General features: G+C 56.4%; 96 protein-coding genes, 1 other RNA gene and 8 pseudogenes (2 of these 105 cut by a window edge). 47 read left to right on the top strand and 58 right to left on the bottom strand.

The window, feature by feature from the left end; translation table 11 throughout:
- From carB to grpE, 6 genes are all read right to left on the bottom strand, one after another.
- Positions 1-383, bottom strand: partial view of a carbamoyl-phosphate synthase large subunit gene (carB, locus tag DK871_RS03125; RefSeq protein ID WP_003194205.1) — the beginning only. It extends 2,839 nt beyond the left edge of the window; only the first 383 of its 3,222 coding nucleotides appear in the window; the start codon lies at positions 381-383; its stop codon lies off the left edge, out of view.
- 105 nt (positions 384-488) lie between these two features.
- Positions 489-1,625: a glutamine-hydrolyzing carbamoyl-phosphate synthase small subunit gene (gene carA / locus DK871_RS03130; RefSeq protein WP_047711798.1), complete on the bottom strand. Its 1,137-nt coding sequence runs from the start codon at positions 1,623-1,625 to the stop codon at positions 489-491.
- Positions 1,626-1,884: 259 nt separating this feature from the next.
- Positions 1,885-2,691 (bottom strand): 4-hydroxy-tetrahydrodipicolinate reductase, encoded by an 807-nt coding sequence (gene dapB / locus DK871_RS03135; RefSeq protein WP_161903941.1) that lies wholly within the window; start codon positions 2,689-2,691, stop codon positions 1,885-1,887.
- Between the two features lie 10 nt (positions 2,692-2,701).
- On the bottom strand, positions 2,702-3,826 hold the full coding sequence (dnaJ, locus tag DK871_RS03140; RefSeq protein ID WP_014719958.1) for a molecular chaperone DnaJ: 1,125 nt from the start codon (positions 3,824-3,826) through the stop codon (positions 2,702-2,704).
- 316 nt (positions 3,827-4,142) lie between these two features.
- Positions 4,143-6,059: a molecular chaperone DnaK gene (gene dnaK / locus DK871_RS03145; protein ID WP_014719959.1), complete on the bottom strand. Its 1,917-nt coding sequence runs from the start codon at positions 6,057-6,059 to the stop codon at positions 4,143-4,145.
- 102 nt (positions 6,060-6,161) lie between these two features.
- The gene (gene grpE, locus DK871_RS03150; RefSeq protein ID WP_161903942.1) at positions 6,162-6,722 is read right to left on the bottom strand and encodes a nucleotide exchange factor GrpE; all 561 of its coding nucleotides are present in this window, start codon (positions 6,720-6,722) and stop codon (positions 6,162-6,164) included.
- A gap of 254 nt (positions 6,723-6,976) precedes the next feature.
- Here grpE and recN point away from each other — a divergent pair, with 254 nt between their 5' ends.
- Positions 6,977-8,650 carry a DNA repair protein RecN gene (gene recN, locus DK871_RS03155; RefSeq protein ID WP_003194217.1) on the top strand — a complete coding sequence of 558 codons (1,674 nt, stop codon included), beginning with the start codon at positions 6,977-6,979 and terminating at the stop codon, positions 8,648-8,650.
- 86 nt (positions 8,651-8,736) lie between these two features.
- Here recN and fur read toward each other — a convergent pair whose 3' ends face one another.
- A complete protein-coding gene (gene fur, locus DK871_RS03160) occupies positions 8,737-9,141 on the bottom strand; it encodes a ferric iron uptake transcriptional regulator (protein ID WP_003194220.1) in 405 nt (134 codons plus the stop codon).
- A gap of 98 nt (positions 9,142-9,239) precedes the next feature.
- Here fur and DK871_RS03165 point away from each other — a divergent pair, with 98 nt between their 5' ends.
- Positions 9,240-9,767 carry an outer membrane protein assembly factor BamE gene (locus DK871_RS03165; RefSeq protein WP_034126997.1) on the top strand — a complete coding sequence of 176 codons (528 nt, stop codon included), beginning with the start codon at positions 9,240-9,242 and terminating at the stop codon, positions 9,765-9,767.
- A 422-nt stretch (positions 9,768-10,189) separates the two neighbouring features.
- On the opposite strand, the gene DK871_RS03170 is transcribed toward DK871_RS03165, so the two are convergent.
- Positions 10,190-10,492 (bottom strand): RnfH family protein, encoded by a 303-nt coding sequence (locus DK871_RS03170; RefSeq protein ID WP_161903943.1) that lies wholly within the window; start codon positions 10,490-10,492, stop codon positions 10,190-10,192.
- Positions 10,485-10,919 carry a type II toxin-antitoxin system RatA family toxin gene (locus DK871_RS03175; protein ID WP_003194226.1) on the bottom strand — a complete coding sequence of 145 codons (435 nt, stop codon included), beginning with the start codon at positions 10,917-10,919 and terminating at the stop codon, positions 10,485-10,487. Before DK871_RS03175 ends, DK871_RS03170 begins: the two co-directional genes overlap by 8 nt.
- 167 nt (positions 10,920-11,086) lie before the next feature.
- Here DK871_RS03175 and smpB point away from each other — a divergent pair, with 167 nt between their 5' ends.
- The gene (gene smpB, locus DK871_RS03180) at positions 11,087-11,569 is read left to right on the top strand and encodes an SsrA-binding protein SmpB (RefSeq protein ID WP_014719962.1); all 483 of its coding nucleotides are present in this window, start codon (positions 11,087-11,089) and stop codon (positions 11,567-11,569) included.
- A 27-nt stretch (positions 11,570-11,596) separates the two neighbouring features.
- Here the strand turns inward: smpB and DK871_RS03185 are convergent, their stop codons facing one another.
- Entirely contained in the window at positions 11,597-12,364 is a 768-nt protein-coding gene (locus DK871_RS03185; RefSeq protein WP_014719963.1) for an FCD domain-containing protein, read from the bottom strand.
- A 252-nt stretch (positions 12,365-12,616) separates the two neighbouring features.
- Between DK871_RS03185 and DK871_RS03190 the strand changes: the two genes are divergently transcribed.
- From DK871_RS03190 to DK871_RS03210, 5 genes are all read left to right on the top strand, one after another.
- Complete coding sequence (locus DK871_RS03190; protein WP_161903944.1) at positions 12,617-14,311, top strand: lactate permease LctP family transporter; 1,695 nt, start codon at positions 12,617-12,619, stop codon at positions 14,309-14,311.
- 70 nt (positions 14,312-14,381) lie between these two features.
- Positions 14,382-17,192 carry an FAD-binding and (Fe-S)-binding domain-containing protein gene (locus tag DK871_RS03195; protein ID WP_161903945.1) on the top strand — a complete coding sequence of 937 codons (2,811 nt, stop codon included), beginning with the start codon at positions 14,382-14,384 and terminating at the stop codon, positions 17,190-17,192.
- Between the two features lie 136 nt (positions 17,193-17,328).
- Positions 17,329-17,607 (top strand): hypothetical protein, encoded by a 279-nt coding sequence (locus tag DK871_RS03200; RefSeq protein WP_003194233.1) that lies wholly within the window; start codon positions 17,329-17,331, stop codon positions 17,605-17,607.
- A 94-nt stretch (positions 17,608-17,701) separates the two neighbouring features.
- Positions 17,702-18,098, top strand: a transfer-messenger RNA (tmRNA) gene (gene ssrA, locus DK871_RS03205).
- 187 nt (positions 18,099-18,285) lie between these two features.
- Positions 18,286-19,542, top strand: coding sequence for an integrase domain-containing protein (locus DK871_RS03210; protein WP_161903946.1), 1,257 nt, complete (start codon positions 18,286-18,288; stop codon positions 19,540-19,542).
- 462 nt (positions 19,543-20,004) lie between these two features.
- Here the strand turns inward: DK871_RS03210 and DK871_RS03215 are convergent, their stop codons facing one another.
- Entirely contained in the window at positions 20,005-20,445 is a 441-nt protein-coding gene (locus DK871_RS03215; RefSeq protein WP_161903947.1) for an Lrp/AsnC family transcriptional regulator, read from the bottom strand.
- Between the two features lie 191 nt (positions 20,446-20,636).
- Here DK871_RS03215 and DK871_RS03220 point away from each other — a divergent pair, with 191 nt between their 5' ends.
- The 4 genes from DK871_RS03220 (at position 20,637) to DK871_RS03235 (ending at position 25,407) form a co-directional block, all read left to right on the top strand.
- Complete coding sequence (locus DK871_RS03220; protein WP_161903948.1) at positions 20,637-21,353, top strand: YitT family protein; 717 nt, start codon at positions 20,637-20,639, stop codon at positions 21,351-21,353.
- 97 nt (positions 21,354-21,450) lie between these two features.
- A complete protein-coding gene (amrS, locus tag DK871_RS03225; protein WP_161903949.1) occupies positions 21,451-22,935 on the top strand; it encodes an AmmeMemoRadiSam system radical SAM enzyme in 1,485 nt (494 codons plus the stop codon).
- Positions 22,932-24,077, top strand: a complete 1,146-nt coding sequence (locus DK871_RS03230) for a PLP-dependent transferase (RefSeq protein WP_161903950.1) — start codon at positions 22,932-22,934, stop codon at positions 24,075-24,077. Before amrS ends, DK871_RS03230 begins: the two co-directional genes overlap by 4 nt.
- Positions 24,078-24,138: 61 nt before the next feature.
- Positions 24,139-25,407, top strand: a complete 1,269-nt coding sequence (locus DK871_RS03235; protein WP_161903951.1) for a PLP-dependent aminotransferase family protein — start codon at positions 24,139-24,141, stop codon at positions 25,405-25,407.
- Positions 25,408-25,435: 28 nt separating this feature from the next.
- Here the strand turns inward: DK871_RS03235 and DK871_RS03240 are convergent, their stop codons facing one another.
- The 5 genes from DK871_RS03240 to DK871_RS03255 all read right to left on the bottom strand — a co-directional run bounded on the left by DK871_RS03240 (position 25,436) and on the right by DK871_RS03255 (position 29,406).
- Entirely contained in the window at positions 25,436-26,065 is a 630-nt protein-coding gene (locus DK871_RS03240) for a LysE/ArgO family amino acid transporter (protein ID WP_058398028.1), read from the bottom strand.
- 373 nt (positions 26,066-26,438) lie between these two features.
- The gene (locus DK871_RS28885) at positions 26,439-26,699 is read right to left on the bottom strand and encodes a hypothetical protein (RefSeq protein WP_256677358.1); all 261 of its coding nucleotides are present in this window, start codon (positions 26,697-26,699) and stop codon (positions 26,439-26,441) included.
- The gene (locus tag DK871_RS03245) at positions 26,696-27,676 is read right to left on the bottom strand and encodes an integrase domain-containing protein (RefSeq protein ID WP_161903952.1); all 981 of its coding nucleotides are present in this window, start codon (positions 27,674-27,676) and stop codon (positions 26,696-26,698) included. The genes DK871_RS28885 and DK871_RS03245 overlap by 4 nt, the downstream gene beginning before the upstream one ends.
- Positions 27,660-28,013 (bottom strand): hypothetical protein, encoded by a 354-nt coding sequence (locus DK871_RS03250; protein WP_161903953.1) that lies wholly within the window; start codon positions 28,011-28,013, stop codon positions 27,660-27,662. Before DK871_RS03250 ends, DK871_RS03245 begins: the two co-directional genes overlap by 17 nt.
- Positions 28,000-29,406 carry a YfjI family protein gene (locus DK871_RS03255; RefSeq protein WP_161903954.1) on the bottom strand — a complete coding sequence of 469 codons (1,407 nt, stop codon included), beginning with the start codon at positions 29,404-29,406 and terminating at the stop codon, positions 28,000-28,002. The genes DK871_RS03250 and DK871_RS03255 overlap by 14 nt, the downstream gene beginning before the upstream one ends.
- Before the next feature lie 931 nt (positions 29,407-30,337).
- Here DK871_RS03255 and DK871_RS03260 point away from each other — a divergent pair.
- On the top strand, positions 30,338-30,493 hold the full coding sequence (locus tag DK871_RS03260) for a hypothetical protein (RefSeq protein ID WP_161903955.1): 156 nt from the start codon (positions 30,338-30,340) through the stop codon (positions 30,491-30,493).
- Between the two features lie 226 nt (positions 30,494-30,719).
- On the opposite strand, the gene DK871_RS03265 is transcribed toward DK871_RS03260, so the two are convergent.
- The 8 genes from DK871_RS03265 to DK871_RS03300 are packed head-to-tail and all read right to left on the bottom strand — an operon-like array spanning position 30,720 to position 39,469.
- Positions 30,720-32,042: an MFS transporter gene (locus tag DK871_RS03265; RefSeq protein WP_161903956.1), complete on the bottom strand. Its 1,323-nt coding sequence runs from the start codon at positions 32,040-32,042 to the stop codon at positions 30,720-30,722.
- Entirely contained in the window at positions 32,039-33,280 is a 1,242-nt protein-coding gene (gene argE, locus DK871_RS03270; protein ID WP_178116020.1) for an acetylornithine deacetylase, read from the bottom strand. The genes DK871_RS03265 and argE overlap by 4 nt, the downstream gene beginning before the upstream one ends.
- Positions 33,281-33,302: 22 nt before the next feature.
- The gene (locus DK871_RS03275; RefSeq protein ID WP_161903957.1) at positions 33,303-34,250 is read right to left on the bottom strand and encodes an EamA family transporter; all 948 of its coding nucleotides are present in this window, start codon (positions 34,248-34,250) and stop codon (positions 33,303-33,305) included.
- A 46-nt stretch (positions 34,251-34,296) separates the two neighbouring features.
- A complete protein-coding gene (locus tag DK871_RS03280; protein WP_161903958.1) occupies positions 34,297-35,580 on the bottom strand; it encodes an acetyl-CoA carboxylase biotin carboxylase subunit family protein in 1,284 nt (427 codons plus the stop codon).
- 9 nt (positions 35,581-35,589) lie between these two features.
- Entirely contained in the window at positions 35,590-36,447 is an 858-nt protein-coding gene (locus DK871_RS03285; protein WP_161903959.1) for a TauD/TfdA family dioxygenase, read from the bottom strand.
- Positions 36,438-37,607 (bottom strand): NAD(P)/FAD-dependent oxidoreductase, encoded by a 1,170-nt coding sequence (locus DK871_RS03290; protein ID WP_161903960.1) that lies wholly within the window; start codon positions 37,605-37,607, stop codon positions 36,438-36,440. Before DK871_RS03290 ends, DK871_RS03285 begins: the two co-directional genes overlap by 10 nt.
- Before the next feature lies 1 nt (position 37,608).
- Positions 37,609-38,730, bottom strand: coding sequence for a pyridoxal phosphate-dependent aminotransferase (locus tag DK871_RS03295; RefSeq protein WP_161903961.1), 1,122 nt, complete (start codon positions 38,728-38,730; stop codon positions 37,609-37,611).
- A 28-nt stretch (positions 38,731-38,758) separates the two neighbouring features.
- Complete coding sequence (locus DK871_RS03300; protein ID WP_044310846.1) at positions 38,759-39,469, bottom strand: iron-containing redox enzyme family protein; 711 nt, start codon at positions 39,467-39,469, stop codon at positions 38,759-38,761.
- A 302-nt stretch (positions 39,470-39,771) separates the two neighbouring features.
- Between DK871_RS03300 and DK871_RS03305 the strand changes: the two genes are divergently transcribed.
- The 5 genes and pseudogenes from DK871_RS03305 (at position 39,772) to DK871_RS03320 (ending at position 41,776) form a co-directional block, all read left to right on the top strand.
- Positions 39,772-40,329 carry a helix-turn-helix domain-containing protein gene (locus DK871_RS03305; RefSeq protein ID WP_161903962.1) on the top strand — a complete coding sequence of 186 codons (558 nt, stop codon included), beginning with the start codon at positions 39,772-39,774 and terminating at the stop codon, positions 40,327-40,329.
- A gap of 23 nt (positions 40,330-40,352) precedes the next feature.
- A pseudogene (locus tag DK871_RS28890) lies at positions 40,353-40,566 on the top strand (LysR family transcriptional regulator); the annotation flags it as partial.
- 39 nt (positions 40,567-40,605) lie between these two features.
- A pseudogene (locus DK871_RS03310) lies at positions 40,606-40,824 on the top strand (hypothetical protein); the annotation flags it as partial.
- The gene (locus DK871_RS03315; RefSeq protein ID WP_161903963.1) at positions 40,821-41,117 is read left to right on the top strand and encodes a hypothetical protein; all 297 of its coding nucleotides are present in this window, start codon (positions 40,821-40,823) and stop codon (positions 41,115-41,117) included. The pseudogene DK871_RS03310 and the gene DK871_RS03315, both read left to right, overlap by 4 nt.
- Positions 41,118-41,230: 113 nt before the next feature.
- Positions 41,231-41,776 carry a thioredoxin domain-containing protein gene (locus DK871_RS03320; RefSeq protein WP_256677359.1) on the top strand — a complete coding sequence of 182 codons (546 nt, stop codon included), beginning with the start codon at positions 41,231-41,233 and terminating at the stop codon, positions 41,774-41,776.
- Positions 41,777-42,037: 261 nt separating this feature from the next.
- Here DK871_RS03320 and DK871_RS03325 read toward each other — a convergent pair whose 3' ends face one another.
- Both DK871_RS03325 and DK871_RS03330 read right to left on the bottom strand, forming a co-directional pair.
- Positions 42,038-42,436, bottom strand: a complete 399-nt coding sequence (locus DK871_RS03325) for a hypothetical protein (protein WP_161903964.1) — start codon at positions 42,434-42,436, stop codon at positions 42,038-42,040.
- Between the two features lie 479 nt (positions 42,437-42,915).
- The gene (locus DK871_RS03330) at positions 42,916-43,200 is read right to left on the bottom strand and encodes a hypothetical protein (protein ID WP_161903965.1); all 285 of its coding nucleotides are present in this window, start codon (positions 43,198-43,200) and stop codon (positions 42,916-42,918) included.
- 385 nt (positions 43,201-43,585) lie between these two features.
- Here DK871_RS03330 and DK871_RS03335 point away from each other — a divergent pair, with 385 nt between their 5' ends.
- A complete protein-coding gene (locus tag DK871_RS03335) occupies positions 43,586-43,912 on the top strand; it encodes a hypothetical protein (RefSeq protein ID WP_256677360.1) in 327 nt (108 codons plus the stop codon).
- Positions 43,913-43,977: 65 nt separating this feature from the next.
- A pseudogene (locus DK871_RS03340) lies at positions 43,978-44,742 on the top strand (tyrosine-type recombinase/integrase).
- A 438-nt stretch (positions 44,743-45,180) separates the two neighbouring features.
- Here the strand turns inward: DK871_RS03340 and DK871_RS28895 are convergent.
- From DK871_RS28895 to DK871_RS28735, 6 genes and pseudogenes are all read right to left on the bottom strand, one after another.
- A pseudogene (locus DK871_RS28895) lies at positions 45,181-45,591 on the bottom strand (c-type cytochrome); the annotation flags it as partial.
- Entirely contained in the window at positions 45,561-45,836 is a 276-nt protein-coding gene (locus DK871_RS28900; protein WP_256677361.1) for a hypothetical protein, read from the bottom strand. The pseudogene DK871_RS28895 and the gene DK871_RS28900, both read right to left, overlap by 31 nt.
- A gap of 108 nt (positions 45,837-45,944) precedes the next feature.
- Positions 45,945-46,613, bottom strand: a complete 669-nt coding sequence (locus tag DK871_RS28905; protein ID WP_256677362.1) for a cytochrome c — start codon at positions 46,611-46,613, stop codon at positions 45,945-45,947.
- A gap of 3 nt (positions 46,614-46,616) precedes the next feature.
- Positions 46,617-48,205, bottom strand: a pseudogene (locus tag DK871_RS03350) (GMC family oxidoreductase).
- A 14-nt stretch (positions 48,206-48,219) separates the two neighbouring features.
- Complete coding sequence (locus DK871_RS29590) at positions 48,220-48,339, bottom strand: sugar dehydrogenase complex small subunit (protein WP_375139722.1); 120 nt, start codon at positions 48,337-48,339, stop codon at positions 48,220-48,222.
- The gene (locus DK871_RS28735) at positions 48,336-48,758 is read right to left on the bottom strand and encodes a sorbitol dehydrogenase family protein (RefSeq protein WP_218581291.1); all 423 of its coding nucleotides are present in this window, start codon (positions 48,756-48,758) and stop codon (positions 48,336-48,338) included. Before DK871_RS28735 ends, DK871_RS29590 begins: the two co-directional genes overlap by 4 nt.
- A 1,096-nt stretch (positions 48,759-49,854) precedes the next feature.
- On the opposite strand from DK871_RS28735, the gene DK871_RS03360 reads away from it, so the two are divergent.
- The 7 genes and pseudogenes from DK871_RS03360 to DK871_RS03385 form a co-directional block, all read left to right on the top strand.
- On the top strand, positions 49,855-50,235 hold the full coding sequence (locus DK871_RS03360) for a DUF6388 family protein (RefSeq protein WP_161903966.1): 381 nt from the start codon (positions 49,855-49,857) through the stop codon (positions 50,233-50,235).
- A gap of 324 nt (positions 50,236-50,559) precedes the next feature.
- The gene (locus tag DK871_RS03365; RefSeq protein WP_161903967.1) at positions 50,560-51,876 is read left to right on the top strand and encodes a methyl-accepting chemotaxis protein; all 1,317 of its coding nucleotides are present in this window, start codon (positions 50,560-50,562) and stop codon (positions 51,874-51,876) included.
- Between the two features lie 130 nt (positions 51,877-52,006).
- Positions 52,007-54,958 carry an MHYT domain-containing protein gene (locus DK871_RS03370; RefSeq protein WP_218581293.1) on the top strand — a complete coding sequence of 984 codons (2,952 nt, stop codon included), beginning with the start codon at positions 52,007-52,009 and terminating at the stop codon, positions 54,956-54,958.
- 5 nt (positions 54,959-54,963) lie between these two features.
- The gene (locus tag DK871_RS03375; RefSeq protein WP_218581301.1) at positions 54,964-55,977 is read left to right on the top strand and encodes an HD domain-containing phosphohydrolase; all 1,014 of its coding nucleotides are present in this window, start codon (positions 54,964-54,966) and stop codon (positions 55,975-55,977) included.
- A 361-nt stretch (positions 55,978-56,338) separates the two neighbouring features.
- A pseudogene (locus DK871_RS29595) lies at positions 56,339-56,620 on the top strand (PAS domain-containing protein); the annotation flags it as partial.
- 204 nt (positions 56,621-56,824) lie between these two features.
- Positions 56,825-57,916 (top strand): methyl-accepting chemotaxis protein, encoded by a 1,092-nt coding sequence (locus tag DK871_RS03380; protein ID WP_375139725.1) that lies wholly within the window; start codon positions 56,825-56,827, stop codon positions 57,914-57,916.
- Positions 57,917-58,171: 255 nt separating this feature from the next.
- Positions 58,172-58,566, top strand: a pseudogene (locus DK871_RS03385) (helix-turn-helix domain-containing protein); the annotation flags it as partial.
- 244 nt (positions 58,567-58,810) lie between these two features.
- On the opposite strand, the gene DK871_RS03390 reads toward DK871_RS03385, so the two are convergent.
- Genes DK871_RS03390 through DK871_RS03410 form a run of 5 tightly spaced genes read right to left on the bottom strand, consistent with a single transcriptional unit; the run spans position 58,811 to position 63,577 of the window.
- Positions 58,811-59,977, bottom strand: a complete 1,167-nt coding sequence (locus DK871_RS03390) for an alpha-hydroxy acid oxidase (protein ID WP_161903970.1) — start codon at positions 59,975-59,977, stop codon at positions 58,811-58,813.
- A gap of 48 nt (positions 59,978-60,025) precedes the next feature.
- Positions 60,026-60,781 (bottom strand): class II aldolase/adducin family protein, encoded by a 756-nt coding sequence (locus DK871_RS03395; RefSeq protein WP_161903971.1) that lies wholly within the window; start codon positions 60,779-60,781, stop codon positions 60,026-60,028.
- Positions 60,782-60,794: 13 nt separating this feature from the next.
- Positions 60,795-61,838 (bottom strand): isopenicillin N synthase family oxygenase, encoded by a 1,044-nt coding sequence (locus DK871_RS03400; protein WP_161903972.1) that lies wholly within the window; start codon positions 61,836-61,838, stop codon positions 60,795-60,797.
- 15 nt (positions 61,839-61,853) lie between these two features.
- A complete protein-coding gene (locus DK871_RS03405) occupies positions 61,854-62,699 on the bottom strand; it encodes a sugar phosphate isomerase/epimerase (protein WP_161903973.1) in 846 nt (281 codons plus the stop codon).
- The gene (locus DK871_RS03410; RefSeq protein WP_161903974.1) at positions 62,699-63,577 is read right to left on the bottom strand and encodes a phytanoyl-CoA dioxygenase family protein; all 879 of its coding nucleotides are present in this window, start codon (positions 63,575-63,577) and stop codon (positions 62,699-62,701) included. Before DK871_RS03410 ends, DK871_RS03405 begins: the two co-directional genes overlap by 1 nt.
- A gap of 91 nt (positions 63,578-63,668) precedes the next feature.
- On the opposite strand from DK871_RS03410, the gene DK871_RS03415 reads away from it, so the two are divergent.
- From DK871_RS03415 to DK871_RS03440, 6 genes are all read left to right on the top strand, one after another.
- Positions 63,669-64,568, top strand: coding sequence for a LysR substrate-binding domain-containing protein (locus tag DK871_RS03415; protein ID WP_161903975.1), 900 nt, complete (start codon positions 63,669-63,671; stop codon positions 64,566-64,568).
- Positions 64,569-64,763: 195 nt separating this feature from the next.
- Positions 64,764-65,846, top strand: a complete 1,083-nt coding sequence (locus tag DK871_RS03420) for an ABC transporter ATP-binding protein (protein ID WP_161903976.1) — start codon at positions 64,764-64,766, stop codon at positions 65,844-65,846.
- A 39-nt stretch (positions 65,847-65,885) separates the two neighbouring features.
- A complete protein-coding gene (locus tag DK871_RS03425; RefSeq protein ID WP_161903977.1) occupies positions 65,886-66,998 on the top strand; it encodes an ABC transporter substrate-binding protein in 1,113 nt (370 codons plus the stop codon).
- A complete protein-coding gene (locus DK871_RS03430) occupies positions 66,998-67,843 on the top strand; it encodes an ABC transporter permease (RefSeq protein ID WP_161903978.1) in 846 nt (281 codons plus the stop codon). The genes DK871_RS03425 and DK871_RS03430 overlap by 1 nt, the downstream gene beginning before the upstream one ends.
- A 1-nt stretch (position 67,844) precedes the next feature.
- A complete protein-coding gene (locus tag DK871_RS03435; RefSeq protein WP_161903979.1) occupies positions 67,845-68,660 on the top strand; it encodes an ABC transporter permease in 816 nt (271 codons plus the stop codon).
- Entirely contained in the window at positions 68,657-69,586 is a 930-nt protein-coding gene (locus tag DK871_RS03440) for a glyoxylate/hydroxypyruvate reductase A (protein ID WP_161903980.1), read from the top strand. The genes DK871_RS03435 and DK871_RS03440 overlap by 4 nt, the downstream gene beginning before the upstream one ends.
- 172 nt (positions 69,587-69,758) lie before the next feature.
- Here the strand turns inward: DK871_RS03440 and DK871_RS03445 are convergent.
- From DK871_RS03445 to DK871_RS03465, 4 genes and pseudogenes are all read right to left on the bottom strand, one after another.
- Positions 69,759-69,974, bottom strand: a pseudogene (locus tag DK871_RS03445) (IS66 family transposase); the annotation flags it as partial.
- A gap of 935 nt (positions 69,975-70,909) precedes the next feature.
- A complete protein-coding gene (gene ltrA, locus DK871_RS03455; protein WP_375139723.1) occupies positions 70,910-72,676 on the bottom strand; it encodes a group II intron reverse transcriptase/maturase in 1,767 nt (588 codons plus the stop codon).
- 142 nt (positions 72,677-72,818) lie between these two features.
- A complete protein-coding gene (gene tnpB / locus DK871_RS28920) occupies positions 72,819-73,145 on the bottom strand; it encodes an IS66 family insertion sequence element accessory protein TnpB (RefSeq protein WP_161903983.1) in 327 nt (108 codons plus the stop codon).
- The gene (locus tag DK871_RS03465) at positions 73,142-73,459 is read right to left on the bottom strand and encodes a transposase (RefSeq protein WP_161903984.1); all 318 of its coding nucleotides are present in this window, start codon (positions 73,457-73,459) and stop codon (positions 73,142-73,144) included. The genes tnpB and DK871_RS03465 overlap by 4 nt, the downstream gene beginning before the upstream one ends.
- Positions 73,460-73,785: 326 nt before the next feature.
- On the opposite strand from DK871_RS03465, the gene DK871_RS03470 reads away from it, so the two are divergent.
- Together DK871_RS03470 and DK871_RS03475 are read left to right on the top strand one after the other, a co-directional pair.
- Positions 73,786-74,697 (top strand): LysR substrate-binding domain-containing protein, encoded by a 912-nt coding sequence (locus tag DK871_RS03470; RefSeq protein WP_161903985.1) that lies wholly within the window; start codon positions 73,786-73,788, stop codon positions 74,695-74,697.
- A gap of 325 nt (positions 74,698-75,022) precedes the next feature.
- On the top strand, positions 75,023-76,009 hold the full coding sequence (locus tag DK871_RS03475) for a hypothetical protein (protein ID WP_161903986.1): 987 nt from the start codon (positions 75,023-75,025) through the stop codon (positions 76,007-76,009).
- Positions 76,010-77,036: 1,027 nt separating this feature from the next.
- Here the strand turns inward: DK871_RS03475 and DK871_RS03480 are convergent.
- From DK871_RS03480 to DK871_RS03495, 4 genes are read right to left on the bottom strand one after another with little or no spacing between them, the layout of a single operon-like run.
- A complete protein-coding gene (locus DK871_RS03480; protein ID WP_161903987.1) occupies positions 77,037-77,948 on the bottom strand; it encodes a restriction endonuclease in 912 nt (303 codons plus the stop codon).
- A gap of 27 nt (positions 77,949-77,975) precedes the next feature.
- Positions 77,976-81,176 (bottom strand): type I restriction endonuclease subunit R, encoded by a 3,201-nt coding sequence (locus DK871_RS03485; RefSeq protein ID WP_161903988.1) that lies wholly within the window; start codon positions 81,174-81,176, stop codon positions 77,976-77,978.
- Entirely contained in the window at positions 81,177-82,553 is a 1,377-nt protein-coding gene (locus DK871_RS03490) for a restriction endonuclease subunit S (RefSeq protein WP_161903989.1), read from the bottom strand.
- On the bottom strand, positions 82,550-84,529 hold the full coding sequence (locus DK871_RS03495; RefSeq protein WP_161903990.1) for a class I SAM-dependent DNA methyltransferase: 1,980 nt from the start codon (positions 84,527-84,529) through the stop codon (positions 82,550-82,552). Before DK871_RS03495 ends, DK871_RS03490 begins: the two co-directional genes overlap by 4 nt.
- 248 nt (positions 84,530-84,777) lie before the next feature.
- On the opposite strand from DK871_RS03495, the gene DK871_RS03500 reads away from it, so the two are divergent.
- Positions 84,778-85,095: a hypothetical protein gene (locus tag DK871_RS03500; protein ID WP_161903991.1), complete on the top strand. Its 318-nt coding sequence runs from the start codon at positions 84,778-84,780 to the stop codon at positions 85,093-85,095.
- Positions 85,096-85,248: 153 nt separating this feature from the next.
- Here DK871_RS03500 and DK871_RS03505 read toward each other — a convergent pair whose 3' ends face one another.
- Positions 85,249-86,208, bottom strand: coding sequence for a DMT family transporter (locus DK871_RS03505; RefSeq protein WP_161903992.1), 960 nt, complete (start codon positions 86,206-86,208; stop codon positions 85,249-85,251).
- A 34-nt stretch (positions 86,209-86,242) separates the two neighbouring features.
- Positions 86,243-87,166, bottom strand: a complete 924-nt coding sequence (locus tag DK871_RS03510) for a phytanoyl-CoA dioxygenase family protein (RefSeq protein WP_161903993.1) — start codon at positions 87,164-87,166, stop codon at positions 86,243-86,245.
- Between the two features lie 311 nt (positions 87,167-87,477).
- Between DK871_RS03510 and DK871_RS03515 the strand changes: the two genes are divergently transcribed.
- From DK871_RS03515 to DK871_RS03530, 4 genes are all read left to right on the top strand, one after another.
- Complete coding sequence (locus tag DK871_RS03515) at positions 87,478-87,996, top strand: cysteine hydrolase family protein (RefSeq protein WP_161903994.1); 519 nt, start codon at positions 87,478-87,480, stop codon at positions 87,994-87,996.
- 661 nt (positions 87,997-88,657) lie between these two features.
- Complete coding sequence (locus tag DK871_RS03520) at positions 88,658-88,912, top strand: DUF6124 family protein (protein WP_094774590.1); 255 nt, start codon at positions 88,658-88,660, stop codon at positions 88,910-88,912.
- A 106-nt stretch (positions 88,913-89,018) separates the two neighbouring features.
- The gene (locus tag DK871_RS03525) at positions 89,019-90,044 is read left to right on the top strand and encodes a hypothetical protein (RefSeq protein WP_161903995.1); all 1,026 of its coding nucleotides are present in this window, start codon (positions 89,019-89,021) and stop codon (positions 90,042-90,044) included.
- 116 nt (positions 90,045-90,160) lie between these two features.
- Positions 90,161-91,594, top strand: coding sequence for a glycosyltransferase family 39 protein (locus DK871_RS03530; protein ID WP_161903996.1), 1,434 nt, complete (start codon positions 90,161-90,163; stop codon positions 91,592-91,594).
- Between the two features lie 15 nt (positions 91,595-91,609).
- Here the strand turns inward: DK871_RS03530 and DK871_RS03535 are convergent, their stop codons facing one another.
- Positions 91,610-92,098, bottom strand: coding sequence for a TIGR00645 family protein (locus DK871_RS03535; RefSeq protein ID WP_016976786.1), 489 nt, complete (start codon positions 92,096-92,098; stop codon positions 91,610-91,612).
- A 162-nt stretch (positions 92,099-92,260) separates the two neighbouring features.
- On the opposite strand from DK871_RS03535, the gene DK871_RS03540 reads away from it, so the two are divergent.
- Entirely contained in the window at positions 92,261-94,084 is a 1,824-nt protein-coding gene (locus DK871_RS03540) for a hypothetical protein (protein WP_161903997.1), read from the top strand.
- 59 nt (positions 94,085-94,143) lie between these two features.
- Here the strand turns inward: DK871_RS03540 and DK871_RS03545 are convergent, their stop codons facing one another.
- Entirely contained in the window at positions 94,144-94,461 is a 318-nt protein-coding gene (locus tag DK871_RS03545) for a hypothetical protein (RefSeq protein WP_161903998.1), read from the bottom strand.
- A gap of 312 nt (positions 94,462-94,773) precedes the next feature.
- Positions 94,774-97,212, bottom strand: a complete 2,439-nt coding sequence (locus DK871_RS03550; protein WP_161903999.1) for a Lon protease family protein — start codon at positions 97,210-97,212, stop codon at positions 94,774-94,776.
- A 263-nt stretch (positions 97,213-97,475) separates the two neighbouring features.
- Here DK871_RS03550 and DK871_RS03555 point away from each other — a divergent pair, with 263 nt between their 5' ends.
- The 4 genes from DK871_RS03555 to DK871_RS03570 all read left to right on the top strand — a co-directional run bounded on the left by DK871_RS03555 (position 97,476) and on the right by DK871_RS03570 (position 101,066).
- Positions 97,476-97,964, top strand: coding sequence for a DUF3015 domain-containing protein (locus DK871_RS03555; protein ID WP_003194274.1), 489 nt, complete (start codon positions 97,476-97,478; stop codon positions 97,962-97,964).
- A 90-nt stretch (positions 97,965-98,054) separates the two neighbouring features.
- Complete coding sequence (locus tag DK871_RS03560) at positions 98,055-99,908, top strand: DUF4105 domain-containing protein (RefSeq protein ID WP_161904000.1); 1,854 nt, start codon at positions 98,055-98,057, stop codon at positions 99,906-99,908.
- Between the two features lie 247 nt (positions 99,909-100,155).
- Positions 100,156-100,512, top strand: coding sequence for a hypothetical protein (locus DK871_RS03565; protein WP_161904001.1), 357 nt, complete (start codon positions 100,156-100,158; stop codon positions 100,510-100,512).
- A gap of 56 nt (positions 100,513-100,568) precedes the next feature.
- On the top strand, positions 100,569-101,066 hold the full coding sequence (locus DK871_RS03570) for a GreA/GreB family elongation factor (RefSeq protein WP_161904002.1): 498 nt from the start codon (positions 100,569-100,571) through the stop codon (positions 101,064-101,066).
- Here DK871_RS03570 and gdhA read toward each other — a convergent pair.
- The 7 genes from gdhA to DK871_RS03605 form a co-directional block, all read right to left on the bottom strand.
- Positions 101,063-102,400, bottom strand: coding sequence for an NADP-specific glutamate dehydrogenase (gene gdhA, locus DK871_RS03575; RefSeq protein ID WP_161904003.1), 1,338 nt, complete (start codon positions 102,398-102,400; stop codon positions 101,063-101,065). The two genes, DK871_RS03570 and gdhA, sit on opposite strands and share 4 nt — an antisense overlap.
- Positions 102,401-102,746: 346 nt before the next feature.
- Positions 102,747-103,637, bottom strand: a complete 891-nt coding sequence (gene aepX, locus DK871_RS03580) for a phosphoenolpyruvate mutase (RefSeq protein WP_161904004.1) — start codon at positions 103,635-103,637, stop codon at positions 102,747-102,749.
- A gap of 48 nt (positions 103,638-103,685) precedes the next feature.
- Positions 103,686-104,531 carry a hypothetical protein gene (locus DK871_RS03585; protein ID WP_161904005.1) on the bottom strand — a complete coding sequence of 282 codons (846 nt, stop codon included), beginning with the start codon at positions 104,529-104,531 and terminating at the stop codon, positions 103,686-103,688.
- Positions 104,532-104,555: 24 nt separating this feature from the next.
- A complete protein-coding gene (locus DK871_RS03590; RefSeq protein WP_161904006.1) occupies positions 104,556-105,785 on the bottom strand; it encodes a pyridoxal phosphate-dependent aminotransferase in 1,230 nt (409 codons plus the stop codon).
- A gap of 39 nt (positions 105,786-105,824) precedes the next feature.
- Complete coding sequence (locus DK871_RS03595; RefSeq protein ID WP_161904007.1) at positions 105,825-107,042, bottom strand: MFS transporter; 1,218 nt, start codon at positions 107,040-107,042, stop codon at positions 105,825-105,827.
- Between the two features lie 32 nt (positions 107,043-107,074).
- The gene (locus DK871_RS03600; RefSeq protein ID WP_161904008.1) at positions 107,075-107,899 is read right to left on the bottom strand and encodes a hypothetical protein; all 825 of its coding nucleotides are present in this window, start codon (positions 107,897-107,899) and stop codon (positions 107,075-107,077) included.
- Between the two features lie 34 nt (positions 107,900-107,933).
- Positions 107,934-109,127: an MFS transporter gene (locus DK871_RS03605; RefSeq protein ID WP_161904009.1), complete on the bottom strand. Its 1,194-nt coding sequence runs from the start codon at positions 109,125-109,127 to the stop codon at positions 107,934-107,936.
- 95 nt (positions 109,128-109,222) lie between these two features.
- Between DK871_RS03605 and DK871_RS03610 the strand changes: the two genes are divergently transcribed.
- Positions 109,223-110,152: a LysR family transcriptional regulator gene (locus DK871_RS03610; protein WP_161904010.1), complete on the top strand. Its 930-nt coding sequence runs from the start codon at positions 109,223-109,225 to the stop codon at positions 110,150-110,152.
- 66 nt (positions 110,153-110,218) lie between these two features.
- On the opposite strand, the gene ettA is transcribed toward DK871_RS03610, so the two are convergent.
- Positions 110,219-111,883 carry an energy-dependent translational throttle protein EttA gene (gene ettA / locus DK871_RS03615; RefSeq protein ID WP_014720011.1) on the bottom strand — a complete coding sequence of 555 codons (1,665 nt, stop codon included), beginning with the start codon at positions 111,881-111,883 and terminating at the stop codon, positions 110,219-110,221.
- A 285-nt stretch (positions 111,884-112,168) separates the two neighbouring features.
- On the opposite strand from ettA, the gene DK871_RS03620 reads away from it, so the two are divergent.
- On the top strand, positions 112,169-115,343 hold the 5' portion of the coding sequence (locus tag DK871_RS03620; protein ID WP_161904011.1) for a bifunctional diguanylate cyclase/phosphodiesterase. 677 nt of this gene lie beyond the right edge of the window; the window shows 3,175 of its 3,852 coding nt (coding positions 1-3,175); the start codon lies at positions 112,169-112,171; the stop codon falls past the right edge of the window.

The following is a 115,343-nucleotide window of genomic DNA, read 5'->3' on the forward strand; positions in this document are numbered from 1 at the left end:
TCTTCAGCCTTGTCGATGGTGTCGGCATTGGCACCGATCATCTCTACGCCGAATTTTTCCAGGACGCCTTCGCGCTCCAGGTCCAGGGCGCAGTTCAGAGCGGTCTGGCCACCCATGGTTGGCAGCAGCGCGTCCGGACGCTCTTTCTCGATGATCTTGGCAACGGTCTGCCACTTGATCGGCTCGATGTAGGTGGCGTCGGCCATGGCCGGGTCGGTCATGATGGTGGCTGGGTTGGAGTTCACCAGGATGACGCGGTAGCCCTCCTCGCGCAGGGCTTTACAGGCCTGCGCGCCGGAGTAGTCGAATTCGCAGGCCTGGCCGATCACGATCGGGCCAGCGCCGAGAATCAGGATGCTTTTTATGTCTGTACGTTTTGGCATGGGTTTGTCACTCAAATCCGCAGGTCAGTCGGCAAGCCGTCTTGAACAATCTTTGAAGAGCCTGCGGGGGCCACCGCAATCCGGGGCCGCCCGCAGGCCACTCAGTCAGCGTCGCTTGGCCATCTCATTGATGAAACGGTCGAACAGCGGCGCTACGTCGTTCGGGCCCGGGCTGGCTTCAGGGTGGCCCTGGAAGCTGAACGCGCTCTTGTCGGTGCGCTCGATGCCTTGCAGGGAACCGTCGAACAGCGACTTGTGAATGGCGCGCACATTGCTCGGCAGGGAGGCTTCATCCACCGCAAAACCGTGGTTCTGGCTGGTGATCATCACAACGCCAGTGTCCAGGTCTTGTACCGGGTGGTTGGCACCGTGGTGGCCGTGGCCCATTTTCAGGGTCTTGGCGCCGGAGGCCAAAGCCAGCAGCTGGTGACCAAGGCAGATACCGAACACCGGAATGTCGGTCTCCAGCACATCCTTGATGGCCTGGATAGCGTAGTCGCATGGCTCAGGGTCACCCGGGCCGTTGGACAGGAACACACCGTCCGGCTGCATCGCGAGCACATCGCTGGCAGGGGTTTGCGCGGGCACCACGGTCACACGGCAACCGCGCTCGACCAGCATGCGCAGGATGTTGTACTTGACGCCGTAGTCATAGGCGACCACGTGGTAAGGCAGATCGGCAGCCTCGATAGTCGCGTGGCTGTCGGTCTTCAAGTCCCAGACGGTGGAGCGCCACTCGTACTTCTCTTTGACGCTGACGACTTTCGCCAGGTCCATGCCCTTCAGGCCAGGGAAACCTTGCGCCGCGGCAATCGCCGCCTCTTCGGAAATATTGTCACCGACCATGATGCAGCCGTTCTGCGAGCCTTTTTCACGCAGGATGCGCGTGAGGCGGCGCGTATCGATACCGGCGATCGCCACAACGTTGTTGGCTTTCAGGTAATCGGACAGCGACATCGTGTTACGCCAGTTGCTCGCAACCAGTGGCAGGTCACGAATCACCAGGCCCGCCGACCAGACACGATCAGACTCGACATCTTCCGGTGTAGTACCGGTGTTGCCGATGTGCGGATAGGTCAGGGTAACGATCTGTTGGGCGTAGGAAGGATCGGTAAGGATTTCCTGATAGCCGGTCATGGCGGTGTTAAACACCACCTCTCCAACGGTTTGACCGTCGGCTCCAATGGCTTCGCCGCGAAAAATGCTGCCATCAGCAAGGGCGAGTATGGCTGGCTTAGTCAAGAAGACCTCCCGTAAATAAAGCCTGAAAGGGCGATCGCAGGTTGTAAAAAAGCGGAGTGACGTATGGACACGTCACCCCGCTTCTTCACTGAATTATTCTGCGCGCTTTTAGTGGACACACTAAAGCTGTAGCTTACAGAAAAAGGCTTTTTGGGTCCACCGCTAATGAGCCTTAAAGGCAGGGGAATGCGACAGGGCGTCGCTTAGCGGGTAAAAACGGGGCCACAGGATAATCCTGAGGCCCCGTTTTAGCTACTGCTTAGTGCAGGTCCAGCACGTCACGCATGTCGTACAGGCTAGGCTCGCGCCCTTCCAACCAGAGTGCAGCACGCACCGCACCCTTGGCGAAGGTCATGCGGCTGGAGGCTTTGTGGGTGATTTCCAGGCGCTCACCTTCAGTGGCAAACAGCACCGTGTGATCACCGACCACATCACCACCGCGCACGGTCGCGAAACCAATGGTGTCACGCGCGCGCGCACCGGTATGACCTTCACGCCCGTACACCGCCACTTTCGACAGATCGCGACCCAGCGCATCCGCAACGGCTTCACCCATGCGCAATGCCGTACCCGAAGGCGCGTCGATCTTATGGCGATGGTGGGTCTCGATAATCTCGATATCCGCTTCATCCCCCAGCACACGCGCCGCCAGGTCCAGCAACTTCAGCGACAGGTTCACACCCACGCTGAAGTTGGCCGCGAAGACGATCGGAATATCCTTGCCCGCCTCCACCAGCAACTGTTTCTGCTCGGCACTCAAACCGGTGGTGCCAATCACCATGGCCTTGCCCGCCTTACGACAGAAGGCCAGATTTTTCAGCATCACTTCCGGCAAGGTGAAGTCGATCAGCACGTCGAACTCGTCAGCCACCTGCTCAAGGTTGCCAGATAGCGAAACACCGATGCGGCCCAATGAGGCCAACTCACCTGCGTCCGCGCCGATCAACGTACTGCCTGGGCGAACAATTGCCGCCGTCAGCCCCGAGGCCGGCGAGCGTTGCTGCACCGCCTCGACCAGCGTCTTGCCCATGCGCCCGGCAGCGCCCATTACGGCTATACGTCGCATATTCAGATCCTTACAGGTCGCCGAAGAAGCGTTTTACACCGTCGAAGAAGCCCGTGGTCTTCGGCGAGTGCGAGTCATCGCCTTCCAGCGAGCTGCGGAACTCTTCCAGCAGTTCACGCTGACGACGATTCAGGTTCACCGGGGTTTCCACCGCCACACGGCACATCAGGTCGCCAGCGCCGCCACCGCGCACAGGCGCCACGCCTTTGCCACGAATGCGGAACTGCTTGCCGGTTTGAGTCCCCTCGGGAATCTTGAGCTTGACCCGACCATCCAGCGTCGGAATCTCCAGCTCGCCACCCAGTGCTGCATCAACAAAACTGATCGGCACTTCGCAGAACAAGTGCTTGCCGTCACGCTGGAAGATCGAGTGCTCGCGCACATTGATCACCACGTACAGATCGCCCGTAGGCCCGCCCTGGGCACCCGCCTCGCCTTCACCCGACAGGCGAATACGATCACCGGTATCCACACCCGCTGGCACTTTTACCGACAGCGTCTTGTACTCTTCGACGCGGCCTTCGCCGTGGCAGGAGTCGCACGGATCGGAAATGATCTTGCCCTGACCATGGCAACGCGGGCAGGTTTGCTGCACCGAGAAAAAGCCCTGCTGCATGCGCACCTGCCCGATACCGCCACAGGTCGGGCACGTGATCGGCGAGGAGCCTTTCTTCGCACCGGAGCCGTCGCACGGCTTGCAGTTAACCAGCGTCGGCACACGGATATTGACACTGGTGCCGCGCACGGCTTCTTCCAGGTTCAGCTCCAGGGTGTAACGCAAGTCACTGCCGCGCTGCGGGCCGCCACGCTGACCACCACGGCCGCCGCCGAAGAAGTCGCTGAATACGTCGCCGAAAATATCGGAGAAATTCTGGCCACCAAAACCGGCACCGCCGCCGCCCATGCTCGGGTCGACGCCGGCATGGCCGTACTGGTCGTAGGCTGCACGCTTATTGGGATCACACAGGCATTCGTAGGCCTCGTTGGCCTCTTTGAACATCTCTTCGGATTCTTTGTTATCCGGATTACGGTCCGGGTGGTGCTTCATCGCCAGGCGACGGTAGGCCTTTTTCAGCTCCGCCTCGCTGGCGCCACGCTCCACACCCAATACTTCGTAATAGTCACGCTTTGCCATAAGTCTTTGCACTCTTAAGGACGTTCGACCTGGCCCTCCTGAACCCTGTCAAACTCGTTGAGCCCCAATACAGGCCCGGACCCAACTCACGTCAATTCAACGATCCTGGTCATTACTGCTTTCAGCCAGGGAGCCGGCCAAAAACGCGGTGACTGTCATTCGGAAAGCAGGAGCATTCCCGTTCACACCGCCAGCATCCGAGCGTTGTCGCATGCTGTAAAAATTCGCATACCCCAGACACGCCAACGCGGGAGCAAGCTCCCGCGCGGCGACATCCTACCAGTCACCGCTTGTGCGCGGTCAACCGGGCGACAACTTACTTGTTGTCTTTAACTTCTTCGAACTCGGCATCGACAACGTCGTCGTGCTTGGCTTCAGGCTCTGCTTGTTGCGCAGCACCGTCAGCCGGCTGGCCTTGTTCGGCGTACATTTTTTGAGCAACTGGCGCGGAGACTTTCGACAGTTCCTCAACCTTGGCTTCGATGGCAGCCTTGTCGTCGCCTTTAATAGCGGCTTCCAGGGCAACCACTGCCGCTTCGATTGCGGTTTTCTCTTCGTCGGTCACTTTGTCGCCAGCATCAGCGATCATTTTGCGCGTCGAGTGAACCAGCGCGTCACCCTGGTTACGGGCGCCTGCCAACTCTTCGAACTTCTTGTCGGCTTCAGCATTGGTTTCAGCATCACGGATCATCTGTTGAATTTCTTCATCAGACAGACCGGAGTTGGCCTTGATGGTGATCTTCTGCTCTTTGCCAGTGGCCTTGTCTTTCGCGCCGACGTGCAGGATGCCGTTGGCGTCGATGTCGAAGGTCACTTCGATTTGTGGCACGCCACGTGGTGCTGGTGGAATCTCAGCCAGGTCGAACTTGCCCAGGGACTTGTTCTGCGCAGCTTGCTTACGCTCGCCCTGCAGCACGTGGATAGTCACGGCGCCTTGGTTGTCATCGGCAGTCGAGAACACCTGGGATTTCTTGGTAGGAATCGTGGTGTTTTTCTCGATCAGCGCCGTCATCACGCCACCCATGGTTTCGATACCCAGGGTCAGCGGGCTTACGTCCAGCAGCAACACGTCTTTCACGTCACCGGCCAGTACGGCACCCTGGATGGCAGCACCCATGGCAACGGCTTCGTCCGGGTTCACGTCTTTACGAGCTTCTTTGCCGAAGAACTCGGTGACCAGCTTCTGAACCAGTGGCATACGGGTCTGGCCGCCTACCAGGATCACGTCGTTGATAGAACCAACGTCGATACCGGAGTCTTTCAGCGCGATGCGGCAAGGTTCGATGGTGCGCTGAACCAGGTCTTCAACCAGTGCTTCGAGCTTGGAACGCGAGATTTTCACGTTCAAGTGCTTAGGACCGGTGGCGTCTGCAGTGATGTACGGCAGGTTCACGTCGGTCGACTGAGCGGAAGACAGCTCGATCTTGGCTTTCTCAGCGGCTTCTTTCAGGCGCTGCATGGCCAGCGGGTCACCTTTGAGGTTCATGCCGCTTTCTTTCTTGAATTCGTCAACGAGGTAGTCGATCAGACGAATGTCAAAGTCTTCACCACCCAGGAAGGTGTCGCCGTTGGTGGCCAACACTTCAAACTGGTGCTCGCCGTCAACTTCTGCGATCTCGATCACGGAGACGTCGAACGTACCGCCACCCAGGTCGTAAACGATCACGGTGTGATCGCCCTTGGCCTTGTCCATACCGTAAGCCAGCGCGGCTGCGGTTGGTTCGTTGATGATACGTTTTACATCCAGGCCCGCGATGCGGCCGGCGTCTTTGGTGGCCTGGCGCTGGCTGTCGTTGAAGTAGGCCGGAACGGTGATCACCGCTTCAGTCACTGCTTCACCGAGGTAGTCTTCGGCGGTCTTCTTCATCTTTTTCAAGATTTCAGCCGAGATTTGTGGCGGCGACATTTTCTGGCCGTTCACTTCAACCCAGGCGTCACCGTTGTCAGCCTTGGCGATTTTGTAAGGCACCATCTTGATGTCTTTCTGTACGACTTCTTCGTCGAACTTACGACCAATCAGACGCTTTACCGCGTACAGGGTATTGTGCGGGTTGGTCACTGCCTGACGCTTGGCCGATTGGCCGACGAGGATTTCACCGTCGTTGGCGTAAGCGATGATCGACGGAGTGGTACGTGCGCCTTCGGCGTTTTCAATAACTTTTGCAACGCCGTTTTCCAGCACGGAGACGCAGGAGTTGGTGGTCCCCAGGTCGATACCGATAATTTTGCCCATGATTTACTCTCCCGAAACTTGAATTTGGTTGCCGCAGCAGTTGTGGCTAACTGCGGTAGCACTTAAACGCTTGACTTATAAATGGGGGCCTTGCGGCGGATTTCAAGCCTGCTCATCAATAGAAGGTGCAACGGGTGCAGGAGCCTTGCTCACCACCACCATTGCCGGGCGCATCAGGCGACCGTTGAGCTGGTAACCCTTCTGGAACACCTTGATCACGCTATTGGGTTCCAGGTCATGGCTTTCCTGCATGGCCATGGCTTGGTGATGTTCAGCATTGAACGGTTCACCGGCTTGCGGATCGATCGCCTCCAACTGATAACGCTTCAGGGTGTCCTGGAACATTTTCAGGGTCAGCTCGATGCCTTCGCGCATTGGGCGGATGTTTTCGTCATCCGGGTTGGACAACTCAAGGCCACGCTCCAGGCTGTCGATGATCGGCAGCAGGTCACCGGCGAATTTTTCCAGCGCGAACTTGTGGGCCTTCTCTACATCCTGCTCGGCACGGCGGCGGACGTTCTGCAGATCGGCGGCAACACGCAACGATTGATCCTGCGCAGTGGCCAATTGCTCTTCGAGCACTTGCACACGAGTCGCCAGTTCATCACCGGCAGCCGAATTGGCGTCTGGAGTTTGCGTATCCTGCGTCTGTTCGTCAGCCATAGATTTCTCCTTTCAAAATCATGCGCGAACTCAACTCGCGCTTCTGCTCCGGTATATGGGGCCACAATTTTCAGGTTCAAGGGCGCAGGCGTTACCAAAAGTCTTTCGATTGACCTGGATCATTTCCTTCACGCTCATTCCACATCGCGCTAAAAAAAATCGCGACTCAAGCAAATCGAGCTAAGCGTCAGGATTGTCAGCCCCGAACAAAACACTGTATAAATAACCAGACCTAAAGCCTGGGAGCGGCCGTCATGCTCGTGCACCTGTCTGTACATAACTACGCCATCGTTGAACACCTGGATCTTGAACTGGATCGCGGGATGAGCGTAATCACAGGCGAAACCGGCGCCGGCAAGTCGATCATGCTCGACGCCCTCGGCCTGACCCTCGGCGACCGCGCCGACAGTGGCGTGGTACGCCCTGGCTCAGACAAGGCTGACATCCTGGCCACCTTCGACTTGGCGGACATCCCCGAAGCCGAGGCATGGCTGGCCGAGCGTGACCTCAATAATGAAGGCCCCTGCATTCTGCGCCGGGTGATCACGGCCGAGGGGCGCTCCCGCGGCTATATCAACGGCACGCCCTGCCCACTGGGCGACTTGAAAGCCCTGGGCGAATTGCTGATCGATATCCACAGTCAGCACGAACACCAATCGCTGTTGAAAACCGATACCCACCGTCGCCTGCTCGATGAGTACGCCGGTGCCACCGATCTTTCCCGGCAAGTTCAACTGGCCGCCCAACGCTGGCGCCAGACACGCCAGGAACTGGAACGCCTCTCCAACTCCGGCGACGAACAACGCGCCCGCCACCAGTTGCTCAGCTACCAATTGGAAGAGCTTGAAAGCCTGGGCCTGGGTGAGACCGAGCTGGAACAGCTTGAGCAGGAACACAAGAACCTGACCAACGCCGAGACCCTGCTGGGCATCTGCCGCCAAGTGGTCGAGCAATGCAGCGAGAGCGACTCCGGCAATGTGCTCAACGCGCTGACGGCAAGCCTCAATCGCCTGTCCAGCGTGAACAATGCTTCCGGCTCACTGAGTGAAGCGACCACCCTGCTGACCAGCGCGCAGATCCAGGTTGAAGAGGCCGTGGGCGAACTCAATCGTTTCCTGGACCATTTCGACGCCGACCCGGCTCGCCTGCAGGAAATAGAAGAGCGCCTGGACACTATTTATACCCTGGCTCGCAAGCATCGAATCCAGCCGACTGAAGTCGCAACCATGCAGCAGAAACTGCTGGATGAAATCGAAACACTCAACGCGAACGACGAATCCATCGAACGACTGGGCGAGGAGCTCGCCTCGTTTGCCCGTCATTATCAGGAAAAAGCCCGGGAGCTGAGCGCCCTGCGCCAGCAGGCAGCTACTAGCCTGGCCAGCGCCGTTGAGCTGGAAATCCAGCGCCTGGGCATGCCAGGCGGGCGCTTCACCATCGAGTTGCATCCCAACGCCAGTCAAGAATTGCAGCCCCATGGGCTGGAGCACGTCGAACTGCTGGTGAGTGCCAACCCCGGCCAACCGCTCAAGGCCCTGGCCAAAGTGGCCTCCGGCGGCGAACTTTCGCGGATCAGCCTGGCGATCCAGGTGATTACCGCACAGACCTCACGCGTACCCACCCTGGTATTCGATGAAGTGGATGTGGGCATTGGCGGGCCGACCGCAGAAATTGTTGGCCAATTGCTGCGCCGCCTGGGGGATCGCGGCCAGGTGCTTACGGTGACCCACTTGCCGCAAGTGGCAGCCCAAGGGCATCAGCACCTGTTTGTGCATAAGGTGCGCGGTAGCGACGCGACACACACAGCCGTTTCCAAGCTGAACAAGTCGGAACGGGTGGAAGAAGTGGCGCGGATGCTCGGCGGTATCGACTTGACCAAGGAGTCCTTGGCGCACGCGAAAAAAATGGTGGTAGCCGCGAAGGCTTGAAGCGACACTTTTCTCTCTTATAGAAAGCACGAAGGCGACCCGAGGGTCGCCTTCAATCGTTTCGCAAAGCAAAACTGCGTCGATTTTTACTTTTTCTTACGGATGTACAACACGAGATTGTGGTCGACCAAATCGAACCCATGCTCCTCAGCAATCTTGTGCTGCAGCGCTTCGATTTCAGGGCTGGTGAACTCGATAACCTCATTGGTATCCAGGTCAACCATGTGGTCATGGTGACCACCGTCAGCCAATTCAAACACCGCATGACCGCCATCGAAATTATGACGAACCACCAGCCCTGCGGCTTCAAACTGGGTCAGTACACGGTATACCGTGGCCAGGCCGACGTCCTCGTTAGACTCCATCAGCGCCTTGTAAACGTCTTCGGCACTCATGTGGCGCTGCTCAGCAGAATCGAGCATTTGTAGAATCTTGACTCGTGGCAGAGTCACTTTGAGACCGGCTTTGCGTAGTTCGCTATTTTCAACCATGGTTAGCTTTCTCGCGGATGCTGCTTCGCAGCTTCTCTTAATACGGGTATGATCGGCGTTTACGTTGTCCCAGCCAAGATAGTGGAAGTCGCCCACCGATGCAAAACACCAAGCTCTTGCTAACCAGTTTCACCTTTGTGGGACTGCTCGCACTCGCCGGTTGTTCATTCCCCGGGGTTTACAAAATCGACATCCAGCAGGGCAATGTCGTCACGCAGGACATGATAGACCAGTTACGCCCGGGAATGACCCGACGGCAAGTACGGTTTATCATGGGTAATCCCCTGCTGACCGACACTTTCCATGCCGATCGCTGGGATTATCTCTACAGCCTGCAGCCGGGTGGCGGTGAACGCCAGCAGGAGCGTGTCAGTGTCATCTTCAATGGCAATGACCAGCTCGTGAGCCTGTCCGGTGACTTCATGCCCGGCGTAAGCCGCGATGAAGCCTTGCTGGGCAAGGACAGCGGCACCAACGTGACCGCACCTGCGCAGGAAGCCGAAAAACCAAAATCCGAGGTACCGGCCAAGCCAGGTTCGTTGCTGGACACCATCCAGAAAGACATCGACAACGTGGAAACCGTACCCGTCCCGACGCCTCAGCCTCTGGACACCAGCCCGCAATAATTTTGCGCTCGATAAAAAGCCCGGCATGCCGGGCTTTTTGTTGCCTGCCATTTGCCTAGCTATATTGCCCACCGCATCAGCGCCTGACACAAATCCCCTGTGGGAGCGGGCTTGCCCGCGAAGGCGGTGTGCCAGTCAATAACTCTTCAACTGAACCACCGCCATCGCAGGCAAGCCAGCTCCCACATTGGCCATGTATTGCCCACAAAATCAGCGCCTGGCTCACATCCCTGTGGGAGCGGGCTTGCCCGCGATGGCGGTGTGTCAGGCAAGGATTCTTCAGCTGAACCACCGCTTTCGCAGGCAAGCCACCACACAGTTGGATCGCGGGATTCCAGGGAGATATGTGTCGGTTGACAGGCCGTCAAGGGTTCAGCTTCGTATCGCAGGGCTGCAGATAGCTACGCTGCCATTTGGCAAGCTCAAGAATTCGCTTGCCTGGCCAACGCCGCCTTGGCCGCGCGCAGCCTGCGTACCTCTTTAGGGTCCGCCAGCAAAGGCCGATAGATCTCAATACGGTCACCCGCTTGTACGCAACGCACTTGTGCATCCACGACAACCTTGCCAAATATACCCAACGGGCAATCAGCCAGATCAACAGCAGGAAAATGCGCCGCCATTCCCGACGCCTGCACCGCCTCGCGCAAACTAGTGCCTTCAGCCACCTTTACCGCCAGCAACACCTGGCGATCCTCAGCGGCAAACACCACCTCAATTTCAACCATGCAATTGCTTGGCGCGCTGACAGAACGCGTCCACCAGGGTGTTGGCAGCCTGATTGAACAAAGGCCCCAACGTCGCACGAACAATCGGCCCAGCATAATCAAACGAAAGATCCAGGCTGATCTTGCAGGCCTTGTCCGTCAGCGCCTTGAACACCCACACGCCATGTAGCTGGGTGAACGGCCCTTCCTGCAGGTTCATTTCGATGGATTGCCCCGGCACCAGCACATTGCGCGTCACAAAATGCTGGCTGAGGCCACCCTTGGCCACCCCCACACTGGCAACCATGTGCTCGTCACTGCTCTCCAGAACCTCGGCCGTCGAGCACCAAGGCAGAAACTCTGGGTAACGCGCCACGTCGTTGACCAGGTCATAGAGCGCCTGCGCCGGATAGGGCAACAGGGCCGAACGTTGAATATGCGTCGTCATGTGAGCGTTACTTCCACTGCTTAAGGCAAACATCGCGAAAGAACAGCCCAATCCGCGAGAGAAAAAAACCAAAGAACTGCCCGCATTGTCCGGGATTCGTCCAACTCGCTCAAGCACACAGGTTGACCGTAGCCGACACGCTCGCAACTCCCTATAATGCCGCCCCTATGGCTAAACAAAAGAAACACCCCACAGGGACCATCGCGCAAAATAAAAAAGCGCGACACGATTACTTCATCGAACATCGGTTCGAGGCTGGTCTGGTCCTGGCCGGCTGGGAAGTAAAAAGTCTGCGTGCCAGCAAACTGCAGCTGGTCGACAGCTATGTGCTGCTCAAGGATGGCGAGGCATGGCTGCTTGGCAGTCATATCACCCCGCTGACCACCGCGAGCACCCACGTGATTGCCGACCCGGTGCGTACGCGCAAGTTGTTGCTCAATGCTCGCGAACTCGAAAAGCTCGCCGCAGCCGTGCAGCAAAAAGGCTACGCGTGCGTCTGCTTGTCTTGGTACTGGAGCAAGCACCTGGTCAAATGCGAGATCGCATTGGGCAAGGGCAAGAAGGAATACGACAAGCGCGACACCGAACGCGAGCGCGATTCCAATCGCGAACTGCATCGCGCCGTGCGCAACAAAGGCAAGGAAGAGTAATCCTTGTGACGGTGTAGCCCACGCGGGCTACATCCCTTTGCGCCGCTCCGCCCGAGCCACGCGCTGAACCTCCTGACGCACCTCCTCCAACACCTCCTGCACATACAGCAGATGCCGTGTCGAGACTTCCCGCGCCTGCTCGGCCCGCCCCTCGATGATGGCCAGGTACAAGTCGCGGTGCTGATTGATCAGCATGTCGCGGGTCTCCGTACGCTGCTGGTACATGCCACCAATATTCGTCACCACGTTACGCTTGAGCAGGTCGAACAACCCGCGAATGGTGTGCAGCAACACGGCGTTATGACTGGCTTCGGCAATCGCCAAGTGAAACCTTGCATCCGCAGCGCCCTCCTCCACTCGGCTCACCTCGTCGGCACGCGCATAGCAATCCTGCAACGCCTCGAACGCTGCGGTCAGCCTTTCACGGTCAACCTCCGTGGCGCGTAACGCCGCGTAATAAGCACACGAAGCCTCAAGGGTCTGGCGAAACTCCAACAGATCGCGCTGCGCTTCGGGATTGCTTTCCAACAAGTGCAGCAGCGGATCGCTGAAGGTCGAACCCAGGGAGTCGACCACATAGTTGCCGCCGCCCTGACGACTGACCAGCAAGCCCTTGGCCGCCAGCTTCTGAATCGCCTCACGCAACGAAGGGCGCGACACACCAAAGCGCTCAGCCAACGCGCGCTCGGCCGGCAAACGCTCGCCCGACTTCAGCGTGCCCTCGAGAATCATGCCCTCAAGCTGCTCGACAATATCGTCAGACAAACGGCGCTGACGCACCTGATCAAACCCCATAACTCAACTCTCCACCATCCCGACCACTCGCCGGGGCCCCTATTCTGGCCTATCGCCGTGCCGGCAGCACCTATCAGAACGCCTTCAATTGCGCTGAGCAGAACACCCCGCCTCCCGACCTACGACCAAAGTTTCCCAGGCGGCAAATTGACACACCCCTGCCCAGGCTCTTAATCTAGCCCACAGCGACTGTAAATTGGTATTACCAATTACCCAAGCTCACCAAACAACAACAATCAGGGGCCACCCCATATGCAAACCTGGCAACAGCTTTACAGCCCACTCGGCAGCCTCGGCCTGTCCGCACTGGCCGCCGTCATTCCCATCGTATTCTTCTTCCTGGCGCTGGCCGTGTTCCGCCTCAAAGGCCATGTGGCCGGCAGCATCACCCTGGCCCTGTCGATCCTGGTCGCCATCTTTGCCTTCCAGATGCCGGTAGACATGGCGCTGGCTGCGGCCGGTTATGGTTTTGCCTATGGCCTGTGGCCCATCGCCTGGATCATCGTCGCGGCGGTATTCCTGTACAAATTGACGGTCAAGAGCGGCCAGTTCGAGATCATTCGCAGCTCCGTCTTGTCGATCACCGATGACCAGCGCTTGCAGGTGTTGTTGATCGGTTTTTGCTTTGGCGCCTTCCTGGAAGGCGCGGCCGGTTTCGGCGCACCCGTGGCGATCACCGCCGCGCTGCTGGTAGGCCTGGGTTTCAACCCGCTGTACGCCGCCGGCCTGTGCCTGATTGCCAATACCGCGCCCGTGGCTTTCGGCGCATTGGGCATTCCGATCATCGTCGCCGGCCAGGTCACCGGCATTGATGCGTTCAAGATTGGCGCCATGACCGGCCGCCAACTGCCACTGCTGTCGCTGTTCGTGCCGTTCTGGCTGGTATTCATGATGGACGGCCTGCGCGGCGTTCGCGAAACCTGGCCGGCAGCCTTGGTGGCCGGATTGAGCTTTGCCGTCACCCAATATTTCACCTCCAACTTCATTGGCCCGGAGCTGCCGGACATCACCTCAGCACTCGCCAGCCTGATTGCCCTGACACTGTTCCTGAAGGTCTGGCAACCCAAGCGCACCGCAGGCGCACAAATTGCCGGCGCCACCTCCAGCGTGGCGGTCACCTCCAGCGCCGGCGGCTTCGGCTTGCCGCGCAACACCGTGGTTTCGCCCTACAGCCTGGGGCAAATTTTCAAGGCGTGGTCGCCGTTCCTGATCCTCACCGTACTGGTGACCATCTGGACCCTCAAACCCTTCAAGGCCCTGTTCGCCGCAGGCGGTTCGATGTACGGCTGGGTGTTTAATTTTGCGATCCCGCACCTGGATCAACTGGTGATTAAAGTCGCGCCCATCGTGACCAACCCCACCGCCATCCCGGCCGTCTTCAAGCTCGACCCGATTTCCGCCACCGGCACGGCGATCTTCTTCTCGGCACTGGTCTCGATGCTGGTGTTGAAAATCGACATAAAAACTGGTCTTACCACTTTAAAAGAAACCTTCTTTGAGCTGCGCTGGCCGATCCTGTCCATCGGCATGGTGCTGGCGTTCGCCTTCGTCACCAACTACTCCGGCATGTCCTCGACCATGGCCCTGGTTCTGGCCGGCACCGGTGCGGCCTTCCCGTTCTTCTCGCCATTCCTTGGCTGGCTGGGGGTTTTCCTGACAGGCTCCGATACCTCATCCAACGCCCTGTTCAGCTCACTGCAAGCCACCACTGCGCACCAGATCGGCGTCAACGACACCCTGCTGGTAGCCGCGAACACCAGCGGTGGCGTGACCGGCAAAATGATCTCGCCGCAGTCGATCGCCGTGGCCTGCGCCGCCACCGGCCTGGTGGGCAAGGAATCCGACCTGTTCCGCTTTACCCTCAAGCACAGCCTGTTTTTTGCCACCATCGTCGGGCTGATCACCTTGGCGCAGGCGTACTGGTTCACCGGTATGCTGGTGCACTGAGACCTGCACGTAATAGGGTAAGAATCGACGCCGGGGCACCCTTCCGGCGTCTGCTATTTCTGGAGGACCGATGAGCCTGCCTGCTGCTTTCCTGAGCGACGTCGCACAACTGATCCCGCAAGATCGCCGCTTCGACGATCCACTTTCCACCCTCGCCTTCGGCACCGACGCAAGCTTTTACCGACTGATCCCACAGCTGGTGATCCGCGTGGAGTCAGAAGACGAAGTGGTAACCCTGCTACAACTGGCCCAGCGCGACCGCGTGCCGGTGACCTTCCGTGCCGCAGGCACCAGCCTCTCGGGCCAGGCCATCAGCGACTCGGTGCTGATCGTGCTCGGTGATAACTGGAACCACCGCGAAATTCGCGGGCAAGGCACACAGATCCGCCTGCAACCCGGCGTGATCGGCGCCCAGGCCAATGCCTGGCTCGCACCGTTCGGGCGCAAGATCGGGCCGGACCCAGCGTCCATCAATGCTTGCAAGATCGGCGGTATCGTCGCCAACAATGCCAGTGGCATGTGCTGCGGCACGGCGCAAAACACCTACCACACCCTGGCGGGCATCCGCCTGGTGCTGGCCGATGGCAGCCGCCTGGACACCGAAGATGCCGCCAGCGTGCAAGCCTTCCGCCAGTCACATAGCGCACTGCTTGAACGCCTAGCCCTGCTGGGTCGTGAAACACGGGCAAATACTGAGCTGGCGGCAAGGATCCGCCATAAATACCGACTGAAAAACACCACCGGCCTGTCACTCAATGCCTTGGTGGATTTCGATGAACCGCTGGATATCCTCAGCCACCTGCTAGTGGGCTCCGAGGGTACCCTGGGGTTTATCAGTGCGGTCACCTACGACACCGTGATCGACTACCCCAACAAAGCCTCAGCGCTGATCGTCTTCCCGGATGTCGAAACCTGCTGCAACGCGGTCACCGTGTTGAAAACACAGCCAGTTTCGGCTGTTGAACTGCTGGACCGACGCAGCATGCGCTCGGTGCAGGACAAACCGGGCATGCCTGCTTTCGTACAGCACCTATCGGAAAACGCCTGCGCACTATTGATCGAATCCCGCGCCGCGTCGCCATCACTGCTGCACGAACAACTGACGCGGATCATGGCGTCCCTGGCGGCGTTTCCCGTGGAGAAACAAGTCGACTTCACCGAAGACCCCCTGGAAAACGCCCGCCTGTGGGCCATCCGCAAAGACACCTTCCCCGCCGTAGGCGCCGTGCGCAAAACTGGCACCACCGTGATCATCGAAGACGTGACCTTCCCGGTAGAACAACTGGCGATTGGCGTGAACCGCTTGATCGCACTGTTCGACAAACACCACTACGACGAAGCCATCCTTTTCGGACATGCCCTGGAAGGCAATCTGCACTTTGTGTTCACCCAAGGCTTCAACAGCAGCGAAGAAGTCGCACGCTATCAAGCGTTCATGGACGACGTCGCGCAACTGGTGGCCGTGGAGTTCGGTGGCTCGCTGAAGGCCGAACACGGCACCGGCCGCAATATGGCCCCTTTCGTCGAACTGGAATGGGGCAGCGACGCTTATCAACTGATGTGGCAGCTCAAGCGCCTGCTCGACCCCAACGGCATCCTCAACCCAGACGTAGTGCTTAGCGAAGACCCGCAGGTCCACCTCAAACACCTAAAGCCGTTGCCCGCCGCCGATGAGCTTGTGGATAAGTGCATCGAGTGTGGGTTCTGCGAGCCGGTGTGCCCGTCAAAAGGCCTGACCCTGAGCCCGCGCCAGCGCATCGTGATCTGGCGCGACATCCAGGCGAAAAAACGCGCAGGCGTGGACACTACCGAACTGGAAGCGGCCTACCACTACCAGGGCATCGACACCTGCGCAGCCACCGGCTTATGCGCGCAACGTTGCCCTGTAGGCATCAATACCGGCGACCTGGTGAAAAAACTGCGCAGCCGCGAGGCCGACCGTACGAAAACCGCCGACTGGCTCGCCAGCCACTTCGCCACCGCGCTGCAAGGTGCGCGCTTCACGCTGCACGTCGCCAACGGTGCGCGCATGCTGCTGGGCGCCCCACGGCTGGCCAAGCTCTCGAGCACACTGACCAAGCTGTCCAAAGGGCAAATACCGCAGTGGATCAACGCCATGCCACAGCCCGAAAAAGCCATCCGCTTCAGCCCTGCAGTGACGGACGCGCGCCCGAGTGTGGTTTACCTGGCTGCCTGCGTCTCCCGCGCCATGGGCCCGGCAGCCGGCGATAAAGAGCAAATGTCGCTGTACGACAAAACCCGCCAACTGCTGGAAAAAGCCGGCTACCAGGTAGTCTTCCCCGACAACCAGGACAGCCTCTGCTGCGGCCAGCCCTTCGCGTCCAAAGGCTACGCCGAACAGGCCGAACACAAGCGCCAGGAACTGCTCGGCGCCCTGCTCCACGCCAGCCGCGGCGGCCTCGACCCCATCTACTGCGACACCAGCCCCTGCACCCTGCGCCTGGTGCAAGAGTTGGGAGAAACGCGCCTGGACCTCTACGACCCAGTGCGCTTTATCCGCACCCACCTGATGGACCGCCTCGACTTCACACCCCAAGAAGCGCCCATCGCCGTACACGTCACCTGCAGCACCCAACACCTGGGCGAGAGCCAGGCCCTGATCGAACTGGCGCGACGCTGCGCAAAAACCGTGGTGATCCCCGAAGGCATTCATTGCTGCGGCTTTGCCGGCGACAAAGGCTTCACCACCCCAGAGCTCAACGCCCACGCCCTGCGCTCCCTCAAGGACGCCGTGCAACATTGCAGCGAAGGCATCTCCACCAGCCGCACCTGCGAGATCGGCCTGAGCCAGCATGGCGGCATCGACTACCACGGCCTGGTCTACCTGGTAGACCGCGTCACCCGCGCCCGCGCCCACTGACCCGGCAAAAAAACCGAACCCTCGCGCACCGGCGCAGTCATCTGCATAGGCCTCGACCAACGAGGCCCATCAGTGATGTCGCTGGCAGCGGTTGCACGCCAGCAGCGTCGAGCCCTTTTGCGCAAGGAGACACCCTATGAAGCGTTCCGCTCTTGCTGGCTTGTTCATGACCGCTGCGATGCTCGCCTCCCCCGCTTTCGCAGCCAGTGACAAAGACCTGTGCCAGATCAACCTGGACAAAATCAACAACGGCAAAGCCCTGCTCGCCACCGACACCAGCGGTAAAAGTGGCGAAATAGACACCGCCGTCTCCCAAGCCAAGGCAGCCCACGCCGCAGGTGATGAGAAGAAGTGCATCGAAATCACCTCCAAGGCCCTGCAAGACCTGCAGAACAGCGAGAAAGGCGGCCAGTAAGCGAGAGGGCCAACCTTCGGGTTGGCCTTCGCTGACGTTTTGGCGTACACTGCACAGGCTTGTCACTCACTAAGAAACAACGAGTTACAAGCACGGGGCCGTTTAGGATTCGACGCCGGTCGCGAAACTTTAGGTGCATGCCGAGTTGGTAACAGAACTCGTAAATCCACTGTTGCAACTTCTTATAGTTGCCAATGACGAAAACTACGGCCAGGAATTCGCTCTCGCTGCGTAAGCAGCCTTAGCCCTGAGCTTCTGGTACCTTCGGGTCCAGCAATCACCAGGGGATGTCTGTAAACCCAAAGTGATTGTCATATAGAACAGAATCGCCGTGCAGTACGTTGTGGACGAAGCGGCTAAAACTTACACAACTCGCCCAAAGCACCCTGCCCTTCGGGTCGCTGAGGGTTAACTTAATAGAAACGGCTACGCATGTAGTACCGACAGCGGAGTACTGGCGGACGGGGGTTCAAATCCCCCCGGCTCCACCACTTCAACATCTAAAGACGTCCAAGGACGTCTTTTTTTGTGCCTGAAATCCAGCAAGCACGGGGGTTTCAGGGCTTCGGGAGGCTTTCTAGGTCTTTTGAGTTCCACGCGATTTGGTATTCCCAGTGGTATTCCCGGCTACCCGGAGCTAATCTTGGGAATACCAAAAGGTGTCATGGAGTACTTCTCATGTGCGCTCAAACCACCCGCCTCTCCGACCGCCAGCTCAAGGCGGTCAAACCGAAAGGTAAGGATTACGTCCTTACGGATGGCGACGGACTCCAGCTGCGAGTCAGGGTCAATCGCTCAATGCAGTGGAATTTCAACTACCGGCATCCCGTCACCAAGAATCGAATCAACATGGCACTCGGCTCTTATCCCGAGGTTTCACTTGCGCAAGCGCGAAAGAAAACCGTTGAGGCCAGAGAGCTGCTTGCACAGGGCATCGACCCCAAAGCTCAACGCAATGAGCTGCTAGAAGCCAAACGAGCGGAAACGGAGCACACGTTCGAGAACGTCGCTACCGCCTGGTTCGAACTGAAGAAGGACTCGGTGACGCCAGCGTATGCCGAAGACATCTGGCGCTCGCTCACACTGCATGTATTTCCAACTATGAAATCAACGCCGTTATCGGAAGTGAATGCTCCGATGGTCATTAAGCTCCTTCGCCCAATTGAGGCCAAAGGCAGCCTCGAGACGGTTAAGCGAGTGAGCCAACGCCTTAACGAGATCATGACCTATGGGGTCAATTCTGGGATGATCTTTGCCAACCCCCTCAGCGGCATTCGGGCGGTTTTCAAGAAACCCAAGAAAGAGAATATGGCCGCGCTAGCACCTGACGAGCTTCCGGAACTCATGATGGAAATCGCGAACGCCAGCATCAAGCGGACCACCCGCTGCCTGATCGAATGGCAGCTTCATACCATGACCCGCCCCTCCGAAGCGGCGACCACCCGATGGGCAGATATCGACTTCGACAAACGCATCTGGACAATCCCTGCGGAGCGAATGAAAAAGCGTCGTCCACACATAATCCCGCTTACCGAACATGCACTCTCGCTATTGGAGACGCTTAAATCCCATAGCGGCCACAGGGAATATGTATTCCCGTCAGATAGGAACCCGCGCACCCACGCGAATAGCCAAACAGCCAACATGGCGTTGAAACGAATGGGCTTTCAGGACCGTTTGGTCAGCCACGGCATGCGCTCCATGGCCAGCACAATCCTCAACGAGCATGGATGGGATCCTGAGCTAATCGAAGTCGCACTGGCGCATGTCGATAAGGACGAAGTTCGAAGCGCTTACAACCGGGCGGATTACATCGAACGCAGACGCCCAATGATGACTTGGTGGAGTGAACATATCCAGAAGGCGGCCACCGGCAGCCTGTCGGCATCAGCCATCAATCAAACCAGGGGCCGCAATGTCGTTCCGATACGCTGACAGATCATTGGGTGACGATAGAATTGATGACTGTTGCCACACGCTCTGCTTGCCTGTGCTACTTAGGTCAAGCCCCTGCATACGGGAAGGCTCCGCATTCCCGTATGCAGGGGCTAAATGGCGGCATGATGATCGCCGCTGCAATTTAGATCTGAATACTAGAATCGTCCGATCCCTGATCAGCCGCCGCAGAACCCGTCCGCCTGCTCCCTCGTCTGGGATACCGGTGCTTGCTCAATCAGGCGCCGGACCTAGTCGAGCAGTAGCCTACTAAATCGGAGGTCCATTGGATATTATCGATCCTCCACATCCCTGCTTTCCTAAACCACTGCAAGCACGCTACACCTAAGTGACGACCAATCATTCTCCTGCCATCAAATACCAGCGCACCGGAATCAGGAGCTCGCAGCAATGACCTCTCACTCCTAGCATGTGGGAGGGAGTCGCCTTTGTGACCAGCTTCTATCTGTCGCTGAGTGCAAGTTTCCTTCTCTCGATTGGAACCGATAAAACGATGCTGGTGCGCGTTTCACCATAATTATTAATTTTCGCGATAATGCTCTCAATGTCTGCCATCGACTTGGCATAGACCCTAATAAGGTAAGAGTCATTACCGGTAACGTGTAGGCATTCAACGACCTCTGGAATGTCGTTGAGCGTTGCGATCAGCTTGGATTTTGACGGTTTGAATGTCGTCATGCCGACAACAGCCGATATGCCAAACCCAAGCTTTGCTGGATCAACCTGAGCACAGTAGCCAAAAATGACTCCTCCATCCTCGAGCTTTCGCAGACGGTCGGTTGTGGCTGGGATAGACAGACCAGCGTGCTTTGACAATTCCGTGATGGAAATGCGCCCCGAATCTTGCACCACACTCAAGATCTTGATGTCTATACGATCCATGAAGGTTTCTCCTCAAAAAAAGTGAAATTTTTAACGAAAACCACACTATTTCCATTAAAAAATAATGCATCAAAAAATTACTGAGTGCTAGCCTATTTTCAACCCATAAAAACTCTTAAAAACAGACGACAAACTATTTCACTTCTTAAACGCTGCCCAACTTTAGCTTTTCTCAAAGAGCGGGTAATCGTATGCAAGGCGAACAGGTAAAGTCAGAAAAAAATTCCGGCTTCTATTTCCGAAGCTACCTAAAAACACAAACGCTGGGGTTCCTTGACTTTAAGATTGATCAGGTCTTGATGTATTTACTGGGCGTCATGGTATTTTCACTGGGTGCAAAGTTTTTTATCGTCAGCCAGCTCGGCACCGACCCACTGGATGTTCTTATCATCTCAATCGATAAGCAGCTCGGGCTCGGGATGGGAGTATGTTCAGGAATAGTATCCGTACTCTTTTTGACATGGTGGACGCTTTGGAACAAAAAGCTCCCACCAATCAGTCCATTTATTACGACTACTCTGACAGGATTATTAATTGACCTTTGGACATTCCTCGGAATGGGCGACTACCTGACAGCTCGACTGAATGGCTATGCAATGTTGGCGATTGGCTTGATCTTGTGCGCCTATTCTTCTGCATTGATCATCATGAGTGGAATCGGAATCAGGATCATGGATCTGGTGGTGCTGACTATGGTTTCAAAGTGGTCGTGGTCATTTACTAAAGCCAAAATGATTATTGAGATCGGTATCTTTTCGATCGGATGGCTGTTGGGTGGCCCATTCGGTGTGGGAACGATCGCATTCCTACTAGTTATAGGTCCTCTTATCCAGCCGTTCATGAACATGAACGCCAAACGGCTTTCACTTAAGAACTATGGCTTAGCCAATACGTCTGCTGCTTATTAATGATCATTAGGGCGTGCAGCCACTGGCTGCGAAATCGTTCGCCCCAAGTATTTAGCCCGTGATGTGCATAATGTAACTTCGTGATGAGGAGTGGAACATGGAAAGTACTAATGGAAAAAACTGGATGCTGGAAAATACCCCGGCCATGTTGGAAGAATTACTCCCAAATGGTGCCGTGAAATGCCATTTATCACCGAGAAACTGTGTGATACAGGAAGGGAAGTTGGGATTTTGCAAGGTACGTGGAAACAGAGGTGGGCGGCTAGTCACTCTAAACTATGGTAAAGGCGTCCATAGCACCGAAGAAACAATAGAAACTGAAGCCGTATTCCACTTCGCGCCAGGGGAGCGAATTCTATCTCTGGGCAATATTGGTTGCATGCTGAATTGTGGGTACTGCCACAACTGGAAAACCTCACAAGCGAAATACGTGACCGACAAGGATGTGTACTACTACACACCCGAACAAGTCGTGGAAACTGCTTTGCAACACGGCATACGTGTTATTTCTTGGACTTATAACGATCCCGTCGTCTGGCATGAGTTTATACTGGACACTGCAAAACTTGCAAAAGAAGCGGGCTTGATCAATTTGTATAAATCGGCTTTTTTTATCAGCGAGGAAGCCATTGATGAACTTCTACCGGTCATCGATATATTTTCAATTTCACTAAAATCTATCTCTCCCGAATACTATCGAAAAGTAACCACCGGGTGGGTAGAGCCGGTACTGGCCGGGATCAAAAAAGTCTACGATGCGGGTAAGTATGTCGAGGTCAGCACCTTGATGGTGACCGATATCAGTGACGATGAGGATACGGCACGAAAAATCAGCCAGTGGGTGCTCGATGAGCTGGGGCCGGAGGTGCCATTGCACTTTGTCAGGTTTCATCCGGACTACAAAATGAGCAATAGCATCAGAACCCCCGTAGACCGACTCCTTAAGGCACGGGACGTTGCTCGTGGCATGGGGGTTGAGCATGTTTATCTTGGGAACGTGAATGACGTCGATGGTACGGATACCCGCTGCAACCAATGCAATGCGCTACTTGTTACTCGCTACGGCTTGAATGCCGAAATCATTGGATTGGACAGCAAAGGCTGCTGTACTCAGTGCGGGAAAGACGCGCATTTCAGGCTCCTGGGTACTACTGCACACAATCGTACTGTTGAATTGCGCGAGCAAGCACTGACTGCTTACGAGAAAAGAAAATTCGAATGGCATGGTGATATTGTTTCTCTGCACGCCCAAGTGCTAAATACCGAAAATTTCGAGCAGACGGTTTATTTGCGACGCAATTATCTCGCTGGGCTCAATAGCGAGTGGAAAGCGCTGACACTGCGTCCACACGAAAGTTATCGGTTCATTATCGCAAAGGCTAGGATTGATGAGACAGGTCCGGAGGTATGGCTTCCTGAAGGGGTTAACTCAAACCTGCACGAAGTCTTTGACCGGGCCCACTTTCCCACTGAATCAATTGAGGAGATTGGGATTTCCCAAAATGACATAACTCCGACTATCGGTTATTTGGGCAAGCAGAATATGTACGAGCAAGTTATCAAACTGGTAAGCAAATCATGAATATTTCTACTGAGATGCTACATATCAGAGTCGACGATCGAGAAGCTCATCCTTCGGTAACGCCGATCTATCAATGCAGCGCTTTCAGTGCTGACTCGGCGTTCTTCTATTCCAGGAAGTCCAACCCCAACGTCACTGAGTTGGAGCAGGTGGTTGCGGCGCTAGAGAACAGTGAGCATGCACTAGCGTACGCCACAGGAATGAGTGCTATTTATATGGTGCTAGAACTACTCAAGCCGGGTGGGTCGCTGGTCATAAACAAATATATCTACGGATGCTCGTATAAGTTATTTCAGAGATACGCCAAACGTATCGGTGCGCAACTGACCATTTTGGACCTGACTACTGAAGATGGGTTGAAGAAGCTGCCCCCGGCAGTGGATATGGTCATCTTCGAAACACCGACCAACCCCTTTCTTAAAGATATCGACATCCATAATGTCAGCGAAGCCGTAAAGAAGATAAATCCGCAAGCGTTGGTGGTAGTTGATAACACCTGGGCAACCCCGCTGTTTCAAAAGCCGTTAATGTTTGGCGCTGACATTTCGTTGTACAGCGCTACAAAGTACTTCTCTGGTCATAGTGACGTCATGGGTGGCCTGGTACTTGTCAATGATCATGAGCTTTACAATCGACTGCTTGAGGGCCGTTTCTATTCAGGCTCGATACTGACACCTCATAGCGCATGGTTACTTCGAAGAAGTATGCAGACATTTAGTTTGCGCATGGAAAAGCATAGTTCGACGACCACCGTCATGCTGAGCTATTTACAATCGCTTCCATTTATTGAACACGTTTACTTTCCAAATATCGATGGCAAACAACTGGTCGGTTATGGCGGCATCGTATTTGTCGATATTCGATCTGATCTGGTTGACCATTACAAAGTGTTTACCAGCGCGCTGAAATGGTTTGGCACGGGAACGGGAATGGCGTGTGTCACCTCTATGGTGGCCCAACCGTTTAGTGGAAGTCATGCCTCTATGTCTGACCAGGAAAAGGCTGAGATGGGAATCGGTAAGGGCCTGGTTAGATTGTGCTTTGGGCTGGAGGATCTCGAGGACCTTAAAGAGGATTTACTTCAAGCATTTCAAACAATGGAAAGCAGGGTCGGTATTGAAAGCGTGCTTGATCCGGCGTAAGTGATATCAATCACTCGCGGCGGGCCTTCATTGGCTCGCCGCTTGTTTATGGGAAACGATCATGTCCATCGCGCTCGAACGCTCCGCCTTCGATGACCCCGTTCTGAATGTCATAAATCTTCTGAACTCTCTCTCCAGTGCGCATCCAGATGCTATTTCCCTGGCGTCTGGTCGACCGGATGATGACCTGTGCGATCCTGCTCTTATCTATAAGGGGTTGGCCAGTTACGCGCGGTATGTCACCCAGGCAGAGCAGTCGCTCTCGATACGACTTTGCCAGTACGGAAAAACCAGTGGGATTATCAATGAAATACTCGCTGAGCATATGCGTGTCGATGAGGAGATAGTCGTCTCCAACGTTGAAAATATTGTGGTCTGTATGGGCTTTCAGGAAGCAGCGACATTGGCTTTGTTATCAATTTTTGATGACGGTGGTGTACTGCTAGTGCCTGACCCCGTTTTTTCAGGGATAACCGGCATTGCGAAGCTTTTGAGAGTAAAGACCGTTCCTGTTCCGATTGCAGATTTTCTGGATTCTCACGCCTTGTCCGATGCCGTGAATGCCATTGAGTCTTCCGGAGAGAAGGTCAAGGCGTTATATGCTATTTCAGATTTCAGTAACCCAACGGCGGACAGCCTCTCGTTTGAAGGGAGAAAGGCTCTGGTCGCGCTGGCAAGGGCAAGGGACTTCTTGATCTTAGAGGACAACGCCTACCGATACTTTCGGTACGAGGGGGCTCGGATACCCTTGATGAAATCGATTGATAGCAGTCGAGTCGTCCTGATGGGGTCCTTTGCGAAATCAATCTTCCCGGGCTTGCGTATGGGGTACCTGATGGGGCCGGAGGACGTTGAGGTAACTGCCCTAAGCACTAAAATATGCAAAGCCAAAAGCGTGATAACGGTCAATACTTCAGCGCTGTGCCAAGCCGTTGTCGGTGGGCTCCTGATAGAAAACGATTATTCTTTGAAGGCCTTAAATGAGCCAAAGACAATGTCCTATTTGAAAAAAAGAAACTGGATGATCAAGTGTCTTGAGGAGCACTTCCCGCCAAATGCCAACGGCCAGCGGGCCATCATCTGGAATGACCCCGAGGGCGGCTTTTTCATCAATGTACAGTTGCCGATAAGGTTTGGTTATTCAGAGATGCAGGAGTGCGCGACTCAATTCAAGGTTATTGTTTTTCCCACCTCTTTTTTTTCAATGGTGGGGACGGGGATTAATCAGGTCCGATTATCTTTTAGCAGTGCTGCCGTATCAGACATCTATCTCGCGATAGGACGTTTGAAAGCCTATATCGAGTTGAAAATGCAGCCCCTAGCTCTTTAATAGGGGCCGCTGCACGCCCCTGTGGTCCTTATGTAGCAGCGGCAAGCATGACACCGGTGACCACTTGATACGCACCAAGGACGGTGATGGTCGATCCGGAAAAGTAGTTAATCAATTTGAGTTTTGACTTGGATATTCTGGTTTTGAATGCGGAGGAAAAACCGCTTAATCCAAGCCACCAAACCGCGGAACCTAGAAATATACCGGTCACCATTGGCCACACTGAATGCTGGCCTTGGTCGCCGACCATGCCATCGCTCATTGACGCGAATATGGCGATGAACGACAAGATGGTCATCGGGTTCGATAAGGTCAAAAGCAATGTCGTCGAATAGGCTTTCATCATGCCGGCCCGTTCGCCCGACAAGGCGGTTGCAGGCTCCTTTGACTTTATCGTCTGGTAGCCGATGTACGCCAGAAAAAGCCCGCCGAAAATGCACAGCCAGGGTTTGAACATAATCAGTGTTGTGATAATCGCGGTGATCCCTAACGCACCTATAAAGCCATACATTGCGTCGGCGGTTGCTGCACCTAACCCTGTTGCAAAACCTGACCTCCAGCCTCGCATAAGGCTCCGTTGTATACATAAAAGGCCTATTGGGCCGACTGGGGCTGCTATGCACAGTCCAATAATCATCGATTTCATAAAGATCAACATAAATCCCCCTCCGTAATTGAGTTTATAGATTAGATGCTGAACGTGCGTAGATGAATTAAATATTAAGATATTTTTTACTATTTGATATATATTATTAAGGTATGAATGAATAACAACCTTATTTATTAAGGTCGAAAAATTCCTTCATATAGCGAAATCTGTCACTTATCGGGTCAATTGACGCCCCTCTGCTTCAGCCATAGACCTGCTGAACTCCACTCGACGAGAGCGTCAAAAAAGAAGTTCCGAGTCGATCCGTCTATTTTTGGAGCACCCCAAGCAGAATGAACACGGCTTGATCTCCCCCCTTCTTTGTGGCGAAAATTTTTGCCTAATGAAGCATCCATTTTTAGTAAACCACCATACCTACAGCTCAACGGCATTTACGCCGAAGGCGAATCAGTGCTGCGGTTAACTCGTAGTAGTAAACGGTCGCTGGTGCTGAGCAACGCAGATATTGCTCAAAAAACCATCTCACGTGCTTTTCCCTCCAGGACCAGGGGGTGTCACAACTCCAGCGCTCACGAATCGCCTCGTGCATCCTTTCTGCTTGCCTGATGTGCCGCTGCCGCGTGGCATGCGCACCTTTGAGCACGGGGCTCAGAAACAACGCCATATCGAACTCGGACTTCATCGACGACCTCCGATGTAGGCACTCACCACATCGATGCGGTTATGCCCCAACTCGTGGCTGATCTGCTGACGTGCACGCTGATCGAGTGCTCGATCCTCTCGTTGACCAAGACCGCCATTGATGGGCGCGGAGAAGCCGGTCAGTTGTTCATAGCGCTCACAGGCGTAAGCCGCCCGCAGTTCATGAAAGCCTTTCAATCCATGCTCATGCATGATGTCCCGCGCCGGTCGTACGATTGTCTGTAAGAAATCTTTGTAGCTTTCATCAGGTGTTAACAGATTCCGACTGCCCTTGGGTGAGGCCTCGCTGGCCCTGTCGAGGGCGCCACGAACTTGATCCGTGACCGCAATCCAACGCGGTGCCGATGCGCCTGATCGACCGCCTTTGGTGCCGTCCTGGATATTGATCTTGCCCAGTTGCCGAGCCTCACGTTGCAGCCGGGGCAAGTCCGCCAAGATCGCTTCACGTAGGCGCATGCCGGTCTCCCGAGCGAGGAGCACGATGGCACTCACCCTCAGTTGCTGTCGCTCTGACAGCGCTTGCGCAATCAGCTTGACCTGCACACGGTCTTGGCCTTGTGGCGCCTCACTACGCACGCTTGAGCGCTGCAAGTAAAGCGCCTTGCTCGGACTCGGAATTTTGACGTATTGATCACCGCGCAACGCAGCCATCGTTCGGTTCACGCTGGACAGTCGGTTCTGCGCGGTGGCAATGCCGACGTTGCCCTGATCAACCTGCTCCCGCACGTGGACGGCGTACCGCATTAGGACTTCGCGGTCGATCTGTCGCGCATCATTGAGCCTCGGCCCTTCCTCGGATAGACACCAACGCACGAAGGCCTGCCAGCGATCACTATGGGCTTTGACGGTAGCAAAATGGCCGTCGCCAAACAGGTCTTTCAGTGCCTGCGGTCCGGCATAGCTGAGCTGGCGACCGAAGCCGAAATTGCGCCCAACTCGCTTACCGACCCGAGCCATTTTTCTGTTCCTGATCGGCTGCTGCGAGATCATGCAAAAGGGCCCGCCAGTGCGCACTTACAATCGCGAACTGAGCCCAATCAGTCGGGCGAAAACACAGCGTGTTGTCGGTGACGTAAAGATGCGCGCCCTGCCCTTCCAACCATTGGATAATGGAGGTCGTCGAGGTGATAGTTCTATGGAGGGTGGCGACACCGGCGACACCGGCGACAACCCTTGCCTTGCCTGCCTTTGAGCGTGGCGACAAAGTGGCGACAGTACCGGCGACAAATCGCACTTTCGGCTCCTTTTGGCGTTGAGCCAGATGGTTGCGCAGCGCTTCATCAAGATTGAACATGGCGCACCTCGAAGGTGTGGCCGTCGGAGATCAACCACTGATGATCAATCAACTCGACCAGCAGCTTTGCGGCATGACGACTGCTCTTGCGGGCAAAGCGGGGACCGTTGCGATTCAGATCTCGAATACTGAAGCGCTTCCAATCCTTGACCTGCAGCCAGCGCAACAGCCGGTCCGCCTCTTCTTTTACCCTGCACACCGGCTCCTGCTCGGTCAGGCGCTGGATCTCGGTGAGGTAGTAGCCAACTAAGGCCGAGGCCCGTTGGATATGGTCGACCTCCACGACACTGCTCTCCTCCACAACGGCCAAAATGCCGGCGACGCGCAAAAGGTTGTCGGCGGCCTTCGAACCGCTGGGCCGCACGCTGGCCAGCTCCCCAAACTCACCCAACTGTGCTTCGATGGCGTCATGCAGATCAATCCAGCGACGGCGGGCCAACGGACTGAGGCTCAGCTTTGACAGTTGCAAGGCTCCGTCAGCGGAAAGTGACCAAGGCTGATAAAACAGAGCCGAAAGGCGGTGATGATAGCGCTTGAGGGCAGCGTCTTTGGACAAGTCGACAGCCTGGTAGCTGCGTTGTCCGGCCAGGCTGGTGGGCCAGGTCATCAAGCAGCGCCCTAGAATGCCTTGCCCCTGCAGCAATGGGTCATTGAGTAACTGCATGGCAAGATACGGTTGCAGCATCAAGTGCAGACTCACGCGCCGGTCATAGGCGCGCGAGCTTTCGCCTGGCATGGAGCGAGCGCGATCAATCGGACTACCGTCCCAGAGTGATGACAAGGTCGTGACCGCTTTCAAACGTTTATCCCGACTCATAGTGCTGCTGCCAAGGAACTGTCCGCCTTCGTCACAGAACAGGCCCATGCTGGGCAAATCATGACAGAGCCCCTTGATCAAGGCCTCGATAGTCGGGTCTGTGGTGATCAGCCGGGGTGCAGATGGCTCCGCTTCGAGCAGCACGCCATTTGCGGAGTCGGTGTCGGCAGGATTGATACGCTGCGCCTGTCGCAGTGCGGCACGGTACCGAGCAAGTTGTTCGCGGTAGCGCTGCCACTGTTCACGCTCCCATTGTCGTGCTGGCAGCAATGCAGATCGGTCTGCGGCGGTCTTGCGATCACCGGACGCGGCCACCGTGATCAGGTACAGCGACAGGGGATAATTTCTCCCGTCGAGCTGTAAGCCCGCATGACCTTGAGTGGCCAGCGCCGAGGCAGCCAACACTGATTGCGCGGCCAATGCCTGGGGCACACCGATGACGTCGGCCATGCGCTGCACCGCAGGCCCAAGAATCCCACCCAATGCCTGGACTGGATAAGGCTCGGCCACGGGATTCGACTCGATCAGCGGTCGAGGTGGCCGTGGGAGTTCAAGCTTTGGATCTAACTGCTGCATGGGCACTCTCCTCGTTCATTACTGGTTGTCCTCACGTAGTCCCGCCACGGCTGTTGAGTGTTATCAGGGATCAAGGCCCCTGCGGCCTGTGAGGTGTTCACTGACGCGGAACGACGGCTCCTTACGACCGGGAGCAAGGGCATAACCCCATGAATCTGGCCTCCTTAGACGCATCCGAAGATACGGGCGGGTGGAGGCTGTGCCGACTGACGAGTTCGGCACCTGGAGATCCTGGGTGGGAGAAGGCAACAACATCGACGCCTGGGGCATGCCTGACTGTCAGTCAGGTGCAGCTTTTCCATAGGCTGCGGCACCGGTGCCTGTGTCGTTGCGGATGGCGACGAATCGGATTTGTCAGGCCGATTGTCACGAGGAGAGTTGCGGCAATGCCTTGTACGACGTGGCTTGCAGCAGTGGTACGAGCGCCCGTCTCTTTCCAGGAGAAAGAGACGGGCGAGGTCTGGCGCAGCGAAGTGTGCCGAGAGGTGAGGTTGCTGCAGTGCAGCGAGAAAGGTCCATCGTCTGCCGCAGTGGACAGATAAGTCGAGTAGGCATCCATCACTCTTGGGGAGTGACCGTGCGAGCCGCCGGACGCTAATCGCACTTGGGGAAGAACCACCACGCAAGTGGCGTAGCCTTCAAGGTTCTGACTACCTGGGCTGGTGCTGTCAACGACAGCGATCCGTGCGCCAATTTTTATACTCACTCGAAATAGCGGTCAAGCGTAATGGTCAACGCGTGCAAAAAGTGGCGACTGTCGCCACTTTTGTCGCCATGCTCCAGACCACGCTCTACGTGGGTTGTCGCCGGCGTCGCCGCTGTCGCCACACATACATCCATGCCCAACGAAAAGATTCGCGCACATTGAATGGCGCTGCGCTTGATGGAAATCGCGGGGAATTACTGACGAGTGAAAGCAGGCGTGGCGTTCATGAAGTTTGAACATGGAAGGGTGGAGCGCGGCGGCGGAGAGAAAAAGCGAGTGAACCCTCCGATCGGCGCGATCAAAGATCGCTTGATCGGAGGGTTTGGCGAGAAAAGCAAATCTCAAACGTCAATTACAGACTCAGGCATCAAAGCTGGATGATTGGGGGGTGACTGCCGAGTTGGACGTGAGTTCAAGCCCCCTTCTTTCAAGGTGGGTGAGCCCAGCACCGAGACTCGCTGGATCCCACGCGTAATTGGACAATGATCTCTCACTGATCCGACTCAGACTCAGATAAGCAGCAACGCAGAACTATTCACTACGAATCCTGCTTTCTGATTTTTATTACCGAGTAGGCGTGGATCGGGACCGGCAAGACAATTTTTGTTCACTCATACTTTCTCTGGATGGCTATCCTCATGCTGGAACTCGCCCGACTTTTCGATAGGCACATCCAGGCGAGCGGTGTCGCACTCAGGCATGCCGCTGTAAATAACCAATGAGCGGCCGCTAAGGGATCCCCGCTCTGGCGGTAAATCAGGGTAATCAGCGTCGGAGTGGAACTGCCGAAAATAGTCACCGATAAGGCATAAGCCAGCGAGACGCCCAACGCCCTGACTTGCACCGGAAACAGCTCTGTCAATGCCGCCGAAGCCGGCCCGGTGTAAAGCACCATCAGCACTGCCAGCCCGCATTGGAAGCTGATCAGCGCCTGGAGACTGGGGTTGTTGTTCAACCATACGAACCCCGGGTAGGCACAGAGCGCGACCCCCACAGCACCAATGAGCATGACGGTGTAGCGCCCGATGCGGTCCGACAGTAGGGCCGTCAAGGGGCACAGCAGCGTGATGAGGCCGACCAAAACCAACCCCAGGTAGGCCTTGTTGCGCGGAAGCTCAAGCACCATCGATGCATAGGTCGGCATGAAATTGATCAATTGTGTCGCGACCGTCCAGAGAACGACGATCAACACCCCCATCACGAGGTTGGGCAGATAAGGGCGAAGGCTAGGCCCCTTCCGTGCTATCGCGTGCTTGTCTTGACTATCGAGAAAGCGGCGCAGCGGCTCGCTTTCCTCAAGACTGCGGCGAATTTTCAAACCTGCCACCACGACCAGCAGTCCGAAGACGTAGGGCACGCGCCAACCCCACTCATCCAACTGAGCGGGCGTCAGCACGCTCGACAACAGACTCGCACTTACACCGCATAGCAGGAATGATCCGGCTTGCGCCACTTGTTGGCTGGACGCAAATAGACCGCGGCGGTTCGCAGGTGCCGTTTCGACAAGATAGGCCAGCGCGCCGCCGATCTCTCCCCCGGCTGCCACCCCCTGCAATATGCGCGCGACGACAATGCTCAACGGCGCCCACCAACCGATGGCCTCGTAGGTCGGGCATACGGCCATGATCAGGGTCCCGGCGCCCATCAACATGATGGACAGGGTCAGCGCGGCCTTGCGCCCGCGGCGATCGGCATAGCGCCCCATCAGCAGCGCGCCCAACGGGCGGGCCACGAAGCCAACGGCGAGCGCCAGGTAGGAAGCGAGCAACGAAATCAATGGGTCGGACGCCGGAAAGAACGCGACGGCGATCTGCAAGGCAAAGATTGCAAACAGGGTAAAGTCGAACCATTCCAATGCGGCGCCCACGCTCACCGCCAGGACCAGTTTCCTGCGTTCGCGCCCCTGGCTATCCAGGGCTGTGGCGCTCATTGCTCCCCCCCGGCGGGCATCGGGGGCAATGGCTCGTAACACGCCAGGCGGCGCAGGAACTGTTCACAGGCTTCAAGCTGAGCCAGGTCCACATACTCGTTCGCCTTGTGCGCTTGCTTGATACTCCCTGGGCCGCAGACGATCGTCGGAATTCCTGCGGCCTGGAACAACCCGGCCTCAGTGCTGTATGCCACTCGTTGTCGGTCATGGGCCATTGCACTGGCCTCACGGACCCATTGCGCGAAGGCCTGGTTGCCCTTCTCATCCAACCCCGGGGTATGCAACGTGTGGGAAAACTCGATGGACGCCGTCGCAGCGCGATCATTCATCTCACCGTGCATGGCCTGCTTGGCGTCGTCCTGGATCTGTACCAGCAGTTGCTCGGCATCGCAGCCGGGCAAGTAGCGAATCTCGAAGTCGAAGTTGCATTGACCAGGAATGACATTGCCAGCGACACCACCGTTGACCCGGCAGACCTGGACGGTGGTGTACGGGACATCAAACCCGCTGTCCAACGGCCCCTGTGCAAGCCGTCTGGCCACTTGCTGAAGCTGCATCTGTACCCGCGCGGCATAATCGATGGCGTTGACTCCCTCACTCGGCAAGGATGAGTGCGCCACCTTGCCCTGGACACAGCAATTGATTTCATGACGCCCTTTGTGACCGATCACCAACGCCATTGAAGTCGGCTCGCCGACAATGCAACCGGCGGGTTCCAACTGTGCCTGTATGATGAACGGGGCCAAATGTTTCGCCCCAATCGCCCCCACCTCCTCGTCATAGGACAAGGCCAGGTGGAAGCTTTGCCGTGCAGACGCCATCAGCTCGGGAACCATCGCCAGCACCACGGCGATGAAGCCCTTCATATCCGAACTGCCGCGACCGTACAGCCGATCCTGATCCAGATGGGCGCTGAACGGATCCTGCGCCCAGGCCTGGCACGCTACCGGCACCACATCGGTATGTCCGGACAGGATGATGCCCCCCGGGCGCGGCGGTCCAAGGCTGGCAAACAGGTTCGCCTTGCGCCCGGAGGCGTCCGGCAGAATCTGGGCATGCACCCCGACACCATGCAGGTACCCGCTCACCCATTCGATGAGGTCCAGATTGGAGCGGTCGCTGACCGAGGGGAAACCAATCAAGGTTCGTGCGATTTCCAACGTGCGTGCCAGCACGCTGCGGCCGTCATTCGAGCAAGCGTCTGCCGCTCCCTGCGCAAAGGCCAAGGAAAGAGTCATGGGATCTCCAGCAAACAGCAGTCTATTTTTGAAGAGCAACAGGCATGGGCCCAGAATGAACAGCGCGCCTGTCTCGCGAAAACCAGACGTTGGACAACAACACCGCCACGCACACCAGCGTCACAAGGACGGGAACCCAAGGACTATGCCAGGTGGAGAGCACGAACTCGGCGGCCAAGGCAATGACCGGCACGCAAGGCGTGAGAATTGACACCCGCCCGCCTCCCAAGTGCTGAATGGCAAATTGCAGGGTGAACACCGGAATCAGCACACTGACAAACGCCAGCTTGATCAACTGGCCGAGCATGGCAGTATCCAGCGTGAGCAACTGGTGCAAATTTTCCCGGCCGACCCACCCTGTGACGATCAATAGCAGGAAGAATCTGACGCACAGGATATCCATGGCGCTGTACTTGCTGTCGCGGTTCAGTCGAGCCGAGCAGAACACATAGATCCCGCCAGTGATCCCGGCGACAGTCGCCAGGGCTATGCCCTCATGCAAGTTGACCAGGCTTACCTGGGCCGTGACCCCAAGCGCGAGACGCATAAGGACCAACGCCATCAGCGACAACAGGATCAGCAGCGCGCCCAGCCAGCGGGAACGACTGACCGAGGAGCGCGCCACCAGCATTTCACAGACCACCACCACCAGCGGCATCCAGCCCTGATAGATCGCCGACTCCACCGACGCCTCGATGCGCTGCAATGCCATGAACATCAACCACCAACTGAACAACGTCAGCACATTGAGCAGCAGCACGCCTCGCCACTCCTCCCGCAGCAGGCGAAACGGGTCATGACCTCGCAAGGTATGCACCACGAAAAATACCGCCCAGGCCATCAGGAAGGTAATGAATGTCAACGCCGCCCCACTGATACGGGTGAACGCCACCATGACCCAGACGGCCGAGAGCGCCGTCGAGATGCAGTAGACCGCCATGCTGACGGCACCGAGTATTCCTGTCTTCATGCCTGCTCCTTGAGAAAAACCTGCTGCCTGCCGCCCACTGGATTGATCAAGCGGTGCCCGGCTCCAGCACTTCCACCTGGGTCGGTACGTAGTGCTGCAAGGCTTCGAAGTCAGCGCGAAGTACCTTTGGATCAGCGTTATACAAAGTCAGGATGCCCGCGGTATCGGCCAGGGACCGGGAGTCCACCACCATGCCGGGGGCGACCCGCCAGTCGATGTTGTAGGTACTGGAAATGGGGGGCTCGTTGAGCTGGCTGATCCGGCCTTTGCGCAAGGGCAACAAGGCGGACACCACATTGTTCTTCTCGTTGGGCTTGATGTCATCGAGCGCCGCGGCGCCAGCTACGAGGTAGAGATTGGCGTCGATCAGGTTGATGTCGCTGTTTTTCTCATGATATGGCACCCCGATGCCGCCAGGTACGCGTGCGGCAATTTCCAGGAACACCGGATAACCGCGCTTGCGGTCCACGAAGACCTCGTGGTGCGTCGAACCGTTGCGAAAGTTCAGGGCCGCAATCACGTCCCGGTTGAAGGCTTCCAGGGTTGCCTTGAGCGTGGGGTCGGCCACGGGAATCACGCTCAAGGGCTTGCCCTGGACGAAGTCGAAGTTGGTGCAGCCCAGTTCCAGCACACCGCAGTAACGGATTTGACCGTCAACCACAAACGAGTCGCACTGGAACATGTCGCCGTCGATGAACTCGTCCACCTCATAATCAAAATGATACGGCGAGGCCAATACTTGTTCGCGGGCCTTGATGAATTCGGCCTCGTTGCGAATGATCGACACCTCGAAACTGCCCGCTGCGTTCACCGGCTTCAGGACCAGGGGCAAGCCCAATCGCGCCGTCAGCTCGGCGTAGTAAGCCTGCGGCTCAGCCGATAGCCGTACGTGATCCAGTGGCACAAACTCTGGAATGCGTATCCCCTTCTGGCTGACTGCGTGCTTCATCAGCACTTTGTCGCGAAAGTTCGCCACGATCGCCTGCGTATCGCCCTCTAATCCGAACTCCTCGCGCAACTGAGCCGCCAGCTCAACGTGGCACTCTTCCTGGCAGAAAATACGCAATGACGAAGTGTGGCCCTGCACGGCTCGCAGCTCATCGCTCACGATGCTGCGACATTGGTCATGATCCAGCAGCGGACGGATGTTGCGCTGCAGGTCGGCATCCACACGCACAATCTGCGAGACATTACGCTCGAGCGCAGGCGGCAGGACGTCGGCATGATAGGCGATCAGCACTGTCCGGCAATCTCGACCCAGCGTCTGCAACGCCTTCTCGGAGGCAAAGTTGAGGTAATGGGGCGTCAGGAAAACGATGGTCTGGATCATGGTAGTGCCTCACTGGAAGTCGACGTTCATGCGATAGAGAAGACGCGCATCGGCGCCCCCTTCACTTTTGGGTATTGGCGGACCTTTATGCAGCGTTGAGAGGTTGTCCCAGATCACGATGTCGCCTGGGCGGTAGGCATGCCGATAGCGCGGCGCGTGCTGGACAAGAAAGTCGACCAGACTGTCGAGAATGCGATGGGACAGTACAGGCGTCACCCCGTCTATTTGCATAGCCGTGGCGGCCGGCGCATACAGCGACGCCGTGCAGGCGAGCGGGTGTTTGTACACCAGGGGGTGGACCACGGTGTTTTCCAGTGCGCCAGCCTCCTGGGGATTGAGCTGTTGCACTGCGGCGTCGACATTGCGCAGCGTGTCGCGATTGCCGAAACGGTGGTGAATCCGCAGGTTTTCCAGGTCGAGACCCTTCAGGTGCGGCGGGCAACCTGGGCTTTCCAGCCACTGGCGAACCTGATGCAGGCCTGCGACACAATCTATGAATTGGGTCTCCCCGTGCTGGTCCGGAACACGTACTGACAGCAGTGACGTGAACACTGTATTCGCCGATTTGTACGACATGTCGGTGTGCCAATACCCTCCTCCTTCATGCACTCCCAAGGCTTCGCCGTCCCGATGAAGATTGGTCACGGTTAGCACTTCCCGATAGTCCTCAAGGCAGTACTTGGCCAACACGTGATGCACAGGCGAGCCCAGCCTGCGCATCAACTGCACATAGGGGGCAACGCTGACGTCCTGGTTGGCGATGACCAGCACCTTGGCCTGCGCGATGGCCTGCTTGAGCTCTGCTGCCGACAGCCCTAGCACTTCGCCAAGGTCCAGACGCAGCGGCTGGAACATCCTCACGCCCATGACCGTAGTCCTTCTTGCAGCGATGTCTCGACACTCATTTCTGCGGCGGCGGGCACCATCGTGTTGATCGACGCATAGCCTGAAGCTGCACCCGCGAAATACAGACCGGCGACAGGGCTTTTCCCATCCTGATGACAGGTAAAGCCGGTTTGCTGGTTGAGCAGTTGCGGCCAGTCGGTGGCGGGGAGTTGTGCGGTGACGCCGATGGCCGAGACCAGGCATTGGTCCTTCGCCGATACATCCAAGTGCAACTCATACCCCTCGGATGCCTGGGCAGCGACCAGCCGGCCCACCTCTTGAGCTTTGCGACAGGACGCCTGGAGCAGCGAATTGCCGTTGAGTGATGCAGGAAGGTCCAGGACGACCTTGTCGCCGTCCTGGCGAATGCTGTTGTAGGCATGCAGCCAGATATTGGCCCGGCCCGTACAGTTGGCACTGTTGAGTGGCCCTTGGAAGGAACTGGAGGAAGTCTTAGCAATCATTTCCAACGTGCGCTGGCTCAGGGACCTGAGGGCAAAGCGATCATCGGTCTCTTGGGGGTACAGTCCCAGATAGGACTTGATCAGGATCGACACATTGCGGGCGAACGGGGCCAACAACAGTGCGATCTGAAACGCACTGTTACCGCTGCCGAAGATGACCACATCCTGCTGCAGGAAACGCTGGGCCTGAGCTCGCGCAACCATTTGGTAGACTTCAAAGCAATTCAACCAACGGGCATTGGGCATTTCAAAGGGCGGCGCCTTCGGGCGAATTCCGGTTGCAAGGATAATCTGCCGCGCGCGCAAGGAATGATGCTGGGAGCCCGGGGCCAGACGCACCTCGAACAGCTCCTGAGCCTTGCTGACGGTGACCGCTCGTTGCTGGATCCGGGTCAATGGCAAGGCTTTGAAGTTGCTCCGGATATAAGCTGCGTATTCCTCACCGGTGGGGCTGATGCACAACTTGCGCATGAACCGATGCAAGGGATAGGGCGCACCTTCGATCTCCAGTTCATTGCAATATGACTGCAATTGATGGTCTCCCATCATGCCCATGCACCCCCCGAATACATCGCTGATGACAGCGACTTTCAGGCCAAGATCGATCAGCCTGATACACTCGCCAAGCCCTGCGGGACCGCCGCCTACGACAATGACGTCGAATACATGCTTCTCCATTTCAAAAATCCTCCAGACGGGCACAGGCTTGATCAACAATGGGTTTGGCTACCGAGAAAGAAAACCTGACATAGGTAGGGCACTGCCCCAGGTAGAAAGGCGTCGCAGGCAATGGCATGACCCCGCAACGAACGGCCAGGTGTTGACTGAATTCAACCGGAGACAATGAAGGCGCCCGCCGTGAATAGTCGGCCATGATGTAATGGCCGCCTGCCGGTAACCGGATATCCAACCCAGCAGCCAGCAGTGCACCAGCCAGGCGATCACGTTTGTGCTTGTAATGCTCACGCAAGCTATCGAGTCGCACGACGGTCAACTCATCAAGCAAAACAGCAACGGCTGCCTGTATGGGAGTGGGTTGGCAATAGCTCAGATAGAGGTGGTGGGCATAGGCTCGCTCCATGAAGGTTGCCTGCGCGCATAACCAGCCGATCCGGACTCCCGTCATGGACAACAACTTTGAAGCGCTACCGGCCACCATCATGGGAATCTGCTGGTGGGGATACCACGTCGGTGCGTCAGTGTCGTATTGATAGTGACGATAGGCTTCGTCGACGATCACCATGAAGTCATGGTTTTTTGCCAACGCCACCATGTGCTGCCAATCATCAGCGGACATGCACCACCCTGTCGGGTTGTGGGGCGTATTGAGCAGCAATATGCGAACACCGGCACGCAATTGCTGTTCGAGCATTGCCCAGTCGAGACCGATTGAATGCCCCACCGATAACGGCACTGCAACAAACTCCAACCCCAACAATGTGGCCATTCCTGGGTAATAGGGATAGAAGGGTTCAAAAAAAGCGACCTTGCTGCCGTATTGCGTGGACGCTGCGTAGAGGGCCAAGTACAAGGCCTCGGTACAGCCGCTGGTCACCAGAACCTCGGTGTCGGGCGCATAGCCGGCATTGTGGCCCGCAATGCTTTCGCGCAAGATCATTTCGCCGGGAGGGTCGGCGTACTGCCAGCCCGCCCTTACCTGGCGGGCCAACGCCGCATTCATGGCATTGTCAAACAGGGGTTCGGGAAGTCCTTGCGACAGGTTCAAGGCCCCTGAGGATGCTGCATATGCACTGGCATCCCTGAAGGGCGCCACTCGACCAATCAATGTCCAATCATCCATGGCTTCCCGCCCCCCTTGTCTTGATCGTTCAAGCGTGAGTGGCTACTCGGTTGAGTCCTTGCCAGAATCGGGTCAACAAGTTCAGCACATCGGCAGCGCCCTCCAGGATATCGTTACCGTTGTCAGTGTCCCGGGCGGCCTCCATGACCGCATCACTGATCCATTGCACATGATCGGTTTCGACCAGCATGTGCAGATAGAAGTAGGTGAAGTCTTCGTGTTTCCACCCGCTGTAGAGGCGGAAGCCTTCGTAGAGGTTGGCGATCATCGGAAAGCCGAACTCTTCGATAACGTAATGAGCACCAATGGCATGCTCTGTCGAACCCTCAAGGAAAATTCGACGCAAGCCATCGACCAGCTCGCTGGCCTCGGGAATGTATTCAACCTTCTTCCAGTCATCCAACGTGATGCCGACGCCGGCAAGTACACGCTCAAACATAATGAAGTGTGCTTCGCCCACTCCATCACCAAGCTCAGACACTACCGTGCGCGCCAACTTCATTCGAATCACTTCGCTGTCGGTGCGGTGCGAAGTACCTGCCAGGATCTGAGGGAAAGTACGGATGTAATAAAAGTACTGCTGGAACACTTTTTTCAACGTTGCCTTAGGCAGCGGGGCTTGGCGAAACGTTTTATAAAATGCGTTGGTATTGATCCCCGAAGCCGTGATCATTTCCTTAATCGAATGGATGATTTGCTCACCCGTCAGATAGCCTTGTTCCATTTGCTGAGCCGGCATAGACACCCCCAAATACGATAAGGTAGCTTGGAAGACAGTGACAGAATGCCACCCCCTGTTTCACATAGTAAACAATCGACCCGCACACACAAATTTATACTTCTAATCAAAGACGCCAAAAGCAATAGATTTATTCTGAAACAAAAAAAGATCGATGTAATTTTACGATAAATATCAATTAGTTATTATTTTAAAGGAATTTTACGCACAAAATAAGAGCATTATTTATTTTTCGCACCAATCAAATGCACATCGAACGCTAAGCTTAGAGTCAAATCTTCTCCATCTGGAATTTTCTTATAGTGAACAATCAACCCATTGATATCGCGTTGACCCTCAAAGCCGAGCGCACCGCGCGTGAATGGTCCATCAGCGAGCTAGCCCAGCTTTCCGGTGTATCAAAGGCAATGATTAGCAAAATTGAAAATGCCCAGGTCAGCCCTACCTCGACGATTCTAGGCCGGCTGTCGGGAGCCCTCGGCTTGCCCCTCTCCACCCTTCTGCATCGCGCCGAGGGGCGCTCGGGACTTCTCTCAAGAGCCGCGGAGCAACCGCGCTGGGTGGACCCGGAAACGGGTTACACACGCCAGCAAATATCTCCGCGGGAGGGGTGGCCACTGGAGCTGATCAGCGTGAAACTGCCGCCGGGAGTTCGTGTCAGCTACCCTGCCACCGCCTACGTATTTCTTCATCAGCAGGTATGGATCACGCAAGGCACATTAACGTTTACCAAAGGCGCTACCCTCTACATATTGGAACAGGGCGACTGCCTTCAGCTGGGCCTACCTGAAGAAGCTTGCACGTTCGAAAACGCTACGCCGGTAACTTGCGAATACGTTATTGCCCTGCATCGCAAATAAGCACAAGCCTATTATGCCCCTCAGCTATGCAAACCAGAGACTCGCCTCAAAGCGGTATATTTCTACTCAAAGAGGCCATGGTTTGGTTTGGGATGGCTCACCACAGTTCGAGCTTTGGAGGCGACACCCGGCACCTATCGCCGTCTATGAAGTGAGAGCTTGGCCCGGTGTTATGCGGCGACCTCACAGACCCTACAGGGCCGGCAACTCGAGGTGGTATACAACGGCTCGAGACTTCTTGCTGGCTAAGTGGCCGCAGTGTGAGCGTCCAGCGAAGTCACCTTGTTCCGGGCGGTACCACCGAGTTTGTACCTAGCCCTCGCCATGACCGAGCCGGAAGAGAAAAAGCAACGCTTCGACATCATGCAAGCCAAAGGCTGCAGCGAGCTCGATGCCGCCATTGAAGTTGCTGCAACGCTTGACCGCTATCGCGGTATCGAACCTCACATCATTACTTTCCCCGAGCAAGTCACGGCCCTGGAGCGCCAAGCATGAGAGCATTGAATTCCCTGACCCGGAACCTGATAGAAAGTCTGACCCAGCTGCTTGAACAACCGGGTGAAGACGCCCTTCAAACTCTTGAGGTGTGTGCCCCCGTTTTGATAGAGCAACTGCAACAGGTTTTGGTTCGTGCGGTGGATCGTCGTGACATCGAGTCCCAACTTCACGCGGTGTTAGCCAACTGGCTGCGACAGCACCCACAACCCGAGAATGCTGAGAACGCTCTTCTTGAGGCCCTTCGTAAACAAGCGCTGATTTCATCGAAGCCAGCAGAGGCTCGGGCATGACAGGCCTTCGCAAATATTGGTTGATGCTGGGGTGCGTTTTGGCAGGCACATCGATGGCCTGCTTAGCCCTCACTCGAAGTGAGATACCACCCCCGCACAACACAGGCCCGTGGTTGTTTGGTCCTTCCAAAGCACGCTGGACAGTGACTGAGTTCGCGGATCTGGAGTGCCCCTACTGCAAGACTTACACACCTGCGTTGAAAACCTGGATACAGCAGCAGAAGGATGTAAACCTGCAGTGGCATCACCTGCCACTAGATTTGCACGGTCCGACCGCAGTACACGAAGCCAAGCTCGCTGAATGTGCGGGGGCGCTTGGTGGCGCGCCTGCCTTCTGGCAAGCCATTGACAAAATCTTTGACCGGACCCGTAGCAACGGTGAGGGTTTCGATGGGCATCTGAGCGTTGTTGGTGTTACTAACCAGGCCCTATTGTCCTGTGCAGCCACCGACAAAGTGATTGCCCAGCGTGTCGGCCAGCAGGCCGAGGAGGCCGTCAAAGCCGGGGTTACGGCCACTCCTACCGTCATAATTACAGACAACACGACTGGCAGCTCCGTAAAGCTTGAGGGACCAGCTGATGGGGTGTTGTTGTTATCAGCCATTGATTGGCTAGCTCAGAAAAAGGAGCAACGACACTCAAAAAAATTCGACCGTTAAAACGGTTCGCAGTCGGTGCCCTGCAGCGTCACGGTCAGCAGTTCGGTGAGCAGCGCCGGGGGCTCGGCGAGGATGTACTTACGCGGTGCCGTGGTGGTCATGGCTGGGGCTCTTGCGAATCTTGAAGGGGTGGGTTCTACTGCCTCGGCCCAGCGCATGGCTGGGCTTGAGCGTACCAGGCCGTTTTCTTAATCCTAATTCCACAGACTGGAGTGGACCTGGTGCGAATTTCGCTATCACTCGCTGTTATTGGCAAAGCTGTTAGTTGCGCGGGGCGTTGATAAAATCTCTCATTTTTACCCATGCTTCTTCCTCGGCATTGATCGCCTCATCGAGCTCTTTCCAGTCCGGCTGAAACGTTACGGATAGCAGCTCTACCTTACGGCGAGTGCTTAACCAATGCTCCCTTAGTGGCTGGTATTGCTTATCCCAGAATTTGTATGGGCGCACATCAGGTGATGACACCTTGGTTAATGCCCAGTGCATCACAGTATTATCCCGCCGTTCGGAATCGTCCCATTTGACCGTGACGGGATACCCGCTTCCGGCTGTCGTATTACTACTGGTAAAGCCCTCGCTTCTTGCCTCCGTCACAGTCCCAAGGCCAAACAGCTTGTGATCCACTCGGTCGCCTTCAGAGATTAATTGTTCTTGCATCATGCATCTGCTCCAAAGTAGTAAGCCTTCGCCATTCTGCGCGTATCGCTTTCTCCTTGGCTATTCAAAGAGTGCTTGGACGCAGGCCAGCACATCGTCAATCGCTACCTCAGGAGCCCACTCGATTCGCTTGGCGCTACGGGCCTCAAGGTCAACGGTGCGTATCTGCTTTCCTACCTATTGTCGGTCACACCAGCCGCGACCAGTAAGTTCGCGTCAGTTAAACTGATCACTGCCTTTGCCGCTCCCAAGCAAAATACGGGGCCGTTTGGGTGTCCGTCCTCTATCCTTGCTTCCGAAAAGCTTTCAGGGCAGAACGACACTTCGTCGATCTTGATGATCCCCGCGCTCTTGTAGATCGTTACTGTGCTTACCATAAATACCTCTTTTCCGTGGTTCAGTTGTGTTTACCAAGGCCGGTCAGCTTCATGCCCCGTTGCTGGTTCACCAGTTGGAGCTGCTGCTCGTCGAACGCATTCAGCTCAAAGCGTAGCATTCCATAACTCCACTCGTTCTTTACATGCGTTGAAATCATCCACCAGGTGCTTTTTGTCGTCTGGAAGCACAACGATCCCTCCTTGATTGTATTTCTGTGTCTGATAAATCAGATCTATCTGTTCCTTGCTTGCTTGGCTGACTTTTACTTTACTCACGATTTTGAGTAATTCGCACGGCACAGAAGCAGGTGTCAGGTAATACTCATCGCGATAAGGTGTGCCCGTCAGTTGCTCATATTCCTCAAGAGCTTCGAGATAAATACTGTTCATAAAACCTTCCTTCTAAAGAGTGCTCTTGGGCGCTATTAACGCACCGATTCTAGACATGGCCATGTGCCCTTGTCACGTTCGCAGAGCAATCGCAGAGGCCCACCAACAGCACGACGCCATTCAGATGTCGCACCTATTCAGAAACCGACATCTGAGAGACACCTCCAATACCTATCATCCCGCTTTAGCTTTTATCGCGAACATAGTACCGCTGCCGGTCACTTATCGACAGTATTAGCCGATACGTTCATACCTTCAAATAAGTCGTGATAAAATAGGTTATCAAGACTTTTTAACAGGGTTCGCCGTATGTCGATTTTTGAGCCGCTGCGCGACCTTTTTCGTTGACGTGCGGCAAAAATCCCTGAATGACGCAACTGCACGCGTGTACCTGGTCAATCGCCGGCAAGAATCCCCCCGGGGCAACTATGTGTTTCCCGGTACCGATTACCTGGACGATATCGAGGTCGATGGCCATCGCGTTGGCCAAGTCGATTACGGCATCAATCTCCTCGGCGATCGGCTGTACATCAACATGCTGGAAATCAACCCTACGCATCAGCGACTGGGTCTCGGCCTAGGTGTGCTGTGGAACCTGTGGCGCACGCACCAAGTGCCGATTGTGCTGCTGTATCAATACACCTCATCCGATGGGTTCTGGTACCGGGCGCACCGACGGTTTGCAGCGGCCGGCGCCGAAACCCGAGCATGAACGCTTGATACGGGAGCTCCGGAATGGCCCCAGATTAGGGCGCGCTTCGAAACCTGGAAAGACCTATGAACTCGCTGATCCACCACGCCAACCCCAGCGAACGTCGATTGAGCGTCGTCGAGTTCCAGGAGCTGGCCGAAGCCAATATCGACAATCCGCGCACCCGCCGCGCCTATCAAAACGACCTGGAAGACTTCTCGACTTTGTAGGCCTCACCGGCGCCGAGGAATGCCGCGCGGTCACCCACGCGCACGTGCTGGCCTGGCGCGCCCAGTTGGAAACCCGTGGCCTGGCAGGGGCCACCATCCGTCGCAAACTGGCGGCACTGGCCAGCCTGTTCGATCACCTTCTGGAGAATAGCGCCGTTGCCGGCGGCAACCCCGTGCACGACGTTAAACGGCCTAAGATCGAAACCAACGAGGGCAAGACGCCAGCCCTCGGGGATGACGAGGCTAAATTGCTGCTGACGGCCCCGGCTGGCTGGACGCTCAAGGGCGTGCGTGACCGCGCGATTTTAGCCGTGCTGCCGTACCACGGCCTACGTCGCGAAGCTGATGACCAGCGACCTACAGGACTGTCGCGGAATCAAGCACCTGCAGGTGAAAGGGAAAGGCACTAAAACTCGCTATTTACCATTGCACCCGGTCGCGGCCTAGCGCATCCATGCGTACTTGGAACGCGACATCACCCGCGAACCGGGCAATGTCCCGCTGTTTCGCTCGATCCGCGGTCGCACCATCGGTACCGGGATCTGCGCCGATGGCATCTATGAGGTGGTTGCGCAGTGGGCCAAGGCGGCGGGCATCCACGTCTACGGGGGTTTCAGGTGAGCCCTCAAGCGCGTAGTTGTTCACGCGGTTTTAGCCAGCGGGCACCGGGAAACCACACAGCCATCGTTGCATCTGAATGACCCTACCAATCATTTATAAACAACATACTGATTTATATAAGTATTGTACTGCTAACATTTTCCCGTGTTTTTGGCCTAGGTTATAGGCTTGATTGACAGGTTTTGGAGTCAAGTATGGTTATGTGCGCCCTCAACCAAGCAGACTTTGTACGAAGAACACCCGGTGTTCTGCTCCCTTCAACCGATGCTTCAGCACCTCTTTAGTACAGAGGGCTATCGTAAGCAGCCTTGACATCCCCTACGGTAGGAAACGTAGATCGCTAGACTTAAGGTTGATTTTTTTGAAGTCAGATTTCAAATCTAGGCGCTCAATAAAAACCCGCGCCTCATGTAAAGGCGGGGCTTTTTCAGTTTTTCCTTACCTGGTATCACAGCGCCGATTCAAAGCCACACGCGTGGCCTCCTCGCTGCGCAGGCGTTGGCGGTGACGCCAGAACACCACAATTAGCACTAATACCAGCCCCCCTCCCCCCCACAGCACATACGGCATAGCCTTGATCAACAGTGGCGCGTCCCCGCCGCGACGTATACTGCCCACGTCTGCCGGGCTGACACTCAGCGCCGGGTTGCCAAAGGTGTGCAGGCTGTAGTTGGCGATGGCAGCAATTTGCGCGTCATTCAGGTCACCGCCCAGCGCTGGCATGCTGACCGCCGCATCAGCGCCCTCGCGGTCGATACCGGCAATGATCGCCATTACCAGGTTGTTGGCCTGGTTGCCGTTCAGCGCGCTGTTGAGGCTCAGGGACGGATAGAACGCATCCGAGGTGCCCTGCCCATCGCGACCGTGGCAACTGGAGCACGCCGAGTTGTAGAGCCGTGCGCCATCGTGCCGCTGGCGTCGGCCAGTGAGGCTTGATAACCCTGGCCGGTTTCCAGGGTGCTCATGTCCACCGGCTTGACCTCACGCACCACCCGCTCGGTCTGCTGCGGATCGCGGAACGGCGGGACCGTGCGCAAGTAGGCGGCCATGGCGTGCAGGTCGCTGTTACTGAGGTGGCGGAAGCTGTTTTCCACCGCCTCGGCCATGCCGCCGCCAGCTTGGGCCTTGTCGGTCAGGTGACCGTTTTTTAGGAAGTCGACCAGGTCGTCATCGCTCCAGCCGCCCAGGCCGCTGACCTTGTCCTAGGTGATGTTGGGCGCCACCCAACCGCCCAGCTTCGCTCCGGCCAGGTACTGGCTGTTGTCTTCGGCCATCAGGACGTTGCGCGGCGTATGGCAGGCTTCACAGTGGGCCAGGTTGTCCACCAGATATTGGCCACGGTTGACCTGTTCGCTGGCGCCTGGCTTGCGCACAAAGCCCTGGCTGTCGAGAAATACCAGGTTCCAGCCGAACATCAATTGGCGGATGTTAAAGGGGAACGCCAACTTCGTTTCCGGCACCGGCTGGTCCACCGGTTTGACACCCTGTTGCAGGTACACATACAGCGCGTGGATGTCCTGATCGCTCATGCCCTGATAGGACGTATACGGCATCGCCGGGTACAGGTGCTGGCCCTTGGCGTTGACGCCTTTGCGCAAGGCATCCGCCAGTTGCTGCTCGGTGTAGTCGCCTATGCCATAGGCCTTGGACGGCGTGATGTTGCTGGAGATGATCTTGCCCATGGGCGAGTCGATCACATAGCCACCAGCCATTTCCGGACCGCCGTTTTCAGCGGTACGGTGACAGGCTACGCAATCCCCGGCCCGTGCAACATAAGCCCCTTGCTCGATCAGCGCCGCATTGTCTTCAGCGGCGAAGGCCGGCAGTGAGGCCGCCAACAGTGCCAGTAATGGAAATTTCAGTAATCCCATGACCTAGACCTCCCGCGCAATGATGTCGGCCATACGGATACTCAACGCCACACCCGCGAGGGTCGGGTTGATCGTGCCGGACGCCGGAATCACCCCGGTGGTGGCGAGGAACAGGTTGCCGTGGTCGTGGGTACGGCACTCGTGGTTGACCACCGAGTCCTTGGGGTCGGTACCCATGATTACCGTGCCCATCAGGTGGTCGCGGTTCTGGTAGCCGGTGTTATCTTCTACCACGGTGCCGCCCATCAGACGCACAAAGTGGGCGTAGTCTTCATCGACGTCCCCTTGGCGGCCTTGACGTAATCCCCCACGTCGTAATTGACCACCAGCATCGGAATGCCGAGGGCGTCCTTGCGGGTACGGCTCGGGCGTACGGTGTTAGTGGGCAGCGGCAGGGTTTCGTAGACGGTGGACACGTCGACCCAGCGTGCCGCGTCGTGGCGGATACGCTCGTCCAGTTCTTTGCCGTAGACGCCCTCGGCGATCAGTCGTTTAGCCACAGCCATGTTGGGCACATTGTTGGAGATCAAGTGCTTGACCGAGGCCCGTTCCTTGCGGAACTCACCGTCACGCCGGTTGAAGATCCCACCCTGCTGCACCGCCCCTCGTCCCGGCCACAACGGCTCGTCGGCGAGAAACTGCAGGCCCATGCCCGTGTGGTCCATCAGGTTGCGCCCGACCTGGTCGGAGGAGTTGGCCACCTCGGAAATCAGCAGCAACTTGGGGGTTTCCAGGCCATGGGCGGCGACCACAAAATACTTGGCCGTGAGCCGCACATCGCCACCGGTGGAGCTGCGGTAATGGACGGCGACGATCTTGTCGTCCGCGCCCTTTTCCAGTTTGTAGGCGGTGGCGTCGGTAAGCAGCTTGGCTCCGGCCTGTTCAGCATGACGAGCATGAACGTCGCCGCTGTACATCGCGCCGATGGGGCACACCGGCATGCAATTGTTATTGCCACTGCACTCCGGGCGACCGTCGTAAGGTTCGGTGGCACGTCCATTGGGTTCATGAATGAAGTGATAACCGGCTGGTGACATCCGTGCCCGCAGGCGCTGGAACAGGTAGGTGTCGCCTTCCGGTGCCATCGGATGAGGAGCGGATCGCGGCGGGAAAGCACCGCCGCCCTGCCCGCTCTGGTCCTGGGTGTCGTTGCCACACACACCCAAGGCGATTTCCGCCCTGACGTAATAGGGTTCCAGCTCGCTGTACTCCAGCGGCCAGTCACGACCGACGCCATACAGCGTCTTCAACTTCATATCGTTAGGCAAATAACGCCAGCAGGCCGCCGCCCAGTGCCAAGTAGTACCGCCCACCAGTTTCAACATGCCGGGGCGAAATTCGAAAGAGCCGGTGTTCTCAATATATTACTCATCATAAGAATGATGATCCCGCGGCTCATTGGGATACGGTGAGTTGTAATTGCTCTTGTTTGACGAGTTACGATAGTTCTCAACGATCTTCCAGCGGGGAATATGCTCACCCGCTTCCAGAATAATCACTGACTTGCCGTGTTTGGCCAATTCAAAAGCAGCATTACTGCCTAAAGCGCCGGAGCCAACCACGATGACATCGGCGTCATAATCCTGATTCATAAAAATGCCTTGTCTTAGTCGTTGGCCAGCCTGGCCGGAGGATCAACCCAGTAATTGGTTTTTCCACGGGAATAGATCGGGATCACCGTGGCATCACGGGTTGGCTCATAGGCCAGAGCACCGGTAAAGGTCACCAGCCGCGTGTTGTCCGTGGCACGCCAGGAAACCGGGGTGCCGGTGTAGCGCCCAGGTACCAGGCCGAAACGATTTTTTGCACGGTGTCTTTAACCACTGGATCGCGATAGAGCGGGCTACCGGACAACTGACTGACGCTGTGCAATTGCTGTTGGCCGAGGTTGCTCCACAGCGCTTTTATCTTGTCCGGGAATTGGGGATCGTTCTGTGTGCACTGGGCCAGAATCCGCAGGGACAAGGTGGCGTCCAGGGTCTGGCGTTCGGTGAGGAACATCGATAACTGACGGAAGGACTCAACATCGTCACTGGATGCGCCGCGAACCTCCTGCGCCAGCACAGAGCCCGCCCACAAAGGGGCGAACAGGCCGGCGCCGGTTAAGGCTGCACTTGAATAAAGGAGTTTTCTTCTGGTAATCACGGGGTATCTCCACATGAGTCGAGCAATGATCGGCGGATAGACCAATTCCGACCTCACTGCAAAAGTCTAATTATTTTGTTCACTGAAGTTGATCGGACTTTACGCGTTTTTATAACTGCCTGGATAACGTCAAGCTGCCGGGCAGCTCGCTAATAACAAGAATTAGAATTAAGACAAAAATATAAAGTATTTTGCCGAACCATCCTACAGTAGTGCATCTCGCATTCAAATCAAAAATTAGCTACCCATATAGCCGACGATGGGAGACGCCGTGCACAGCCCAACTAGTTCTTCATGAGTTGCACGCGGACCATCATCATCGATGTGAGAGGGATGAATCAAGCGCCCTCGACGCTCCTGTATCTATGGATAACCGACGATATCGACACGCTGACGGGGCATCAACGGGCATCCCAAAGGGCCATTTTTACAGGGTTGCTGGGGGGGGGTTGGGCTGCAACCAGAGCGGCCAATACGTGCTCATAGGCTTCTTACTCTATAACGGAAAAAAAGTACTTTATAGCGCGCATTTTTTTCCACGAACACCCGCCCACCAACTGCTATTATTCTTTTCATCCCGTTAGTGCAGTGAAGGCTTTAGACAATCTCAATGGACAGGTTTCTGCTATGGGCTCATAAATATATCCTACAAATGCTTTATTGCAATGAGCAATTGATTGAGCTTGCAAAAGTCGTTGAGTGCGATGTATGCAGCGCTACTAATGACGCTTGATCTATTGCTCAATGGACAACGGCAAAAAAAGATCTGAAAAACAACCTCAGCATCGCTCCTCGGCCAATCGTCGGAAAAAACAATGGATATACCAAGCAAACCCCGTTAACTCAAAGGTATTTTCGGCCCCCTTTAAAGTATATTTTAACTAGATCATCTTTGTAGTACCGAGCTATCAAGGGTGCGCCTAAATTTTAATGGGCAAGGTCAGTTTTTTCTCGCCCCCAGAAATATCTGCACCAATTTCCCTGTGATCAATATCAATAGTAGAACAACCTTCATGACAGGCGGCTTAGTATCTAATACGATTATATGATGCTCAGGTGAAGAGCGAGCCAGCGAGTTGATGAGGCGTGAGACCTGATGGGTGTTTCGCAAAAATATATGCATACTTTTGTGAAACCTAAAGAGCTTTTAGATATGAACTCAAGTTATTACCACCTACTGGCTCTCGCCAAGTTTCTTAAACAGGAACCATTATTGCAAAATGCAATTTTCTCTATCAACCAGCAAAACTTGCAAGAAGGTGAATCACTTTATTCATTAAGACTGGGTTATCTTGAAGACGCTTTTGAAGCAGCAGCTGCACATCAGGGTATAGGTTCGTGGGAGCTTGAGTTGAAAGTGTTGTCAGACTCTCCTAGGGATCTGGAGAAAAAGCTCTTGGATTCCCATAAGGAAATAGCGAAAATGGTGTGCATGCCTTGGGATGACTACTGCAAATTACAAGGACTGGTTAAATAACTCCGAAGATTAGCAGGTTAATATTTCCACTCCTGTTTTTAGCAAGCCTGCAAGGAGAGTAAAACAGCCCATATAATGCTGCCATGGCACAAAGAAATTCAGAATGAATCAGCGATTTTTTCGCAATGCATGCCACAAACTTTTTCTATAGATTGAAAGCTTGAAAAGCAAAGCCCTGTATAGGCACCTCATTACATTACGACTTAAGACATTTTAAACTTTATGTGATCAGTCGGCAAGCAACCCGACTTACTTAGAAAAAATAGATCCAAGGTCTATTGCGAAGTCACTCAATATCTACTTTCATTTCAATTGGTGAACACTGTGCTTAGCAAACGCTTAAAACAAGAGATATTGACTCTTCGCGAAGAGCTGTCCTGCTTCCAGTTAGTTAAGGAAAGCCTGGAGAGAGAGAGGCTTGCATTGCACCTTAACTCCGAAGGGCGGATCGAATCTGTCAACTCTAATTTCACGAGTGAAATGTTATATGAAGGCAATGATTTAGTAGGCCGCCCCCTCGAAGAGTTAGTACCAACTTATCTCAAACATGATGAGTTCCACCAGCGTCTTCGTAACGCCTTAAGCCGTGGAGAGCATTTTTCAGGTGTCGTTCGCCTACTCCGGGGTAACGACCAAGAAGCTTGGTTACGCTCAATTGTGCAGCCAGTAAGAACATCCGATGGTCGAATCAAGCATTTTTCGATGTACTCAAGCGACCTGACGCGTACGATCGAAACTTCTCGTGAGCACGAAAACTTGATCGGCGCGTTAGCGCGCTCTACGGCATTCATCGAGTTTGATCTCAACGGTAATGTGCTGACAGCCAATGAAAGGTTTCTCAGTCAGATGGGTTATAGCTTGGCGCAGATTATCGGTAAGCACCACCGTCTATTTTGCGAACCTGAAGAGTACAACAGCCTAGCCTACCAAACGTTTTGGAAACGCTTGAATTCAGGAGAATTCGTTTCCGACCGTTTTAAGCGTATCGACAGTCATGGTCGTGCGGTGTGGTTGGAAGCCTCATATAATCCTATAACAGATGCAAATAAAAAGCTCTATAAAGTAGTTAAGTTCGCAACCGTTATTACCGAACAAGTAAGACAGGAGCATGCAGTGACGGAGGCGGCCAATATCGCCTATAGCACATCATTACAAACCGACAACAGTGCCCAGCGTGGTACGGCTGTAGTGACCCAGGCGGTGGAGGTGATGCGCAATCTGGCAAAACACATGAATCAGGCAAGCGAGGGTATTGAGGCGCTGAGTGAACAATCACTGATTATTGGTTCTATAGTCAAAACTATCAACAGTATTGCTGAGCAAACGAACTTATTGGCACTTAACGCGGCTATAGAAGCAGCCCGTGCGGGTGAGCGAGGGCGTGGTTTTGCTGTTGTCGCTGATGAGGTCCGACAGCTGGCATCACGAACCAGCAAGGCGACTGACGAAATCGTCGGTGTAGTCCGTCAGAATCAAGACATGGCACGTGATGCTGTCGCTCTGATGACCAGCAGTAAGCTCCAGGCCGAGCAAGGCCTGGCGCTGGCCGCTGAAACCGGTACGGTGATTGTAGAGATTCAGGATGGCGCACAGAAAGTGGTCAATGCCGTAGGCCAATTTGCCAGTCATCTGGCGACGTAAGCTCGTGACACTCTCGAGCATGCTTAACCTGTACGACAGCCCCGCGATTCTTTATCCGAACACAAATAATCTCTGTTTGGCACACGAAACCAAATGTTATTTAAATTGTTAATGGCTGTGCGGAGCTGTGATGAGCAATATGTGGAATATAGACAGTTGGTTTGTCGACTCTTCGTTAGATGGGATGTATTTACATGGCAGCCACCAATTTGGATTGGTTTGTCTATCCATCATAATCGCCGTTTTTTCGTCCTGCATGGCGCTGCAAACCGTTCATATCGCTCGAGGCTCTGATCTGAACCTGCATCGACAAATTGCCATTGGCACGGGCTCAATCGCATTGGGCGGTGGGATCTGGACGATGCATTTCATCGGTATGCTGTCGTTTGAACTGTGCGCCACCGTCAGATATGACCCGGCCCTTACAATGCTATCCATATTACCCGGTTGGGCTGCGTCTTGGATTGCGTTACAAATCATCTCCCGCACTCACGTGACCAAATGGCAGTTGGTTCTGGGGGGTATTTTAGTCGGGCTGGGCATTGGCGCTATGCACTACAGTGGTATGGCCGCGATGAAAATGGGGCCGTTGCTACGTTATGATCTTGGCATGTTCTCGACCTCCATTCTGGTTGCAATCGGACTGGCCACTCTTGCTTTATGGATTCGGTTTGGATTGTATCAGACAACGCTTAGCCCCCTTTCGCGGTTACTCATCAGTGGCGGTGTCATGGGCTTTGCGATCTCTGGCATGCACTACACTGGCATGGCTGCTGCACGGTTTATTGGTGTGCCTGAGGAGGCAGAGAAAGTCATACTTCTTGATACCACGCTTGTCTCATTTGCCTTATCCTCTTTTACAATTACTGTGACCGTGCTTGTTACTGCAACAAACGGACTTATGCGTTATCGTCAGCTGTTTTTGAAAATGGAGGAAAGTGACTCAAGTATTCGTGCCATTGTCGCCACCGCAATCGATGGCATTATAACGATTAATAGTCATGGTATCGTTCAAGCGTTTAACCAATCGGCTGAGCGTTTATTTGGCTACCTGGCTCATGAGGTTATTGGCAGAAATATTAATATGCTTATGCCATATCCTGACCGATCTCAACATGACAGCTACATTACCAACTACTTAACTTCTGGAATACCCAAGATTATTGGCTCAGGGAGAGAGGTATCCGGGTTGCGCAAGGATGGTAGTTTAATGCCGATGCGGCTCGCTGTTGGAAAAGTTGACTTGCCGGGTGAGCCATTGTTCGTAGGGTTTGTGACGGACATTACCGAACATAGAGAGTTAGAGTTCTCGCTCCGGGAAACCGCTGCGCGCGCGGAGCAGGCGGCCTTGGCGAAGACGGTATTTCTCGCAAACATGAGCCATGAAATTCGGACACCAATGAATGCAATTATAGGATTCACCGAGTTGTTGCTCAAAGGTGACTTAACGAGCCTGCAACGCACCCATCTGAATACCGTATGTCAATCATCGCGTTCATTGTTGAGCCTGCTCAACGACATTCTTGACACCACCAAGTTGGAAAAAGGGTCTGTTGAATTGGAGATTATTGACTTCTCGTTGAAGGAGCTCGCATCTCAAGTAGTCGCCTCTCTGAGCTTGACGGCCTCGGCCAAGGGGCTGCTCTTGATGTCGGACTATCCCGACGACATGGATGAATACTTCAAAGGCGATCCTTTACGTATCCGGCAGGTACTAGTCAATTTAATCAGTAATGCAATCAAGTTCACCGTACAAGGAACGGTGACCTTGGAGTTTTACCCTCACTACGACAAGATTCATGTTTTAGTGAAAGACACGGGCATTGGAATGTCGAGTCAACAGTTAGAAAGTATTTTTGATCCCTTTATTCAAGCCGATGTCTCCATCAGTCGACGTTTTGGCGGTACGGGATTAGGTACTACCATCTCGCGACAGCTGGTGGAGTTGATGGGAGGGAATATTCAGGTCGATAGCGAACTGGGAAAAGGGAGTGTCTTCCATATTTTCTTGCCTCTACAGAAGGGTAGCAAGCCATCAGAGATGCATGCATTGGATACCACTACATCACAACTACCGGCACTCAAGATTCTGGTCGCTGATGATGTCCCCCAAAACGTCGAGCTAGTGGCTTTAACGTTACAGGATAGAGGGCATCAGGTCTCAGTCGCAAAAGACGGTCTGGAAGCCCTTGAGAAATTTATGCTGCAGCGTTTTGACGTTGTCCTAATGGATGTACACATGCCTCTGGTTGACGGGTTGGAAGCGACACGACGCATTCGTGATTACGAGCATGCTCACAATCTTGCACCAACGCCGATCATTGCCTTGACCGCGAGTGTTATGGAATCCGATAAGAACGCAGCACGGGCAGCAGGAATGAATGGTTTTGCCGTCAAACCACTGGAGGTTGCCAGGCTTTTGGCTGAAATGGCTCGTGTGCTAGAGATCAATACGTCGTTGCCCACCTCCGACAATGCCGAAACCACTAATCAACAAGTGCTGATTGACTGGCATGCCGGCCTTAGGCTTTGGGGTGATATGTCGCGACTGACGCGCGCCATCAAAAGCTTTCTAGCGGACGTGTTCACTCACCACCCCTTACTAGGAGGTACAACCGAGCAAATTGATTGGGTGGCCGCTGCAGCCAGCCTGCATGGTATTCGTGGTGCCGCGAGTAATCTCGCGCTGGTCAGGACAGCCGAGTTGGCGGCAAAAATGGAAGAGCAAATTCGTGAGGGGAGGCATGTGGGCATAAATCCTTTATTCGAGAGCCTGCGTCAAACATTAGTGTCAGTGTCTAATGAACTTAGCCTAACCAGGCCGGCGGCGAGTAGTCCCACTTTTCCAAGCGATACCCTTTCGCAGACCGAGGTCTTGGCGCATATCCAGCTGTTAGTCACCTGTCTGGAGCGAAATGAATTGGATGATCAATCACTACAGGCAGTTTGCGCTCACCTGCACGCGTCGAGTGAACATACAGTGGCCAACGCACTGTTCAACGCCTTTGATACCTTTGATTTTGACCGCGCTAAAATGCAGCTACAACAACTGCTTCACGCATTGAGTAAGGAAGTGAAATGAGACCAATGACTGAACCCAGGCCGACCTTACTCTTGGTTGATGATGAGCCGACTAATCTTCAAGTTTTGCGACATACACTTCAGGAAGACTATCGTCTTCTTTTTGCAAAGGATGGAAGTAAGGCGCTGGCATTAGCGCATAGCGAACAACCCGACCTAATTCTATTGGATATCATGATGCCCGAAATGTCCGGTTACGAGGTGTGTAAAACATTAAAGCAGAGTTTAGCGACAATGCGCATCCCTGTCATTTTTGTGACAGCACTGGCCGAGGAGTCCAATGAACAAAAGGGCTTCGATCTTGGAGCGGTAGACTATATTTCCAAACCCTTCAGTCCTGGTATCGTTAAAGCCCGGGTCCGAACTCACCTTTCTCTGGTTCAGACCGAGACACTACGCAGCACTCGCCTGCATATTGTTCAATGCCTAGGCATTGCGGCGGAATACAAGGACAACGAAACGGGTATGCACATCATGCGCATGAGTCATTACGCCAAGGAGCTTGCGTTGGCGTCTAACTATAGTCCTAAGGATGCCGAGGAGTTGCTACATGCTGCACCGATGCATGATGTCGGGAAAATCGGTATACCTGACGTGGTGCTGCAAAAGCCTGGAAAATTGACCGCCGACGAATGGCAGGTGATGCGTCAGCACCCAGAGATTGGCGCTAAAATCATCGGCGACCACCCATCAGGGTTACTGAAAATGGCCCATGTAATTGCTCTGTGTCACCACGAGAGATGGGACGGTACGGGTTACCCGAACGGGCTACGGGGCGATGCTATTCCCCATGCGGCAAGGATTGTCGCCATCGTGGATGTTTTCGATGCCTTAACAAGTGCCCGTCCTTATAAACCCGCTTGGCCATTAGATGATGCATTGGCATTGATTCGTGCTGAAAGCGGAAAGCACTTTGATCCTGATTTAGTTAATTTATTTATGAGTTCATTGCCTGGCATCTTGGCCATCAAAGAACAATGGCCTGACGCAGAGACTGATATTCTCCAGCATGAAGAATAAAGATTTAAATAATTATTAGTCGCCACTACGAATAGACTAATCGTTTAGCGCTCAGCGATCTTTACACGGCGCTTAGTAAGACTCTAAAAATGACTTCCTAATTTGACAGAATCACCGAACGCCAATCGCCGAGTTTTTTTCAATCATTAAGCAGATATTTTTCTCCCGCGCAGGGTACGCCGGCAAGCACAGTCAGGCCGTCCCTAACAGATGCAGATACTTTTAGGCGTCAAACCATTTTAGGCCAAGCAATAAATAACTTAGTGGTGCTCAGTTATGGACATTTGAACCAATAGCAAATTAAGACTCAATAACTCTCAACCAGAAAGATCGACATTGCTCGATCAGCATAGAGGTTTCCATGCGCCAAAACTTACCCATTACTGGTCGTGGTCTGGATTTGCCACGGGATGCAAATATTTTGTCCACTACTACCCCGCAAAGCCACATTACCTACGTTAACCCTGACTTCATTAAGATCAGTGGCTTTACCGAGGATGAGCTACTTGGGCAGCCTCATAATATCGTCAGGCACCCTGACATGCCCCCACCTGCGTTCGAGCATATGTGGGCTACGTTAAAAGCAGGGCGCTCATGGATGGGGCTGGTGAAGAATCGCTGTAAGAATGGCGATCACTATTGGGTCAGTGCTTTCGTCACTCCTATTACGAAAAATGGTTCAACGGTTGAGTTCCAGTCTGTGCGAACTAAGCCTGAGCCTGAGCATGTCCAAGCAGCTGAATACCTATACGCCCAGATGAGAAAGGGAAAAACGTTTGCCGGTAAGTGGTCGATCGGGCTGAGGCTGAAACTGACTATGATGTTATGGGCGAGCATTTCTGTCACTATTATCGGGGCAAGCTTTATTACTGCCTCTTCTATTGATAACTCGATACTTACAATTTTGCTCTCTGGCGGGCTGAGCTCAATTGTAGTAGCAACTCTACTATCTCCACTAAAACGTCTTACGCGCATGACCAGCGATATTGCAGATAATCCTTTGAGTCAACGGCTTTATACAGGGCGAAGCGACGAGTTTGGTCAAATTGAGTTTGCTCTGCGGATGATGCAAGCTGAAACTGGTGCCGTTATTGGGCGTATCGGTGACGCCTCAAATCGACTCGGCGAACATGCCAACAGCCTTCTTCGTGACATCGAGTCAAGCAATACACTTAATGCTGAACAACAAGCCGAAACCGAGCAGATTGCCACAGCTGTCAATCAGATGGCCGTCAGCATCCAGACAGTTTCCAACAATGCGCAGTATGCAGCGGAAGCCGCTGGAGTAGCTGATAGCGAGACATCATCAGGACAGCGCTTAGTTGCGTTCACCTGTCAATCCATTACTCACCTTGAAGTAGGGATCCGAGAAGCCGGCCAGGTTATTCATACCCTTGAAGGTCAAAGCAGTGAGATCTCAAAGGTGCTGGATGTTATTCGCGGAATAGCCGATCAGACTAACTTGTTAGCTTTGAATGCTGCCATTGAGGCCGCACGAGCCGGTGAGCAAGGGCGAGGTTTTGCCGTTGTAGCAGATGAGGTTCGCAGCCTTGCAGCGCGTACCCAGCGATCAACGACAGATATTCAAAGTATGATTAGTGCACTGCAAGAGAGTGCCCGCTCCGCAGTTAGTGTTATGGAGCAAAGTAGCGAGCAAGCACATTCTAGTGTCAGTCGCGCGCAAGAGGCGGCTACGGCACTTGACGGTATTGGATTGCGCGTAAAGGAAATCACCGACATGAATACACAGATAGCTACCGCCGTCGAGCAGCAAGGGGCAGTGAGTGAGGATATCAACCGCAGTGTTAACAGCATTAGTGGCAATTCCAGCATTAACGTCCAAACAGGCCAAAGCAATCTTAAAAGTGCTGCATCTGTTGCGGGGCTATCCAGTGCACTAAGTGAATTGGCTCGGCAGTTCTGGGAGAAACGACACTAGTGCGCAGACTAACTAATAAAGCTCTTTACAGGCTAAACAAGGGCTAATATCTATTTAGTCAATAACGCCCATTATTGATGATACTGCTCATGACATCTAAGTAGTGACCCAGCCCGTGCTCCTCAGCGAGTGGCAAGTGATGTAACGGGAAAATAAACACGGGCATATTTAAAGTCACCTCTAGTATGCTGCCTCTGAAATAAAGCTCTAAGCTGAGCTATGCTTCTGTGGTCAGCAAGTGCTTGGAGTGATTAAATGAACTCTCAGTACATCGTGCTAGGTGAAGACGAACAAATTGCAGTGAGTCGGCGCATAAGATCAACCATGATCAGTCAGCGTGACGGTCGTCGGTGCGGGTGATTTTGCCAGCCGCACGAGGTTGTTCTCGTAACGAGATCGCCCAGTTGATCGGTCTCTCCGTTGTTTCAGTCACCCGCTGGTGCAAGCGTTTTCAAGAGCTGTGTCTACAAGGCTTGATGGATCTGCCCGGACGAGGTCGCAAGCCACCCCTACCGGCTGAAGCGTTGGAACAGCCCCTTGAGCAAGTCACTCAACCGCCTATAGGCCAGCCTCGCTGGAGCTGTCGAAGCATGGCACGAGTTGCCGGTATCTCACCGGCCAGCGTCCAGCGTATATGGGCCGCCAACGACGGCTGGCCAGCATTTCGTGCACATCACACAGACTCAACAGGCGCGATCAGGAAACACGTCCCTCCTACAGGAGGAGTATCTCAATGGCTTCAAGTTCGCTCTTTAGGAACACTCCTTGTGGCTACAGAGTTGACATCAGTACTCCACTTCAATAGTGGGCGAGCGGGCCGCCTCCAATAAACTCGACTCATTACCCCAGCTCCATGAATGGAGAACTTTGAGCGAACTCATGCTTAAACCGCGATCAGCTCTCCCTCGCCCCAACTCGGCTGATTTCCGCTTGGCGTATATCGCCCAGCGTGGCGCATCCAGCGCTTGCCATAGTGATTTTCAGTTCATCCAGATAGAGGCTGTAAGTATGCTCGGCACCCGACTTACCACCTAGGGCTGTACCATAGAGAAAGCCTCTGCCTATCATCACCGCATCTGCACCGAGTGCCAGAGCCTTGAAGATATCACTACCGCGTCGTATGCCACTGTCCATGATGATGGTCATCTGCCCCTTGACAGCGGCACACAATGCATCAAGCGCATCTATGGGGGAGATGGCACTGTCTAGGTTTCTCGAACCGTGATTGGACACTATGATACCGTCCACCCCATGCTCGACGGCTTTCAATGCGTCGTCTGGATGCAGTATTCCTTTGAGCACCAGTTGCCCCTTCCACAAGTCACGAATCGTTTTTATCAAATCCCAACTTAGGTTGGAGTTATGATGCACCTCAGGCGACTTCCCACCTCTGATGAGCGTAGTACGATATTCATCCGGGTAGTTGGCAAAACGCGGAACACCCGCATCCATCAGATATTTAACCAGTACGTTCAATAGCCAGCTCGGATGGGTCGCGACATCAGCAATCAGTTTCGGAGATATTTTGAAGGGCATACCCATTCCGTTTCGGGTGTTGTACTCACGGTTGGGGGCAACCGGGGTGTCTATGGTGACGACTAGTGTTTGGACCCCCAACGCTTGCACGCGCCTGATCAGTTCATGGGACAGTTGTTCATTTTCCCAGACATACAGCTGGAACCAGATGTGCTCAGATGATGTGCCCCGGACAATGTCATCGATGGATGTCATAGCCTCCGTAGCCGCGCAGAAGGGTATCCCACTGGCCTGAGCTGCCTGTGCCAAGGCGATCTCACCTTTGTGCCATACCAGGCCGGCACAAGCGGTCGGCGCCACGACAATAGGCGCGGAGTAACGCTTTCCAAACAGAGTCGTGGTGGTGTCCCGGATACTTCCTGCCGTCAACACATGAGGGGTTATTTTCAAACAAGCTAATGACTGATGGGTGTCCCGCAGGCTGTTCTCATCCTCAGTACCTCGGTCGATATATTCGAAAATACTTGAGGGCAGCCTAGATCTTGCCGCACGGCGCAGATCGTGAAAATTCAAAGCGTTGTACATGCAGCCCCCTTATTCAATTAACTTGGACACTTGGAGAACAAATACGCCTCAAGAGCAGTAGCTGCGCTGCTGACTCAAAATCAGTTGCTTAGCCGCACTCCACGTTCGCTGGATGATTTCTGCTGAGCTGTCGTCAGCAAATTGAGCGGCGGTCAAGCGACGGACCTCTTCACAAGGGAACGACAGCTTCGCCCCCCCGCCCATAGCGAGAACTTGTGCCTGACACGCGCGCTCCAGGAAATAAACTTCATGAAATGCCTCAGCGCAGTCGCTTCCTGCGGTCAACAGGCCATGATTTCTGAGGATCATAGCCTTGTGTGGGCCGAGGTCGCTGACCAATCGGTCTCTCTCGCTTTCGTGCAGCGCAATACCCTCGTACTGGTGATAGGCCAGTTTTCCGTAGAATTTCAGGGCATGCTGGCTGATGGGAAGCAAACCGTCTTCCTGTGAAGATACCGCCATGCCCGCCGCGGTGTGGGTGTGCACGACACAGTGGAGGTCATGCCGCGCTCCGTGAATGGCGGAGTGAATGATAAAACCTGCCTGATTGATGTCGGCCGGGTTGATCCCCGGAGTTACGGGCACGCCGTCATAGTCGATCACCACCAGATCCGATGCCCGCATGTGTTCGAACAGCACTCCGTACTTATTGATCAGGAAGTGGTCGGCGGAACCAGGCACGCGTAAGCTGATATGGGTGTCGATCAGGTCGGTCATCCTGAAGTGAGCCATCAGCCGGTACAAGGCTGCGAGCTCACAGCGAGCATCCCACTCGGGGTCATCATAAGCATCAGTATTAGCCATTAATCGCCCCTGCCTACTCTGCCGCTTGGTTTTTGAGGTGGCCGAAACTGGAGGGTTTGCGTGAGCGATCCGGCAATGTCAGGGTACCTTGCGCGACCTTTTTTACCAGGTACTGATAGGTCTGCAGCGCTTGCGACCACATGTGCTCTCCGATCGCCAGAGTGTCATACCTGGCTGCACTGCTGGCATCCTTCGCAAACTGTCGCAGGGGAGTGATCTGGGTGTGATAATCGCACGCGTAGAACAGCGGGAAAGAGTAGCGTTCTTGCGCAACCTTGCGAACCCGGTGCGCCGTGGCGACGAATGCACCAGCAGTCATCACTTCGAGCATGTCGCCAATATTCACCACGAAGGCATCGTCCACGGGAGGGGCATCAATCCAATCACCGTTATCGTTCATGACCTCCAGACCGGGTTGATCCGCCAGCAGGATGGTGAAACATTCGTAGTCGGTGTGCGCGCCGATACCGGGGGCATCGTGGGCCTGACTATCGAACGGATAATGTATGAGGCGCAGTTTAGACGGTGGGCAGGTTACGAACTGCGCGAAATGATCTTCCGGCAACCCCAGCGCCAGCGCGAATCCAGTAAACAATTTGGAGCCCAAGGCGAATACAGCTTGGTAATAGTCGCTCACGCGTGGCTTGAAGCCCGCCAGCGTTGGCCAGTCGTTGCTGCCTATTAGCGGGGTGCCAGCCTGCACTAGCGGGTGATTGTCCGGGGCTGGAAAGCCAACGTCAAACGCTTCCTTGTGGTCTGGCCTAGCGTTCTTGGAATAGACTTCTTCGCCTTCCGGCACATACCCTTTGTGGGTCTTCGAGGTGCCGATGTAGTATTCCATCTTGCTCGCCATGTCCTGCGCGAAGAAGTCTTTGGCGGCATCACGCAAGTTCTGGATGAGCGTCGGAGCGATGTCGTGCCCCTTGATGTACAGGAAGCCGACATTGCGAGCCGCCTCACCAAGCTCAGCGGCGACCTTCATGCGGTCGGCGAGATTGGCACTGTACAAACCACTGATATCGACAACGGGGATGCGGGTGAAATTCTTTGAGCTCATAGCTAGCACCTAAAACTATTCTGAACCGATGAATTTAGCGAAGTGGGCGCGTTCGGTTGAACCCATCCAACTGTTGATTTCCCAAAGCTCACCGACTGGTTCATTGCTGAACGGGGTGTGGTGGAGGTAGCCGTCCGGACCAAACTCGGGCGTCAGGGTCGTGCGGCTGTAACCCCGGGCCCGCTGCGAAGCCCAAACCTGTTCCCAGTGGTTCTGATGGAAGGTCAAGGCGGCTGCGTACTCGGGGGCCGCCGGGTGCGGAACTTGCGGCCCCTGATCGTAGCCCACCCTGGCTTGTATGTGATGGACCCTGGAGATGAAGTCACTCAAGTCATCGCTGGCATGATCCAGCAGGCGCTCGCACACCACGACCCAGTGGCTGATGTCGGTAGTGAACAACAGCTGCGGAACCTGCCTGGCCACCTCCAATGTGACCCACGGCGAGTAAAGCGACCGCGACCTATGGGTTTCGAAGCTACACAGATGGCCGCTGGCACGGGCAATCTCCAGTGCACGTCCGAAAAAGTCGATCTGCTGTGGCAGTGACCAACGATCATTGCCTGCCAATACGTTGATGAAGCGTGGATCGAACTGATCGACCCACCCAAGTTTCTTGCGCAAGTCTTCCAGATGAAGGTCGGGGCTGCCGTTCTGATCGGGCAGCACGTCATAGGCGGTGAACAGAATGGGAATATAGGGTATTTGCTCACTGGACAGGAGACGTGCAGCGCTCAAGCGCTCTTCAGGTGTAGCAGGCAGGCGCGCTTCCACACCATCGAAACCTTTGACGCGCAACTCCTGGATGGCGGTTCGCCAATCTCCCTGGTAGCCCCAAAGCGTGCGAAAAATATCGAGTTCCATCATGCTACCTTTGGTCGTACTTGTGGAAATGTCTTGCAAGCGAGATGATCACCTGGCTTGAGGCCGTCACCTTTGATCGGTGGGGCGAGGTCGCTTTTCACATCAATGATCCGCACGTCATCCCCAGCCCAGCACGTGGACAACACGCGCCGCGAATGTGGCAGCGGGTTACCTGTCGAAGCGTGAAGCGTCCGACAATGGAATATCAGGCAGTCGCCCGGTTGCAGTTCCCAGGACAGAATCGTGTGTTCGTCTCGAGTGGCGTCCATGTCCGGAACGGGCAAGCGGGCATCTCGAGTGCCGTCGAATGTGCTTTCCTTATCGAAGGGCACGGCTTCGAATACCGGTGATCGCAGGTGTGAGCCCTTGGCGAACTCGAGGGTGTTTGCCACGGATACCGGATCGAGCGGGGACCAGATGGTCAGGGCCTGATTGCCCTCGAAACACCAGTAAGATTGATCCTGGTGCCATGGAGTCGCCTTGTTGCTCTCAGGACTTTTGACCAGCAGGAAGTCGTGATAGAAGGTCACGCTGCTGGACTTCATCAGTGTGCCAGCGATATCCGCCAGCGGTCCTTGAAAGGCGAATTCCTCGAATACCTTGTGGCGCTGCCAGAGCATCACATCACCAAAGAATGACCCAGCCTGGCCGGGCTCTCCGAACTTGAAATGGTCGGGCCCCGGGTTTTCGCATGCGTGGCTGACGGCCCCTTCGAGACGCTCCAGCCAAACGCTGTCTATGGCGCCGCGCAGACACACCACGCCATCAGCCTGGAAGGCCTGGAGTACTGAAGGATCGCTAGGACTATAGGATGGGTAAGTATTCAATCTGCGGGCCTCCGGTTGAATAAAAGTCAATGCCTGGACGAAGAAATCCATCCAATGCCCGCAATCTCGCACGTGACGAGACGCAAAAAAAACGATATTTTTTCTTCATTAATTATAGTTTTCCTCACGAAGGCCCAAGACTATGCGTAGGTTGTTACCTCCACTCAATCCACTGCGAACGTTCGAAGCGCTCGCGCGGCTAGGCAGTATCGGTGCAGCAGCTCACGAGCTGAGCGTTACCCATGGCGCGGTGAGTCATCAGGTACGGACGCTTGAAGAGAGTCTCGGCACGCACCTTTTTCATCGAGATAAGAGAAGCTTGCGGCTGACCCAGGCCGGGCAGCTCTATTCGCAGAATGTCAGGCAGGCGCTGAACCTGATTGCCGAGAGCACGCTGAAATTGAGCATTCCTTCCGGGGAAGGTCGTTTGTACGTGACATGTCCACCCACGCTGGCAACGTGCTGGCTTGCCAAGGAGCTCCGGGATTTCCGGCGCCAGTTCCCAGATATCCGCCTCAATATCAAGCCCCAGAACCTTGACCACCAGAACATTTCTGGTGCCAGCTATGACGTAGCGATCATTTATGGCAATGGCGACTGGGGGGATCGATCAGTCAGACGGCTCACTGCCATAGAAATGTACCCGGTGTGCAATCCCAGGTTCTTTTCCGATGGAGAATCCCCTCGGCAGGTGTCGGACTTCCGAGGCGAGTGGCTGCTGCATGAGGACGACGGCGGAAACTGGAAGCGCTGGCTGGCGTCGGTGGGTGTAAGGGTCGAAGGTTTCGCCGACGGGACGTATCTGTGGGGTGCACACCTGGCTATCGAGGCGGCGGCCAGCGGACTGGGCATTGCCGTGGGTGACGACATCGTGTGCGCCAATTATTTCCAACAGGGACGCCTGGTGCGCCTTTTTGACACCAGCGTGCCCGCGCCTGGTGCGTACTATACGGTCTGCGAAGCCAATAGAGTGGACGAACCCATGATTGCCCTGTTCATCAACTGGCTGGAAGGCCGCATGCACGATGCATGGCTAAGATGAGCGGGAGCTGGCCCATTACTTGCTTAATAAAATTTATGACTTTATATAGGAAATGTAGTTGCACGCCCCATATATTGAAAAAAACTATACTATCACCCCTAAAATACTCGATTGAAATTTGCTCTCGTTAGTCAATAATTCTAGTCATTAGTCCCGCGTTACCCAACGGCGGCCCCAGTGAGTAGTGATGCCTGAATGAACATTAAGCAAAGCCTCCAAGCCACAGGGATCGGCAAGCGATATGGCAACTTCGTAGCTCTCGATGACATCCATCTGGAGATCCAGGAAGGGGAGTTCCTGACCCTTTTGGGTCCGTCTGGGTCTGGCAAGACAACTTTCTTGATGATCCTGGCAGGCTTTCTCGTACCTGATGCCGGGCAGTTGATTCGCGCGGGCCAGGATGTGATTCGGGTGCCGCCCGAGAAGCGCAATTTCGGGATGGTTTTCCAGGGGTATGCTCTGTTCCCTCACATGACCGTCGCTGAAAATATCGATTTCCCACTCAAGTTACGCGGGATGAAGCCTGTTGAGCGCCAGCGTAAGGTCACTCGAATACTCGATGTCGTCGGCCTTGGCGCCCATAAAAGCAAGAAGCCGGCCCAGCTCTCGGGTGGCCAGCAACAGCGCGTGGCGATCGCCAGAGCCTTGGTCTTCGAACCCGAGCTTCTGCTATTGGACGAGCCGCTCTCCGCATTGGATAAAAACCTGCGCGAGCAGCTTCAGAGTGAATTGCAAAGGATTCACCGCGAGGTTGGCACTAGCTTCGTATTTGTCACGCATGATCAAAGCGAGGCACTTGCGCTGTCCACCCGTATCGCCATTTTCAATCAGGGGCGCCTGGAGCAAGCGAGCTCACCACGGGATATCTATGAGCGCCCCATAAGCCGCTTCGTGGCCGAATTCATCGGCAAGACCAACACCTTCGACTTCAGCAACGCGTTGCGCGAAGGCAACGCCTATGCGAAAAAAGTCGGCGATCATTGGCTCAGGGTTGAAAGCAACCGGATCTATACCGAGGATCATCTGGTGCTGGCCGTTCGCCCAGAGCATTTGATCGTTGACGATGCTCCTCGTAACGATCTGTCGTTCAACTCCTTACACGTCACCGTTCACGAACTTGTCTACCAAGGCCCGACCACGCTGATGAACTTGCGGGCGCTGGACGGTACTGAGCTGCAAATCTCCGTTCCCAGTCACAACGTCCTGTCAAGCGACTCGGCAGGGCATTCGCTCTACGTAAGCTGGCCGATCAGTGCCGGCACTGTGTTGCCTTATTAATCTGCCCTCATCAAGCCATTTTTCGTCTGGAAAAAACTTATGAATAATCACCACCAGCGTGACTGTATCGAGGTTCTGGTTGAAAAGGCGCAGCGCGGAGAAATCAATCGTCGTAGCTTCATAAAAGCCATGGGGGTGCTGGCAGCAGTTCCACTGGCGATACGCGGAAATATTTCCTGGGGAACAGGCAACCCTCTGATTCTGGTGAACTGGGGTGGCGACGCGATCAATGCCTACAAGAAAGCATTTACCGATAGCTTCACCAAGGAAACCGGCATCGACATCAGAATCGACGGCAGTGGTCCAACTGAGGGCGCTATTCGTACTCAGGCCTCCAGCGGCAACCCGAGCTGGGACCTGGTAGACGCGGAGCCTTACACCTCGGAAACATTGGGCCGGGAGGGTATTTTGATGCCAATCGACTACATGGTAGTCGACAAGAACTTAGTGGGGTCTGGCCTAGCTAACAAATATGGCGTTGCAGGCTATCAATACAGCTATGTCATTGCCTGGGACAGTGAGAAGTTTGGTACACGGGGGCCAGCCACTTGGGCTGACTTTTTCAATATTGAAAAATTTCCAGGTAAGCGCACGCTCTACAAGTGGATGAACGGCGTGCTTGAGGCGGCCTTAATCGCCGACGGTATCAAGGCTGACAAGCTGTACCCATTGGATGTGGCCAGAGCATTGCGCAAGCTCGACGAACTGCACCCCCATGTATTGGCTTACTGGAGTTCTGGCGCTGAGAGTCAGCAATTGATGGTTGAAGGAGAAGTCAGTGTGGGGGCCATCTGGAATACCCGTGCCTTGCTGATCAACGAAGATTCCGAAGACCGTATCAAATGGAGCTACGACAACGCTTTTATCACTCCGAGTAGCTGGTCTGTACTCAAGCATGATGACATCGACAGAACACCCGCTATGCAATTCATCAACTCGGCTTTGGCGCCTCAGAAGCAAGTGGAGCTTTTAAAGTTGATGGGTAACGGCACCACCAATCCTCAATGCGCTGAATTGCTCTCGGCCGAGTGGCTGGCCAAGGATTGCGGCTCACCGGAAAACTTGGCCAAGCAAGTCAGGCTCGATATTGAGTGGTACGTTGATAACTATGGTACGACGCTGGACCAATACCTAGGCAGGATCGGGAACTGATGAACAAACCAGTCCGCGCAAATAAGGGAATTGGCTGGCTGTTCTGGCCGGTTCCGCTATTAATAGTCGCCTTTTACCTGATCCCCTTTCTGGGTGTCGTCACGTGGAGTGTGTCGATGCCCGAGATCGGGCTGGACAACTACGCTCGCATCGCCGTGGACGCCAACATCCGCGATGTGATCTTTAGAACCCTCAGGATCTGCCTACTGGTTAGCATAATTGCGACGGTACTTGGCTATCTACTGGCGTATACATGGGTGTTCAGCAATAAACGGTGGCGTTTTTTTGTGGAGATCGGAGTGTTCCTGCCGTTCTGGCTTTCAGTCTTGGTGCGCACCTTTGGCTGGCTGATTGCCTTAAAAAGCAACGGTCCACTCAACGATTTATTGATGATGACCGGCATAATAAACGGCCCCCTGCAGTTAACCAGAAACGAGCTGGGCGTGATGATCGGGACCGTTCACTTCCTGATACCGTTTGCATTCTTCCCCTTGCTGCAAGCCCTGCAGAGGGTTGATCAGCGCATTGTTCTCGCTGCTCGGGGGCTGGGGGCGGGCCGCCTACGTACGTTCTGGCAAGTGTTCTTTCCACAGACCATCAGTGGTGTCCTTGGGGCCTTCATCATGGTGTTTGTGTTTGCAGTCGGCTTTTTCATCATTCCCGTCCTGCTGGGCGGTGGCCAGACGGTCATGATCGCTGAATACATCTTCCTGCAGATGTTCCAGACCTCGAACTGGGGCTTGGGTGCCGCGTTGAGTATTGTAGTACTGCTGGTGGTGGGATTCTTGTCCTGGATACTGATCAAGTACGTCAAGGTCGGCTCAGTGCTCAGTGGGGGAAAATGATGTGAGCAGTTATAATAGCTCCGGGCAAACCAAGATCCTGGCAGTCCTCACGATTGTCTTCATGCTGTTTCCTCTGGCGGTGGTGATCCCGGTTTCCTTTACCAGCAAGCGTTTCCTGTCCATGCCGGACGGCAACTGGTCGCTCAGGCATTATCAGGCCCTGGTTAGTGATGAGCAATGGCTTCACAGTATTGGTCAGAGCCTTCTCATCGGACTATTGACGTGTGTACTGGCGAGCTTACTCGTACTGGCGTTCAGCTTGAGCATTTGGTACATGCGCTCCAAGTTGGCGACCGTGGGCATTGGAATTGCCATGCTACCCATGATCATGCCACCAGTGATCTCTGCCATGATCCTTTACTACATGGAGACGGCGATGTCTTCCGTCCATAACGGATTTGGCTATGATTCGATCTTTGGCGTAACACTTGCCCACGTCATCATGGTGTTGCCATTCGGCGTAATCACCATGATGGTCTCTCTTGGGCAACTGGATCGGCGGGTCGAGATGGCTGCCAGGAACCTGGGAGCCTCGCTGTGGCAAACCATTGGTTACGTCATACTACCCAACTTGAAGTTTGGTATAGCGGCAACAGCGCTGCTTAGCTTCGCTCTGAGTTGGGAAGAGGTGGCCGTAACGCTGTTTATCACCAGCGTGGACGTGGTAACGCTGCCCAAGCAGATCTGGGGAGGTTTGAGGGATAACGTCAACCCCAGCGTGGCTGCGCTGTCGGTCATCCTGATCTCGATTACCTTTTTGATTCTGGTGACAAAGAGCGTGGTACAGGCACGCTACGAGCGAGGCGCGGACAAATGACGACCGTTGTGGTGCTCTCCAATGATAGCGAGGTGGTCGATGAGTTGCTTGAAGCTTTTTCAGCATTGTGTCCCGATCTGCTAGCGGTAGCCGCAGATGATCCTCGCTCTGTCGAGGCTCAAGTCGCTGCCTGCTGGTATCCGCCCACAGGTTATGTAGAAAGGTTTCCCAGCCTGCGGTTGATCCATTCCGTCAGTGCAGGGGTGGAGCACCTTGGCTTGGAGCACGTTTCTAGCCGTGCCCATGTCTGTAGAATCGTTGACCCGGATCAGCGTCAGGGCATGATTGAATATGTGAGATGGGCGGTACTGCAACACCATCGAGGCTTCGGCAAGGTCATGCAACAGCAGAGCGCCCGGATGTGGAAGACTCCCCCGCAAGTCCTAGCTAGAGACTACGCTATCGGCGTGATGGGGCTAGGTACGCTAGGCAGCGCAGTTGCTGTGGATATGGCTGCAGCCGGGTACGCGGTCCGTGGCTGGTCTCGGCAGTTGAAGCATTTGCCCGAAGTACGCTGCTTTGCGGGGCGTGCCGGGTTGGCGAAGTTTCTCGACGGGCTCAATTGTGTAATCAATCTACTGCCGCTGACTTCTGAAACCCAGCAGATCCTCAACCAGCAAACCTTAGGTTTAGTCAGCAATAAAGCCACAGTTATCAACTGTGGTCGAGGTGCTCACATCGAGTACGTGGCGCTGGCCGAAGCGCTGCTCAGTGGAAAGCTGGACAGTGCGGTGCTTGATGTCTTCGAGGTGGAGCCATTGCCCAAGAACAGCCCGCTTTGGTACTGCCCTGGCATCACGATCACCCCACATATGGCCTCCGCAGCGTCCAACGTGAGCGTCGTTCACCAGGTGGCGGACAACGTTGTACGCCTGACTGAAGGGCGGCCACTACTTAATCAAGTAGATCTGGAGAGAGGGTACTGACGGCAGGAATGCTGTCAAGGTTTCGAGAGGCGACAATGGCCAGGAAAGCCCTGCGGTTTTGCGTCACAATTCCGGCTGTAATGATTGACTCCGATAGTACTAACTCCATACAGGCGTATACTGCTGCTTCGCTGACATCCTCACCGATACGCTTGAGTGCGCAGCCACATTAGCTGTGAGTGTTGCCCGGTTCGTGATGGATCCGCGTGCGCGGAAAGTTTGCCGTTAAAGCAGTGCATTTGGGATTTTGATTTTTCTCGGCGGGAGCCAACACTGTTTGCAAGGCTTGAAGATATGCTTCAAGCGCCGGGATGTCGATATCGATCACGTCATAGAGCAAGCTGGTCTGCTTAGGGCTCATTTGCTCGCTGCGCTTGGCAAATCTCAACAGCACCGAACGCCTGGTATGCCGCGATCAACTTTCGAGGCGACAAAACATCAGCCCTATGTCGATGCGCTATCTATCTGTGGCCTGCGTTCTCAGAGCAATGATCCCTAATCCCTGACAGCCGAAAGCTTCACCTGCTCTGTGTATTCCGCCATGACACACCCCAATGGTGACGTCCAACTTAGGGGTAGAAGATCAAAATACGCGGGTACAATTGCCCTTACTAGCAAGGCTTGGACGTTGTATTCACTGGCAGCTCGCCCATGAGTGGCCGCGCCGCATTACTGAATGGACTCCAATGATGATGGAGACGTTGTTCGCCTTGTCGAACCTGTGCTAGCACGCCGACACTAGTCGACGAACACGGAGGTAGTGCATGTATCATGCGCAAAATGGTTGCTGCAAAGGGTCGCATTAGGGGTGGCAGTTGCCCCCCCACGCACAGATCCGTACTTGCGGAACTACCGCATACGGCTCCTGCCTCAAGTATGTGGCGCGAAGCGATCCTCAGGGTAAGGATGTGCATTTCTGAGTCTAGGTATGTAGAGGTCGGCAAAGCGTCCGTAGCGTGACCATTGAAGCCTATTACGCTGGCTGCGCCGTTTGAGGGCTTGCCGCCATAGACGGCAGACCGCTGAACGAAAACCACCAAGACGTATCAGGTTTCCCGGCACCGCATGGTAATGGAAGTAACCCCTGACCACCCGATCAAGCCATTGCCCATGAGCCCGTATGGGCTCATGACGTCGGCGCTTCAGCTCATCCCGAATAGCCAGCAGCATCGCACGCATTCGCTTCTTGATCGTCAGTCGCAGTATTTGAAAACCACCGCTTCTGTTGGTACTACAACAGTGCGTGAAGCCAAGGGCGATTTAGGGGTCGCGGTAGGGACGGCAGTTACCTGCCGCCCCCCGCACAGATCCGTACGTGCGGAACTACCGCATACGGCTCCTGCCTCGGGTGTGTGACGCGAAGCGATCCTCAGGGTAAGGATGTGCATTTCTGAGTCTAGGTATGTAGAGGTCAGCAAGGCGTCCGTAGCGTGACCATTGAAGCCGATTACGCTGGCTGCGACGTTTGAGGGCTTGCCGCCATAGACGGCATACCGCCAGACGAAAACCACCCAGACGTATCAGATTTCCCGGCACCGCGTGGTAGTTGAAGTAACCACTCACCACCCGAGTGAGCCATTGCCCTTGAGCCCGGATGGGTTCATGCCGCCGGCGTTTCAGCTCATCCCGAATAGCCAGCAGCGTCGCACGCATTCGCTTCTTGACCGTCAGCCGCAGTATTTGGAACCCACCACTTCTGTTGCTACTACAGCAGTGTGTGAAGCCCAGGAAATCAAACGTCTCCGGTTTTCCTAAACCTCGCTTCCTACGATTTCTCGCAGCAAAACGACCAAACTCAATTAGCCGTGTCTTCGAGGCGTTGAGGGATAAACCGAACCTGGCCAGGCGTTCCTGCAACTGCACCAGAAACTGCTGAGCCTGCCATTGCGTCCTGAAACCCACCACGCTGTCGTCCGCATAGCGCACAACGATCACATCGCCACGGGCATGCCGCTGGCGCCACTGCCTTGCCCATAGATCCAGCACGTAGTGAAGATAGATATTCGCCAGTAACGGCGATATCACTGCGCCTTGGGGCGTCCCCTTGGTCGCAGCTACTCTACGGCCACCCTCCATAACACCCGCCTTAAGCCATTTGCAGATAAGTCCGAGCATCCGCCGGTCTGCAATCCGGTTCCCCAGAAACATCAGCATCCATTCATGGTCGATCTCATCAAAGAACGACGTGATATCCGCATCCAATATCCAGTTCACCTTCTGGCCCTTGAGCGCGACCGTCAGCGCATCCAGAGCATCGTGCTGGCTACGTCCCGGCCGAAACCCATACGAGAATCCTAGAAAGTCTTCTTCATAGATCGTATTCAAAACGGTAACAACCGCCTGCTGTACGATCTTGTCCTCAAGAGAGGCAATGCCCAGCGGACGCTGCCTGCCGTCGGCTTTGGGGATATAGACCCGCCGCGACGGCGTTGCCCGATAGGCTCCACTGTGAAGCCTTCCGTGCAAATCGGTCACCCGCTGAAGAAGACCTTCCTCATATTCTCGCCACGACATACCATCCACGCCCACCGCCGCATCGCGGCGAAGCGCATAAAAGCTCTGCGCCAATAATTGCGGGGTGATGTGGTGCAGCAATGCCGTGAACTGCAAGCCCTTGTTCCTTCGGGCGGCTTCACGTACACCTTCAAGTCCCATCAACGCGCAACTGATCCGGCTCAGTGTCCGGGACGCGGGGGGCATGTCAGTATTTCCCTTGGCTACGTCCCTTTCCTCCACTATCTCCGCCGGGCCAGGCCCTTTGTTCGATGGCTTCTCAGGTACTACGGACGTATCCGACTTCTCAGCGACGTGGACAGCAGGGTTACGGCTTTTGGCCTTTCCTGCTCCGCCCGATGCTTGCGCACCGGGCACCGCTGAGATCTCCCAGTTTCTGTGCGAAGGACTTCCCGACGTGCACAGGGTCTCCGACCGCGCGGGATCAGAGCATGACTGGCGTATAACGCCATGCTCCGTATTGCCTTCTGCTTCGGTTAACAGCATCGGCATCCCGAATTCCTGATTACGCGGCTCAATGGCTGGCCCATCGGTTTCCCCTGTCAACGCTTCACCCTGCACCTCACGGTGCAACATGCATGACTCGGGGTCTGGTTGATTCGCCATTTCTTACCAGTATCGAACTTTCATCGACTATCCTCCGCCAGCTTTAACTGGCGCACTAACCGTCCGGGCAACACACCTTCCTGACACTCTCGCTTGAGGCGACGGTGTCCACCTAAATTGCGCCGTTAGCGCCAACTCGCTGCCATGGCAAACCGAGCAGCAGCGCTTGAAGTTGTTCAGCGTCGAGCCCGACTTCCAAGCCGCGATGAGCGCCAGGCCAGTGAAACTTGCCTTGGTTCAAACGCCTCGCGGCAAGCCAGATGCCCACGCCATCGTGCACCAGCACCTTCATCCGGTTGGCCCGGCGGTTGGCGAACAGATAAGCGCAGTGCGGCTTCGCCGCACCGAACACAGCGACCACGCGGGCCAACGCAGTTTCGGTGCCGGCGCGCATGTCCATGGGCTCGGTGGCTAGCCAGATGGCGTCGATGCGTATCATTGCGAGAGGCTGCGGATAAAACGTGCGCAGCCGTCCGGGTCGGAGATGGGCCATTTGACCGTGATGGATTTATCGGCCAGCGACAGTGCGATGACCACGGCCTCATCAGCTTGCCGTTTAGGCATCGGTTGCAGCGGTACAAACGCGGGAAGTGGCGCGACAGGTTTATCACGGTAAATCGGCAGCCACTTGCGAATCACGTTGGCATTGATGCCGTGGCTGATGGCGACGCTGGAAACTGAGGCACCGGGTTTCAGGCATTCCTGCACGACCTGGGCCTTGAAGGGTTTGGGATAGGAGCTTCGTTGGCGCATGGAAATCCTGGCGATAAGGGTGATCGCGTCCGCTTAAAAATAGGCGGACACCATCGCCCTTAATTCCGGATTTCTGAAGGTGTGTTCGCTGGCCGCTTACCTAAGAGTCATAAATGGATCAGCACAACCATGCTAAGATTTACATAAGGTGAGCGGAGTAGGCCCCATGCCACCGCACCCCTTAATTTCATTGGATTCCCTAAAACAAGGATGATGTGGAGGGCCATAGAGATACAGAATGATGCTTGGGTTTCATCTCAATGAGGCTGTTGACGCTTAGGCAGTTTGGCCCAGCTAGCTCGGGAAGGATTAAGCAAGGGGACTAAATGAGCAGAATCAAAGACTATCGTCTGCCTTCTATAGATGCCCTACTGGCATTCGAAGCTGCCGTGCAAAAGAAGAGTTTTGATAGCGCGGCTGAGTCACTATCGGTAACCAGTAGCGCGCTCAGAAAGAGAATATCGGGGTTAGAGCAACGTCTCGGTGTCTCACTGTTTAATCGCAGCGGCGGTACCCTCACAATTACCCCCCACGGCCAAGCATACCTTGAGCAGATCATACCAATATTAGAACAACTGCTCGCAATACCAATGCATAGCCGGTTGACCCAGCGGAAGCAACGACTCAGCATTTCCAGCCCCCCTACGTTCGCTCGTCAGATTCTAGTTCCTCGCCTTTCAGAATACAGTGCGACACATCCGCATATAGATCTACAACTTGAACTTTCAGCACCTCTAGCGTGCAGCATCCGTGGGCCTTGGGATATCAACATCAGTGGCGACAGCGCGAGTGTGGCGCCAGAATACCGGCTTCTGAATGAGCGATTGCAGCCCCTCGCGTCACCAGATTTGCTGAACACACTCAAACCTCTGCATTTTCCTGACGATATTTCTCGAATCCCTCTGCTACGTTCACCACTGGAGCCTTGGCGACCTTGGTTCAATGAGGCCAGTCTGGATCTGCCAGAACCTAATGAGGGAACTCTATTGCTCGACCTAGGCATCATGTTGGAAGCAGCAGCGAATGGCCTAGGGGTCGTCCTTGCTCGGCCATCCTTCGCTCGACCGTGGCTGACCGACGGGCGGTTGGTCCCTGTGGGTAAGATTCGTAGTGCCCCATCCTTTCACTATGAAGTGAGTGTGTACCGCCCCTCAAAAGCCGCCAGCGAATTTGTCGTCTGGCTAAAGAAAATTTGTTACGACGCGGTTTCGAGCGCGGAGATGCAATTGGTGCATTAGCTATAACGGTCTCGGTAGGGAAGGTAATTACCTGACCCCACACAGATCCGCACGTCGAAATGGGGAAGAACTATTCACCCAAAGCACGACTGACTTAGGTACCCAAACTGGCGGCAAGGATAAGGAAGGTGCCATAAGCTTATCAGATGCCCTCAACAGTCTCGTCAAAGATAATACACAGCACGCCACCTTAATTCGTAAATTAGGTTCCGCCTGGCTGCATAGTCGCGAAAGACTTTGGGGTATTCTCGATTTCAACAAACAAGAACTGACTAAACACGCCGATGAAAAACGCGCTAGTTTTGTCGAGCAGATAGTCAAGCATTTGTCAGTCCTACTCCGAGAGGAAGATGACCGGGTCGGCGCGGTATTCGATATTGACTTAGTAGAGGACGCGGTTGGCTGGGGGCTGGACGAATTGCCTGAAGCCCCATCAAAGGAAAGAAGGGCTAAGGGCGAGATAGGAATGCCACTTTCTATTAACGCTCTTATGGCAACATTGGATGCCATCGACTTATTAACTGCTTTACAGCTGACAGAGCAACAAAAACTGGTGCTTATTGAGAAGCTCAAATCTTTTTTAATGGCGCTATTTCAGGTACTCGATGCCGAGGGGAAAAAACGTAACAATGACATCCACCGAAAAATGGTGTCAGCTATGGCAATTGAGGGCGCAGATTTTCCCTGGGAAGATCGTTATAGCAAATTCAAAGAGCTACTCGACTCAAGCGCAACGAACCTAAAGATCTATGTGCACCCAGATCGCAAAGTTTTATTACAACCCTTGATGAAAAGGGCAGAACTTGTGATGGCCGATTATGAGGAATGGATTGTATCAAGCGGCCAGTCAATTATTTTAAGTACAGAGGAGAGAGATCCAGAACAGCTTTTTTCTTCTCCCGGACCCTCCTCCCACCTCAGTCGCATCGAACATGAATCCGGTAATCTGCTAAAGCTTCAGCTAGATCATGCGGTCAAGTGGCAGCAGATCAACACAGAGATTTGGAAAGCCATTAGTGACAATGAAGACGAGATCCTCACCTTAGCGAAACTTAATAACATTATCAGAGACGGTGAATGGAGCCAAACCGACGTATTTGCAGTGGTTGGCTTATTAGCCTCACCCAATATTATGCTCTTAGACATGAAATTGCGCTCCAATGACGGAGTTGAAATTCCAGCCGAAGAGGTAGCAAACAAGTTATCTTCGTGGTGGAAAAACAAAACAATGCCTGAGTCTGAGTGGGAGAATTGGGCCTCAAAAATTGATGTCTTTTGGTGTCCACGAATGGCACGGGCGAATATTCAATGAGTTCAGGAAATGGATCTCTTTACGACTTAACGGACCAGCTTCGACAGCAGTCCCCCGAACATCTAGACTTGTTCGCCTCCCTCAGCGATGAAGAATTTCAGGCTGCATTTGACTCACTACTTAATAAGTCGCTAGCTGGAATGGAAGAAAGCAAGTCTCTTTTCCAAACACTTAATGAACCCGCTCTTTCGACAATATTACGGCTAGCGATAATGGTGCCCGGACTATCTGTCAGCTTGGAGCAACACTCAAACGGCCATGCAGATCTAACATTTGAATCCTATCGCTTGGGAATCTCACGTAGAATCTTAGGAGAAGCCAAAGTTTACGACGGTCCGCAATACCATATAGGCGGTGTAAAACAGCTTCTGGGGTACATGACCGGACGAGAAATACGAGGCCTAATGGTTGTCTATATGCGAAAGGAGAACGGGTCTGTCCTGATGAACAAGGTCCGAGCCGTAATGAATTCTGAGCTGCCATCAAAACAAGTGGGTCCAACAACAGCACACACACTAAAATGGGCTTTTGATTCGTCTCATACGCATGCATGCGGGGACAACGTTCGCGTGAGCCATGTTGCCTGCACTCTTTATGTTGCCGAAACTTAATCTACTAAGCCCGCAGACAGATGCTAGTGTTAGTCAGAAGCCCTATGTGCACGGTGTGGCCCGGCAATTTTATTCTGCGCCACACGGTCCCTAGCTTCACCTAGTCTCCCGTGACCAAAAGCAACTGGGTGAGTTCGTGGGGGGCGGGGAATACGATAATATCCCACGCCATGCATATCATCGGTACATCCGATGCGGTGGGCTATTGCCCATTATAGTTGCGAAATGTATCGGTTGGCTAAGGCACAATAGGGTGGAAGTGTCGCGCAGTATTCCATTTGGTATTCCAATCAAAAATATGTTACGAGATAAATCTTATAAATCAATAGGTTAAAGGCCATATTCAAATTACCCCGGCCCACCACTTTTACATCTAAAGACGTCCATGGGCGTCTTTTTTTGTGTCTGGAATCCAATCACTCGCCAGCGAAATAATCGCTATCGATGTGCTTCACCTCATACACCTGCTTAACGCTCACGCCCAGGTTGTGCTCTACCATCAATCGCGCCAGCTCAACACCGTCGATCAATACCACTTTGATATCCAACCCCAGCGCTGCAGTGCGGGCACCCTCGGAGAACTCTGAGGTGGTGATGAACACGCCCTTACGGGCACGCTGGCGAGTCAGTGCGCCGATGAACTTGTCGATCTCTGGACGATGTACCGTATTGGCCCAGCGCTTGGCCTGTAGATAGATCACGTCGAGGCCGAGCTTGTCTTCTTTGATGATGCCGTCGATACCGTCATCATTGGTCGCTTGGGTCGCCTTACCCGCCTCTTTACGCGAGCCGCCGTAACCCATAGCAATCATGAGATCGACTACCAACTGCTCAAAGAAGCTGGGAGTACCTAGCCGGACTTGCGTCAGCAGCTCATCTGCCAGGGACTGCATCAGGGCTTGATGGGCATCGGCCAACTGCTCGTCTGGCGTGGTTTCAGCAACACCAACGTTCAGTGGGGAGGGAGCGTCAACTGGTTGCGGTTTGGCCGTGTGGAAGTCTGCAAACTCGGGGAACTGCTTCAACCAGCTCACCGTGATGCGCTGCGGACCATTGCTCAAAGCATCGAGACCACGCGGGGTAATTTGCACCATGCCCTTGGTTGGAATGCACAGCAGGCCAGCCTTATTCAAATAGGTGCGAGCCCAGCCCACTCGATTGTTGATCACCGTCTGATGACCAGAAGGTAGGCGCTCTTTGCGTTCATCCTCGGTCAGTTGAAACTGATCAGCCACCCGCTCGCGCAGCTCATTGAGCGGCAGCGACGCACCGTTCTGCACGGTGCTCAGCACCGGACGCATCACACTTTGAAAGTCCGGAATTGCCACTATGACTCCTTAATCTTACAGGCTGCTTTATGCCCCGCCGACACGAGTCTCATCGAAGGAAGCCGCAGTCTTGAGCATCTTCAAAATCACCAGCGCAAACGCGCGGCTCTTCGTTTCGTTATCCAGCACTTCCAGTGACAGCTTTTCGTGGTCAGTCATAGCGTCCAGCACGGTGTCGAGGACGCGCTTGGGAAACAGGCCATGCATCACTTGATCAACCGAATGATTGTTCACTTGGGCCATCACATCTTCCTGACGGCTGATGCGCTGGGCGATACCGGTTAGGAACTGCAGTTGGTCATCGTCGCTCACTTCGGCGCCAAAGATATCGTTCAGCGCCTCAATGATTTCGGATAAGCGCTTCTTCTCCGGATCATGCGGCTTACCGCTCCCCACGTCACTGCCGGGTTTGACGGTGTATTTGCCCCTTTCCTCGTTCAGACGCAGCACTTGTTCGGCGCGCTTGCTTAGGCGGTAGTGGCTCAGTTGCAGCTCACCCACATCCACGTCGTCTTCTAGCAGGCGATCTACGCGCAGTAGCGGGTGCAGATGCTTCGCGTACACGCACAGCTGCTCTAGTTCATGATCCTCGTAAGGCACGATCTGTGATAGAAACTCGTATAGGCGCACAAAGCTTTGCAGATTCTTGCGGAACAGGTCGAGCTGATCCACCTGCTCGCCAGCTTCTTTCAATGCGTGCTCGGCTTTTTTCAAGCCGGCGCTATCACCATTGGCTTCGGCGGCTCGTTTGTAATCAAGCGCCTGCTGACGAGATTCCAGCGAGAAGGCATAGCGCCTAGCAAAACGCTCTTTGGCCGGCGCGCAGTAATAACTGAGTTTGCTGGCTTGCGCCTTAGGATCGAAGAAGGCTAAGGCAAATGCTTCGACCTCTTGCCAGTGATAGATGCCTTCGGCATCGAGCCTCTTCTGCAGGTCATAGATGATCTGCGGGTCTGTCACGTCGGTCAGCTCGGCCTTGGTGTAGTACGGTAAGAAGGCGTCGAGAATATCCTGCGGCTCGTTAAAGAAGTCGAGGATGAAGGTCTGCTTGTTTTCACCGAAGGTGCGGTTCAGCCGTGACAGAGTTTGCACGCAGTCCACGCCTTGCAGTTTCTTGTCCACGTACATGGCGCACAGCTTGGGCTGATCGAAGCCGGTCTGGTACTTATTGGCCGCGATCATCACGTTGAAGTCTTGGGTGTCGAAAGCGTCCGCCAGGTCGCGGCCATTCAGGCCCGCGTTGAGTAGGCTGCTATTTTCCGTGACTTCTTCGGGGATAACCTCATCCGGCAACACGCTACCAGAGAACGCCACCAGCGGGTGTACATCGTTGTAGCCCATATGCTGAACATAAGCTTTCAATGCCAACTGATATCGGACGGCTTCTTGACGGCTGCTCGTCACTACCATGGCCTTGGCTTGACCATTGAGCAGACCGCGGATGTTAGCGCGGAAATGCTCGACGATTACCTCGACCTTCTGACTGATGTTGTACGGGTGTAAACGCACCCAGCGCGCTAACTTGATGCGGGCTTTTTTGCTGTCCACCTCGTCGTCTTCGCCATCCGGGTGAGCGATCTTCCAGGCGGTGCTGTAGGTGGTGTAGTTGCGCAGCACGTCGAGGATAAAACCCTCTTCGATGGCCTGGCGCATGGAGTACAGGTGAAACGGCTCAGGCTTGTTGCTGGTGCTCGCTGGCAGGGAGGGATCGGGCGGGCGACCGAACAGTTCCAGGGTTTTAGCTTTTGGGGTGGCGGTAAAGGCGTAGTAACTGATGCGCTCATTAGGTTGGCGAGCTTGGACGGCAGCATCCAATAGCTCTTCAGCGCTGACTTCTTCCGCCTCCAGAGCATCGCTGCCGAGAATCTGTTTCAACTTGCTGGCCGATGAGCCAGTTTGCGAGGAATGCGCTTCGTCGGCGATGACGGCATAGCGCCCGCGGGCTAGTTTGGGGTATCTGTCCAGCGCATCGAACAACGCCGGGAAGGTCTGGATGGTAACGATGATGATGCGCGTCTGCTCAGCAAGCGCCTCGGCCAGTTGCTCGGATTTGCTTTGGTTGCCGACATCCCGACTGATAGGTTTGACCACGCCCTGGGCGTGCTCGAACTGGTAGATGGTGTTTTGCAGTTGGCTATCCAGCACCGTGCGGTCGGTGACCACGATCACCGAATTGAACAGGCGTTGACCGGTATCGTCGTACAGCGAGGCGAGTTGATGCGCAGTCCAGGCGATGGAGTTGGACTTGCCTGAGCCTGCGCTGTGCTGAATCAAATATCGCTTGCCCGGCCCTTCGGTGCGGGTAGTATGGATCAGCTTATTGACCACTTCCCATTGGTGGAAACGCGGGAAGATCATCGTCTCCTTGGTCACCAGCGTGCCGTCGAAGCCTTCACTGGTTTTCTTGTCCAAGTGCAGAAAGCGGCCCAACACTTTGAGCCAGGCGTCCGGCTGCAACAGACGTTGCCACAGGTAGCAGGTGGCGTATTGCCTGTCGTCCTCAGGCATCGGGTTACCTGCGCCGCCCTCTGCGCTGCCAAGGTTAAACGGCAAGAAGAAAGTGTCTTTACCCGACAGTTTGGTGGTCATAGCCACTTCGTTCTGGCCCACAGCAAAGTGCACTAACGCACCGCGTTTGAATGTCAGCAGTGGCTCAGGTTTGCGCGTTAGCGGGTCTTTTACTGGGCGGTCATTGCGGTACTGGCGCTTGGCGTTCTCCACCGACTGCTTGAACTCGCTTTTCAGCTCTAGTGTGGCGGTGGGGATGCCGTTGACGAACAGCACCAAGTCCAACCGTGGGTTGTAGCTCTGCCCACCGCTGCCAGCCTCACGCGCATGCGGCGAGTAGGACACCTCCGACACCACGCGCAGGCGGTTACACTGGTAACGCTTCAAGGTATCCGGGTTCATGCCGTGGTCGGGCTGAAAGCTGCACAGCTCCACCTTCACCGCCGGCAGCTTAAAGCCGTGGCGCAGCACATCCAGCGTGCCGCTCTGTTCCAACTCGCGTACAAGCTTTTGCACCAGTACATCATCCGGGTTGTTCGGGTTGGCCTTGACGAACTTGTCCCAGCGCTCCGGCCAGGCCTCCTTGAAGTAGCCCAGCACATCCTCGGTATACAGCGCCGAGCGCCGGTCGTAGCCTCTCGCCGTGCCGACTAGCCAACCTTGTGCGACCAGGGCGTCGATGATGTCTTGTTGAAACTGTGCTTCCTTGCTGTCCGCCATTTATACGGCCTCTGCTTCTAATACGGGTGCTTGCGCGCTGGCGGGTGGCTGCCAGCAGCGTACGTCGATTTTGCCGGTGACGGCGGCGGAGATTAGAGCGGAACGGCGTTCTTGGAGAAGCGTTATCGTGTTTTCAGCATAAGAAATGGTCTCACTTGAACGCTTGTACATTTCTCTAAGTGCAGAAGCAATTTCTTGCTGGTCCTCGATAGGAGGAAACGCAAATCTGTACTGCCTAAACTTCTCCGCAGGAAGGTGAGAGATAGTTGCTTTCGTATCAGACTCTTCAAACACACCCAATGCTTTTACTGCCATCAAACTAAAGAAAAAAAACTCTGCGGTATCTTTATTTGGAGACTCTGGACGAAGTCGGTGCAATGCCTTCTGATAGCCAATTTTGTTGCCCTTATGCCGCCAGATTGCAGCACGCCCTACATCTCCTCCTTCACAAACAAGTAGATCACCAAGCCTTACGGTATATCGCTCATATTCACTTGGTTCAATATCGATCAATGGGAGGCCGTGGATATTAATGCGCCCCCACTGAACATCTTGATTCCTTAGATACGGCAAAGGGTTAATTCCAGTGTTTTTCTTTTCATCAAGCATTTTTCCAAGCTCAACGGAATAGCGAAAACTTAGTTTGGACACCTGCCAATGCGCCGGCACCTCACCTAGCCACTCCACGCCGGAGTCTTTCATCGGCACCGTGGGGTCGAGGCCTTTGGTGACGCCGTGGGAGATCACGGCCTGACGCTTTTCCTTGAGCAACTCGATCAGTCGCTGCTGCTCTTCAATCAGCGCATCGATGCGGGCGGTTTCGTGGCCAAGGAAGCGGGCGATTTGAGTTTGTTCTTGCAAATCAGGCAATGGAATTCTTAGCTTTGGAATATCCTTCATTCCGATATTGAGTTGAGTATTGCTATTTGATGCCAGCAGAACCTGATGTTGAAGCTCCAATGACCCTAAGCAAAACTCCAAGAACTCCGGACTGCACTGGCCCTCATTGACCCTGATAAGTGCTAGAGGGGACCAAATGCTAAATTCAACATTTTCTGTAACTCTTGCAATTTTGCCGATGGATGCGGCTTTACCCATAAGGAGATCGTTATATTTTGGGGCTGCTTTCTTACTAAACTCTTTATGATCTTCAAAAGAGACGTAGCGACACCCTTCAAAATAGAGCTTTCCATCTTTAATACCATCGACTGAAAGAAACGGGACTCCATCATCTAAAAATTCTGGCGTAGTGTGTGGACCATCGGTAACAGGTGCTGCAAGCACTCGGGATAGTGCAAGAGCCTGCCAATGCTCCGGCACTTTTCCCAACCACTCATCACCAGACTCCTTGTACTCTGAATACGCTGGAAATGTCATGCCGACAGCCCCTCAATCATCTGCTTGATGCGGTCGGTGCAGGCCTTCAGGTCGCGATCGATCTCGGTCAGTGGGCGCGGCGGCTGGAACACGTAGAAGTGGCGATTAAACGGAATCTCGAAACCGACGATGCCGACTTCGCCGTCCAGCGCATCGGTTTTGCTCTCGTCGATCCAGGCATCCGGCACATGGGGGATGACTTCACGCTGAAAGTAATCGTACACCGGCTCGCCCAGCGGCACGTTCTCGTTATCGCGCAGGCCAGCGTCCGCTTCCGGTTGGCCCTTGGTCATGCAGATATCCGCCTCGGGGTCGCGCTCGCTCAGGGCGCTCATCAGGGCTTTGAGTTCCGGCGTGCTTAGGCTGACGCTGTGCGCAGTGAGGGCCTTTTTCAACAGCTTGCTGAACTGCTCGCGGTTACGGTGCAACTGGCTTGCGTCCATCGCTTGCAGGGCAGCAATGAGTTGCTGCTGAGCGGCGCCGTCAAGCTTCTGCAGGGCTTTTTCTTCCAGCACTTTAGCGATGCGTTCGGCGCTGGCTTGGAAGTTCAGGCGCAGCGGGCGTTCGACGGTGATACGGCGGTAGCCGAAGGCGTCGATGGGGAAGATCTTGCTCTGTGCGGATTGCTCAAAGCTACCATACAGGCGCACCAGCTCGCTGATTTGATCCTCGGTGATGTACTGGCGCTTGCTGCCCAGTGACTTGCGCATTTTGGCGTAGTGCTGGCTGCCGTCGATCAACTGGACCTTGCCCTGGCGCGCAGCGGCTTTGTGGTTACTGAGTATCCACACATAAGTGGCGATGCCGGTGTTGTAAAACATGTCCGTCGGCAGAGCGACTATGGCTTCGACCAGATCGTTTTGCAGCAGGTAGCGGCGAATCTCCGACTCACCAGAACCCGCGCCGCCGGTAAACAGCGGCGAGCCGTTGAGGATGATGCCGATGCGCGATCCACCATCGCGCGGGTCACGCATCTTGCTGACCAGGTGCATAAGGAACAGCAGCGAACCGTCGGACACCCGTGGCAGGCCGGGGCCAAAGCGGCCGTCGAAGCCTTTGTGGCTGTGCTCGTCGGTGATCTGCTTTTGCACCTTCTTCCATTCCACGCCAAACGGCGGGTTGCTGAGCATAAAGTCGAAGCGCTTGTCGGCCAATTGGTCGTTGGACAGGGTGTTGCCGAGCTTGATGCTGGCTACATCCTGGCCCTTGATCAGCATGTCCGCCTTGCAGATGGCGTAGGACTCAGGGTTGAGCTCCTGGCCGTGTAGCGACACGCTGACCTTCTCGCTGATGGACTGGATGTACTCATCGCCCTCGGACAGAAAGCCGCCGGTGCCGGCGGTTGGGTCATAAATGGTGACGATGCTATTAGGCGCGAGCTTGTGGTCCTGATTGGTGATCACCAACGAGGTTGTGAGGTGCACGATATCGCGCGGGGTGAAGTGCTCCCCGGCGGTTTCATTGGAGCTTTCCGCAAACTTGCGGATCAACTCTTCGAAGATGATGCCCATGCCGAAGTTGCTGATGAACTCAGGGCTGAGGTCGGTAGCGGCGAAACGCTGCACCACTTGATACAGCAAATTAGCGCTCTCAAGTTGCTGAACGAAATCTTCGAAGTGGAAGTGTTCAAAGATCTCGCGGGCGTCCTTACTGAACGCCTGAACATAGCTCATCAAGTCGGAGGCTGTCTGCGTGTCGGACAACGTGCCGAGGGTCAGCGAAGATGCGTTGAAGAACTGATGACCACCTGCGGCCCGCAGCATATACATATCCCGCACGCTGTCCGGGCGGCCTTCCTGAGCATAGAACTCGTGAACCACGGCATCTTTGGTTGGCGCCAGAACACACTCCATCCGCCGCAACAGGGTGAATGGCAGAATGATGCGGCCATATTGCGATTGCTTAAAGTCACCGCGCAGCAGATCGGCAATGGACCATAGAAACGCGGCCGTCTGGGAATGATTTTCCGTGTTCACGCAATAACTCCTTGGAGTACGGGCAAACCGCAAGTCTACCATCCACACCCCTCCCGGAGCGTTCACTTTAGGTTGTGAACTGCCACCACTTTGGGGCAGTTAGGTCAGCGCTGAGAACTATCCCCAGGCCAGACAGCCAATATGGCCTTGAAACGAAAGGGCTTCCAGGCGCGGCTATTGAGCGTGACAACCAATCAAAACCGCGGTAACTACCGTGGGCCTGAGCCCCGACAAACGAGCAAACGCTCATGGACACGTCCACACTGCAATCACTCAAGCTCGGGATTATTTCAGCCACCGGCCTCTCAAGGGATGCCTTGCATATTTATGTAGGTCTGGCACTGCTGATCGCTGCCAGCTGCATCACTCGAAAATCCCTGGGTTCCTTCAGCAGCTGGCTGGTCGTGTTAGCGGGGGCGAGCCTCATCGAGCTGTTCGATCTGATGGATGATAAGGCGAGCTTGGGATACTGGCGGTGGGCCGCGAGTCTCCATGACATAGTCAATACACTGTTCTGGCCAACGGTCCTGTTGGTGGCCTATCGTTTCAGGTTGGTTAAGTTCTGATCAGCGCTGTAGTTCGCCTACGTAAGGCCAAAAAAGTAGTAAGCCTATTCAAATTACCCCGACCCACCACTTCAACAGAGCAAGACGTCCTTGAACGTCTTTTTTGTGCCTGTAAATCCGCTATTGGTCATACCTACCCGCCGACTCAATCAGTCAAACCTGCACCTTCACCCCCTCGCGATCCCCCTGAGCCATCACCCTCACCGCAATCGAAGCACCTGCCAACAGCCCAACGATCCCCAGAACCTCAAGACCGGTAGGCAAGCGCTGCTCGGCGATCAGCCCAAAGGCGACTGCGAATATGGTTTCCACTGAAATAAGCTGCCCGGACAGGGCCATCGGTAGCCTTTGGCTGGCAAAATTCCAGGCCCATGCGCCGCCAACGGAGGCAACACAGGCCAGCGCCGTTGCGGCAGCCAGCACCGGCAGGGTGTTGCCCATGTGCAGGTCCAGGTGCGGGTAGGTGTACAGGTCCAATACGAGCCCGAACGGCACGAACACGACCACGCTCAGACCGGCGCCAACCATCATCAGGCCGGTCCATAGGCCTGCGTGTACCTTGGGGATTTTCGCCAGCATCTTCTGGTTGAGTATGCTGAACATCAGCCAAGTCAGCACCGCACCCACGGCGTAGCTGACCGCGACCAGGTAGGAGGTCAGGTCATTGTCTAAAACCCCGACCAAGGTGCCATAGTTTGCCGCGACCAACCCGCAAACCGCCAGGATGATGGGGACAGCGAGGCTGCTCCAGGTGGTGGTGCGCTCGATCATATTGCCCGCGACCGCAATGATGACCGGTGTAGCGCTGAGGAATGCCGGTGCGATGATAGCGCCGCCATTGAGCACGCTGCCCATGATGCAACCGATGTACACCGCATAGCCAAGCACGCCAAGTAGCCCGGCGTTGAGGATTGAGCGCCTGCTTAAAGCAGGGTCGCCAGGCCAATAGATACGCAGCATCACCAGGCCGATGCAGCCGGACACGATGAACCGCAGGGTAATGAAGTCAATCGGACCGAACGCGCCCATCATGTAGGGCGACAGAAAATTAAGCGCCCAGCTGAAGGTGGCAAATACCGCAGCTGCCACCCCCAGCGCGTAGGATCTGGTCATTAGCGCTCCTCAGCAGGCAACCTTTGCGGGGACATCAGATGACAGGCCCACAATACGTGGAAGTGCGAATTTCCTCGCCGTCATTGATGTCGATAAATTGCGAGCCATAGGCGGTCTGGGTCGGCCTGCCCCAGTTGACCCCCATTCCTACGCCGCCACCGCTTTCAGACTCGCCTTCGAACATCGTTTTGTCCAATCGTGAACGCCAATCGAGAAAACGCATGGTCACCGCCAGTCGAGTCGCGAGCGGCCCTGGCAAGAGCGGTTCAGAGCGGTGCCACATCGATTTGGTGAACAGCAGTACGTCGCCCAATGCAAAATCGTCCTGGGTTTTATACGCTTCAAACAGATCGGTGAGCAGGCTGGGCGTTTGGAACACAGCTCTCAAATGCGCGGAAAAATCCTCCACGGCAACGCCGGCAACCATTCGTTTGGAAAGCAGGCTGGCCATCTGGAAATTCGCCTTCGCGCTATAGATGTCTTCGGCTAGATAAGCCATGCCCCCGCCCTGGCCTGAATTGTCGATAGGATCCAACGGGATCCACACGCTGAAGGCGGCGTCCTGAGGGCGGACGTACCTGAAACTCAGGGAATCGTAGTGCCAGGCAAAACCCTCTTTATGCGGGGTAAGCTCGAAACTCTGGGACTCGGTCATGATCAGCGGATGCCCGATTAACGTCACCAAGGCCGTCCTGAAAGCGATCGAGGAATAGATGTTTTTCACCGCATCGGTTGTCCCCAGATCGTAGGTCAACCGGCTGAAGGAGTCCCCGTAGGCGGACTTCGACTCCCGTGCAGAGATCACTTTTGAACGGGCCGCCTGCTTCAAGGATTGAATGGCGTGCTCAGATAAGAAGCCTTTGAGCTTGATAAACCCCTGGCGACGAAATGCTTCGATTTCGTCGCTGCTGAGCGAGAGGTGCTTAACAAGAGACAGGTCCTTTTCCTGGGATTGCATCAGCGTGGCCTCCTTTATGCCAGCGTTTGAACTCAAGCATGCGATAGGTGGGCGCTGGTAACTTGAACTCACACGACTGTTTTGCGCACTGAGGCGACATTGGACGTTGTGTTGCCAGCCGGCGGCGATATTGCTAGTGTCAGCTCATGAGTACCCATTGCCTCACCTCGACAACCACCACCACGACCGCTTCAAGCGGAGCGTGCGAGGTGTCGTGAGCCAATAACCAACGAACTTCAAAGGCCCGCCAGCGATGGACAGGGCCTTTTTTATGCCTTGTGTCGCTGGTTCACACGCAAGGAGATGCACCTATGTACGCCCTCTTGATACTCGATATCCAAGTCGGACTCATCCACGGCCCGGAAAAACCCTGGCGCTGCGACGGGCTGTTGGAAACCCTCAATACCCTGATGGACAAGGCCCGCAGCGCAGGCGCGCCGATTTTTCTCGCGCGTCACATCGGCCCCGCTGGCTCGCCAATCGAGTCGGGCAGCCCGCTTACGCTGATTGCAGAGGAACTGAAGTTACTGGGTGGGGAAGTGGTGTTCGAAAAGCGCCGGCCTAACGCTTTTGCAATGACTGACCTGGCTGACAATCTGCGCTCCAGCGGCGCGACCGGCGTGGTGGTCACTGGGATGAAAACGCAATACTGCGTCGACAGCACCTGCCGTGCCGCGCGTGATCTTGGCTTCGATGCGGTGCTTATCGCCGACGGTCATACCTGCTCCGACACGCCGTTGATGAAAGCCGAGGCCATCGTGGCTCATCACAATTCCACGCTCAATGGGCCGTTCTGCCAGTTGGTTCGGGCTGAGGACTGGAGCTTTTAGCAGAGGTTTTCGGCTGGAAAGAATGCTGGCGCTGGAGACCTGAATTCCGGAAGGAAGAAAGTCGCCAGGGCAGCGCTTCGGAATTTTCCCGCAACATGCCGCGCTGTTGGTGAACTGGTCAAAATCACCTGTCGCGAATAACCTGCAACTGTTGCCGCTATGGCAGCGTCAAGCTCGACGATAGCCCCATCTCGTCCTTGACACTCGGGCAGCGACTGAACAAACCCCTCTACCAGCTCAGTACAGCGCGCAGGCAATTGTTAGAACCTGCCCCGCAGTCCTGAGCTTTTTTTCGCCTGGCAAAAACACACCAGAAATAATCATGAATCCAGGCTCGACCCCCGCAGGGCCGAGCTTCGGAATTTTCCCTCAAGTTGCCGCACTGTTGGTGAACTGGCGCAACCCCCTTCACAACGCTAACTTCTCTGCGTCGCTGATGATCAGCGTCCGGCTTTGACAGGCCGAAAAGTGTAACCTTTCACACCCCGTGATAAGGCGGCATGCTTACGCATTCCGCTCCGTTCATGGCGGCTGTGCGTGGGGCATCTTCGGGTGCGCCGGGTTCCTACACTTCCGGTCTGTCAACCCGCGTACAGCTGCCACCTATTCCTGTTTGACAGCAGGGGGGAGGCAGCTCCTTAAACAGTGTGGGAGCTTCATCATGAAAAAAATCACCCCCAATCCCCCAACCACCCTCTTCACCCTCGCCGAAAACATCCACCCCGAAACCCTGCTAATCCAAGCCAGCGAAACCCTCGCCTCTCTCAACGCGATGACCACCGACCTGGCTTTCGAACTCGAAGGCGCGCACCGCCACAAGTTGCTGGCAGCCCAACAATTGATCGTTCTGGGTGAGCTACTGGTAGAACGAGTCTTGAACACCCAGCCATTCACTACCCATCCGCCACAACCCTAAAACACGCAAACGGGCGAGACGCCTCAGCGCATCTCGCCCCCTGGCATCCCCTCACACTTCCCATTACCCTGACGGCCTTTATCAGACAACCGGAAGTCAGATACCCGTGTTCAAGCCCTTCGCCGTCATCGCCCTCTCCGTCATGCCTTTACTTGCCAGCGCTGCCGAGTTGGACGGGGTTTGGCAGGGTACTTTGGGCAAGTCCGCTATCACCGTGTGTTTCAACGGCGCCGACGGGGAGCATGGCAGCTATTACTACCAGCGCATCCGTACCCCGATTCAGCTGACCCAGGCCAACGACAACGCCCCGTGGGTGGAGGAAGGAAATACCGGTTTCTGGGCCCTGCAAAAACCTCAGGGCGATACCCTTTCGGGTGCCTGGAGCAAAACCGATGGCGGCACGCCGCTGCCACTGGCCCTGCGCCGCATTGGCACGGGCGGCTGCGGCAGCGATGCCTATAACGCGCCCATGGAAGCCGCGCCGCTGCCGATCAAGAGCGAGAAGAAGACGTTCAAAAACCACACCTACCAGCTCAAGACCCAAGGCCCCCGCGTCACGCTCAAGCTGGAGGGTGACGGCCCGGCGGTGCAGAAGATCAACCAGCAACTCGCCGCGTTGGCCGTCAATGACGAAGATCTAACCGACTATTTTTATGAACGGCGTGAATACCTGGGTCGAAACGGCTCGGTCTATACCAGTGAAATCGAGGTTGAGCCCGCCTATTGGTCATCGCAATTTCTCACCGTGCGGTTCTACCGCTGGGCCGCAGGCCAAGGCGCCATGGGCATCAGTTGGGGTCTGCACTCCTGGAACCTGCAAACCGGCGAGAGTGTGGACCCATGGACCTGGCTCGGCGGCCATCAGCAATGGCATGACGCCTATTCCGGCCATTTGAAGCTGCCGGCCGCCTTCAGCACTTGGCTGGCCAAGCAAACCACCACCGACGAGGGCTGCCCCGCGATCACCGATTACTCCATCTTTCACCTCAGCTTCAACACCCAGGGCCTGCAACTCTCGACACCGGCCAATGGTGACGGTTGCGACAACGACTTGGCCTTCACCTGGGAGCAGTTGGAGCCGGTGCTGACCGCTCAAGGCAAAGCGGCAGTGCCAAGCTTGAAACTACCTTGACGCGCCGGAGAAAAAACCCACGGCCGTTCACCAAAGGTTAAGAATCGCGCTCGTATACTCCCTGATTACCCATGACCGGACGCCCGATCGGTCTCATGCCTCGGTAGCCAGACTCCATGACGCGCCCCGCTCCCCTGCTGCTCTTGCTTGCTGCTCTGCTGTTCTTCTTCGCCCTCGGCAACCACGAGTTGCAAGGCTCCACCGAGGCCCGGGTGTCCGGGATCGCCATGGCGATGCACCTGGACAATGACTGGGTGGTGCCGCGTCTGTTTCGTGAACCCTTCCTGGAAAAACCGCCCCTGAGCCTGTGGCTGGACGCCGGGGCGATTCGCCTGTTTGGCGCCAGCACCGGGGCGGTGCGCCTGGCGTCGGCGTTTGCCGGGCTGTTCAGTGTGATGCTGTTGTACGGGATGCTGCGTCGGTTTGGGCGGCCGCAGACGCTGGCGTTCAGCGCTGCGCTGATCCTGGCGACCATGGCCAGTTATTGGGGCAATGTGCGGGGTGTGGGTGAGGATTCGTTGCTCAGCCTCGGGGTCACCGCTGCCCTGCTGGGGTTTTACCAGGCGGTACGGCCTGAACGTGAAGGCTCCAGTGTGTGGGCCTGGGCGTTGTTTACCGCCGGGATGGTCATCGCCACCCTGAGCAAGGGCGTGTTGGGCCTGGCGATGCCGGGCATTGTGATTTTTGTGTACCTGCTTTGCACCAGCCTGATGGATAAGCGCCTGCGGCTGGGCGATTGGCTCAAGCCGGCGCTGTTCACGTTGTTGGCCTTGGTGCCGTTGCTGATCTGGCTGGGGTTTCTGTTTCAGCGCGGTGGGATGCAGGCGGTGGGTGAGGTGTTATGGACCAATAGCGTCGGGCGCTTCAGTGGGTCGTTCGTAGAAGCCGGGCATTACGAGCCGTTTTACTATTACCTCGCCAAACTGCCCGAGGCCTTCCTGCCCTGGAACATCCTGGTGTACCTGGGCTTGTGGCACTTCCGTAAAAGCCTGATGCAGAACCGTTATCGTCTATTTTTCAGTGTGTGGCTGGTGGCGCAGTTCACCCTGCTGACCCTGGCTTCCAGTAAACGCACGGTGTACTTGATGGCGCTGACACCAGCCGCGGCGGTATTGGCCGCCGAGTATGCGCGGGTGTTGCTGGAGTGGGCCAAAGACCATAAGCCGGGGCTGTACCGTTATCACCGGCGCATTATTGGCGGGGTTTTCGCGCTGGCCATCGCCTGCTATCTGAGCGCGGCGTTCTGGTTCGCGCCTAAAGCCGATGTGCGCCAATCATTCGTACCGGTGATCAGCCAGATCCAGGCCCTGCAAGACGAGGGCAGGACGGTGGCGATGTACCAACCCAACGAGCGCATCGACGGCGCCAGCGTGTTCTACCTGCAGGCCTACTTGCCGATCCTGAACACCGAAGCCGAACTGCGCGCCTTCCTCAGCGCCAAGCCCGGCAACGTTGCGTTGACGGACCACACCGACCGATTGAACGAAAAGGTTACGGTGATCAAGCAAATGGCGGTCAACCGCCAGCCTTACTATTTTGTGGGACAGTAAGGCTGGCGCGGCGTATCAGTGCTTGGTGACCTTGTCGAGGTAGCCCATGGCAAACGCCGAGATAACGAACGTCATGTGAATGATCACGTACCACATCAGGTGCTGTGGATCGACGTTCTTGGCGTCCATGAAGATGCGCAGCAAGTGGATGGACGAAATCGCTACGATGGAGGCCGCCACTTTCATCTTCAGCGATGAAGAATCCATGGTGCCCAGCCAGTTGAGCTTTTCTTTGCTTTCATCGATATCCAACTGCGAGACAAAGTTCTCGTAGCCGGAAATCATCACCATCACCAGCAAGCCGCCCACCAAAGCCATGTCGATCAGCGACAGCAGTACCAGGATCAGCTCGGATTCGGCCATCGAGAACACGCTTGGCAACAGGTGAATCACTTCCTGGAAAAATTTCAGCGCCAGCGCCAGCAATCCCAGGGACAAGCCGAAATAAATGGGCGCCAGCAGCCAACGCGAGGCGTACATAGCATTTTCGATAAAACGTTCCATTGAATCTCACACAGCTTGGCTAAAAATGGCGACGAGTATACCAGCCGCCACCGGGCACCTGTCACCGCGAGAAAACTGACCCAAGTGGCATCTGTAAGAGAATTTTTCTGCTAGTGTCGAGACCATTCACTCGGCTCGATGATGTCGGACAGGAAGACTCAGATGATGGATGTGCGATCCCCTTTGGCCGCTCTCGGCCTGTGCGCGGCGTTGCTGATGGCCAGCGGCTGCTCCCCCAAAGAAGAGCAGAAGCAGGCGACCCTCGAAGAGAAAACCACAAAGTTCGAACAGTCCCTGGACAGCATCCAGGACCCCAAGCTGCGCGATGCGATTGCGGACCTGGGCGGCTCGCTGCTGTTGCTGGAGCGCGCGCGCGTCAAGCTCGCCAGCAAGCCCATCGAAGCCGAATACGGCGAAAACAGCCTGGCCCTGCTTAAGCATTACCCTACGCCCCAAGCGCTGGTGGATACCTACATCAACGGCCTTTTCGTGCTGCGCAAAACCTCGCATTCCGACTACCTGACGGATTTGCAGCCGGTCTTCCCGTTCAACTTCAACGCCCCGGACCAGTTCCCCTTCCCCCATGGCCTGGAATGGCAGTCGGTCACCCTGAGCAACAATAAAGTCATTCCCTTCCAGCCGGAATGGTCAGAAACCGACCCCGGCATTCAACTGAGCCCCAGCAGCTCCAACCTGACCAACCCCGACGATCTGACGGTGACCTACCCGTTTATCGAAGGCATTGAGACGGAAAACAAGAGCCAGCCACAACCCATCAGCCTCAAGGGTGCGGTGGAGGTGATCACCCCGGGCAAGGTGCTGACATTCGACCTGACCAAACAAGACGTGGGCCATAAACGCACCGACGGCAACATCACCCTCAACCTGCTGACGCTGGAAAAGAACTACGCCGAGATCGAACTGACCAACAGCCAACCTCTGGCCGCCGAAGTGGGCGACGCGTCACCCAACCCGCTGCTGGTACAGGCACGCGACAGCACCGGGCAGTTTCTGACCCGCTCAGGCTCGATCAACGAGAGTGCCGCGCAGGTGGCGTTCTATGAGAAACAACTGGCCGAGATGCAAAAACAGACCGCGTGGTCCGATGCCTTCGATAAACAGCTGACCGACGCGCAAAAAGCCTTCGAACGCCAGCAGACCAGCCATTACGCCAAGGTGTACTTCAACGGGCTGATCGATAACCTGCAGGTGAATGTGCTGGACTTTTCCAAGGCCACGCTCACCCGTAAAGACCTGGACCTGCCGGTGATGCGCTTTGACAGGAACAGCCTGCAACACACCGTACAGCCCCTGCCGATGCCGGTCACGGTGTACGACGACAGCGCCGCCAGTTGGCTCAAAGATGCGTCGATGACCGAGGACCAACTGAAAAACAGCGTCACCATCAGCCAATCGACCGAAGACGCCAGTGCCGCGAAAATCGTGTTCGACCACCCGTTCACCTTCAATGACGACCTGGTCGGTGCCGAGCGCAACAACAGTGACGCGCCTATCACTTTCTTCACCGCCGATGACAAGGGCGAACGGGGCGAGCCCATCGAGTTGCCGACCGAAGCGTTCGAACTGAATGCCGCCAGCGGCACGCTGACGTACGACCTCAACCTGTTCCCGGAAACCCCGGCGTATGTGGTGGGCTCGGTACCGTTGTTTTTGGCCACCATCGAGAAAGCCACGATTGACGCCGCCAAGCTGCCCAAGGGCCTGTCACTCAAGGACAACGCGCTGATCGTCGATCAAAAGGACTTTCCCGCCGACAGCTGGCGCTTCTATGCCAAGGACGCCAGCGGCAACTACCTCAAGGAGATCCTCGGTGTCAGCCACCGCGCCGAGGAATATGGCACGGCGATGTTTGACGTGCATTATTTCTACGGCCAGCCGACCACGCTGGAAACTTACCAGCGCACCGACCTCAGCACCGTGCAGTACGGCTTTGAGGTGAAATTGGACAAGCCTGAGAGCAAATAGCCCTGGGTGGACGCGGAGCGTCCGAGGCGGCGTTACCACGCGGAGCGTGGGAACGATCCTCAGAGGGCCAGTTGCTCTTGGCCGCCATTGAGTTGGCGCAGATGAGCCTGCAGGTGCAGGCACCAGATCTGCGGCTCGTCCATTTGCTCGTAGCCGTGCAAGGTCAGGCTATCAACGATGGTGCCCAGCATGCGTTCTGCCACGAAGGGCCCATGGAACGGGCCCTGGGATTTGACGGTGGAAGGCTGCTCGCCCGACATGCCGGCGGCAAACAAAAGCGTCCACATGCCGTTATCCCCGGCCAGAGGGCGAATGGAGCATTCGATACGGGTGACCAGGCCCAGGCACTGGCGGGTAAGGCAAAGGTTGCGCGACATGGCGGCGACCCTCGGTAGATCGGTGTTCAGCCCCAGCGCACGGCGAGGCTGTTTCTATCCTGCGACTCCTGTGGATATCCCTGACTCTGAGAATAGAATAAAAACGCGACAAACCAAGGTTGTAGAGACCAACGGGCGTTGGTCCCAGGCGAGAGTCAATTTTGTGGCACGCTAAACGTCCCCAAATACACCATAGATCACTGTGGGAGCTGGCTTGCCTGCGATGACGGACTCATAGCCAACCTCCCAGTTGGTTGATACACCGCTATCGCAGGCAAGCCAGCTCCCACCTTGACCGAGTGATGACAGCAATCAGGTTGGCTTGGCTTCTGCCAACGCCTGCTGCGCCAGCTCCTTTTCCGCCTCCTTCAAATCTTCCTCACTGATCATCTCGGCAATCGCGCGCAGGCGCTCCACCACCCGCGCATTCACGGTGCCTTCCGGGAACTGCCCCTCGGCGTCCGGCTCACCGGCATCCTCGCCCACCAGCAGGCTCAGCGCCTCGTCGGCCTGGCGCACCGCATAGATGTGAAATTGCCCGGCACGCACGGCCTGCAACACCTTCTCGTCAAGCATCAGCGTGGCCACGTTGGCCTGAGGGATGATCGCCCCCTGCTCACCAGTCAACCCACGGGCTTCGCAGAGGCGGAAGAAGCCTTCGATCTTCTCGTTGACCCCGCCCACCGCCTGCACTTCACCAAACTGGTTGATCGAGCCGGTGATGGCAAAACATTGCTTGAGCGGCGTCTTGGACAAGGCCGAGATCAAGGTGCATGCCTCGCCCAGGGAAGCGCTGTCGCCGTCCACGTACCCGTAGGACTGCTCCAGGGCGATGCTCGCGGAGATGGCCAACGGGAACTCCTGGGCATAGCGGCTGCCCAGGTAACCGGTGAGGATCATCACGCCCTTGGAGTGAATCGGCTGGCCGAGGTTAACTTCACGCTCGATGTCGACAATACCGCTGCCGCCCGGGTACACCGTGGCGGAAATCCGCGCCGGTACGCCGAATGCCGAGTCGCCGACCTCCAGCACCGTCAAGCCGTTGCACTTGCCCACAGCGGCGCCGGCGGTGTCGATCAGGATGACGCCGGCGAGCATGTCGTCGAGAATCCGCGCCGACACGCGGCCGGTGCGCGTGGCCTTGGCCTTGAGGGCGCGCTCGATATGCCCGGCATCGGTCATCTCATCGCCCGCCAGGTGGCGAATGAAATCCGCCTCGCTCACCAGCTGGAACAAATCCCCAATACGCGCCGACAAGCGCCCCTGATGTTCGGCCAGGCGTGCGCTGTAGGTCGCCAGGCGCGCCACCGCGTCCGAGGTCAGCGGCGCCATGCCTTCTTCCGAGGTGCGGGTTTTGAGCAACTGGGCGAACTGCTCCAGGCTTTCGTCGACCATGGGGATGTCTTCGTCGAAGTCCACCAGTACGCGGAACATCTCCTGAAAGTCCGGATCGGCGTCTTGCAAGGCGTAATACAACTGGCGCGAACCGATGATGATCACCTTGACCTGCAAGGGAATCATCTGCGGGTTGAGGGTCACGGTGGCCAGGCGGCCGAGTTCGCCCAGGGGCGACTCCATCTTCAGCTTGCGCGATTGCAGGGAGCGTTTGAGCGCCTCCCACACAAAGGGCTCGCTGAGCATTTTTTCGGCTTCCAGGATCAGGAAACCGCCATTGGCGCGGTGCAAGGCGCCGGGACGCAGCTGGCGATAGGTGGTGTAGAGCGCGCCCTGGTCGGTGCTGTATTCGATACGGCCGAACAGGTTGTCGTAGGTCGGGTGCGGTTCAAACACCACCGGCGCGCCACCGTTGACCGAGTGGCCCACCACCAGGCTCGGGCAGTACTGCTCTTCGAGCAGCTTGCGCGCCTGGGCGTCGGTCTTGGCGTCGTCCACCAATTGCTCCACCACGGTTTTGAGCAGGTACACCTGCATGGCTTGCAGGTAGCCACAGACCCCGGCGTTTTCTGCGTATTTTTCCGACAACGGTGCCAGCAAAGGCTGCAGGGCCAGGGTGATGGTTTCTTCGTTGAACTGGCGCAGTTGGTTGTTGGACTCACGCTTCCACTGCGGCAGGCTGGCCAGCTCTTCGTTGAGGCGTTCTTCCAGCTCGGAGATATCGGTGTGGAAGCGCTCGCGATCGGCTTCCGGCAGTTGCGAAAACTCCGCTTCGTCCAGCGCCTTGCCGTCGAGCATCGGCGTGAAGGCGATGTTGGAGCTGTCGCGGTACAGCGCCACGTCTTTTTCCAGGGCCAGGCGCTCGATCACGTCCAGCGCTTTGTCGTAGCGCTGGTTGAACGCCCGGTCGATGGCGCTTTTACGCTGTTGATAAGTCGGGTGTTCGAACACCGCCGGGAAGGTGGCGACCAGGTTATCGACCAGGCCGTTGATATCGGCGATAAAAGCCGCGGCGGCGCCACCTGGCAATTCCAGGGCGCGGGGCTCGCGGGGCTCATCGAAATTATTCACATAAACCCAGTCCGCCGGGGTTTGCAGGCGCTTGCCTTCGGCTTTCAGGTAGCGTTTGACGAACGAAAAGCGGCCGGTGCCCGGCTCGCCCATGACAAACACGTTGTAACCGGGGCGTGGCATGGCCACGCCGAACTGCAAGGCTTCAACCGCACGTTCCTGGCCAAGCACACCGCGAAAGGGCTCCAAATCATTGGTGGTCGAGAAGCTGAACTGTTCAGCGGAGAAAGGGCGAGTCAGCGCTTCGGGCGCTAGACGCAAGCTGGCAGCAACAGGATCAGGCATCGGGCTTCCTTACATCAGGCGGGGCAGATGGGGCATTCTGGCTCCCGGTTGAGCGCTCTGGCAAGGCGCGCTTTCGGGAAAGCATACACACAGCGCGCGTCCTACAAAAAAATCGCCCGACACTCAATGTTTATAAAAAAACACGGAACCCTGGGAACGTGCCTAAACTCCAAACTGCGCGGGTTGGACTAATAACTGGCCCCTAGGGTGCGTTGAGCACCTGAACCCTTGTCCATTGGTTTGCACACAAAGAGAACAAAGCTATGAAACGGATCCTTCTTGGTACTCTCTTCACCGTCGTCTCCCTCAATGCAATGGCAGAAGCACCAGGTGGCCCGAACTGCGGTTGGGGCAACATGTTGTTTGAAGGCCAGCGCGGTACTCCGGCCCACTTCCTCGCCTCCACCACCAACGGTACTTCGGGTAACGCCACCTTCGGCATGACCTCGGGCACCAACGGTTGCAGCACCAACAGCGCCCTGACCTACGGCGGCAAGTCCTGGATTGCCATGAATGGCATGATGAATGAGCTGTCCGAAGACATGGCCAAAGGCAACGGCGAAGCGCTGACCACCTACGCGGTGGTACTGGGTGTTGCGCCAGAAGATCGCGATCACTTCGCGGCCGTGACCCACGAGCACTTCCAGCAGATCTTCAGCAAGGCTGACGTGACCGCTGACGACGTGCACAACAACACCATTGCTGTACTGAAAAGCGATGCCCGTCTGGCGAAATACGCAACCCAGGCTTAAGCTCGACCTGCCCGCGCCTTTCGAGGCGCGGGCACTATTTTTGGACCCGCCTCCCCTTTGGGTCTCACTTTTTTGACTTAAGTTGCCCCTATGCTCAAACGCTTTGCCTGGTTGGCACTCTTCGCCTGCGCCCCGCTGTACGCGGCCCCGCACCTTGATGATCAACGTTTGCAGCAACTGGCCAATGATCCGTTCTGGCTGTCGCTGGGGCACTACGAAGCCGGCAAAGTCAGTGGCTGGCGCAGCTATGTCAGCGACAAGAAATTCTTCATCGCGCCCGATGGCGCACACCATCCGGACGCGGAACTCAAGGCCACCGTTGAGGCGCTGTATGCACCGGCCAGCCTGGGTGAAAAGCACGCCCAGTGCGTTTACCCCGCACGTACCCGCTGGCTCAAGGCGCAGTTGCCACTGAACGACCTGCCCGCGCTGGAATGCAAAGAATTCACCCAGTGGTTCAAGGACGTCGCGCCCCATAGCGCGGTGATGATCTTCCCGGCGGCCTACCTCAACAGCCCGTCGTCGATGTTCGGCCACACCCTGCTGCGCATCGACCAGGCCGACGTGCAAAGCAACAACACCGCGCTGCTCAGCTATGCGATCAACTTCGGTGCCTATATCGAAGGCTCCGACAACAGCATCCTCTATGCCTGGAAGGGCCTGATGGGCGGCTATCCCGGCCTGTTCGCCCTGGTGCCTTACCAGGAAAAGCTCTCGGAATACCGTAGCCTCGAAAACCGTGATTTGTGGGAATACCGCCTGAACCTCACCGAGGTCGAGACCAAGCGTATGGTCGAGCACGTGTGGGAGCTCAAGCAGATCCAGTTCGACTACTTCTTCTTCGACGAAAACTGCTCCTACCGCCTGCTCGAGCTGCTGCAAGTCGCCCGCCCCGGCCTGCGCCTGACCGAACAGTTCCCGCTCACCGCGATCCCTACCGACACGGTCAAAGCGGTAAAAGACGCAGGGCTGGTGGAGAAGATCGACTATCGCCCATCCCGTGAACGCGAGCTGCTGGAACGCGCCAAGCCACTCGATAGCGATGAGCAACAGTGGGTGCTGAACATCAGCGATGACCAAAAGCAACTGCAGGAGCCTGCATTCAAAGCCCTGCCCCGCGAGCGCCAGGCACTGATCGTGGATGCCGCTTACCGCCTGGGCCGCTACCGTGCCAACGGTTTGGAACGCGACGCGACACGCTCCCAACGCAGCTTCGAACTGCTGCGCGCGATCAACCAGAACCCGGCGCCCGACCTGAAGATCACCCCGCCCGGCCTGCCGGAAAACGGCCACGAGTCGCGCACCTGGCAAGCCGGCATCGGCACCCGCGGCGACAAAGCCTTCGGCGAATACGGCCTGCGCATGGCCTATCACGACCTCAACGACAACGCCGAAGGCTTCCCCCTGGGCGCGCAGATCGAAATTTTGCAAATGAAATTGCGCCAGTACGAGGGCAATCACTGGCAGTTCCAGCAACTGGACCTGGCCACCATCCGCTCGCTGACGCCACGCAATGCGCTGCTGCAGCCCTGGTCGTGGCAAGTCACCGGCGGCCTGGAACGCGTGCCGGGCAAACACGACGACGAAACCCTGGTGGCCCACGTCAACGGCGGCGCTGGTGGCACCTGGCAACTCTCCGACGACATGCTCGGCTTCGCCCTCGGCACCGTGCGCGTGGAGCATAACAACGACTTCAGCGAAGCCATCTCCCCCGCCGCAGGCTTCAACACCGGCGTGCTGTGGAAGAACCCGTTGGGCAACCTGAGCCTGGAAGCCAAGGGTGATTTTTTCACCAACGGCGAAGTGCGGCGCAGCATCAGCCTCAACCAGCAATGGGAACTGTCACGCAACCTGGGCCTGCGCCTGAGTGCCCAGCGTGAGTACAGCCACCTGTCCACGCCAGTCAATGAAGTGATGCTTGAGCTGAAGTGGTACCACTACTGACGCAAGCCTGGTGAAAGGCGCTCGCTTTCTGTAGGAGCGAGCTTGCTCGCGAAAAACTCACAAACGCCGCGTTTATCCAGGAAGCACGCATTATCGTTGACGTTTTTCGCGAGCAAGCTCGCTCCTACAGTTGGTTTTGTGCGTGACCAAAAGTCCGGTACATCCCTCTGACACCCCTTTCACATATAGCTGACAAATCTCCTTCTAGACTTCCCTTATCAGCCGTAAAACGGCCAGGGAGTACGCCATGTGGCGGTATGCGGTCATGCTGTGCGCGGTGGTGGGGTTGGCGGGTTGCCAGTCAACCCATCAGGAATTACTGGCCAAAGGTTATCCACCGGCCTTCGCCGACGGCTTCGACGACGGTTGCAGCAGCGGTCGCCAGGCCGCTGGGGTGATTACCGGGGAGTTTCGCAAGAATGTGCCGCGCTATCTGAAAGACCGGCCATACGCCGAAGGTTGGGAAGATGGGTTTCGTCAGTGCAAGGCCATGCGCGAGAGCCAGGAACTGCGCGATTACGAGGAAAACCGCAGGGACGACCGCGAACACGATTGGCAGCAGGAAAAAGATCGCGACACCGCCAAAGCCTATCGCTCACGCTGATCGTGGGAACGATCAGCCCGCGAACGTGGCCCAACTTCCATAGGAAGGAGAACGCCATGAGCCGAGCTTTTGTAAATGAAGACAACGCGGCGGCCCAGGCCGATCCGCCGGTGGAGCGCCAGGTCAGCGAGCAGCCCAACCGCATGACTGCGCATGGGTTGGCGCAGTTGCAGGCCAAGGTGGCGCAGTTACAGGCGGAGCATAGCGACGAAGCTGCCAAAGGCGAGCGGGCTGATAAACAGCGCCAGGCTGACCTTGAGCGGGATTTACGCTACTTCAACCAGCGGGTGCAAAGCGCCCAGGTAGTCGCGCCGGCCACGTCTACCGACAAGGTGCAGATCGGCAGTTGGGTCACGTTTGCCAATGAGCAGGACGAACAGCAGCGCATCCAGTTAGTCGGTGAAGACCAGGCCGATGCCAACGCAGGCTTGATCAACTGGGGCTCGCCCCTGGGCCGCGCCTTGCTGGGCGCTCAGGTGGGCGACGAGGTGCTGTGGCAGCGCCCCGTCGGCGATCAGGTGATCGAAGTGTTACGCGTCGAACCCGAGATTTAAACGATGCCTTGGGCCAACATCGCGTCAGCCACTTTCACAAAGCCTGCGATGTTGGCGCCCTTGACGTAGTTGATGCGGCCGTTTTCTTCACCGTAATGCACGCAGGCATGGTGGATCGACTGCATGATGTTGTGCAGCTTGCTGTCCACTTCGCCGGCAGTCCATAGCAGGCGCATGGCGTTCTGCGACATCTCAAGGCCGCTCACCGCCACACCACCGGCATTGGAAGCCTTGCCCGGTGCAAACAGGATGCCCGCGTCGATAAAGATATCCACAGCCTCCAACGTGGTCGGCATGTTCGCGCCTTCGGCCACGCAGAGGCAGCCGTTGCGCAGCAAGGTGCGCGCAGCGTCGGCGTCGAGTTCGTTCTGGGTGGCGCAGGGCAGCGCGATATCGCAGGCCAATTCCCAAGGCGTCTGGCCTTTGCGGAACTCCAGGCCGAAACGTGTGGCCAGTTCACTGATACGCCCGCGCTGCACGTTTTTCAGTTCCAGCAGCGCCGACCATTGTTCTTCGGTCAAACCGCTTTCGGCGTACAGGGTGCCTTCGGAGTCCGACAGAGAAATCACCTTGCCGCCCAGGTCCATGACCTTGCGCGCCGCGTACTGCGCCACGTTGCCGGAGCCGGACACCGCCACCCGCTTGCCTTCGACGCGCTGGCCTTGGCGCTTGAGCATTTCCTCGGCGAAATACACACAGCCAAAACCGGTGGCTTCCGGGCGGATCAGGCTGCCTCCGTAAGTCATGCCCTTGCCGGTCAGCACCGAGGTGAATTGATTACTCAGGCGTTTGTACTGGCCGAACAGAAAGCCGATTTCCCGCGCGCCCACACCGATGTCGCCGGCCGGTACGTCCACGTCCGCACCGATGTGGCGGTACAGCTCGCTCATGAACGCCTGGCAGAAGCGCATCACTTCGGCGTCGCTCTTGCCCTTGGGGTCGAAGTCCGAGCCGCCTTTGCCGCCGCCCATGGGCAGCGAGGTCAGGGAGTTCTTGAAGGTCTGTTCGAAGGCGAGGAATTTCAGCACGCCCAGGTTGACCGAGGGGTGAAAGCGCAAGCCACCTTTGTAGGGGCCGATGGCGCTGTTCATCTGGATACGGAAACCGCGATTGACCTGGACCTTGCCGTGATCATCCACCCACGACACCCGGAACGTGATCGCACGCTCCGGCTCGCAGATGCGCTCCAGAATGCCCGAGGACAAATAGTGCGGATTGGCTTCAAGAAAGGGCCACAGGCTGCGTAGGACTTCTTCTACAGCCTGGTGGAATTCCGGTTGGTCCGGGTCGCGTTTCTTGAGGCGGGCAAGGAAGGAATCGACGGATTCGGTCATGAAAAGTCTCGGCAAATTGATTGTTGTTAAACAGAGATTGAGCCGGACTTTATCAATTCGTTTCGCACCGCGACAGGGCAAAATGTCGCCTTTGTGAAATTAAATGGTGCAATAAGTATAAATAACTGCCTCTTTTTGCCCTTAAATGGGGATTTCACTCTGAGTTTTGCACCAACAGGTAGGCCGTTATCGCAGGCAAGCCAGCTCCCACATTTGATCGAGTACACCGGTCATGTGGGAGCTGGCTTGCCTGCGATAGCGGTGGTGCAGTAACAGAGGCAGCGACTGACCCACCGCTTTCGCGAGCAAACCCGCACAGCATTTGCCCACAGCCTCGCGCAGGTCACTAGCGCGTGCCCGGCACCAGGTCGAGTATCTCGTCGATGCCCAGGCAACGGGGCTCCAGCTCCAGCGTCCTGCCATTGGCAAGTATTCCGACGGCGGTATCGCGCATGGCCAGATAGGCACTGCGCAACATGTGATTGGCATAAATCACCGCGTTGAAACCTGCTCGCTCCAGCACCTCGAACTTCAGGTGAACATAGCTGGTCGGCACGCAGATCAGCGGTACCCTGGGCCGCTGCAGGCGAAACTGCCGGGCGAATTCCAGGATTTCCAGGCCATCCTGCTTGCGGCTGTGGATCATGATGCCATCCGCCCCCGCCTCGACATACGCCAGGCACCGTGCCATCGCCTCTTCCATGCCGCGATCCAGGATCAAGCTTTCACACCGGGCAATCATCATCAGCCCTGAGCCGGTGCGACTCGCACAGCCGGCCTGGAGCTTGGCGCAAAAGGCCTCGATGGACTCCTGCGCCTGGTCGACCTCGATGCCCAAGAGTGAGTTTTTCTTCAGGCCGCACTTGTCTTCGATCACCACCGCCGAGACGCCCGCGCGCTCCAGCATCTTGATATGAATCGCGAAATGTTCGGCCTTGCCGCCGGTATCGGCATCGAATATCAGCGGCAGCGAACACACATCGAATATTTCGCGAATCCCCGGCAATCGGTTACTGGGCGAAAGAATTTCGATGTCGGGTAACCCGCGCTGGGTCGAGTCGGTCAGCGAACTCGACCAGATAGCGTCGTACCCCACCGTATGCCCGGGGCTGATTTCCAGCCTGGCGCGCTGCGCGAGCAACGCCGATATCGGGCTATGGGCTTCGAGTACGCGCAGGCAACGGGTGCTATCCAATAGCGCCGACAGAGGGCGTCGGCGCGCTTCGGTATCCATCATAGGGTTCAGGCTCCTTATCAGCGGCACAACAAGGGTTATCGAACAGCCTCAATCCCAGGCGGGCTGTTCGCACTTGAGCACCGATGCCATCTTTTGCAGATGTTCACAGGCCCTGGCCACGTACTCCTTGGAGAGCCGTGCGATACGCGTGTAATCCACCGCCTGCCCGGTGGCGCCGGCATACAGCCGCAACGCCTCTGCGGCATGCTTGAAGTGGCGCGCTTCTACGCTGCCGCAATGCACGCTGAGAAAACTCGCAACGCGGCTGGCCTCGCCGGCGCTATAGCCCCGCACATCGCGCAACCACTGTTTCCATAGCGGGGTCATCAGGTTGTATTCGCCGGTATTGAACAACTCCGTCATGGCCATCATTTCCAGCGCTTCGATGAGTTGCGGCGCCAGCGGGCGCTTTTCCCCCACCCAACCGGAGAACTCTTTGGTAATCGGGTTGAGGAATTTGTCTTGCAGGCGCCAATCATCGGAGCCGCAGATGGCCGAAGCCATGCGGTAATACAGCTTGGAATGGTGCGGATGCCCATGCATTTCACCCAGCCCGATGTCCTCGACAATGATCTCCCCACAATGGGCCGCCGCTTCGAGCATTTTCAACCGGGCGTCATCCGCCAAGGATGCCGACTCCTGGAGGATGCGCACGATGATGCTCGACACGGCATGGGCGGCCCCGTCCGGGCTGCGCCAGCCACAGAAGAACGTACACAGTGACGACTCGCTCCAATTACTGGAGGTCATGTCGACATAGGTCTCGCAGTACGTGTCCAGCGCGGCGGTTTGACTGTTGAAACCGCTGAGCAGGGCCTGGACCAGATGTCCGTCCTCGACATCCACCAGCGCCTGGTTCACGTACCCGATCAATTGGCGGCTCAGATTTTCCACGGCTCATATCCTTTTAAGGTGGGGTTAATGCGCAACGATTTCTGACATGAAACGAGCGAAGCGTGTGAGGCCCTCAATCAGTGCTTCACGCTCAACGGCGTAGGAGATGCGAATGCTGTTGTTGTCACCACAGCCAGAACCGGGCACCACCGCGATATGGGCCTCGGTCAATAACAGATCGGCCAAGTGGTCGACGTCACGAATAACGGTGCCCAGGTAGCGGCCACCCAACTTGCGGGACACATCGATAAACAGATAGAACGCCCCTTCCGGCGGGGCGCACCGAATGCCGTCGACATACCCCAGGCAGGTGCAGGCCGCGAGCAATTGCTGGTCGAGGAAGGCATTGACCTGGCGGGTAAAGTGCGGCGCGTCCGCCATCAGGCTGCCGAGCGCGGCATATTGGGACAGGCTGCTGGGGTTGGACGTCGTATGCCCTTGCAGGTTGTGCATGGCGGCGATGACTGGTGCCGGCGCGCACGCATACCCTACCCGCCAGCCGGTGACCGCATGGCTCTTGGAAAACGAATCGACCAGTACCGTCTGATGTTTGAGCGGCGCAAACAGCGACACGATGTTGTGATGTTCATGGGGGGCGCGCACCAGGTTGCGGTAACACTCGTCGAACACCACCCAAAGCCTGTGTGCGAAGGCGAGCCGGGCAATACCCAGCAGTTCTTCGCGCTGATAAACCGTGCCCGTCGGATTGTTCGGGGTGTTGATCACAATCATCCGGGTGCGCGGCGTCAGGGCCTTCTGGACCGCTGCGCAGGTGAGGCGATAGTCATCCGCAGCCGTGTCGACATAGACGGGAACGCCACCGGCCAGTTGGATCTGGGTGGGGAAGGTTTCCCAGTACGGCACCGCGACGATGACTTCATCCCCCGGATTGAGCAGCACCATCGCGGCGTTATACAGCGCTTGCTTGGCACCGGCGGTCACCGCTATTTCATCGGCGGCGTAACTCACCCCGCAGCGCTGAGTGACCTGCTGCGCCAGCGCGTGACGAAGCTGGGGCAGGCCGATGGGCGGCGTGTAACGGTTGCGGGCAGTGGCCAGCGCCTCGGTCGCGGCGGCTTTCATGACCGGGCAGGCATCGAAGGACAATTCGCCCGCGGCAAAGTTGACCACGTTGACGCCGGCTTCTTTCAAGGCATTGGCTTTACTGCGCATGCTGGACGTGCCGGGTGCGCTGAGACGTTGCGCACGCTGGGACAACGGCAATGACACGGCAGAGGGTTCACTGTTATTCATTGTTATACCTGCCAGAACACGTTGGAACGTTCGTTCGCCCTACCGGGCTTGGGCCTCCAACCCTTGCTGAACCCGCCAGGACAGCGGCAAGGTCAGCAACAAGGTGGCGGCCAGCAACAGGACGGCCATGGGCACACCGGTGGCATCCCCAAGGCTGCCGAACAGCACCGGCGCCAAGGCGCCGCCACCGATGGTGCCGGTGTAGAACACGGCGAACGCCTGGTCACGCCTGCCCGGCCCTGCCAGGTCCGGAACTGCGCCGTACAGCACCGACGACGTACCGTTCAGCGCCAGCCCCAGCAGCGGCAACATCACCATCAAGCCGGCGTAGGGCAAATACACCGCCATGACGATCAGCACGGCCGTGGTGAACTCCGTGGCCCATACCGTTTTCATCATGCCGATGCGCGCACCGAGGTAACCGCACAACAATTTGCCGAAGGCGCCCCCCACGAACAGCATCGTCAGCGCCAGGCCGATGCCCGCAGGCCCGGCGCCCTTGGCCTTGAGCAAAAACGGCAGGAACGTGAGGAAACCCATGCGCACAGCGCTGTCCAGCGTGCCGGTCACGATCAGCGCACGCAGGCCGCTCGCAGAACCAGCGCCGCCGCCCGTACGGGTGGCTTTCAGCGGCGCCGCCGTCGCCTCGGTGCGTGCCGGGATCAGCCACCACAACAGGCCTGCCGCCAGCAGCCCGAGGACACCCAGCAGGGTGACACTGGCGCGCCAACTGATGACCGCCAGCAACAGGCCGATCAGCCCCGGGATCAGGGTCTTGCCGATATCGCCGCTGAAGTTGTACTGCGACAGCGCTTGTTTGACGCCCCCGCCGGCCTCGTGCGTATCGGTGATCAACGACGAGGCCAGCGGGTGCTGCGTACTCGCGCCGAGCCCGCCCAGCAGCAGTGCCAACAACAGCACGCCCAGCCCGCCAGCCTGGCCGGCCAGCAGGTAGGCCAGCCCCGCCAACGCCGTGCCACCTACCAGCAAGCGTTCACGCCCCCAGCGTGCGGCAGCCCGGCTGGCCAGTAACTGAAAACCGGCCATCATGCCCGCGTAGGCACCGCGCAACAGGCCGATCTGGGCGTAGCTGAGGCCGAACTGCGCTTGCCAGATCGGCAACAGCACATAAATCACATCGGTCAGCCCGTCGTGCACGGCATGCGCGCCGCAGCCGGCCACCAGAGCGCGGCGACGCACGGTGACCGGGTCAGGCGGCGACAACGATGGCGCTGCGGTCTGCTTCAGGGTGTTCATCTGGGTCAGAGGCTCTCAGGCAAAACGCCGGGTTAACCCAGCAACTGCGCACAGTCGCTCATCACACGGGCTTTACGCTGCAGGTATTGGGCAAAAATGTCGCGCGCCGTGGCGGGGTCCACTTCAATCTGCATGGCAGTGGTGAACTCATTCACCGCCGCCACCGCATGGGCGAAATGGTTGCTCTCGGTACCGCCGGTGTGCACCGTGACCCAGGCCACCGTGGCGCGGGATTTCTCCGGCGGCACGCCCATGTCCCGCACGAACCACTGCGAGTACAACGGGTGGATGAATTCCACTTCGCCGTGGGTGTACACCTCGTGGATCAACGTGGTCAGTAACCCCTGCAGCAGGTCGCGATCACGCAGGCGGCGGGTGTCGGTCCAGTCCTTGAACGCCTGCGCCGAGGGCAGGCAATTGTCCTTCAATATCCACTGGTCATCGCCGCACAGCGCGGTGGCCATGGTGTAGAACAGGTCTGCGTGCAAGGTGTTGCCCAACGCGCCCAGATCCTCATCGGTGATGCGTTGCAGGCTGCCGCAGGCGCGGTACAACTGCGCGGCGGCGGCGGAGCCTTCATCAGAGCGCGCCAGCAAGGTAATGCGGTTGGCCAGGCCGGACACACTGGCCGCCGAATTATTGGTCTTGGACCAACTGGCGAAGAACTTGCGCAGTACCGCCGGCGAATGCCGACGCGAGGTGAGCCGTGCAAAAGCGTCTTCGATATCCACCAGCGCGTCTTCCTGAGCCCAGAAGGCTTCGAACAGCGCGTGGCGCAAGGCACCGGCCGGCATGTCGTTCAATACCGGTTCGATGAGCTTCAACAACTGGCTGCGCTTGATCACGGTGTTAGTCATGTTCACCTCTCATAGTCCTTTATTGGATGAAAAATCAGGCTGGTGTGCCGCGCTGTCCGGCGACTAGGGCCTGGGGCTTTACCGGTTTCCAGCCCAGCAGGGCAATCGCCAGCGACAACAGCTGAAAACCTGCGACCAGCGCCACGCAGCCCGGCCAGCCCCATTGATTCCAAAGCATGGCCGGGACCACCGCGCCGGCGCTGCCGCCCAGGTAATAGCCGGTCAGGTACAGCCCCACGGCGCCGGACTTGTCCGGGCCTGCCGTGGTGGCGATATACGCATTGGCGGATGCCTGTGCCAGGAATACGCCGGTCGAGCTCAGGGCCAGCCCCAGCACGATCAGCCAGAGGGACGGCAACAATGTCAGCGCCGAGCCACAGATGCCGAGCGCCACGGCGCCGGTCAGTAACTGCGATTGTGGTCGCGATTTGCTCAAGCGCCCCGCAATAGGAATGACCACCAGCGCCAGCAGGAACACAGCATACAAAGTGCCCAACGCTGCGGCGCCCAGGTTGAACGGGGCCTGGCTGAGATACAGGCCGGCATAGGTAAAGGTTGCGACTTGTGAGAACAGCACGCAGAAACCGACACCATAGGCCGCCAACAAGGGTTTGCGCAGAAGCCGGCGCACCCCGTGCGTGCCCACGGCCGCGACGCCGGGCCGCGCCACCGGATTGGCCGGCAATAGCCACACAATCAGCAGGCCGACCAGCAGGCTGATCACCGCCAACAGTTCGAAGGCTTCGCGCCAGCCCACATATTGGGTCATGACACCCGAGACAAAGCGCCCGGCAAACCCTCCGAGCACCGTACCCGCGACGTACAAACTGGTGATCTCGGTGACGCTGGCCGCGCGCCAGCGATCGCCGATATAGGCCACGCTGGTGACGAACACCACGGGGATCAACATCCCTTCGACAAAACGCCACACCAGCAGCTCGGCAAAACTGTCCACATAGGCCGTCAGCAGCGTCGGCAGTGCCAGCAGCAAAGCGGCCACAGCAATCACCGTGCGCTGTTCGAAACGTCCGGCCAGGCGCCCGACAAACGGCGCGGTCAGCGCCACCGCCAGCGTGGTCACCGTGATGCTCCAGCCTGCCTGCCGGGCAGTCACCTGGAAGCTTTCGGCAAACGCAGGCAGGATGCTCTGTGTCGCATACAGATTCAGAAACGCCGCACAGCCACACAGGAACACGGCGAAGCGGGCGTGAGGCAAGCGCGGGTTCATGTGACCTCTCGTCTTATAGTCGAGGATGTTTATAGAATACCCAGCGCAGGGAATACCAATACCGAATTCGGACCGATCAATACCCAGGAAACAGAATGCTTGATCTACGCAAGTTACGTTACTTCCTGACGGTCGCCGAAGAGCTGCACTTCGGCCGCGCAGCCCAGCGCCTGCACCTTGCCCAGCCGCCCCTGACGCGGCAGATCTCGGCGTTGGAAACCGAGCTTGGCTTTCGCCTGTTCGACCGCACCAGCCGCACGGTCACACTGACCGCCCAAGGCCAGCACTTTTTGCCGTATGCCCGCGCGGCGCTGGAGCACGCCAGGCTTGCACAAGACATCGCCGCCAAGCTGGCTGCCGGCTCGACCGGCCAACTGGTCGTAGGCTATGCCAGCTCGATTGCCTTGTCGGAACTCTTCAGCCAAACCCTGCAAGCCTTCGCCCAGCGTTTTCCCGATGTGCAACTGACCCTGGTGGAGAGCGCTTCCGGCAGCCTGCACACGCACGTGCTGGACGGGCGCATCGACGTCGGCATGAGCCGCCTGCTGCCGGAGGCCGGGCAAACCGGCGTCGAGGCTTTGTCGTTGGGGCAAGAACCGCTGGTGGCGGCTCTTTGCAGCGACAACCCGCTGGCGGAGCAGGACGAAGTCACCCTCGCCCAGCTCAGTGAGTACCCGTTGATTCTGTTTCCCAGCGATTACGGTTCGGGCCTCAACGGCTCCATCGAGCACCTGTATCAACGCCGCGGCCTGGCGCTGCGCCCGGGCCCTGCGGGGCGCCAGATCACCTCGATCATCGCCCTGGTGGCGGCAGGCCAAGGTGTTTCGCTGGTGCCCCAGTGCACCCGCACCCTGGCCAGGAAAGGCGTGGTCTACCGCCCCTTGGCAGACCCCGAAGCCTGGGTACACCTGCTGATACTCACGCGCTCACCGTCACGCTCATTGTTGGTCGAGGCCTTTATGGGGGTGGTCGAAGAATTGCTGCGCAGCCGCCCGACGCTGGCGCCCACGACGCTCCCGGCATAACGCAGGCAAAAAAATACCCCTGCGTGAGGGGTATTTTTTCAACAGGCTGCTGCGGCTATTGCAGCATCAGGCCAGCTTTTTGTGACGCACACGGTGCGGCTGGGCAGCGGCCTCACCCAAGCGCTTCTTACGGTCGGCTTCGTACTCGGTATAGTTACCTTCGAAGAACACCGCCTGGGAGTCATCTTCGTACGCCAGGATGTGGGTCGCGACGCGGTCAAGGAACCACCGGTCGTGAGAGATCACAATGGCGGCGCCCGGGAAGTCCAGCAGGGCTTCTTCCAGGGAACGCAGGGTTTCAACGTCGAGGTCGTTGGACGGTTCGTCGAGCAGCAACACGTTGCCGCCCTCTTTCAAGGTCAGGGCCAGGTGCAAGCGACCACGCTCACCACCGGACAGGTCCTTGACGAACTTCTGCTGGTCGCCGCCCTTGAAGTTGAAACGGCCGACGTAGGTGCGCGACGGGATTTCATAGTTGCCGATGCGGATCTGGTCGGAACCGTCGGAAATCTGCTGGAACACGGTCTTGCTGCCGTCGAGGTCGTCGCGGCTCTGGTCCACACACGCCAGTTGCACGGTGTCACCGATCTCGATGCTGCCCGAGTCCGGCGTTTCCTTGCCCATCAGCATGCGGAACAGTGTGGATTTACCCGCACCGTTACCACCGATAACGCCGACGATCGCGCCTTTTGGCATGGCGAACGACAGGTTGTCGATCAGCACGCGGTCGCCATAGCCTTTGGTGACGTTCTTGAATTCGATGACCTTGTCACCCAGGCGCGGGCCGGCCGGGATGTAGATCTCGTTGGTCTCGCTGCGCTTCTGGAATTCCTGCGACTGCATTTCTTCAAAGCGTTGCAGACGCGCCTTGGATTTGGACTGACGGGCCTTGGCGCCTTTGCGCACCCACTCCAGTTCTTCCTTCATGGCTTTTTCGTGGGCCGATTGCTGCTTGGATTCGGCGGCCAGACGGTCGGACTTGGCTTCCAGCCAACCGGAGTAGTTGCCCTCGTAAGGGATACCAGCGCCGCGGTCGAGCTCCAGAATCCAGCCGGCGACGTTGTCCAGGAAGTAACGGTCGTGCGTGATCGCAACCACGGTGCCCGGGAAATCGTGGAGGAAATGCTCCAGCCAGGCGACGGAATCGGCGTCCAGGTGGTTGGTCGGTTCGTCGAGCAGCAGCATGTCAGGGGCCGACAGCAGCAGGCGGCACAGGGCCACACGACGCTTCTCACCACCAGACAGGTGCTCAACCTTGGCGTCCCAGGCTGGCAGGCGCAGCGCATCGGCGGCGACTTCCAGTTGGCGCTCCAGGTTGTGACCATCGCCCGCTTGCAGGATCGCTTCGAGCTTGGCCTGTTCGGCGGCCAGCTTGTCGAAGTCGGCATCCGGTTCGGCGTAGGCGGCGTACACCTCGTCGAGGCGCGCCTGGGCGTCCTTGATCACGCTGACGGCCTCTTCGACCACTTCACGCACGGTCTTGGTCGGGTCCAAGATCGGCTCTTGCGGCAGGTAACCGATGTTCAGGTCCGGCATCGGGCGGGCTTCGCCTTCGAACTCGGTGTCGACGCCCGCCATGATTTTCAGCAGGGTGGACTTACCCGAACCGTTGAGGCCGAGCACGCCGATCTTGGCGCCTGGGAAGAAGGACAGCGAAATGTTTTTCAGGATTTCCCGCTTCGGCGGAACAACTTTTCCCAGCCGATGCATGGTGAAGACGTATTGAGCCATGGTGAACCTAGCGTCAGTGACTGATGAATTAAGCGGACGAAGCCCGTGCCAGGCCATGCGCCGCGCGGGCCTTTGACTATCATCAATGCCAGCGAGCAAAAAAAGCCTGAATGTCTGGGGCTGGAACGCCCCCGCGTAACCGGCAAAGCTACCTGAATGCGCTGGGGCAGTCCAGCCAGGCGGGACTGGCACTTTGCCACAACTCAAGGCATGCTAGCCGCCCTTCGGGCGTCCGGCTTATAGTGCACGTCGCGCGCCAGTCCAGCCAAACCGCAGGATCACAGTTTGTCCAACGTCACGCCGCCCACGCCCTTGCGCGCCGCTCATATTGCGCCGGGAGCGCCCCTGCACGGCACCTTGAAAGGCGCGTTGGCGACGCTTGTCCTGCTGTTGCTCGCCTTATTGTTCTGGCAGCTGCTGGACCAACTGCAGCAAAACCAGAAAAACCAACAGCAATACACCATCGACTACAGCGCCGACCTGGCCGAGCAGATCAGCCAGAACATGGCCCTGAGCGCGCAGATCGCCCTGAACCTGCTGCCCATCCTCGAACCACCGCGCACCACCGAACAGCAACAGGCCTTGATGCGCTCCCTGCAGCGCTCCTTGCCGGACCTGCGCAGCTTCGCCCTGCTCGCCCCCAGCGGCGCATTGATCAGCGACACCGCCGAAGGCAGCCGAGACAGTGGCCTGCTCGAAGACCTGGTCAAGCGCAGTCACGCCCAGTCCTACTACCTGAGCAACGACAATGACGGCACGGTCATCTATCTGTTGCTGCACCAACCCAGCGGTGGCTCCAAGGTGTACTGGGCCTTGCGCCTGGCGCCCAATTATCTGGCCAACCTCACGCGCCAGGATGTCCAGGGCCAGCGCCCGATGTGGGCGATCGAGAACAGCCTGAACCATCGTGTGGTCAGCCGTGACAGCGGGATGCCGGCGCAGTGGTCCGGCGCCCTGACGCCGGAAGAATTGAACCGCAGCGTGCTGGTCACGCCGTTGAGCAAAAGCGATTGGCAACTGCGCGGCATGTTTGACCGCAATGCGGTGCTGGAACAACTGCTGCCGGCCTTTATCGGCAAGTGCCTGCTCGGCCTGGCGTTTTCGCTGATCCCGGTGATCGTGCTGCTCAACATGCGCCGCCGCCAACGCCAGGTGAATGAAGGCCGGCGGCGCTATCAGGACATCTTCGAAGGCACCGGCGTGGCCTTGTGCGTGCTGGACCTGTCGGGGCTCAAGGCGTTTTGCGACAAAACCCAGGTGCAAAGCCGCGAGCAGTTGCACGCCTGGTTGCAGGCCAACCCCACGCAGCGCAAGCAACTGCTCAAGGAGTTGCGCGTCACCGAGGTCAACCAGATGGCCGTGCGCCTGCTGAACGTCGCGTCCTGCGAGCAGGCCTGGGAACGCCTGATCGATGATTGCCCGCGCAATGCCACGTCCATCGGCTATCAGGTGCTGGAAGCCGTACTGACCCGGCAAAAACAGCTGGAGCTGGAAATCCAGCTCAACGACGTGGCCGGCAACGAACAGTACCTGTGGCTGGTGATGCGTTTGCCCGAGCAGCAAGATGACGTCAAGGCGGTGATCCTCAGCATCAGCGACATCACCAGCCGCAAGCTGATCGAACTGTCGCTGGTGGAGCGTGAAAGCTTCTGGTCGGATGTGGTGCGCACCGTGCCCGATCACCTGTATGTGCAGGACGTGATCAGCCAGCGCATGATTTTCAGCAACCATCATCTGGGCCACACCCTGGGCTACAACAAGGCCGAACTGCAGCAAATGGGCGAGTACTTCTGGGAAATCCTGCTGCACCCCGACGACGCCGAGCATTACCACGACTTGCGCCAGCAGCAACGCCAAGCCGCTTATACGACCCAACTGCACTGCCAACTGCGCTTTCGCCACCGCAATAACCAGTGGCGCCGCTTCGATATCCGCGAACAGGCCCTGGCCCGTGATACGTCCACGGTGGTCACCCGGATCATCGGCGTGGCCAAGGACATCACCGACCAGATCGAGGCCAGTGAATCGCTGCGCGACAGTGAACAGCGCTACCGGATGCTGGCCGAAAGCATCAGCGACGTGATCTGCTCCACCGACAGCCAACTGGCCCTCAACTACATCAGCCCCTCGGTCAACACCGTGCTGGGCTATGACGTGAACTGGGTGTTCAAGAACGGCTGGCAGTCGATCGTTGCAAACCCGCAGCAGTTGACCGGCATTTACAGCCTGATGGAGCAGGTCAGCCGCGCCCTCGGCAACCCCGAGGCCTTGAACACTTTGCGCGATGAAGTGCAGACCCAGCTGTTTCTGTTCGACTGCCTGCGCGCCGACGGGCGCAAGGTGCCGATAGAGCTGCGCCTGGTGCTGGTGTGGGATGAACATGGCGCGTTTGAAGGCATCCTCGGCGTGGGCCGCGATATCAGCCAGCAACGCCGCGCCGAGAAAGACCTGCGCATGGCGGCCACGGTGTTCGAACATTCCACCTCGGCGATCCTGATCACCGACCCGGCCGGTTATATCGTGCAGGCCAACGAGGCGTTCAGCCGGGTCAGCGGCTATGCGGTGAGCGATGTGCTCGACCAGTTGCCCAATATGCTCACCGTCGATGAGCAGCAGGAAGCCCATCTGCGTTATGTGCTCAAGCAATTGCACCAGCACAGCACCTGGGAAGGCGAGGTGTGGCTCAAGCGTCTCAATGGCGAGCATTACCCGGCCTGGGTCGGCATTACCGCGGTGTTCGACGACGAAGGCGACCTGGCCAGCTACGTGTGTTTCTTCAGCGATATCAGCGAGCGCAAGGCCAGTGAGCAGCGCATCCACCGCCTGGCCTACTACGACGCCCTGACCCACCTGCCCAACCGCACCCTGTTCCAGGACCGCCTGCACACCGCGTTGCAGTCCGCCGAACGGCAGAAGTCGTGGGTGGTGCTGATGTTCCTCGACCTCGACCGCTTCAAGCCGATCAACGACTCCCTCGGCCACGCGGCCGGCGACCGTATGCTCAAGGAAATGGCCACGCGCCTGCTCGGCTGTGTGGCCGAAGACGACACCGTGGCGCGCATGGGCGGCGACGAATTCACCCTGCTGTTGCAACCACGGGTCAGCCGCGAAATGGCGCTGAACCGTGCGATCCATGTGGCCGAGCAGATCCTCGCCAGCCTGGTCAAACCTTTTGTGCTGGAGGGCCGCGAATTCTTCGTGACCGCCAGTATCGGCATCGCCCTCAGCCCCCAAGACGGCAACGAGCTGAGCCAATTGATGAAAAACGCCGACACGGCGATGTATCACGCTAAAGAGCGCGGCAAGAACAACTTCCAGTTCTACCAGGCCGACATGAACGCCAGCGCCCTGGAGCGCCTGGAACTGGAAAGCGACCTGCGCCACGCCTTGGACCAGAACGAATTCGTGCTCTATTACCAGCCGCAATTCAGCGGTGACGGCAAACGCCTAACCGGCGCCG

This window comes from Pseudomonas sp. L13 (genome assembly GCF_009935965.1).
GTDB classification, from domain to species: domain Bacteria; phylum Pseudomonadota; class Gammaproteobacteria; order Pseudomonadales; family Pseudomonadaceae; genus Aquipseudomonas; species Aquipseudomonas lactis.

Bases quoted from the DNA above. Each gene is read 5' to 3' on its own strand.
- DK871_RS03195 (WP_161903945.1), top strand. From the start codon at position 14,382: ATGAGCCTGCCTGCTGCTTTCCTGAGCGACGTCGCACAACTGATCCCG.
- DK871_RS03415 (WP_161903975.1), top strand. From the start codon at position 63,669: ATGCGTAGGTTGTTACCTCCACTCAATCCACTGCGAACGTTCGAAGCG.
- DK871_RS03175 (WP_003194226.1), bottom strand. From the start codon at position 10,919: ATGACGACGCATATTCAACGTTCGGCCCTGTTGCCCTATCCGGCGCAG.
- aepX (WP_161904004.1), bottom strand. From the start codon at position 103,637: ATGATGGATACCGAAGCGCGCCGACGCCCTCTGTCGGCGCTATTGGAT.
- ettA (WP_014720011.1), bottom strand. From the start codon at position 111,883: ATGGCTCAATACGTCTTCACCATGCATCGGCTGGGAAAAGTTGTTCCG.
- dnaK (WP_014719959.1), bottom strand. From the start codon at position 6,059: ATGGGCAAAATTATCGGTATCGACCTGGGGACCACCAACTCCTGCGTC.
- DK871_RS03235 (WP_161903951.1), top strand. From the start codon at position 24,139: ATGTCCATCGCGCTCGAACGCTCCGCCTTCGATGACCCCGTTCTGAAT.
- DK871_RS03485 (WP_161903988.1), bottom strand. From the start codon at position 81,176: ATGGCGGACAGCAAGGAAGCACAGTTTCAACAAGACATCATCGACGCC.
- DK871_RS03530 (WP_161903996.1), top strand. From the start codon at position 90,161: ATGACGCGCCCCGCTCCCCTGCTGCTCTTGCTTGCTGCTCTGCTGTTC.
- DK871_RS03215 (WP_161903947.1), bottom strand. From the start codon at position 20,445: ATGGATCGTATAGACATCAAGATCTTGAGTGTGGTGCAAGATTCGGGG.
- DK871_RS03600 (WP_161904008.1), bottom strand. From the start codon at position 107,899: ATGACTAACACCGTGATCAAGCGCAGCCAGTTGTTGAAGCTCATCGAA.
- DK871_RS03190 (WP_161903944.1), top strand. From the start codon at position 12,617: ATGCAAACCTGGCAACAGCTTTACAGCCCACTCGGCAGCCTCGGCCTG.
- DK871_RS03170 (WP_161903943.1), bottom strand. From the start codon at position 10,492: ATGGTTGAAATTGAGGTGGTGTTTGCCGCTGAGGATCGCCAGGTGTTG.
- DK871_RS03325 (WP_161903964.1), bottom strand. From the start codon at position 42,436: ATGATGCAAGAACAATTAATCTCTGAAGGCGACCGAGTGGATCACAAG.
- amrS (WP_161903949.1), top strand. From the start codon at position 21,451: ATGGAAAGTACTAATGGAAAAAACTGGATGCTGGAAAATACCCCGGCC.
- DK871_RS03295 (WP_161903961.1), bottom strand. From the start codon at position 38,730: ATGGATGATTGGACATTGATTGGTCGAGTGGCGCCCTTCAGGGATGCC.
- DK871_RS03470 (WP_161903985.1), top strand. From the start codon at position 73,786: ATGAGCAGAATCAAAGACTATCGTCTGCCTTCTATAGATGCCCTACTG.
- DK871_RS03610 (WP_161904010.1), top strand. From the start codon at position 109,223: ATGCTTGATCTACGCAAGTTACGTTACTTCCTGACGGTCGCCGAAGAG.
- DK871_RS03520 (WP_094774590.1), top strand. From the start codon at position 88,658: ATGAAAAAAATCACCCCCAATCCCCCAACCACCCTCTTCACCCTCGCC.
- dapB (WP_161903941.1), bottom strand. From the start codon at position 2,691: ATGCGACGTATAGCCGTAATGGGCGCTGCCGGGCGCATGGGCAAGACG.
- DK871_RS03260 (WP_161903955.1), top strand. From the start codon at position 30,338: ATGAAGTTTGAACATGGAAGGGTGGAGCGCGGCGGCGGAGAGAAAAAG.
- DK871_RS03515 (WP_161903994.1), top strand. From the start codon at position 87,478: ATGTACGCCCTCTTGATACTCGATATCCAAGTCGGACTCATCCACGGC.
- grpE (WP_161903942.1), bottom strand. From the start codon at position 6,722: ATGGCTGACGAACAGACGCAGGATACGCAAACTCCAGACGCCAATTCG.
- DK871_RS03315 (WP_161903963.1), top strand. From the start codon at position 40,821: ATGAGAGCATTGAATTCCCTGACCCGGAACCTGATAGAAAGTCTGACC.
- DK871_RS03395 (WP_161903971.1), bottom strand. From the start codon at position 60,781: ATGGCTAATACTGATGCTTATGATGACCCCGAGTGGGATGCTCGCTGT.
- DK871_RS03490 (WP_161903989.1), bottom strand. From the start codon at position 82,553: ATGACATTTCCAGCGTATTCAGAGTACAAGGAGTCTGGTGATGAGTGG.
- DK871_RS03165 (WP_034126997.1), top strand. From the start codon at position 9,240: ATGCAAAACACCAAGCTCTTGCTAACCAGTTTCACCTTTGTGGGACTG.
- DK871_RS03405 (WP_161903973.1), bottom strand. From the start codon at position 62,699: ATGGAACTCGATATTTTTCGCACGCTTTGGGGCTACCAGGGAGATTGG.
- DK871_RS03285 (WP_161903959.1), bottom strand. From the start codon at position 36,447: ATGGGCGTGAGGATGTTCCAGCCGCTGCGTCTGGACCTTGGCGAAGTG.
- DK871_RS03500 (WP_161903991.1), top strand. From the start codon at position 84,778: ATGGACACGTCCACACTGCAATCACTCAAGCTCGGGATTATTTCAGCC.
- DK871_RS03240 (WP_058398028.1), bottom strand. From the start codon at position 26,065: ATGTTGATCTTTATGAAATCGATGATTATTGGACTGTGCATAGCAGCC.
- recN (WP_003194217.1), top strand. From the start codon at position 6,977: ATGCTCGTGCACCTGTCTGTACATAACTACGCCATCGTTGAACACCTG.
- DK871_RS03430 (WP_161903978.1), top strand. From the start codon at position 66,998: ATGAACAAACCAGTCCGCGCAAATAAGGGAATTGGCTGGCTGTTCTGG.
- DK871_RS03280 (WP_161903958.1), bottom strand. From the start codon at position 35,580: ATGATCCAGACCATCGTTTTCCTGACGCCCCATTACCTCAACTTTGCC.
- DK871_RS03565 (WP_161904001.1), top strand. From the start codon at position 100,156: ATGTGGCGGTATGCGGTCATGCTGTGCGCGGTGGTGGGGTTGGCGGGT.
- tnpB (WP_161903983.1), bottom strand. From the start codon at position 73,145: ATGATACGCATCGACGCCATCTGGCTAGCCACCGAGCCCATGGACATG.
- DK871_RS03200 (WP_003194233.1), top strand. From the start codon at position 17,329: ATGAAGCGTTCCGCTCTTGCTGGCTTGTTCATGACCGCTGCGATGCTC.
- DK871_RS03425 (WP_161903977.1), top strand. From the start codon at position 65,886: ATGAATAATCACCACCAGCGTGACTGTATCGAGGTTCTGGTTGAAAAG.
- DK871_RS28885 (WP_256677358.1), bottom strand. From the start codon at position 26,699: ATGAAGTCCGAGTTCGATATGGCGTTGTTTCTGAGCCCCGTGCTCAAA.
- dnaJ (WP_014719958.1), bottom strand. From the start codon at position 3,826: ATGGCAAAGCGTGACTATTACGAAGTATTGGGTGTGGAGCGTGGCGCC.
- DK871_RS03560 (WP_161904000.1), top strand. From the start codon at position 98,055: ATGCTCAAACGCTTTGCCTGGTTGGCACTCTTCGCCTGCGCCCCGCTG.
- DK871_RS03400 (WP_161903972.1), bottom strand. From the start codon at position 61,838: ATGAGCTCAAAGAATTTCACCCGCATCCCCGTTGTCGATATCAGTGGT.
- DK871_RS03595 (WP_161904007.1), bottom strand. From the start codon at position 107,042: ATGAACACCCTGAAGCAGACCGCAGCGCCATCGTTGTCGCCGCCTGAC.
- DK871_RS03360 (WP_161903966.1), top strand. From the start codon at position 49,855: ATGGGTGTTTCGCAAAAATATATGCATACTTTTGTGAAACCTAAAGAG.
- DK871_RS03330 (WP_161903965.1), bottom strand. From the start codon at position 43,200: ATGAACAGTATTTATCTCGAAGCTCTTGAGGAATATGAGCAACTGACG.
- DK871_RS03535 (WP_016976786.1), bottom strand. From the start codon at position 92,098: ATGGAACGTTTTATCGAAAATGCTATGTACGCCTCGCGTTGGCTGCTG.
- DK871_RS28905 (WP_256677362.1), bottom strand. From the start codon at position 46,613: ATGGGATTACTGAAATTTCCATTACTGGCACTGTTGGCGGCCTCACTG.
- DK871_RS03375 (WP_218581301.1), top strand. From the start codon at position 54,964: ATGACTGAACCCAGGCCGACCTTACTCTTGGTTGATGATGAGCCGACT.
- DK871_RS03245 (WP_161903952.1), bottom strand. From the start codon at position 27,676: ATGGCTCGGGTCGGTAAGCGAGTTGGGCGCAATTTCGGCTTCGGTCGC.
- DK871_RS03185 (WP_014719963.1), bottom strand. From the start codon at position 12,364: ATGGGGTTTGATCAGGTGCGTCAGCGCCGTTTGTCTGACGATATTGTC.
- DK871_RS03300 (WP_044310846.1), bottom strand. From the start codon at position 39,469: ATGCCGGCTCAGCAAATGGAACAAGGCTATCTGACGGGTGAGCAAATC.
- fur (WP_003194220.1), bottom strand. From the start codon at position 9,141: ATGGTTGAAAATAGCGAACTACGCAAAGCCGGTCTCAAAGTGACTCTG.
- DK871_RS03440 (WP_161903980.1), top strand. From the start codon at position 68,657: ATGACGACCGTTGTGGTGCTCTCCAATGATAGCGAGGTGGTCGATGAG.
- DK871_RS03550 (WP_161903999.1), bottom strand. From the start codon at position 97,212: ATGCCTGATCCTGTTGCTGCCAGCTTGCGTCTAGCGCCCGAAGCGCTG.
- DK871_RS03410 (WP_161903974.1), bottom strand. From the start codon at position 63,577: ATGGATTTCTTCGTCCAGGCATTGACTTTTATTCAACCGGAGGCCCGC.
- DK871_RS03255 (WP_161903954.1), bottom strand. From the start codon at position 29,406: ATGCAGCAGTTAGATCCAAAGCTTGAACTCCCACGGCCACCTCGACCG.
- DK871_RS03590 (WP_161904006.1), bottom strand. From the start codon at position 105,785: ATGAATAACAGTGAACCCTCTGCCGTGTCATTGCCGTTGTCCCAGCGT.
- ltrA (WP_375139723.1), bottom strand. From the start codon at position 72,676: ATGTTGCACCGTGAGGTGCAGGGTGAAGCGTTGACAGGGGAAACCGAT.
- DK871_RS03465 (WP_161903984.1), bottom strand. From the start codon at position 73,459: ATGCGCCAACGAAGCTCCTATCCCAAACCCTTCAAGGCCCAGGTCGTG.
- DK871_RS03570 (WP_161904002.1), top strand. From the start codon at position 100,569: ATGAGCCGAGCTTTTGTAAATGAAGACAACGCGGCGGCCCAGGCCGAT.
- DK871_RS03505 (WP_161903992.1), bottom strand. From the start codon at position 86,208: ATGACCAGATCCTACGCGCTGGGGGTGGCAGCTGCGGTATTTGCCACC.
- DK871_RS03250 (WP_161903953.1), bottom strand. From the start codon at position 28,013: ATGTTCAATCTTGATGAAGCGCTGCGCAACCATCTGGCTCAACGCCAA.
- DK871_RS03555 (WP_003194274.1), top strand. From the start codon at position 97,476: ATGAAACGGATCCTTCTTGGTACTCTCTTCACCGTCGTCTCCCTCAAT.
- DK871_RS03275 (WP_161903957.1), bottom strand. From the start codon at position 34,250: ATGAAGACAGGAATACTCGGTGCCGTCAGCATGGCGGTCTACTGCATC.
- DK871_RS03220 (WP_161903948.1), top strand. From the start codon at position 20,637: ATGCAAGGCGAACAGGTAAAGTCAGAAAAAAATTCCGGCTTCTATTTC.
- DK871_RS03545 (WP_161903998.1), bottom strand. From the start codon at position 94,461: ATGTCGCGCAACCTTTGCCTTACCCGCCAGTGCCTGGGCCTGGTCACC.
- DK871_RS03390 (WP_161903970.1), bottom strand. From the start codon at position 59,977: ATGTACAACGCTTTGAATTTTCACGATCTGCGCCGTGCGGCAAGATCT.
- DK871_RS03540 (WP_161903997.1), top strand. From the start codon at position 92,261: ATGATGGATGTGCGATCCCCTTTGGCCGCTCTCGGCCTGTGCGCGGCG.
- DK871_RS03290 (WP_161903960.1), bottom strand. From the start codon at position 37,607: ATGGAGAAGCATGTATTCGACGTCATTGTCGTAGGCGGCGGTCCCGCA.
- DK871_RS03510 (WP_161903993.1), bottom strand. From the start codon at position 87,166: ATGCAATCCCAGGAAAAGGACCTGTCTCTTGTTAAGCACCTCTCGCTC.
- DK871_RS03370 (WP_218581293.1), top strand. From the start codon at position 52,007: ATGAGCAATATGTGGAATATAGACAGTTGGTTTGTCGACTCTTCGTTA.
- DK871_RS03265 (WP_161903956.1), bottom strand. From the start codon at position 32,042: ATGAGCGCCACAGCCCTGGATAGCCAGGGGCGCGAACGCAGGAAACTG.
- DK871_RS03420 (WP_161903976.1), top strand. From the start codon at position 64,764: ATGAACATTAAGCAAAGCCTCCAAGCCACAGGGATCGGCAAGCGATAT.
- DK871_RS03605 (WP_161904009.1), bottom strand. From the start codon at position 109,127: ATGAACCCGCGCTTGCCTCACGCCCGCTTCGCCGTGTTCCTGTGTGGC.
- DK871_RS03210 (WP_161903946.1), top strand. From the start codon at position 18,286: ATGTGCGCTCAAACCACCCGCCTCTCCGACCGCCAGCTCAAGGCGGTC.
- argE (WP_178116020.1), bottom strand. From the start codon at position 33,280: ATGACTCTTTCCTTGGCCTTTGCGCAGGGAGCGGCAGACGCTTGCTCG.
- smpB (WP_014719962.1), top strand. From the start codon at position 11,087: ATGGCTAAACAAAAGAAACACCCCACAGGGACCATCGCGCAAAATAAA.
- gdhA (WP_161904003.1), bottom strand. From the start codon at position 102,400: ATGACCGAATCCGTCGATTCCTTCCTTGCCCGCCTCAAGAAACGCGAC.
- DK871_RS03230 (WP_161903950.1), top strand. From the start codon at position 22,932: ATGAATATTTCTACTGAGATGCTACATATCAGAGTCGACGATCGAGAA.